The following is a 115,343-nucleotide window of genomic DNA, read 5'->3' on the forward strand; positions in this document are numbered from 1 at the left end:
TATAAGTCTTTACGATGCAAGCATTACTCGGGAGGCCATGATAGAGGCAGCAAAGAGGGTGGGAGCACATGAATTTATTGAGCGCCTACCTGGCGGTTATGACTATCAGGTTAGGGAACGAGGATCCACTCTGTCGGCAGGGCAAGCCCAGTTAATATCCTTTATAAGAGCTTTGGTCCACGATCCCAAGATCCTTGTGCTTGACGAAGCGACTTCCTCCGTAGATACTGAAACAGAGTTGCTGATTCAGGCCGCTATTGACAAGCTGATGAAAAATCGAACCTCCATTGTCATTGCTCATCGTTTGTCTACTATTCAGAAAGCCGACAAAATCATTGTGCTCGACCATGGTGAAATAAAGGAGATAGGCAATCACCAGGAACTCCTTCATCTAAATGGCTATTATAAGCGCTTATATGATTTGCAGTTCCACTCTGCGGGCATTTAATGTGGCTGTTGGTAATTCGTTGCCGGTTATTCGTTGTTCGCCGGGATACCCTGCGGCTGGTTGCAGTGTACATAAATCTAGGGCCCTTGCAATCGAAACAAGTATCTTTAAGGATCGCAGCTTATAGCTTACAGCCTAAAGCTTACAGCCCAAAGCTTATGGCTTAAAACTTATAACCTAAAACGTACAATTGGCTGAAAGCTATTTTAAATCTCTTTCCCTTATTTTAAAATGAATTTAGTAAGTTTGCCATACAAAAATTCGACCAATGAGTGTACTTGTAAATAAAGATTCAAAAGTTATAGTTCAGGGCTTTACCGGCACTGAAGGTTCGTTCCATGCGTCACAAATGATCGAGTATGGTACCAATGTAGTAGGTGGTGTAACTCCTGGAAAAGGAGGGCAGACTCATTTAGACCGCCCTGTGTTTAATACGGTTCAAGACGCGGTAGATACTACGGGTGCTAACGTATCCATTATTTTCGTCCCCCCCCGCGTTTGCTGCGGATGCAATCATGGAAGCTGCGAGTGCAGGAGTGGAAGTTATCGTTTGTATTACAGAAGGTATTCCTACAAAAGATATGATCCAGGTGAAGGAATATCTAAAAGATAAAAAATCTCGTTTAATCGGACCGAATTGTCCAGGTATTATTACTGCTGATGAAGCGAAAATCGGCATCATGCCTGGTTTTATCTTCAAAAAAGGTAATGTCGGAGTTGTTTCCAAATCGGGTACTTTAACATATGAAGCAGTAGACCAAACGGTAAAAGCCGGATTAGGAATTACAACAGCTATTGGTATTGGTGGAGACCCTATTATCGGCACCACTACAAAGGAGGCAGTAGAGTTATTGATGAACGATCCCGAGACAGAGGGTATTATTATGATTGGCGAAATCGGCGGCGGAATGGAAGCTGAAGCAGCCCGTTGGATCAAAGAGCATGGCACTAAACCAGTGGTTGGTTTCATTGCCGGACAGACTGCGCCTCCGGGACGCAGAATGGGACATGCCGGAGCGATCGTCGGTGGAGCTGACGACACCGCAGCAGCGAAAATGAAGATCATGCGTGAATGCGGAATCCGTGTAGTAGAATCTCCTGCCGAAATCGGTGTTGCTATCGCTGAAGAATTAGCGAAAGTACAAGCCTAAGCTTCATTAAAAAGATCATTGATATGGAAGCTGCAGGTTAAATGTTAAATTACGATCAGCTGACAACATAAATATAAAGCCCGAAAAAAAATCGGGCTTTTTTCGTATATTGTATTAATAGCTGAACAATATGAGGAACATTAGTGTTTTATTGCTGTGTTTAGGTTTGTTTTTTCAAGCCTGTGCACAAAACGCGTCGCGCGAAAATAAATCAACTCAAAAAAAGTACAAATGGAATCAAAAGAGCAAATAGATACGACTATTAAGTCGGCCGGTAATTATAATAAATTAAGTGCAGAAGAAGCTTGGGTCATAGAACAAAAAGGTACAGAAAGACCTTTTACAGGTGCTTTACTAGACAATAAGGCTAAAGGCGTGTATGTTTGCCGCAAATGCAATGCACCCCTTTATCGCTCTGAAGATAAATTTGAATCGCATTGCGGGTGGCCGAGTTTTGATGATGAGATAAAAGGTGCCGTTAAACGGATTCCTGATCCGGATGGCATGCGAACGGAGATTGTGTGTGCTAATTGTGGCGGGCATCTTGGGCATGTGTTTTTAGGAGAAGGATTTACAACAAAAAATACCAGACATTGTGTCAACTCCATCTCTATGAAGTTTGTTCCGTTAGAAAAGTAACGGAAAGTATATCGTAAGCTCCAGACGATTGAGCAGTCCAACAAATAATTGTATGGGATAGTTATGATCTCGGAAAACACTACATTTAACTGGTCGAACATATAGTATTGTGCATTGCCTTGTTATTGGCCACTTGTAAGGCCATAAGCCATTAAATCGTTTTAGTACTGCTCTTTTCAAATATATTCTTTATTTTAGCCATCTTAACATCAGGCTAACATAAATACTTTAAAATGAATAAGAATATTTCTCGGTTCGTATGTAGTGCATTATTGAGTTTACCTTTGCTTGTAAGTGCACAAGAGAGAAAATTAGTTGATTATGTCGATCCTTTTATTGGCACAGGAGGACATGGCCACACTTTTCCCGGAGCAACTGTTCCATTTGGCATGGTACAATTGAGTCCGGACAACGGCCAGGCAGGTTGGGATTGGTGTAGCGGCTATCACTATAGCGAGAATCACATTGCGGGTTTTAGTCACACACATTTAAGTGGAACAGGTATTGGCGATTGGTTAGATATATCAGTAATGCCTTTACTATACCCCTTAAAAGATGAAACTGCAGACATCAGGGCGACCTTCAATCATCGTAACGAAAAAGCTTCGCCCGGGTATTACGAAGTTGAACTTGATAATAAGATAAAGGCAGCATTGACAGCTACAGAGAGGGTAGGATATCATCGTTATCAGTTCCCGAATCAGAGTATTCCTGTTTTGCGACTGGATTTGGGATTTCACCTCAATTGGGATTCACCCACTGAAACCTATGTGAAGGTTTTGGATGATTCCACATTGGTTGGTTACCGTTATTCTACCGGCTGGGCTAAGGTACAACGTGTATATTTTGCGCTAAGAACTTCTCAACCATTTAAGGAGGCTATCTTAGCGGGTCACGGCGTGCAGTCGGCACAAATTAAAGCGGCCAAAACCGAAGAAAAAGGAAAAGGAATCAGTGCTCAATTAGTATTTGATGAGCAGCAAAAGAATATTGAAATCAAGGTAGCCCTGTCTATGACGGACGAGAACAAGGCACTCCAGGCTCTCGGCGAGATAGGCGATTGGAACTTTGCGCGCGTAAAAAATGAAGCTGCCGATAAATGGGAACACGAGCTGCAAAAAGTGCAGGTTTCTTCTTCTGATGAAAAGTTAAAGCGTGTATTTTATACTGCACTTTATCATACCTGTATAGCTCCCTCTCTATTTTCGGATGCTGACGGGGCCTATAAAAATGCAAGTGGCAACGTACTAAAAATGACAAATAACAATCAAAGGTATACCGTTTATTCGTTGTGGGACACATTCAGAGCACTTAATCCGCTATTTACTATTACCCAACCTGAGAAGTATACGGCCCTGCTTAATAGTATGCTTGCTTTCTATGATGAAAACGGCTTGTTACCGGTTTGGGATTTAAGTACCTGGGAAACGAATACCATGACGGGATATCATGCTATACCCGTCATTGCGGATGCCATATTAAAAGATTGGCCCGGCATTGATAAAGAAAAAGCATACAAAGCGATGCTAGCCTCTGCCTTTCAAACGGGCCGGGGTGTACCTGAATATATTAAGTATGGATATATGCCACAGGATAAAATGGGGCACAGTGCAAGCGTAACGTTAGAATACGGTTATGATGATTGGTGTATTGCCCAGGTGGCGAAGAAACTTGGAAAGGAAGAAGACTACCGGAAATTCAGCAAGCGGGCCCAGGCTTATCAGCATATTTTTGATAAAAATACAGGCTTTATGCGAGCCAAAAACAGCAATGGTAAATTTGTGGTTCCTTTTGATCCTTACTTGTCAGAGCACGATGAAGTGAAAGCGCAGTATGTAGAAGGAAATGCTTGGCAACACTCGTTCTTTGTTCCGCACGATGTGCGCGGCTTGGCTAATTTATATGGCAGCCATAGTAAATTAAGTCAAAAATTAGATTCGCTGTTTTCGGTTAAATCGGAATTAACGGGAGGAAATACATCACCGGATGTGAGTGGTATGATTGGTCAGTATGCCCATGGTAATGAACCCAGTCATCATATAGCATACATGTATAGTTTCTTGGGAGAGCCTTGGAAGACGCAAGAACGGGTGCGGCAGATTGTCGACTCGATGTATCACGATCAACCGGACGGTTACGCAGGAAATGAAGACTGCGGGCAAATGAGTGCTTGGGCTGTATGGAGCATTGCCGGTATTTATCCAGCCAACCCTGCTAGCAGTGAATATGTAATAGGCAGCCCAGCTGCCGATGAGGTGATTTTTAGGCCCGGAGGAGGCAAAGAATTGTGTTTTAAAGCTATTAACAACAGTAAGAGAAATATATATGTGCAGGAAGTAAGATTTAATGGTAAAAAATACGATAAGACTTATTTTACACATGCTGATATAATAAATGGTGGGGAAATTGAGTTTATAATGGGAGAGAAGCCGAACAAGAAGTGGGGAAAGAAGAAGGATAGTTGGCCACAATCGGCAATAGATAGCGAATAATGAGATATTTTTGTGATATAGTTAAGCAGGCACTGATTTTCAGTGCCTGTTTATTTTTACTGGCGTCATGTACACCACGCTTGCACGAACGAGGAGGCGCTTCTTACTACGCTGATAAATTTAAGGGGAGACGCACGGCCAGTGGTGAGAAATTCAGACAATATAAGTTGACCGCAGCCCATAAGACGCTGCCTTTTGGTACAAAAGTTAAAGTAAAAAACCTAGACAACGGGCGAACTGTAAAAGTACGGATTAACGATAGAGGACCGTTCGTTTCGGGAAGGATTATCGATTTATCGAAAAAAGCAGCTCGTCGATTGGGAATCATTCAGTCGGGAACGGCGAAGGTCGAGATAAGTTATAAGAAAAAACGAAAATGAATTAGCTAATTAGTTAATTGGCTAATTAGCTAATGGGGTTAAAGAGGGGCTAAAGGCCGTCAATTGCCAAAAGGTATCTTAATTCCTAAATTAACACCTAAGCCGCCAATATTGATGTAAGAACGCAGTTCATCGGCCGGTTTATTAGAGTCAAATCCCTCCCATCCGGCAACATTGTCGCCTGCTGTGATTGTTTTATGATAGTTTACTAATTTACTACTTTCACTGGCGGCGTCTTTGCTAAGCGTACCGCTTGTTAACGGTTGCCCGCTCATAACAACATTGTATTCGCCGCTTAATTCATGTAATTCTTTCTTTTTACCTCCTACCGAAATGTTTCGATATTCAAGTTCAGCATATATACTGATGCGGTCGTTCAACATCCAGTCAAAGCCGACGGCGCTCTGAAAGCCTACTGTAGGATTTGCTTTGATCCGGTCAACCCGTTTTACATTATGTAAGGTCATTATTGCATTAGGAGGTAAACCGGATGTCATATGCATGCTTTCTGCCACGCTTCCTGTTTGGTCGTTTGCTGTCGTAGTAATTTCAAGATGTCCACCTATAGGAATAATTACGCCCGCCTTCATGTAAGGTTTTACACTGCTATTAGTGGGAATATGAGCTACTAATGCTGGCGCAACATCAAATGCCTTGACCTTGCCGCTATTATGCAAATTTAGTACTTCATTGCCGCCTAGGCTGCCTCTTTGACGCATCATATCTTGTGAACGACTGTTGTAATAATTCAGCCCCACTTCAACACCTAATATTCGACTAAAGCGATACCCGGGAGTTAAGCCGACCCGCCAGCCTTCGCCGAAAGAGCCTGTAATAGTACTTTCCGATACCGTTTGTTGCGTTGGTGGATTCCCTGGAATGATATTAAACACTCTATCTCTTGCCGGTTGACCACCGATGGCAGGAAATTCAACAGGGGTTACTTTTAAGAAGTAGGCGCCGCCAGCTTTGATATAGAAACCTTTGTTGTAATCATCTTGAGCTTTTGCAGAGTAGAAAAACGAACCGGCAAGTATGCTTGCCATTAAAATCATCTTCTTCATAATGTAAAGTTTAAATAGGTGTTCTTCAATTGGTTTATCGTTTTTATTATGCTTGCATAATAATTACAAACGAAAGTAATAAAGGTTTGTAGTAATTGCAAATTTTTTGATGCGTATCTGTACGTACAAAAAACTGACCTTACCCTTTAATTCGGAAAAACAACAATTGAAATCGGAAGCTTAAGAAAGTGTACCGGATTGATTTTTATACTTTCAAGGGAGCAGCAGAATGCGCTCCCTTGAAAGTTCTAAGTTTATAATGTGTTAGCTGTTACTTTTACAAAGTGTTTCAAATGTAAAATTTTTATTTTTTTTGTGCAACAAAAATGTAATAAAAAAATGGCTTAAATTGATAAGTGTACTGAAGTCAAATTCAAAAGTAAAAACTCAAAAGATACAGCAAGCGTCTGCGTTGCTAATCGTATTAACTTTAACTTATTTAAGTGTATCTGTAAGGAAACTAATAATTTCAGTTGATTGGCTTGGTTCAAACCAATGTGTGTTACTATCTTTTTTGAACCAGGTGATCTGCCGTTTAGCAAATTGGCGTGTATGTTGTTTTATTTTATCGACAGCCGCCTCTAACGTATACTTACCATCTAAATAATCAAAGAGCTCTGCATAACCTACCGTAAGTAGTGGAGGCCGTTTTTTATACGGGATAAGCATTTTTACTTCTTCCAGTAAGCCTTGTTGCATCATCAGGTCTACGCGCTTATTAATACGATTGTATAGGACGCTCCTTTCCGTGTTGAGCCCAATCTTTAATATCTGAAAAGGTCTTGGATTAGATTTGTCTCTTCTAAAAAAAGAAAAAGGTTTACCGGTGCTTTCGTACACCTCTAGTGCACGTATAATACGCTGAGGATTATGTATATCAACCTCTTGATAATAATCCGGATCCTTACGTTTCAATTCTTCCTGTATGAATGTCAGACCCTTCTCTTTATATTGTTCGTTTAAACTTTCGCGAATCCCCGGTAGTGGGCGAGGAAGTTCATCTAGTCCCTCACATACGGCATTTATAAACAATCCACTTCCTCCCACCATCACCACTACATTTTTATAGCTGAATAAGTCATCCAATTTGGCCAAGGCTTCTCGTTCAAAATCCCCTGCACTATAATCATCCAATATACTAAGCGAATCAATAAAAAAATGAGGAGCAGCCTGAAGTTCCATTTTACTCGGTTTTGCTGTCCCAATCGCCATTTCACGATAAAATTGTCTTGAGTCGGCAGAAATAATAGCGGTGTCGTATGCTTTTGCTACTTCAATAGCTAAAGCCGTTTTACCGATTGCCGTAGGACCTACTATGGTGATGAGTGTCTTTATGATCGTTAAGTCGTTAAATTGTAGAGTAGTTGAGTGGTTAAATTGTCGAGTTAAGCTTTTATAAAAGCCTTACTATGGCGGTTACTATTCAACATCTATACTACTTGACTATTTACTAATTAGTAGTCGTCCTCATAATTCTCGTTGTCCGAAAATTCGCCGGAAAAATCATCTTTTTCTTCGGAGCCGTCTTGGGTTTCTTCGTCGTCCATCAGATCTAGATCCATATCCTCGGCTTCATCAATTCCGTATTCGGTTTCGTTGAGGAAGTCGTAATCTTCTTTGTCCTCTTTTTTCAAAGCCGAAGCTTCAGTAGGAATAACAGCGGCACCAAATGGTTTCGGAGCTAGGCCAACAGTTTTTACCGTGAGTGGATACGTTTTTCCGTTCTCTTCCTTTAATATTTTAATCAATTGAACGTGGAAATCAAAGGGCCTGTCAAAGTTGTAAGTATAGTAAAACTTTTGATGCGGATCGTCAATAAATTTATTCAATTTGGAATTTTCCATTAGCGCTATTCCGCGCTCTTCCTTGCGTTTACTTGGCAAGTAGGCAATCTCTTCACCTTTCATCCACTGATCGTTACTAATGTAAAAAGAAGAGGAGACTTCCGGGTTATATCCCGTGGATTGATGAATTGCATGATGCAAATCTAAAAAGGTATGCGTTGAGAGCACATCAATTTCGCGGATAATATCGTCGTAATCTTCAAAAGTAACTCGAAACCTATAAATAGCCATGACAGAAAATCCTGTTTTTGTTTTAAAATGCTAATATCACTAAAAAAGTAAAAATTCAAAAGTAAAAAGTAAAAACCCCGAAGGGCTCATTGATGCCTTAAAAAAACAAACAAAACCTCAATAATTAAAAAACTTGCCTCTCGTAGGGAGAGTGAAAAAGTGAAAACCTTGCTGATGGCTCCAGGAGAAAAGGCCATTTTTTGGAGCACGAAGGAGTCGCAGTCCCATATTATGACGACTGTATGATAAGGCCGAGTTCCTTTCCTTTCTTTTCCATATAGGCAAGCGCCTCTTCCCGGTTATTTTTTATGTCGCCTTCCAAGATTGCTTCGCGAATTGCCTTTTTTATAATACCTACTTCCGGCCCCGGACGAAGGTTGAACGATCTCATAATATCCTCGCCACTCACCGGTGGTTGCCAGTTTCGTATCTGATCACGTTCCTCCACATCTTTAATACGTTGTTTTACCAGCTCAAAATTGTCTCGATACTTTTTGCGTTTGTATTCATTTTTGGTTGTTACATCCGCATGGCAGAGCTTCATTAAACTGTCAATGTCGTCCCCTGCTTCAAAAAGTAAACGTCTTACCGCAGAATCCGTTACGACATCTTTTGCCAGTACAATGGGACGAAGGTGGAGTAGCACTAATTTTTGCACAAACTTCATTCTGTCATTAAGAGGAAGCTTCAGATCAGCAAATATTTTCGGAACCATTCGAGCCCCTCGATCTTCATGGCCATGGAATGTCCATCCCTGTTTTTTGTCGAAACGCTTAGTGGCGGGTTTTGCAATATCATGCAGAATCGCGGCCCATCGCAACCATAAGTCGTCCGTCACTTCGGCGATGTTATCCAAGACCTCCAATGTATGATAAAAATTATCTTTATGTCCTTTGCCGTCAATAATTTCAACGCCATAAAGCTGGGTCATAAGGGGGAAAATGAGTTCCAGCAGACCGGTGTCGAAAAGATAATTAAAGCCAATACTCGGTTTTTTTGAGCAGATGATTTTATTGAGCTCATCGGTAATACGCTCCTTCGATATGATCTTGATACGCTCGCGCTGCGATTTAATCGCATTAAAGGTTGGAGAACTGATTTTAAATTGTAGCTGACTGGCAAAACGTATAGCCCGCATCATCCGTAGCGGATCGTCAGAAAAAGTAGCCTCCGGTTCCAAAGGTGTGCGAATGGTTCTGATCTGAATATCCTTCACGCCGTTAAAAGGATCTAACAATTCGCCAAAATTTTGTTTGTTCAGGCTTAAGGCCATTGCATTAACCGTAAAGTCGCGCCTCTTTTGGTCGTCTTCCAAGGATCCATTTTCCACAATCGGTTTGCGTGAGTCTCTACGATAAGATTCTTTCCTTGCACCCACAAATTCAATATCGATCTGATCATAGCGCAACATGGCTGTTCCAAAATTTTTAAAAACGGACACTTTGGTATTTAGGTGCTTGCCCACCTTTTCGGCAAATTCGATACCACTTCCAATAACCAGGATGTCAATGTCATTTTTGAAGGGTCTTTTCATCAATCGATCGCGCACGTATCCGCCAATTACATAAATTTCTGTATTGTATTGGTTGGCCAAATTGCTCAGCGTTTCAAAAACGGGAAGTTGCAAGTACTCTTTCATCAGTGGGGCAAAAATACGAAAAATTAGCTATTAGCCTTTAGGTTTAGTCATTAGGTATTAGCTTTTAGCCTGTCAGCTTACAGCTAAAAGCTAGTTGCTAACGTCTTATAAAGCTAAATGCACCGCTAGCATCCAACTTCATAATCGTTGACGCTTGCTTCGGGGTTAGGTCATCCTGTTCAAACTCAACAATATAATCGACGCCATTCTTTATTTCATCACTTATTTCTAGGAAATTTTTAGGGGATGGTTCGCCACTGATGTTCGCAGAGGTAGAAACAATGGGCTTCCGGAAACGTTGGATCAGTTGTTCGCAAAAGCGATGTTTCGCAATTCGGATTCCAATACTGCCATCTTCAGCCACCAAGTTTGGGGCAAGATTTTTCGCGCCATCATAGATAATGGTTAAGGGTTTTTCAGTGTATTCAATTAATTGATAAGCCACGTCAGGGATTTCCTGAACATAGCTGGCTAGTTTATGCTCATTATCAAGTAAAATGATCAAGCTTTTATCTTTCGAGCGTCCCTTTAGCTGATAAACCTTATCCACCGCCTCCGGGTTGGTGGCATCGCAGCCAATGCCCCAAATGGTATCGGTAGGGTAGAGGATAACGCCGCCGGATTTTAATACTTGAAGTGCTTGGTTAATATCATTGTTCATCATATACTCTTGTATAAATTGAATAAATCTTCCGCAAGGTTTTTTGGATTAAAACGTTGTACATACTCGTTGCCTTCCTTAATCATCGTCGATCTTAACACGTTATTCGTATTAATATCATTTATGGCAGATCCCATTCCCTCTACATCATCCGGATCAACATATCGGCTATTTGGCCCCCCTGCTTCCTCTAGGCAAGAACCCCTAGCTGCTATAACAGGTATCCCACTATGTAGGGCTTCAATTATAGGTATCCCGAAACCTTCGAAACGCGACGGATAGATAAAAATATGCGCCATTTGATAAATAGCCGGCAAATCGTCAAAGGGTACAGAATGCAATAAAAGAACCCGTTTTTGTAAGTTTCTCTTTGCAATTTCGTGTTGAATAAGCTGTAAATAAGCGGTCTCTTTGCCGATGACGACAAGATGAATATTGGTTGGAATACGGTCTAAAGCTCTGATCGTGAGTAATAGATTCTTTCGCGTTTCGATCGTGCCAACTTGTAATAAATAGGTTGTCGGTAGCTGATATTTCTTTTGCACGGCTCGCTTTTCCTCCTCATCCACTGTTTGGCTAAACTGCGGGTGACAGCTCTGGTACACAACTTCTATTTTTTGCGCTGCAATACCTAGAAATTCCATCAAATCCCGTTTCGTTTGTTCACTAATCGCAACGATCTTGTCCGCCTTTCGGCATGCTTTTTTTATTTTATAGGTATAGATACTCCGATCGATGGGTTTGAAATAATGAGGGTAGCGGATAAAGATCAAATCGTGCACGGTTAAAACCCATTTGGTTTTCCCTTTTTTAGAGCCAAAAGGTAATTCGTGGCTTAATCCATGATAAATGTCCAGATTATATTGATGTGCCAGCGAGTTTAGCGTAAATGTACGCCATAGAGAAGAAAACTTTTTGGCAAGCCCTTTCGAAGGGAGCACTTCCTGAACATGTAAGCCTTCAGCTTTGTATAAAACCGAAGGCTTACTATTAAATAAGAAATAGTGATTTTCAGAATAGAAACGGCACATGCCATCAATTAGAGATCGACTATAGTTGCCTAATCCCGTTTTATTATGAAAAGCCCGCTTCGCGTCATATCCTATTCTCATTTTATCAACAGCAGATTCGTTAGCTATACTGCTACGTTATGATCTCTTAAGGCGTTATTTAAAGAGGTCTTCTTATCCGTTGACTCCTTGCGTTGTCCGATAATAAGCGCACATGGTACTTGATATTCGCCTGCAGGGAATTTCTTTGTATAAGATCCGGGAATTACCACTGAGCGTGCAGGTACCACGCCTTTATACTCTTTCGGAATTTCGCCGGTCACATCAATAATTTTCGTAGATGCGGTCAGCACGACGTTTGCACCCAATACGGCTTCCTCTTCCACACGTACACCTTCTACCACAATGGCTCGTGAGCCCAAGAAACAATTGTCTTCAATAATAACCGGTGCAGCTTGTACCGGCTCTAACACGCCGCCGATACCGACGCCACCACTTAAGTGTACATTTTTCCCAATCTGTGCACAAGATCCTACAGTAGCCCAAGTATCCACCATGGTACCCTCATCTACGTAAGCACCAATGTTAACATAAGAAGGCATCATAATAACTCCTTTTGCTAAAAAGGCGCCATAACGGGCCAAACCGTGCGGTACTACCCGAACACCCGCTTCTTTATAGTTTGTTTTCAACTTCATTTTATCGTGGAAAACAAAAGGGCCCACGTGAATTTCGTTCATTTGACGGATGGGAAAGTATAAAATAACGGCCTTTTTAATCCAATCGTTAATATGCCATCTTCCCGCAACCTTTTCAGCAACACGCAAAGTTCCCTCATCCAAGTGAAGAATAGTGGTCTCAATCGCTTCTCTATATTCTTTAAATTCTATTAGGTGCCTTTCTTCCCAGGCTTCTTCAATTAGTTTTTTTAATTCTGCAGTCATTTCAATAAAAAAGTTTAACAAAGAAAGTAAAATTTATTGATATAGCGATAGGAAGCTTTAGGCGATTGGATGACTACTTACCTCAAGCACAAGCATAACATAAAACTTAAACCTTAAAACGTACAAATCATGCCTGGCTTTTCGCTTTTTAGGTGTTGTTATGTTGGTAAAATAGGTTTAAAGAAGGGCTTTTTGCAGATATCTTTACCTTATGGCACAGGTAAAAACCTTTCTTCACGAATATTTTGAGAATTTCCCTGGCCACAGGGTCAACCGGAATAAAAATCATCTGTTAATTACTAAAAGATCGAAAGCAGGATGAGACAACAATACCTACTTCAACTTTATTTGCCAATTTTAAATGCGTTTATCTGCAATTCTGACCGGATTTTTTAATTTTGAGTGTAGCTAATTAGGGAAGACTACAATACGATCAATATAGATGTAACACCAGGCAATAATGAAAAAAACGAATGCTGTTAGAAGAGCTGTAATGAGAAATCTTACCAAAGATATTGGGAAATCCCATGCTGTAGTAGATAAAAAAAAGGATGTTGTCATAAAAAAGATATTAATTACGAGGCCTAATCACCGGTTAGGAAATCTTTTGATAATTACACCCCTCGTTCAGGAAGTTATCAATGTTTTTCCGGATAGTAAAGTAGACCTTTTTGTGAAAGGCGGAGTGTCACCTTCAATTTTTAAGAACTATAAAAATATTGATAGAATAATTCAGCTTCCTAAAAAACCTTTCAGCGATTTATTCAAATACCTAAAAGGCTGGGCCCTTTTAAGAGCCAGAAAATACGATCTTGTGATCAACTCAACTGCGGGTTCTTCATCAGGTAGACTATCAACACTGTTTGCTCGTTCACGCTATAAGTTTTTTGGTGACTTTAGTGAAGAAATACAAGTTAGATACTCCGATTATAGACACTTGGCTAAAAATTCAATTTATAACCTAAGAGACTATTTATCAAAGTTAGGCTATAACGAAAATTCCGCCACCATTCCGAATCTCGATCTCAAATTAGACCAAACTGAAATTGCTTTGGGGAAAGAAAAATTGGAGAATTTAACGCGCAACCACAGGGATACTATTTGTCTTTTTACCAACGCAACGGGTGAAAAATGTTATCCTGAAGAGTGGTGGGCGAAATTTTATGAGATATTACAGCGAAATTTTCCGAATTATAATATTATTGAGTTGTTACCCGTTGAAAATATATCGAAGCTAAATTTTAAGATTCCTCATTTTTACAGTACGGATATTCGTGAAATAGGAGGCTTCATTGCAAATGTTGCACTCTTCATTGCAGCTGATAGCGGGGTAATGCATTTAGCAAGTGCTTCAGGCATACCTACGATTGGCTTGTTTTCTGTAAGTGATGAAGACGTCTATGCGCCATATAACGGCAAGAGTTTTGCAGTTAATACCAATCATATTGATAATGAAAAAATTATGCAGTTAATCTACAACGCTTTGAACAAAGATTAAACGGTGAAATAAGTGAAATGAAGGTGTTTTTTGCAGAAGATTTTTCTCAGTATAACGAGGAAATTATCCTTACTTTAAAAAAATTTAAAACAAGCGGGACAATCATTGGTAACGGAAATAGAAACGTTGTTAAAATTTTTGAAATTAGCGGGTTACTATTCAACTTTAAATCCTTCAAACAGCATAACATTATCAACCGACATGTTTATAAATTTTACCGAAAGTCTAAGGCAAGAAGGTCTTTTGAATACGCACAGTTACTTTTAGATAAAAATTTTTGCACGCCTAAACCTGTAGCCTATATCGAAAATCATGATTTCATTGGTTTAACTTCAAGTTATTACATAAGTGAACACCTCGAAAATACTTTTACTTTGGCGGACGTTCTTTTTAACAGAGATTTTCCCGGACGAACGGAGATTATTAAGGAATATACTGCATTAATCTATGCTCTACATGAAAACGGTATTCAGTTTATTGATAATACGGCCGGGAATTTTCTGATCAGACAAGAAAATGGCACCTATCGTTTTTATATGGTTGATTTGAATAGAATAAACGTTTATGCTCGTATCAAGATACCTAAAAGACTTAAAAATTTCGGAAAACTCACCCTTGATCTCACCTTTGATAAAGAAATTCTGAGGATTATCAGTGAGGAATATGCATCTTTGTCGGGACTGTCTTCGGAATACTGTTTCAGGGAAATAAGTAGAGCATTAAATAAAATGTTGATTAAACGCAAAGTAAAGAAAGTCCTGAAATTGTACAAATATCTCATCAGGATTTAATGTTTAACGGCTATTCTGAATACCATGGTCACGTCAGGTTAATATAGCAGTCAGTTATTGAAATAAAAAAACCATTTCAGACATTAACCTAAAACTTTATTAAATGAAATCAATGCTTGAAGATTTAAAACAGTTTGACACAGAATTATTCCTAGCAATCAACGGAAAGCACAATGCTTTCTTTGATACGATAATGTATTGGGCAAGTGATAAATTGTTCTGGATTCCGTTTTACGCTGTGATAGTGTTTTTTTTTAGTTAGAATTTATAAGAAATTCACCATTTATATTCTACTCGCAATTACGGTAACTATTACTTTGTGTGATCAGACTGCTTCCGGACTTTTGAAAAATCTGGTGAAACGTTTTCGACCTTCTCACGAACCAACTTTAGCCGGCCTGGTTCATTTAAGCGAAGCGGGTCCAGGTGGTAAATATGGTTTTGTATCATCTCACAGTGCCAATGCATTTGGGCTTGTAACGTTTCTCTTCTTCTTACTGCCTGCAAAATATAATTGGTTGAAGATCATTTTATTGTTCTGGGCTTTGCTGGTTTCTTATAGCAGAATTTACAATGGCGTTCATTATCCGTTTGATATTCTTGGTGGTGCGTTAGTGGGTGTGCTCTCAGGTAGTCTTGTTTGGATTATATTTAGAGCTATTTTTAAAAAAAGCGATTTTAATAAGGATTAGGGGGGATTAGCGTATCAAATTTAAATGCCTTGCTTCTAAACAAGCTTTAACATATAGATGCAGGGTGTTTATATTATAAGAACGTTTATTTTAACTTCTTTCTTTCTTTTCATTAAGTTTTCGTTTTTTAAGGCATTCAAGCTTTCCCTAAGGGGAAGGTCCGCGAAAGAAAAGAAGCGAAGAGACGACCGTAGGGAGTCCATGAACACCTTTGAAAATAATGAAGTAGTGAATAAAATCGCCGCTTCCTGCCTACCGCAGGCAGGCAAAATTTACAGGAATGGTAGTGCCTCCCACTGCATGATGTAAATTTTGGAGGCGGCATTTTAGTAGAACGATGGACTTTTACTTTTAACCAAGCGTACCATATCTTCAGCCCTAAATATAGCCCCGTGAGTTGGTAAAACGGCCTTGGAGGATACCGAGGCAACGAGCCGCAAAGCATTTGCATGTCTGTTCATGTGGCAATATCTAAGCGGATTGAGGAAGTGAAACGGCTCCAATACGCGCCAGCGATGCTTTGCAATCAGTTGCAAGGTAGCCTGCACAGCCTTGGGTTTTGTTCAACTTTTTGCCAAGAAAAAGTTGATTAAGAAAACGTTCTTTTTAAAAGTAACAAGAAAAAGCTCCATTTTGAGCTTTCCCCTTAAAAGGGTACATTTGTAAATTATGGCCAAAGAGTTAGAGAAGCTCCGCATTGATAAATATTTATGGGCGATCCGCATTTTTAAAACACGAAGTTTAGCAACAGAGGCCTGTAAAGCTGGTCGGGTGAAGTTAAACGGTCAAAATATTAAGCCTTCCTATGTCGTAAAAGTGGGTGAAACCTATCACATTCAAAAAGGTATTGAAAAAAAGGTAGTCAAAGTGCTTGATTTGTTAGATAAGCGTGTGGATGCAAAAACGGCGGTTACTTTTTATGAAGATTTAACGCCTGTAGAAGAAACATATGGTTATAAATCGATGTTCCACGCGCCGGTTTTAAAACGCGATCGGGGGACTGGTCGCCCTACTAAGAAAGATAGGAGAGAGATTGACGACTTGAAAGACGAATGGTTTGCTGAGGAAGACTAAACTTTTCGAACAAAATGTGGAGATATAGAATGTATCGTGGCAGGATTTTTGTATAGTAATATGGATTTTCAGAAGGTAAATGTTTTGCTTATTAATAGTTGAGTCACCTGCTCAATTAGCAAAAATAAGCGTGTTGAACGCAGTATTTATCGTTTATAAAAAAGCTTTTGATAGCAGTGTAGCAAATTGGCCGCATTTTCGTTTAGTACTTTAGCAAGAGCATTATACGTTAGATTATGGAGAAAAAAAAACCGACATCATCCCTAATAATATCAACATACAATTGGCCGGAGGCTTTAAGTTTGTCGCTTAAAAGCGTATTGACACAAAAGGTTTTACCGAATGAAGTCATTATCGCGGATGATGGCTCTACAGAAGAAACTAAATGCATTATCGACTCATTCAAAAGTATCTTCCCAGTTCCATTGAAACATGTCTGGCATGAGGATAAGGGGTTTAGATTAGCAGAAATTCGTAATAAAGCTATTTTGGCCGCGAGTGGAGATTATATTATACAGACGGATGGAGACATTGTTATGCACCCAAGTTTCGTAGCTGATCATCTAAGATTTGCAAAACGGAATACCTTGGTTCGAGCAAGTAGAATTTATATAAATAAAGGTAAATCGAATTCGATGTTAAGAAATGGAAGTTCCGCAATTAATGCTTTCAGTAGAGGGATAACTAATTTCTTTAGCGCCGTGAGAATCCCGTTTCTATGGCGTCTTTTCGAATATCGTTATAAAAACAAAGGTGATGAGATTTACGAAATTCACGGTTGCAATATGGCCTTTTGGAAGAGCGATGCGTTAGCCGTTAATGGATATAATGAATCATTTTGTGGTTGGGGTCCCGAAGATAAAGAATTTGTGGCGAGATTGCTTAACAGAGGTGTGAGAAAAAGATTTTTGAAATTAGGTGCCGTTGCTTTCCACATTCACCATAAGGAAAATTCCAAGCAATTTTTAGTTGCTAATGAGAACGCCTTTAAGCAGACAAGAGAAACAAAGCAGATATGGTGCGATACGGGGATTTTTTCTAATAGAATCTTAGACCTAGAGAAATCTTTCGTTTTCGATAATGCTTAAGGACGTTCGCGTTGCACTTGTTATTTCTACTTATAATTGGCCTGAGGCCCTTCACCAGGTGCTTGTGTCTGTCAGAAACCAATATATACTACCTGATGAAGTTCTTATAGCAGATGATGGGTCGGATAGTCGGACGAAAAACCTAATTAGTTCTTTTAAGCAAGAGTTTCCGGTTCCTATCAGACATTTCTGGCATCCAGATGAAGGATTCAGAAAAGCCATAATCATGAATGCAGCTATCGCTTCTTCCTCTTCTGATTATATTGTGCAAATTGATGGTGACATTATAGTACATCCAAATTTTATTAAGGATCATATCGAAGAAGCGGAAAAGGGCTGTTATATTAAAGGAAGCCGTGTGCTACTATCTTCTCTGAAAACAAGTCGAATTTTAGCTAGCAAAGAAAAAAGAGTAACTATAAAGCCATACTCGTGTGGTATAACCAATAGATTAAATGCTTGTCGACTACCCTCGTTATCTAAGCTTTTTATCAAAAAACACAAGCGATCTCACGATCTTAGAGGCTGTAACTGCGCCTATTGGAAAAAAGATTTTGTTGCTATAAACGGCTATAACAACGAGCTACAAGGCTGGGGTCATGAAGACATTGAGTTAGCTGCTAGGTTTATTAACTTGGGGTTATTGCAGAAAACCGTTAAGTTAAAAGCGATTTGTTATCATCTTGATCATCCCTATAACCCTCGATTAAGCGAACAGGCAAATTATCTAAAATACAAGGAAGTGGTAAAGGAAGGAAATATTAGATGCAAAGATGGACTTGAGGGAGCTGTATTAAATTTAGAGGTATAGAATTCTTTTTACTATCATAATGAAATAGCTGCAATAATGATGATAGCTATCAAAAGTAACTTAATAATTTTCCAACGATTTAACCTAAACCATGATGGTGAGGCCTTTTTAAAGCTCATGTCTATCCTTCTAGAAAATCCGTTAAGATGCCCCATACGTAGATTGCCCCACAATTGACCAATTTCGTAAATGTTTTTAATTGCCATTAGGCGCCAAGCTATATCAAAATTAATTGTTTTCGTGTCCTTTATTGTCCTGATGAAATTAGTGATAAACTCACTTAACACTATGGCTAGCATAAAGATTAGGATTATTTTTAAAAAGCCACAGATTGACGCTGGAATTGCCAGCAAAAGTAATAAGAGTAACGTCTCTGAAGAATTGGTGAAATCAATGTAGGTATAAGGTCTTATAGCAGGAAGATTTGCTATTTCTGCAGCGCCTATGCCATATCGAATCATTCGTCCAGTTTGCATTTTTCCGCTATTCCACCAAGGGTGGACAACAATGGCATCTGGAACCGAAATGTACTCATCGTTATTTACCAAGCTATTTCGGACAAGAAATTCGATATCTTCCCCTCCCTTTTTTAGGTTCTTATCAAACATAGGTGAAGTAAGTTTTTCCCTATTGAGCATTATGTTAGCTGTCGGAGCCCATTTCATTCTTGTCTTTTGTCTGGCGATATTGAAGTGGGCTGTGGATCCGTTTATCGTTAATGCCTTAGTCGCACTATTGAAAGGAGGAGGGAAGTCTGTTACACCAATAAACCCAATTGCGTTCGCATTTTTCTCGATTACATTTGTGTACGCATATAATAATTTTTCGTCAGGAACAATATCATCATCTAAGAGTAGTATCCATTTACTGTTTCCAGCTTGAATTCCTTTGTTTCTTGTTGCGGAAAAGCCTAAGTTTACATCGTTTATTATTAAATGGATTCGTCCTTGTTTTGATAACTCATTTATTTTTGATGGTATTGTAGCGTTTGGATTGTCAGCGACGATATAGATATGTATGTCATATTTTTCAGGTTTTTTAAGATCGATGATTGGTATTAAAATGTGTTCGTCCAATCTAAACGAAGGTATAACTACGTCGATCGCATGGGAGTTGTTCATATGGACAAATATACAAGTCTTATAATGGTTTTGTCGGTCTTTAAATCCACATTGTTGTGATATATTAACATTTTTTCTCTCAAAGTGACAAATTAAGAATGGTGAAAAAATTAGATCTAGGGGAAGTGATTATGTCAGGATATTATCGCCTAAGCATCGTAATAGTAACCTATAATGCAGAAAAACACATTACCAAATGTTTGCAAAGTATTGTAGATTATGGTGGAAGCAATTTACAGCTAATCTTAGTTGACGGGGGCAGTACCGACGAAACAATGGCTAGAGTGGGGGCTTTTGAAAATCATATAGATATAATGATCAGCGAACCTGATCAGGGAATTTATGATGCAATGAACAAAGCTCTAACCCTTCTAAAGGGAACCTGGGTGCTGTTTTTAGGAGCGGATGATAGACTCCTTCCTACGTTTCCTTCATTTGTGGAGAGTTTTGCAGATAAACGAAGTATATATTATGGAAATTGCATAAGCGATTTCGAGGTTTTAGGGGGAGTGTTTACAAAATATAAATTAGCTAAACGAAACCCTTGCCATCAAGCCATCGCTTACCCGTGTATTGTTTTTCACAAATACAAATACGATTTGAAATATAAGGTTTTTGCAGATTATTTGTTAAATATGCAATGTTGGGGCGACGGAACGTTTAAAAAAAGATATTTACCAATTGAGGTGTCCTATTATAATATGGATGGTTATTCTTCTTATACTCATGACGAGGATTTTAGAAGGGATAAGCCAAGGCTGGTAAAACAATATTTAGGTGTTTTAGTTTACCTGAGATATTGTTTAAAAAAATTGAGAGAGAGAAATAAAATTGACTCTAAGTTTTTCTGATAATATACCCCTTTTTGTTAATAGATTGAACTATATGGTGTGCGAGATTAAAATATAGGTAGATGAAGATACTTTTTGATCATCAGATTTTTTCACTTCAGAATTATGGCGGGATTTCCCGTTATTTTTCAGCACTTTCACAGGGTCTGAAATCTAACGAAGGGATTTCTAGTCATATAAAGTTACTTTACAGTAGGAATCACTACTTAGAGGCGAAGAATTCTGTGCTTAGTAAAACAATGGGTGAGTTGTTTTTAAAGAAGCAAAAGAAGATATATAAATGGAATGAGAAATATTCAAAATATTTGATAGGTAAAAATGATTTTGATGTTTTTCATCCTACTTACTATAATCCGTATTTCCTTGATAGTTTAAAAAGACCCTATGTTATTACGGTTCACGATATGATTCACGAATTGTTTCCTGAGTTTTTCCGCCCCAAATGATGAAACCGTGCTTGTGAAAAAAAAAAGCTATAAATAAGGCTAACCACATTATCGCCATCTCGGAATCAACTAAGAGAGATCTTCAACTGCTATTGAATATTCCAGAAGACAAGATCACTGTAATTCATCATAGTTTATTTGATAAGTTGGTCATTCATTCTGAACCCCAAGAACAGGGGAAAAGCAAGCATTCGGTTCCATATGTGCTATATGTGGGTTCTCGGGATGGTTATAAAAACTTTTATAAGTTTATTACTGCCACCGCTAATATTTTAAAAGGATATGATATTGCCTTACTTTGTGTTGGTGGCGGGAGTTTCGGTATAGCTGAAGTAGAACTGATTAATCGTCTTAATCTTGCTCAATACGTAAAGCAGGTGGATGCTCATGAAGAGGAGTTGAAGTTATATTATGCCAATGCTGTATGTTTTGTATACCCTTCGTTATATGAGGGATTTGGTTTGCCGATTCTGGAAGCTTTTAATAATAAATGTCCAGTAGTTTGTAGTAACACAAGTTGTTTTCCTGAAACCGCGGGAGATAGTGCTGTTTATTTTAATCCAAAGGATATAGATGATATTGCAGCGGCCGTGAATTTAGTTCTTACAGATGAAAAATTAAGATCAAATTTAATAGAGAACGGATTGAAAAGACTGCAAATGTTCTCTTTAACGAACTGTTTGCAAAAAACAATGGATTGTTATAATAAATTAATACAATAGTTTTAAATTTTTGGAAATGAATCGAATACTTTATTTCTTTCCTCACAATTTGATGAATGATAATATGGGGTGTATTAAAAGGGCGTGGATGTTGCTAGAATATTTTAAGGAGCGGCAATTTCAAGTTGATCTCGTATATAGTGATGATTTTTGGGAAGGCCCGGAAGATGAGGTACAATTGAAGGAATTAAAGGATAGAGGATCATTTAGAAATATTATTAAACTCAATAAGAAGCCTACTGTTACCGATATTAGAACCTATTTGAAATTTAAACTACTGAGAGTTTTTCAACGAACGAATAAAATATCGTTGCCAGATTTTACAACCACGTATAATAGATTCCAGTTCGAAATGCTAATAAAGTCTACTGAATATGACTATATTATTATAAACTACGCCTATTGGGCTAATTTTGTTAAGAAAGCGAAAAGATGGAAAGGACCAAGGCTTATTATTGATACACATGATTTTCTAACTTCACAAATTCAACATAATTCTCAAATAGATATAGGGAATACCTTTAAGGAGGAAATTGAGAGGCTCCAACACTTTCATGAAATTTGGGTCGTTTCTGTCGAAGAGCAATATTTATTTAGCCAATTTTGTGGAAATAAAGTGAGGCTTATACCGATTAGTTTTCCAGATAACTGTCAATATAACAATAGAAGTATAATATATGACCTAATTTATGTGGCTAGTGATAATAACCACAATATAGAATCGGCGAAGTGGTTTTTTGAAAAAGTATTTCCGTTATTGTCCCAAGGAATAAAAATTTGTGTAATTGGAAAAATAGTAGACCATATTCCTATCGATTGTAACATTCATAAAGTGAGGTTTGCAGGTGAGTTAGACAGTTTTTATAAAGAGTCGCGTTTAGCAATTTGTCCAATGCTTAGTGGTACGGGGGTCAAAGTTAAGGTATTGGAAGCCCTTTCCTTCGGACTGCCAGTCGTGGCTACACCGAGAGGTACGGATGGTCTTTTAAATAAAGTAGGTAACGGTTGTATGGTAGCAGAAACGCCTCGGGAATTTGCAGAAAGTATTAAGTCGCTTATTGAAAATCGAGATATGTATGTTGAAACTCGTGAAAAGGCGATTAATTTTTTTCGAGCAAACTACGCTAATCAGGCCTTTTTCGAACTGATGGATCATCAATTAATGAAAGTTTCTTAAGCAGATTTTATGTTTAACATCGATAGAAAAAAACATACGGCGGAGATTATTATTCCTTTATATAAGGAAGTTCCTTCGAATGATGACCTGTTATCTATTCGACAATGCTTCAATGTACTTTCTAATTACCCCATTGTTGTAGTAAAACCCGCAGGACTCCAATTAGATTATTATCCTTTTCATTTCGATCGCGTAGAAAATTTTGAGGCAAAATATTTTCAAGGGATAGCTGGTTACAATTCCCTCATGCTTTCCGAAGATTTTTACGTTAAGTTCTTACAGAGCTCGTATATTTTAATTTACCAAACAGATGCTTTTGTGTTTAGTGATCAACTTGACTATTGGTGCAAGCAAAACTATGACTATATTGGAGCGCCTTGGCTTTATAGAGACTATGTCGATAAAGCCAAGTTTATCAAAGAATCTATAAGAGGCTGGGCGCACAGGAGATTTAACATTAAAGACGCCGTAAGCGGACTGCCTGCAGAACTTCAATTCCACAACGTAGTGGGGAACGGAGGATTCTCTTTAAGAAAGGTCGAATTGTTCCATAGAATCTGCAAAAAATACAAATTTCTGATTGACTACTATCTTCAACATCCGGAGAAACAGTTTAATGAAGACGTGTTCTGGTCGATAGAAATAAACCGAAAAAAAAGACATTTAAGAGTTCCTGACTATAAAAAAGCATTAACTTTTTCTATAGAAAGTTATCCAGTACTAGCGTGGTCGTTGGTCAATCAGAAATTGCCTTTTGGATGTCATGGATGGGATAAGTGCCGGGACTTCTGGAAACCTATTTTAAAAATCAAGGATATGATATATAGTCTGATGATCAATTGGTTTTTTATCTAATTCGAGCTCTGTATGGGCTACCTCTTTAACACTGAACCTATTTACATTTTTCTGTTTTGATATAAGATTTTTATGAATAACATTATTAAGGTTGGCTTTTTAGTTTCATATGACTTCAAATATTTGTATCGTTCTATTCCCTTGGTTTACGAAGCAGCAGATGCGGTATATTTAGCAATTGACGAAAATAATAGAACATGGTCAGGAGATGATTTTGTAGTTCCGAAAGAGTTTTTTGAATGGTTAAAAACTTTTGATATCGATAACAAAATTGTCATTTACAAAGATGATTTTTATGATCCCCATTTGTCGCCCATGGAAAACGATACACGTGAGCGAAATATGCTTGGAGAATTTATGGGAGAAGGTGGATGGCATATACAGATAGATGCTGATGAGTATTTTATTAATTTTGCTGGTTTTAAAGAGTTTTTGCTTAAAGAAATTAAGAATTATTTAATCGATCGGACTTTTACCGTTTGTGTATATGTTCAAGTATTAACGATTTATAAAGAACTTGAGGATGGATTTCTTGTAATAGATTCGGACGAGTATTTACCTGTAGCAACAAGGTATCCGAAATATGAACAAGCCAGAAGAACAGGGGAGGATAAGTTATTTGTAAGTTATAAAATGGTTCATCAAAGTTGGGGACGAGAAGAAACAGATTTACTTAAAAAGCTAAAAAGTTGGTCTCACAAAGACGATTTTAACGTAGATAGTTATTTTCGGTTATGGCAGGCATGCGATAAGTACAATTTTGTATATTACAATAATTTCCACCCCTTGATTCCAACTATATGGTCAAAGTTAAAATATTTACCGTCCCACACTATTGATCATTTAGTTTGTGACACTAGCAATGATCAGGAAGGGATACATGTTAAGTATTCTCCTACAGAGAAGGCTTTGGAAAAAGGGAAATCCCGTAAGGTTAAATGGTTAAATAAACTTGGAATACTAAAAAAACTCACCTGAGAGTGCCTCATTTATCAAAAAAAGGATTAGATAAGCCCGACATCTAGTATGTTTTATTAAAATACGTCCATTTCGTTGCATTATATATCCTTTTATAGAAAAAAGCTCGCTTGACGAGCTTGGTGTTGCTTGTGAATCTTTTCCATTTATTCAAACGATTTTGCCACGTTAAATAATCAGTCATAAGTAATAGATTACGGGCCATATCATGAGCATTTAAGGTTGATAAGGCGATTTCCCTAAGTCGTTCTCCGTCTTTGGGATCGTATTTCTCCATTTCCCGTATTAATTCTGTTTCTTTGTACTGCCTATTCAAATACCGACCAGAACAGTTCTTTGTTATATATTTCCAAAATTTTTCGGGACGTAAATAACCGTCTGCTCTATTTCCATTGTATCCTCTATTATCATATATTAGACAAGGTCTTCCACATGCCATGGCATCATAGATGGATCTTCCAATTCCTACGACTAAATCAAAGCGGTTAATTACTTTTTCCACTTCAATAATTGGATTTTTATGCTTATTATAGGAAGAAAAGTCTAAACCCTTAGACGCACAGATCTCCTTTAATGCGATGTTCGCTTTTTCACTTTGACATAATGAAAGTACTCTTTTTAACTTTTGGTTTGGCGAACTTGTTGGCTTCTTAGTTTGTATATCTATCCCATTTAATATCACCTCATTTTGATAACCTAATTCATTTAGATGTAATGATACCTCCTCGGAAATCGCCACATGAAAATCTGCAAGAGGAGAGGGTTGCTCAAGCTCAGGTAACACGCCATGACAGATTTGTATGATTGGAGCTCTCGAAAACAGTTCTCTTACAGTAGTGTTATGATTAGCAAAAATTAGATCGTATTTCTTTTTTGACATAAAAGGAACTTTTAACTCTCCTTCTATTTTGTCAGATATCAATCCCTTATCAAAAGTGAAATATTCTACCTCTATACCCAGTAACTCACTCAGCGCTTTAATTAAATCGTATGTATAAAGTTCAGACCCGCCTACGCCTTCCAAATGATTTGTTGCTACTAAGACTTTTTTTACTTCTTTTCCCATAAACTTTTGTTGGTATTAATAGGAAGTGTACTGCTGTTGCTATATCATGACTTAAGATAAAAACGAAGGAATATGTTCTATGATACAGTTTTAATGTAACTTTTTTGTTGTTTAGTTTGTTGTGGTTATGTATAATCGGATCAAATTATGCGTACTGTTCTAAATTATTTGTCTCTCTTTCTTCAAAAAAAGAGGGCGTTCGCACGATTTAAGAGATTCTAGTTGTGCCCTTTGCATGCTGACTTATAACAGTAAATGGTTATAATAATGATTTGAACGGATTGGACGATGAAGATATATCGCTAGCTGCCAGATTGGTTAAATACAGCGTATTAAAAAAAGTGTAAAGCTTAAAGCTGTTTGCTATTATTTAGATTACAAAATTAATGTAAGAAATAATGAACGAGGCAGTTACGCGGTTTATCTAATCGTTGTTGAGAATGGAATTGATGCTTGGCAAAATGGAATGGTAGTTTGTATCGTTGCAATAAAACGTGGTTATATTTTTAATAATTGCACATGCATTATAAATTTACCAAAACGCCTAAGAGAAAGCAGTTAACTTATATCCCAGGCGTTTTGTATTGAGAGCTTATCTCAAATTAACAACTACATCCCATGAGCCATAACCATTATTTGCATAGTCTATCCTCCAATATCCGTCTGCATCTTTTATGGCGAGGTCTGCTTTCCCATCTCCGTCATAGTCAGCGGGCGCTGGCACTGCATCGATTGAATTGCCATAGTTCGGAAATTTTAGGTCAAAAGAACCAAAACCTGTTGCGGCATAATCTATCCACCAATAACCATTGGTATCTTTGATTGCAAGGTCTGCTTTACCATCACCGTCGTAATCGGCTGGCGCTGGTATAGCATTTGAATATCCATAATTCGGTAACGAAACGTTAAAAGAACCAAATCCGTTTGCGGCATAATCTATCCACCAATATCCGTTTTTATCTTTAATAGCCAAATCTGCTTTGCCGTCACCATCGTAATCCGCTGGGACAGGAATGGCATCTGTCGAATTTCCGTAACCGGCGAATACAGCATCGATTGAACCGTAACCATTATTGGCATAATCTATCCGCCAATAGCCATTATCATCTTTGATTGCTAAGTCTGCTTTGCCGTCACCATCGTAGTCGGCTGGTACAGGTAAAGCTTTGGGAGAGTTTCCATAATTTGGCAAAGCTATATCAATGGAACCAAATCCATTGGCTGTATAGTCTATCCGCCAATAGCCGTTCGAATCCTTAATGGCTAAATCAGTTTTGCCATCCCCATCATAGTCAGCAGGTACTGGTACGGCCTCAATAGAATTGCCATAGTTGGCTAAAACCACATCCCAAACACCGAATCCGTTTTTTGCGTAGTCTATTCTCCAGTATCCGCTCGCGTCTTTGATAGATATATCCATTTTTCCATCTCCATCATAATCTGCTGGTACGGAAATTGAACCTGCGGGATAAGGTGTTTCTATATCGCCTGCGGAAATCGTTCCATACGTCTTACTTGCATAATAATACGAAGACCATTTTGGCGTTGTTCCGCTATAAGTATCCCAATAACGCCATTTGAGCTTCACAACTCCGGCCTTGTTATTTGGTTGCAGCTTTGCTGTTTTAGCAAACTCCTTACTCCAATAAGTACCGGTAGCTTGTGTAAAATCAGAGGTAGTTACAAAAATACTATCAGAAATTGCGGTTTCGAAGCCGTTGGCATCTAAAACATAGATCGCTTGCGCTTTAACTTGTGTGGAACCATCGTATCGTTGGAATTGCATGACGGTATTGAATGGAGTTTCGCCACTGTTGGACTCATACTTGATTTTCCCATCATGAAGATATATGTTTTGAACTCCCCACATCCCAATTTTTATATCTATCACTTGGCTCTTTGCCACATTGATTAAGGTAACAAAGGCTAATAACGTATATAGCAGCTTTTTCATTTTATTTCTTATCTAGGTTTTTGTCACGGTTATAAACATCAAGAACATCTTCATACTTAAGCTCACGATCGTAGTCCCCAGGTAGCTTAAACGCTTGGGTTTCTTTATTAAACACAATGGAAGAAACGTCCAAATGCATTTTTTCTGCTAGAAACTGCCGTAGGGTCTCAATTTGGGCTTTTTCTTTTGTCTCTTGTTGAACTGCATTATCCTTGTTACAGGCTGCGAAGGATAGGCTGAGCAGTACCATGGGCACTACTAATGATTTTTTGAAATACTTCATAAACATAAATATAAGTTTAGGAGGCAAGGCCTCGTTGAACGGCCGCAAAGCAAGTGATTAAAATCGGCTAAATCAAAAAAATTACACAGAATGCCATTTTATGAGGACGAAATTTGGTTTTGATTATATGAAATTAATTTTATGCTTGGTAGAGATAAACTCAAATTTGTTTTTATAAATTTGTTGCTCTCAAATTGCTGATTAGCTTCATGCGATTACCGGTGTTCTTGCTCAATATCCACCAACTCAAGAATCTATTCTTTCAGCACTCGCCCTTCTTCTTTGATAGTTAAGTTCCTTACCCTTATTTGGAGATCGATAATCGAAACAGATAAATAACCATTAATCCAGAGAACCTACCATAAAGACGATTGTCTTTATCATGGATCATATTGACTTTGTAACAAGGACTTTTGTATTCAACTTGCTCCCGGTCGTCTTTATCGTATTTCCGTATGGCTTTGTGCCAATTCCGATCGGGATGGTATTAAAGACGCGCGGAATTAAAGCAAACCGATATGACTTTGTTTCTAAGTCATACGGGTTTATAATAATGTCGGTCGACATTGTGTTGATGTCCGTTGCATTTATTATAAAATCAGACGGGTTTATAGTAAAGCCGTTTGTCTTTACTATAAAGACAGGTGGAATTGAGTTACTCCTGGTTGGAGTCAAGTTAATTCCGTATATCTTTAATATAAAGTTGTTTGGAATTGTGTTAAAGTTGATCACCTTTATAGTAAAGACAACTTACTTTGTTTTAAATGCAGTTGGATTTACTACCATGCTGTTCATGTTTGTTTCAATGTCAGTTGGAATTGGTTTAAAGTTGCTTGTATTTGCTGTGATGCTGTTGAAATAATACTAAAGTACGATGAAGATATTTATATTTTGCTCAGCGAAATAGCAAACGATTTTGGCAGACACGGTGCCGGATTTATTGCTATTTCTGCCAATTAAAAAGTTCAACCTACCTGGCTAGCAACTTTAACATATTTTAACAGCTGTAGCAGCCGTCTATAAACTGATGCACATCCTTACTATATTCGAGTCCGATAGTAGTCCGATAGGTATTGCTTAAAAAGCCGTGTTTTGGGCTTTTTTACGTACTGTATAGGGATATCACTGGGATATAGGGGGAATAGGACACGGATAGAGCACGGCTCAAGGTCGGATCAAGGACGCCTTTATGTAACGATTTAGCCTAAAGCCTATAGCTTATAGCCTACTGCCTTCTACTTTTGGCACGATATTTACATATAAGACATTGCTTATTGATAAATGAAAACAATTATGTACAAGAAAGTGTTTAGTTTGCCCCTTGCAGTTCTAGCCATAGCGCTACTTGCAAGTGCTTGTGTGGGCAACAAAAAGTATACAGCTTTGCAAAGCGATTATACCGAGTTGCAAACGAAGTATAAGGACTTGGATTTAAAGTTCCTGAATAGTCAGCATGAATTGACGAATGCCAAATCTCGCGTAACGGATCTAGAAGAACAGATCGCGCAGTACAAGTCGAATGTAAATTCGCTACAGGCGGCTTTGGATAAATGTTTAACCAACAGCGGCCAGGGCAATGCCAACATCGCCAAGTTAGTGGATGAAATTAATGCTTCTAACAAATACATCCAGCATTTGGTGAATACCAAGGCTAAAAGCGACTCGCTTAATATGGTGTTGACCAATAATCTGACGCGCTCCTTGAGCCGTGAAGAGATGCAGGATGTGGATGTTCAAGTGTTAAAAGGTGTGGTTTATATCTCGCTTTCGGATAACATGCTCTATAAATCGGGTAGTTATGAAATTTCTCCGGCTGCCGGCGAAACATTAGGTAAAATTGCTAAGATTATCATGGATTACAAGGAGTATGAAGTGTTAATTGAAGGTAATACGGACAATGTACCAATTTCGCAGAAGAACATCCGGAACAACTGGGATTTAAGTGCGCTGCGTGCTTCATCGGTGGTACAGGCCTTGCAAAACGACTACGGGGTAGATCCTAAGCGACTTACTGCTGGTGGACGTGGAGAATATAACCCAATTGCAAGCAATGATACGGAGGCTGGAAGAACGCGCAACAGACGTACCCAGATCATCATTACACCTAAGTTGGATCAATTTATGGAGCTGATTGATAAGGCGCCTGAAAGCTCGCAAGATGGCGATACAACAGTTACCGAGCAAGATACTACTACTTATTAAGCAAAAAAAGCTAAAAGAAAACCCCGGGCTGCATGCAGTGCCGGGGTTTTTTGTATTTGGATTTGTTTTTCCATGCCACGCCGTAAGCAGCCCTCGGGGAGAGGGCCGCAGGCGTGTGCCAAACAAACACAGAACAAAAACTTTTAAGCGAAAAGCCGTAAGCTAATCACCTAAGATCTTTTGAAGGCACAGCGCTTCGTTTAAAGCAGTGCCTATATGTTTAAGAACAATAAATCTTTCCCTCTCTATCTTTCTAGTCTGCGATTATATGTGTAAAGCCTAGAGACTAAAGCGCCATAACGCAAAATAGAAGAAGCCTTTGTGATTTTTCCGATAACTGAGCCCTGCGTTTAGGAACAGGTTTAAGAAATTTAGGCTTCTTATCAGTACGTTGCAAGATAATAATTTTTTTTGTTAAAGAAAAAAATATCGAAATATTTTGTGTAATCCAAATAATAGGAATATCGAAAATTAGACTTTTTTCAAACGATAGAAAAGGTCTGAATAGTTAAATTATTCAGACCTTTTTAATGCTTAATTATTAAAAGGTTTTATCAGCAACGTCCCACCACAAACGGGTCCCGCCATTATCTTGCCCGCCTAGCATCTCAACAGCCTCGGCTACTGCCGCACTATTACTGTTATATTCACGTTGCGGATAGGGCATCCGTCTAACGCCGGGAATAGTAGGTATCGTTCCACCACTATAATTTACTACAACAGGAAATAGAATAGGATAACCGGTGCGCCGATATTCAGCCCAGGCTTCATCACCGTCCGGAAATATAGCAATCCACTTCTGGGTGATGATGCGTTCCAGCTTAGTCGCGCTGGTAGCAGCATCATCCCATTTGATTGTAATTTTACTCAGGTAAGGAGAAGAAGCAGCAACGTCATTTTCCCCGCTCTTAACAGCCTTCGGATCTACGTAAGGCATAGCCATGCTTGTTGCATCATTCTTATAAGCGCTTGCTTGAGCGGTTAAATTATACATCTCAAAAGACCGGTCGATGCCTGTCTCATAATTGGTTTTCGCATCTCCTGCATTGCTCCAACCTCTCAATGCCGCTTCGGCTTTCAAAAACCAGCTTTCGGGAGCTACCATTAATTGCATCTTCATAGCTTGTGGTTGCAATTTGGAGTAATTGTCGTACCGGCTTTTGGCATCAATGTTAATACCGGAACGGATCCCCTTATATTGTCCGGCGACAGCGGGATCCGTTGCGGTAAGGAATAGTTTGGGTAGACGAGGGTCGTTGTAACCGCGTAAAATAGATTCAAATGGAGCACCCAGTCGGGTATCACTCCAACTACTGGTGATGATGTTTAAGGGATGGTCTACACTTAAGGTGATGTAGCAGTTATCGACTACATTTTCCAATAAACCGCCATTTACAGGGTCCAGGGCTTTCTCGCCCTCGGTTTTAGCTAATGTAGGATTGACATAAGCGATGCGTAAAGCCAGTCGCAAACGCAATGTATTGGCAAATTTAAGCCAATGGCTATACCGTTTCGAGGTATAGGCAAGGTCGGCCTTCTGCATGGCCGGAGAATCCTCGTTGTTTTGAATCGTTTTAAGGATGTCAATCGCTTTATTTAAGTCCTCAAAAAATAGGGTATAGGCTTGTTCCTGCGAGTCATAAGAGATTCCGCCATCATCGTTGATCACATTATACTTACTATAAATAATTGGGCCGACCTTATCGCTAGTACGATGCATGGCCGCTACCTTTAGCACAAGGGAAAAAGCATAAATATCCTGTAAATTTTGATCTTCTTTCGTCAATTCGATCACACGATATAACGGATTCATCGCTTTAATATAACGCTGCACCCAAATAGCCTGATACCAACCTTGCACTAGGCTATAGGTTAGATTATTGGCATTACCCACAAAAGGCGCCTGCGCACCAAAGTAACCGCCATAGGCGTCGCTGCACAAATTATTGGCTAGTTGGTATTCGCCCACATCCTCCGGAATAATGTCGCGTTGTGCCTGTGCTAGAAAGGATGCTATTAAAGCATAATCGGCGTTTGCCTGATCATCTGTAACGCCCACAGGGCTGGTGTTGATCTCTTCGAACTTGTCCGTACAACTCTGACCGACGGCTAATCCGATGAACGCAATGAAAAGTATGCTGTATTTTTTAAATTTATTGATCGTGTCCATAATGTTGTCAATTAGAAAGATGCTTTTAATGTTAAACCGAAACTTCTAGTAGTGGGTAAGCCAAAAATATCATAACCCTGGCCTCCGACACCGGTGGTTGTGTTAAGCTCCGGATCATATGGAGCATCGTTTTTAAAGAAAAACAGGTTCCTTCCGGAAAGACTGAGCGAAGCTTGTTGAACCGCGCGCCATTTGATCGGCAATTTATAACTGATAGAAAGCTCGCGTAGGCGAATATTGGTGGCATCGTAAATTTGCCCTTCAATAATTCCATCCCGGTTACCGATTGCACCATAATAAGCCTGTGCTGGTAATAGACCTTGCCACGGCGTGCCATCGGCTTGTACCGCCGGAACATCTACACCGCCCCGATCACGGGCATCGGCGCTTTCTTGGCTCACACCGAAAGAATTTAAATAACCTTGAGTAATGCTGATAACCTGGCCACCAAAACGGCCATCGATGGTAAGGCTCAGCGAGAAGTCTCCATAGCTTACCGTATTGTTCCATCCAATGATAGATTTGGGATTATTATTGCCAAGGTAGCCATCGGGTCCGCCTTGAGGTCTTCCGTTTTCGTCCACGATAAGAGTACCATTCGCATCACGTAAGAATGTGCGTCCCCAAAAGTCACCGAAAGATCCACCCAGGCGCAGAACATTGAAATTGCCACCAATACTATAGCGTTCGCCAAGGCCGGGCGCCAACTCTAATATTTTGTTGCGGTTTGCCGTAAAGTTCACGCCCGTATTCCATGTGAAACGCCCGGTTTTGATCGCGTCAACACCTAAGGCAAGCTCAATCCCTTTGTTTTCGACATTTCCGGCATTGAGAAACACGGTAGTATATACCGCGCCGACGGGGCCGTCATAAGAGAAATATTGATTCTTTGTATTGGTCTTATATAGTGCTAAATCTATGTTAACGCGGTCGTTAAAGAAACGACCTTCATAACCAAGTTCAAAACTTCTGCTAATTTCGGGTTTAAGCGGAAGCCCTTTATACGGGCCAGAAACATTAGCCGTCAGTGTTCCGGTGGCTAGCGTATTTACCGGAAATGTTGAAAAGGCGGCCACATCGTTACCCACCTGTGCGTAAGAGAAGCGTAATTTACTATAATTGATAAAAGCGGGAAGTGTCATCAGTTCGGACAGGATGGTGGTTAACCCGGCCGACCAGTAAAAATACCCTTTGCTTTTGTTGGGCGTGAAAGCCAATGTTGAGGACCAGTCGTTCCGTGCGGTGAGATCGACGTAAACCTTCTCTTTGTAACCGATGTTGGCTGAGCCAAATAACGACTGAACCTGTCTTTTGTTGGCAGTTTCTGTTAGACTGGTGATGGGCGAATTTCGGTAGATATTACTTAATAGGAAAACATTGGCAATAGCTAATCGACGCTGATCCAATATCCAACCGCTTTCGCGTACATCATTAATGGACGTACCTGCCGTAAATGTCAGATTCCAATCGTCGAACTGCTTGTTTCCGTTGACTAATAAATCTCCATATAAGGCGGTACTTTCTCCTTCTTCGCGTTGATATCGACCATTATCATTCAGCACGCCCGCAATGGTTTCTCCGGAAATGACGCCTTGGGTACCGGCATAGGTTCGGCGTTGCCACTTATCCCAACGCTTGTTAAGGGTCCCTCGTGCCGTGACATTCAGCCAATCAGTTATATTGTAACGCAGTTGCGCCTGGCCGATAATGTTGTTGCGGTTCTGATCAGTCGGATTTCGATGCAATACCCAGAACGGGTTCTGCTGATGGTGCGTACCCGTAAGACCAGCATCGGCATTGATATTCCACCAGTCCTGTAAATATAGATTTCTTGACGACGAAAAGTATTCGAAGGTTTTATATTTTTCGAAATCCTGCCCGCGAGGAAACATATATAGGCCACTTAAGGGACTGAAATACAAACCGGAGGCAGGGCGATTATGTATCTTCTGATAGGAGTACATTAAGCTTCCATCGAAGGACAATTTATTGTCGAAGAAGTTGGATGTATTGCGAAGCGATACGGTATGCTGATCGAATGTGTTGGTTGGAAGTACCCCTTTATTCGTGGTGTTGCCATAAGAGAAATAATTCTGCATCTTTTCCGTGCCGCCACTAAAACTAACTGAATTAATAAAGGTGGTCCCTGTATCGAAGAAATCTTTTACAGGGTCTGAAAAGGAGCCTGCTTCACCCCAACTTTCTTCACTATCGGGCGTCGACTGGCCATATTTATATTGTAGCTTGGGTAAGTAAAAAGGTTTATCAATTGTCACGCCGGAGGATATATCCAGTCGCATACGCCCGGCCGCTCCTTTTTTAGTGGTAATCATAATGGCTCCGTTGGCTCCCTGACTGCCATAGAGTGCAGAAGCAGAGGCGCCTTTTAACACGTTGATACTAGCGATATCATCTGCATTCAGGGTACTGAGAATGTCGCCTTTGTCTGTTCCGCCACCAAAAGGGCCCTCAGAGCCACTGCCCGAAGTATTGGTAATCGGCAAACCGTCTACTACATAAAGCGGTTGATTACTGCGGTTCGATTTCATACCTCTTAAGACAATATTAACAGAACCGCCCATCCCGGACGAGCTGCGGTTAATCTGAAGTCCCGAAATTCTGCCGGTTAAGTTATTCATCGGGTTTACATCTTTAACACGCGTCAGTTCATCGCCCTTCACAGTCTGGGTAGAGTAAGTCAAGCTTTTAGCTTTGCGTTCAATCCCCAAAGCGGTAACTACCACCTCGTTCAGTTTATTGTCTGACGCAACCAAACGTATATTAAGAGGGGTGTTGTTATTGGCTGCGACGGTAACAGTTTGCGATTCGTAACCCAAAAATGAAACTTCAAGCGATAAGTTGTTTAAACTGGTTTGTAAATTGAATCGGCCCTCTTCGTCGGTGGAAGTGCCGATATTCGTTCCTTTTACTTTGATGGATACGCCAGGTAACGGTTGGCCATCCGTCTGATCGGATACTTTTCCGATGATACTTCTTGTCTGCGCTCCCAATAAGAGCCATTGACTAAAGAACATTAAGCATAGCAAAACTTTCTTCATGTTAAGTGATTTTGGTTATAAATTGTTGTTTAAGAACGGGTTGTGTTACATTAGGTTGGCCTGCAAATGCTTTCAAAAAGCACAATAATATCCCAGCGCACATTTTTTTGTTTCACAAATGTGATCGCCTGCTTCACAGCATCGAGTCCGTAAATAAATTGATAGGGTAAGTGCTTTACGATCGATTACACGATTAAGTTATTGAGAATAACAGAAAACCTCTAAGGATCTATTGCACAATAATGTTTAATAAACGAGGGATTAAGCTGGTTGATGGCTTACATTCTGTTCTCTGTTGCTATCAATAAAATGTATTGATCGGTTGCTTGTATTGTTCTTGTGTTTGTATTAGTCTGACTTTAATTGAATTTAGTCTCTCATAATTGTAACATTTCTGTGAATATAGATAATATTTTTAACAAAGCAATAGTATTTCAAAAAAAAAGTTTTTGATGGGTTCTTATTTATACCAAGTATAAAATGAAACATACTTTTGTGAAATAAAATAGAAGTTTAGCAGCTCGTGCCCACCTAACTTAAGCTTTCAAGTTTGCTGTGTAGACAGAAAACAAGCCCTATCCGGCTCTTCAAAAAAATAGCTGATTTCAGGGGCAGCCGATAGTGGCAAATTCGCTAGTTTTGTTCACATCCCATTAGAAATATGACAAACGACGAATTAAGAGCAATAGAGTCCGCCGCAAGGGCTAAAGATTCGGAACAACTCAAGGCGATAACCGAACAGGCTACAAGTGCTAAAGATTTTCAAGATTATGCACTTGGATCTGCCGTCACTCAGTTGATTAAATCGAGTCAATACGAAATAATCGACCTTTTTATTCGGAAAGGTTTGATCGAAACGGATCTTTATCTATACGACAAATTTGACAATAGTATTATTAACACATTCTTACGCATCGATAGTCTGCAATTGCAGGACTTAGCTGGTTATTTAGCTTGGTTTGAAACTTTTGCCACCCGGATCGATGAAATTGACGAAGAAGTAGGGGGGATTACTTTACTCAACTATGCGATTGAGGTGAATGCGCCCGTCTCCTTATTGAAAATATTAGTGGGTCAAGGGGCAGACATTCATCGGAAAGATAAATACGACCAAACGCTTCTTTACAAGATATGTAATTACGGGATGAAACCCGAAGCCTATCGAAGAGAGCTTGTAACATGGTTGATAGCAGAAGGCCTAGATATAAATGCTGCCAATGTTGAGGGGAATACACCCCTTCATGTTGCTGTTCGTTTGCGGAATATAGAGGTGATAAAAGCGTTGTTGGAAGCCGGTGCCTACCCCAATGTTGAAAATAAGCAGGGAGAGAGCGCCTTTTTTCATGCCGCTGTTTTTCAATTCGACGCAAAAATAATGGAGTTGTTTTTACATTATCAGACCCCGGATTTTTATGCTTTAACCAAACAAAAAGAGAATCTCTTAAATGGTTTTTTGCGCGCCATGGTATATGAGAATGATGATAATTATAAAATATTGGATATGTTGTTAGATCATGGAGGCGACCTTAAGGAGCCGTCGGACTATTACCATCGGCCAAAAACAGGAATTGACTGGGCTTTAGAGAAGTCATACAACTTACTGGAGCGCTTGGTACACAGAGGTGCTCTCGATCTCGACTATCGCGATAATGAAGGCAACACGTTATTGCATAAGGTATGTATGTTTAACTTGAATTATGATGAACCAAAGGCAAAAGAACTGTACCGAAAGGTGAAATTTCTATTACAACAAGGTGTAGATGCCAAATTAGAAAATATAGCCGATAAAAAAGCGGTAGATTATGCGTTGGGTGACAATCTGAAATCAAAAACAGTAGAATTATTATTAGCACAAGAATAAGTTGTATTATGTCTCAATCATTTATCATTGCCTGTGAAGGAGGTAAAAGGAAGATTGCTGAAATCCTTTTGGAAAAACAACAAGTTGATGTGGGTTATACTGACGAAAAAGGCCGTACAGCATTACATTATGCGGCGCATCGCGGTTATTTGGATCTAGTGAAGCAATTAGTTGAATCAGGTGCGGATCTGAATTATGAAGACCATCAGGGAGAAACGCCCCTGTACTTTGCCTTGTTGCAAAAACAGAAACAAACGGCCTTGTTTTTAATGAACCAGGGAGCTGATATACGAATAAACGACTTTCTGGGTAACAGCTTATTGCATATTGCCGCAAGAACCGGACAACAGGAGGTGGCCGAAAAATTGATCGCTGACGGACTCGATATTAACGCTTTAAACAATGAGGCAGAATCACCTTTATTGATTGCTGTGCAATATAAGTACCCGCCGATGGTGCAATTACTATTAGATAATGGAGCTGAAGCAAATGTAAGTGATAAGCAGGGAAATACGGCGTTAAATTTGGCTGTTGAACAGAACTCGGTACCGATCGTTAATAAGCTTTTAGACAATGGAGCGGCTGTCAATATAGTGAATGATCAGAGCGAAGGCCCTCTCCTTTTAGCAACGAAATTAGGTAACCGTTTAATTACGCAACGTTTAGTAGAACAGGGTGCTGATATTTTTGCCGAATCGGCCGAAGGTATATCGCCGGTATGGTACGTGTGTGGCAGTAATCAAAAGGAGCTATTGGCGCTATTTCTATCCAAAGGATTGTCTCCCGATTATGCAAGGCCGGTCGATTCTTTCGATGGCCGAGACGGGGATTATATTCGGAAATTGATTGCGCGAACCGGTACGCGTACTTTTATATTAGGCTTTGAACCGCATTATGCAGGCGAGACTTTGTTACAGACGGCCGCGAAATCCGGTTATCTTTCTTTAGTAAAACAACTGTTAGAGGCGGGAGCAGCGATTGATAAGCAAGACGCCGCAGGCAATACCGCGTTGCATTATGCAGCGGCTTATGGTAAGAAAGATGTTGTCCGGTTTTTGTTAACGCATGGCGCAACCACAGATTTAGCCAACGCGTTGGAGCAAAAGCCTATCGATTATGCTAATATGCAAGGTTTCAACGAGATAACCGCCCTATTAATCGATTTTGGTGCTCAATCAAATGATATAGTTGACGGGCCGATGCAGGCAGAAATGCCAAAGGTAGCCGTACAGGCGGGTATGGATATGGCACAAAAGAAACAGGCACTTTTTGATTTGAAGGATTTATTAGATGCAGGTATAATCAATCAAGAGGAATTTGATGCCGAGAAAAATAAAATTCTACAATCCTGAACTTGTTGAAATATAAAATAAGATAACTATGTTGATTTATCGAGGTTGGGGAATCTTAGCCATTTTAATACCCATTGTATGTATAATGATTGGCATATCGCTTTTTGGCGAAGCAGGAAATTCGACTTTACGTGGGTTTCTTTACAGTTTGTTAGTTTCCGGTATTATAATCGTTCCCTTGGGGCTTTATCTTAAACGTAAAGGTAGAAAGCACGATTTATATTTTATTCCGTTATTTGTTTGGGGAATCGTTTGGATCACTGTTGCGTTTGGGTTTTTACTCGGAAAAGGTCTTTTGTAAGTGAGTTTACCAAGCAATAGGTTAGCTTGTGTTTTATTGTCAATTTGGCTAAGTTTGTCTAGTAATGGTCAAACAGCTATGGTTTTCTGTTCTCTTTGTTGTTTTCATTAGCCTCGCACACGGTCAAACGCAGGATAGCACAAATTATTACGTCCAGTTCTCGTCCACGAATTCGATTAATAAAACAAATGACAAAAGCGCATTTCTATTGAACAACGCACTCCGTTTTTCCATCGCAAAAGAGCGGATTAAACTAAATTTCAACAATAACTGGCTCTATGGACGCCAGGATGGGAGCCAGTCAAATAACGATTTTTCAAGCTCACTTGATTTTAATATTTATCGGAAAGATCTTCGATTTTTCTATTGGGGTTTAGCGAATTACAATACGAGCTTTTCCTTAAAGATTAGAAACCAACTATTGGCGGGAGCCGGCGTTGCTTATAACCTGATTGACAAAAACGAAGTTTTTCTTAACATAAGCGACGGCTTTCTCTATGACGCAAGCAGTATTCTTGAAAATGAGTTACCTATAGATTATCAAACGGTACGAAACTCTTTTAGACTCCTTTACAAATTTGTCTTTAAAGAGCTTATCATCATTCAGGGCAGTAATTTCTACCAACCTTCGCTCACCGATGCGGCAGACTTTAATATTAAATTAAACAACGATATTGCATTTAAACTAAATAAATGGCTTAGTTTAAAAGGCTCTTTGGTATATAACCGTATTAATCGTACAGATCGAGAAAACCTATTATTTACCTATGGAGTTGCTTTTGAAAAGTATTTTTAAGCTTTCGGTATTTGCCCGAGCTACTTCACAAAAACGACGATAATGAAAACTTTTTTGGTACGTTATTACTTCTGTAAAAGAAGTAATTTGTCTTGCGAATGAAACCTTCCACTAATATGGCAGGGAAGCATAGGTCTAATTCATTAATTATTTTACGCTGATGAAGAAAGCAGTTGTATTTGGTGCCACCGGCCTCATAGGCTCGTATCTTTTAAAGGAATTACTCAATAGTACAGATTATGAAGTCGTAACGGTTGTTGTTCGGAGAAAATTGACTATTCATCATCCTAAGTTGAAACTGTTAATAGGCGACTATCATAGCTTACCTAGTCTGAAAGAAGATATTAAAGCCGATGAAGTTTATATAACCTTGGGAACTACGAAAAATAAAACACCTGATCAAAGGGTATATTACGAGATAGACCACGACTATCCGGTGCTGGCTGCAAAAATAGCCAAAGAACAAGGTGCAACAGCCGTTTTTTTAGTGACGGCCGTCGGTGCGAATCCTAGCTCCGGTGTGTTTTATTTAAGGACGAAGGGGGAAGTGGAAAGGGATCTCATAGCACAAGGGTTCGATCATACACATATTTTCAGACCTTCCATGTTAATGGGAAATCGGGACGAGAATAGGCCATTGGAAAAATTTTTTATGGCCATATGGTGGTTTATTGGACCGCTGTTAATAGGGAAGGGGCTTGAAAAATATCGAGGTATTGCCGGAGAGCGTGTGGCTAATGCCATGATAAAAGCTGCACAAAATCAAAACGAAAAAGTAAAAATTTATCATTGGCGAGAAATGCAGGATCTTTTAAAATGAGCCGAATTCGCTGCTTATGAAAAGAGCTCACATTTTGTTGCTATCAATAATTTTTTTTCCTTTGTGCAAAAGGAACCGGCATGAAAAAGGCGGAAGCAACTCGATTCAGTATTCTACGAAAAGCCTTTGAACTCATATACACGAAGGGATATCAAACAACGAGCATTGATGATATTCTTGCAACAACAAAAGTAACGAAAGGAGCCTTCTATTACCATTTCAAGAATAAAGATGAAATGGGACTGGCCATTATCAATGAAATTCTTAAACCTAATTTTGCCAAAAATTTCATTGATCCTTTAAAAAACGATCAGGACCCTATAGAACTCATATATAATATGATGTACCACCTCTTGATGGAAAACGAATTTCTAAAAGTAGAATATGGTTGCCCTGCCGCTAATCTAACGCAAGAAATGGCCCCTTGGAATGAGCGTTTTGCGAAAGCACTTGACGAACTCGTCAATCAATGGAATAAGTCTTTAATCGCAACGATCGAAAAAGGAAAGAAAGACGGACGTATACGACAGAACGTGGACGCAAAACAGGTTACTTTTTTTGTTATGTCGGGTTATTGGGGTATCCGTAATTTCGGCAAACTTGAAAATAATCGATCGGTATATGTTCCTTATTTAAAGGAACTTAAGAATTACTTGAACTCGCTGAGATAATTTTTTTATCTAAAAACATACTGAGTAGTATGTTTTGTTATATCTTTGCTTCGTTAATTAAAAAACGATGTACGTTACACTTATTTTTCTTCATTCTCTTTTCAGGTGGTTGGTGCTAGTCAGTCTAGTCGTCGCTATTGTTCGTGCCTATCTAGGTGTTAATCAGCTTAAGCCCTTTTCAAAAACGGATAATGCAATTAGGCATTGGACGGCCACCATTGCACACATACAGCTGGTGCTTGGAATTATCCTTTATACCAAAAGCCCTATTATAAAATATTTCTGGAAGGAAACCGAGGAGACCTCGTCGAATTGGGACGTAGCATTTTTTGCCCTGTTCCATGCCTTCTTGATGTTTAGCGCGGTGGTTGTCCTTACTGTTGGCTCTTCTTTAGCTAAGCGTAAATCGGAAGATGGAGAAAAGTTTAGGACCATGCTGATATGGTTTTCAATAGCCTTGTTTATTATTTTTATAGCCATTCCATGGCCATTTTCACCTTTATCTAGCAGACCTTATTTTAGATAATATGATACACTTGAAACAATCAAAAGTTGCTACGCTCCGTCTGATAGGTGTAGCCGAGGGAATATCGTTATTAATCCTCGTTTTTGTCGCGGTACCGATGAAATACTATTTCGATAACCCTTCTTTAACTAAATTAATGGGCCCTATTCATGGTGCGCTGTTTTTGCTATTTGTTTTTAATGCGCTTAGTGTAGGAATAGAGCAAAAATGGAAATTTAGAACCACCACATGGCAGGTTCTACTGGCTTGTATCGTGCCCTTTGGGACGTTCTATATCGATCGAAAGATTCTTCGGAAATTAGATTAAAAAAGTAAATGTGTCATTGTTGTTAAAAAACGGTGACAGCAATACGAAATAGTAGCGCTTTATCTCATCTTTACGTTACAAAGAAGCTTACATTTAATCTGTTCTTTATTCGTCTGAGCATAAAAAATATAGATTAGAAAAAATTAATTTCATATTATCAAAATGTTAAGCCAAATTTGCAAATGTTTTTTTGAGAGGAGATGCAACCTTTAATTCAAATGGAATACCCGGCAACCATTACCTGGAAACAGGCGATGCAAAGTTGGGCTTTTAAAAGCTGGCTGATCGCTGGCCATCTTTTGTTTATTGTACTTTTATTTGTGCTGCCCCAATTCTTTGATCATATCGAGCTGAGAGATGGAGTGCCTTTATATGATCCGTTGCTGAACCTCTTACCTACCATGGATTTATCAACGCCCATATTTGTATGTATATGGGGGATGGCAGCGTTGCTTTTGTATCGGTGTTTTTCTAGCCCTGCCATTATGATTACCGCATTATATGGCTTCTTGCTGGTTGTATTTATGCGGATGCTGACCATTTCGTTGGTCGCATTAGACCCTCCCACCGGATTAATTCCTCTAGTGGATCCGTTAAGCAATATTGCCTATGGAAAGGCCGGTTTTATTACCAAAGATCTTTTTTTTCCGGTCATACCTCCACGATGTTTCTTATCTTTTTATGTTTACCAAATCGAGTGGATAAGCTATTAGCTTTAATAGCCACGCTATTGGTCGGAAGCATGGTGCTGATTCAGCATGTGCATTACAGTATCGATGTGCTGGCGGCTCCTTTATTTACCTGGTGTTGTTTTTGGTTGGGACGCGAAATCGCATTAAGCGGATGGTATAAGGCAGCCCATTTAGCTTTAGCAAAAGAAAAAGTGGGTGTGCGTGTGGTGACTACTGAGCTTCGTAAGCTATAATTTCTCTTCCAATAGCGTTAATTTCATCGTCCGCTTCAAAACGAGGTAGCTCGGTTTCCGAATCCAATTTAATCCAGCTATTCTCCGTGTCTTTCATGATTTTCATATATTCGACACCATCTTTATAAACGGTATAGATGTCCTCTTCTTCCGGGAAGATCGCATAATCAATCTCATTGAGAGTAATGTCAAAAGGCTCTTTCGTTTGCATAGTCATCTTTTGTTACAAAGTTAAGGAAATTCTATTATAGTAAATAAGGTAGATAGTTTGGGTTAGACTTATTGCACTTTACATGGAGTCATGCTCATTTTAAAAGAACGTTTATTTTATACATCCCACTTGCTGCGCCCATTGGGCCAAGGTGCTTTGGCTTGTCTATTCCGTTGCAACCCGTGGTCAGATGCCCATCCGTGAATCGGAGCCACCCTCTTGCGCAATGGCGTGCCCTTCGTTCGTCGATTCACTGATTACCGTCTGCTTCGCATAATAATGGTGAGGGGCATCTTTGACTGCCGGTTGCTGCCTCCATAGACTAGGCCATTATCGTCCTTTGGAACGATTTTGCAACGGGCTATAGCGCAGGGCATAACGGCCTTCCAGGGTGAGCGTAAAGAAAATTCGGTTAGCAGGGCGTGCTAAAGTGTTATGCGAAAAAGCGAAGGGAAGGAATTGTGAATAGGGGCGGCTCCGCAGAACAGAGGGATAGGAACCGAATTTTTAGTGAGCACTGGATAGCCTTGATTGTTTGGTTCTTTATGATCAAGCATAAAGAACATATATTAAAAAAGTTGAATAAAATAAACGTTCTTTTTATTATTACGCTCGATTGGATCATATGTTGAAAAAACTTTTTATAGTTAAACCTGTTGTGCTGAAAATAGTCTTATCGGTTGTAAATAATGATTATATGAGAAAAGTTTTTATACTAATCACGATGTTAACCATCGTCGTTGCTGCCTGTACAGCGAAAAAGGGGATGACGTCCAAAAAAGATGCATTGAACGGAACATGGGAATTGGACTATATCAGCGGTCCTCGCATTGCATTTGAAGGCTTGTATCCCAATAAAAAACCCTTTATAAAAATTGAAGTAGACAGTAACCGCGTGAGTGGCAATACCAGTTGCAATAACTTTTTCGGAAAACTGAATCGCGATGGTCATAATATAAGCTTTAAAGAAGGTTTAGGAATGACGAAAATGTTTTGCGAAGGGCAGGGAGAGCCGACCTTCATCAGTACGCTCGAAAAGGTAAATCGTTATGATATTACCGATGAAGGTAAAACGCTTCATTTTATTATGGGAGATATTGCTATGATGCGGTTCAGGCGGATTGACTAAATGCTGAAATCGGACCTCTGTTAAAGGTTTGTTTCTTACCCTGAAATTTTGTACTTTGGACTATCACTTTTATTAACTAAGTTTTTATTAAAAAAATAAACGATTCAGTATGGGAAAAGGAGATAAAAAAACCAAAAGAGGGAAGATCACGATGGGTTCATTCGGAAAAACGAGACCTCATAAGCAAAAAAAAGTCGCAGCAGCAACGGCGGTTGTAGAAGAAAAGGCCACAGTAAGTGCTAAAAATAAAAAGGGTTGATATTCATCAACCCTTCCTTATAACCTATTTAAACGTTAATTATTTCTTTTCCTTTTTATAAGCAGCATTTAAGCCGTCTACCACTTCTTTGGTGATTTCAAGGCTCTCATCTGCGAACAGTACACCCGGGTTTCCTTTGGCATAAGTTAATACAAATTTATAGCCTTTCTCTTTCGCATGCGATTTAAGGTAATCGGCTACCTTGTTGTATAACTTTTCTTGTTCTTGGGCTTCATCATTGGCAAATGACTGATTCGCATTCTGGTTGAATTTGCCGAGCTCTTCCTGCTTACGTGCCAAACGTTCTTCTGTACTTTGGCGCTGTTCTGCACTCATGGTAGCAGCGTTTTTTTGGTACTCAGCCACTTCACGTTGAAAAGCATTGCCTTTCGCTTGTAGCTCGCTCTGTGTCTTTTTTGCTTTTTCCTGAAGCTTGGCTTGCATATCTTTAAAGTACTCATAATTGGCTAATAGCGAATCAGAGTTTACATATACGATCTGTCCTTCAGTGGCTGCGGCAGCAGTGCTGTCTTTGCCGGACTTAGCCGCCGGTTTATTTGCATTGTTATTACATGATACTGCAGCCACAGCCAGCATCAAGCCTAATGAAATTTTTGCTATAGAAGCGAATGGTTTGTTCATCTTATGTCTTTATTGTTTAATTTCTATGCAATCAAAACGCAAACCTAACATAAAAATCATATACTAAGCAATTTTTTTTTAAATGCGCGCGGGAATCATGCATATTGAGAAACCGATTTTATGAGGTGTATGTCAGCAAAAAATTGACTGGATAGGAAAGGAATTGTAGGCGTTCCCATCCTATTCTCTGTGTTTTTTTATCTAGAAAAAAAGAACATTAAATAGCTATTATATAAGGAGTAAATTACTCAAAGTCGGTAAAATTTCGTATTTTTGTGTTTTTGGAACTAAACTATACATGAGCGAAGAAAACAAAAACAAATCCAACTATTCCGCAGATAATATACAGGTATTAGAGGGCTTAGAAGCCGTAAGAAAAAGACCGTCAATGTATATCGGAGACGTTGGCGTGAAAGGTTTGCACCACTTGGTGTATGAAGTAGTTGATAACTCCATTGATGAAGCGCTAGCCGGTTACTGTACAGACATTCATGTAATCATTCATAAAGATAACTCCATAACAGTGGAGGATAACGGACGGGGTATCCCAACCGGAATCAATAAAAAAGAGAACAAATCAGCCTTGGAAATGGTCATGACTATGCTCCATGCCGGTGGTAAGTTCGATAAGGACACCTATAAGGTTTCCGGTGGTTTACATGGTGTTGGTGTTTCCTGTGTGAATGCACTCTCTACCTTGTTGATAGCTGAAGTACATCGGGAAGGTAAAATATTTAAACAAGAGTATGCGCAGGGAAAACCTCTGTATGATGTAAAAGTAATTGGTGAAACCGATCGTACCGGAACGAATGTTACTTTCCATCCGGATCCAAGTATTTTTACCATGACTACCACGTATAGTTATGATACGCTTGCCGGTAGATTGCGTGAGTTGGCTTATTTAAACAAAGGAATCAGACTTACCCTACTTGACGAACGCGAGGAGCAAGAAGATGGAGCATTACGTCATGAAGAGTTTTATTCTGAAGGTGGCCTGAGCGAGTTTGTTAAATTTTTGGATGGTAACCGTCAGCCTCTAATTCCTGACCCCATTCATGTGGAAGGAATAAAACAGGGTATACCGGTAGAGTTAGCTTTGCAATATAATGATACCTATTCCGAAAACGTGCACTCCTACGTGAACAATATCAATACCATTGAAGGGGGTACTCATGTTGCCGGATTTAGGAGAGGCTTAACCCGTACTTTGAAAGCTTATGCAGATAAATCGGGCCTGTTAAAGAACCTAAAGGTAGAAATTACAGGTGATGATTTTCGAGAAGGCTTAACGGCTGTTATTTCTGTAAAGGTCGCTGAGCCGCAGTTTGAAGGACAAACAAAAACCAAACTCGGGAACAACGAAGTAATGGGCGCCGTAGATGTCGCTGTAGGCGAGATTTTGGGTACTTACCTGGAAGAAAATCCACGCGAAGCAAAGGCAATTGTACAGAAGGTTATCATCGCGGCTCAAGCTCGCGCCGCTGCACGCAAAGCCCGTGATATGGTGCAGCGCAAAACGGTAATGGGAGGTAGCGGTTTGCCGGGTAAGTTGGCCGATTGCGCAAACAATGATCCTGCTAAATGTGAAATATACCTCGTAGAGGGAGACTCGGCGGGAGGAACCGCAAAACAGGGGAGAAACAGGGAATTTCAGGCAATCCTGCCTTTGCGTGGTAAAATCCTCAACGTAGAAAAAGCGATGGAGCATAAAATCTACGAGAACGAGGAAATTAAGAATATGTTTACCGCCCTAGGGGTGAGTATCGGTACTCCTGAAGATGCGAAGGCGCTGAATCTGGAAAAACTTCGTTATCATCGAATCATTATCATGACGGATGCCGATGTGGACGGTTCGCATATTACAACGTTGATTTTGACCTTCTATTTCCGTTATATGAAGGAATTAATAGAGCGAGGTTATGTCTACATTGCTACTCCTCCGTTGTACTTAGTAAAAAAAGGTAAAGAACATGAGTACGCGTGGAATGAAAATCAACGACTGGCAGCTATTCAACGGTTGAAAGGTGCCGGTAAAGAGGATAGCGTACATGTTCAGCGGTATAAAGGTTTGGGAGAGATGAACGCAGAGCAGTTGTGGGATACTACCATGAACCCCGAAACCCGCACCTTACGTCAGGTGAGTATAGAAAATGCGGCGGAGTGCGACCGTGTCTTTTCCATGTTAATGGGCGATGAAGTGGCACCTCGTCGGGAGTTTATTGAGCGTAACGCTAAATATGCGAAGATAGACGTATAAAAGTTCTAAGTTTTAAGTTGTACGTTTTAAGTGCCTTATAACGTACAACTTTTAACCTATCACTTTAAAAAATTAACCAAGCCTATTACTAAATCGCTGTTTAACGGGAGATTTGGATTTGAATAAGTCTTCAAGTTAGCTTCTTTATTTGCAGGTGCTGTTTTTAGTGTATGGTTCATGTTTTTTATAAGTAAGAGCGTGGCTTTGGGATTCGCTGCTTTTAACTTTTCGGCGTGGCTGGTCGGTACTTGCAAATCCGTAGTGCCTCCCACAATCAGGATTGGTATTTTTAACTTCCTGATTTCTTCTTCGGGATTGATTTTGAAAGACGAAATAAGGAAGGGTTGTATAGCCGGGGCAAATAAACTATTGAGCTCGGTCGGAACATTATTTGTCATTTTTCCCTGTTTCAGCAGGTTGATAATTGACGTAGCTTCTTTAACTAAGGAAGGTTGTGTTAATAATTGATTTTCTAACACAGTAGCAAGATTTTCTCCCGGGCCGCATAAAGAAACAACGGCGTCCGGATTCAGCTGCTCCGATGCAATAATGCCGATGTTTGAACCTTCGCTATGACCTATAATAAACAGCTTTTGAAATTTTTTTTGATTTTTGAGAAATGTTCCAAGAATCACCGCGTCATCTACAAAGTCGTTAAACACCAAGTTATTTTGGCTTGTCTGAAAGTTTACACTTTCGCCGATCAAACGCTTATCGTATCGGAAACTGGCGATGCCGTTATCCGCTAACGCTTCCGCTAATAATAAGTAACTGTTGGCTTTCACGCCATAAAGGTTGTTGCCATTGCGATCCGTAGGACCGCTACCCGCAATGATTAAAGCGACGGGAGTACCCGCTTGCGGATTTTTTGGTGTCATAAGAGTTCCGCTGATAATACCTCCATTTACTTTGATTTTTAACGCCTCTTCGGGGAAATTAGCCGGACTCCTATTGGTGTTGGCCCTGATTTTGGGTTGTTGTTGCATTAAAAAAGCCGAAATATCTCCGCTCGTGTTAAAATGGAATGTTAAGGGAACAATATAATCTTTAAAAGTGGCTTGCAGTATCAACGAGTTGTTATTATTAGTAATGCTATCGAGTGGTTCTACCTGCTCAAAAGCACCAAATTGCTGGTTAATACCCTTCCATATCTTCGATAATGTTGCTGGGTTAACCTTCGCTTTAAAATCAGCTGAAGTAAGATCAAGTGCTTCCTTGTAGTTGGAATCAACCATGAGCGAGATGAATTTTGCCGCCTTATTGCCGTTTGTGTTTTGCGCTTTTCCGCTATAAATGCTCAAGAATAATAAGGTAAAGAGAATAAAAAGGTAACGCATAAAATGAATTTTTTCTTTAAGATACAAAAATTATATGGTACTTGCTCGCGAAAATAGCTCATTGCTGAAAGCCGATCTCCATTTCCAAATAAGCGAATTTTATAGTAGGTTTGCACCTCTTTATATGTATACAATAGTATACTAAATGTTATTTATACCATGAGCATAGCGAAGACATACAACCCCAAAGAAACCGAAGATAAATGGTATGCCTATTGGCTGGAAAAGAAGTTTTTCCGTTCTATACCGGATGGTAGAGAACCCTATACGATTGTCATGCCTCCTCCTAACGTCACGGGCGTATTGCACATGGGACATATGCTAAATAATACGATTCAGGATGTATTAATTCGCCGTGCCCGGATGCAGGGTAAAAATGCCTGTTGGGTGCCCGGTACCGATCATGCGTCGATTGCAACCGAGGCAAAGGTAGTCGCTATGCTTAAAGAGCGCGGAATCAATAAAAGCGATATCACACGTGAAGAATTCTTGAAATACGCTTGGGAATGGAAGGAAAAATACGGCGGAATTATTCTCGATCAATTGCGAAAGCTGGGAGCCTCGTGCGATTGGGACCGGACGCGCTTCACTATGGAACCCGACTTGAGCGATGCGGTAATTGATACATTTATTCACCTTTATAAGAAGGGGTATATCTACCGAGGTATCCGCATGATTAACTGGGATCCGCAGGGTAAAACCGCTGTCTCAGATGAAGAAGTAATTCGCAAAGAAGTAAACCAGAAGCTGTATTATATCCAGTATCAAGTTGTAGACACGGGCGAAGAACGAACAACGAATAACCAACAACGATCGTACATCACCATCGCAACAACCCGGCCGGAAACGATTATGGCTGACACGGCCGTTTGTATCAATCCGAATGACGAACGCTATCAGCATTTAAAAGGAAAGAAAGTACTGGTTCCTATAATAAACAGGGAAATACCCATCATTGAGGATGAGTATGTTGAGATGGAATTTGGTACAGGTTGTTTAAAAGTAACGCCGGCACATGATCTGAACGACTATGAGCTGGGCCAGAAGCATAAATTAGAGGTTGTCGACATCTTAAATGACGATGGAACGCTAAATGAAAAAGCGCAGATATTAGTAGGAGAGGATCGCTTTATCGCCCGTAAAAAAATTGCTAAAATGCTGGAAGAAGTAGGGCAATTGGAAAAGGTTGAAGATTATAAGTCGCAGGTTGGCTTTTCAGAGCGGACCGATGCGGCTATTGAACCAAAGCTATCTATGCAATGGTTTTGTAAAATGGAGCACCTTGCAAAGCCGGCACTGGATTACGTGCTTAGTGGCGAGGTTAAACTAATTCCTGACAAATTTATCAATAGCTATCGCCATTGGATGGAGCATGTTAAAGATTGGAATATATCGAGGCAACTCTGGTGGGGCCAACGAATCCCGGCTTGGTACAATGAAAATCAAGATTGGGTTGTAGCTAAAACTGAAGAGGAAGCGATAGTCGAGTTTGAGCGCTTGGGAAAAAGCACAAAGGGCATTTATCAGGAGGAGGACGTGCTAGATACTTGGTTTTCGTCAGGCTTATGGCCTATATCCGTTTTTGACGGATTTAAAGAGCCAAACGGAGCCGATATCAATTATTATTATCCTACAAATGATTTGGTAACAGCGCCTGAAATATTGTTTTTCTGGGTAGCGCGTATGATGATTGCAGGGCACGAATTTCGAGGAAAGGCACCATTAAAAATGTCTACCTTACCGGTATCGTGCGCGACAAACTTGGACGAAAGATGTCTAAATCATTGGGGAATTCGCCGGATCCGATTGAGTTGATGGATCAATATGGTACGGATGGCGTGCGTGTTGGAATGTTGTTGTCGTCTCCTGCAGGTAATGACCTCATGTTTGATGTGGCCTACTGCGAGCAGGGCCGAAATTTTGCCAACAAGATTTGGAATGCCTTCCGATTAGTTAAAGGCTGGGAAACGGTTAACAAACCGGCAACAAAAGCAGAGCTTAAAACCGTGGAATGGTTTGAGAGCCGCTTTAGTGAAGCTGTGATCGAAGTAGAGGAGCATTTCGCCGCCTATAGACTTTCTGATGCGCTCATGACCATTTACAAGCTTATATGGGATGATTTCTGCTCCTGGTATCTTGAACTGGTAAAGCCGGCTTATCAACAGCCTATTGCTAAAGATCTATTGACCTTTACGATCGACTTTTTTGAGCAGGTATTGGCCCTTGCTCATCCTTTTATGCCATTTATCACGGAGGAGCTATGGCACGATGAATTGTTTGGAAGTCGGAGTGCGTTGGATTGCTGTATTGTGGCAGCCTATCCTAAGGCTTCAAAGATCGATCGGGAGCTTCTAAATGACTTTCAGGTGGTTCAGCAAGTTGTTTCTGAAATACGTAACGTGCGAAACACGAAACAAATTTCTCCTAAAGAGACACTTCCACTTGCTATCAAAGTGAATACCGATATTGCTTACGAAAACTATTTAGATAGTATCAGAAAATTGGCGAACATCAGCGACGTAAGCTTCGTTTCGGAGCAACAAGTGGGGACGGCAGCATTTATAGCAGGCAAGGATGAGTTTTTTGTAAGCATAGCTCAAAATATTGATGTGAAGGCCGAGCGTGAGCGAATAACAAATGAAATCACGTATTTACAAGGTTTCCTGAAATCGGTGAACGCAAAACTATCAAACGAGCGATTTGTACAAAACGCGAAGCCGGAGATCGTGCAGAATGAGCGTAATAAGCAAGCAGATGCACTTGCGAAGATTAAAATTTTAGAAGAAAGTTTGGCGTCACTTTAATGTTACTATTCCGTTTTCGATAGCTCAAAGCTTTTATTATCTTCGTGAGGATATTAAATTATAAAAACTTAAAGTTATTAACATGAAAAGAATTCTCAGTCTAGCACTTATCGGCTTTGTTCTAGCATCTTGCGGTGGTGCTTCCAAAAAGGAAGAGAAAGCGGCCGATCAGGACCCGAATTTAATCACTTGCGAGGGCATCGGTAAAGTAAAATTAAGCTATAGCCATGCGGATCTTGAAAAGGAATTTGGCGCCGATAAATTGGCTGATACAACGAAGGAAGTAGAAGGTAAGAAAGTGAGCGTTACTAAAGTATTCAAAGATACACCTGAAGAAGTAACAGTATTTTGGGCAGAAACGACCGCTCCTTTTACCAAGGCGGTGAAATTGAGCGTATCGGATGAAATGGGACCCTATCAATTGGAAGAAGGTATTCGAGTAGGTTCCACATTAAAAGATATGGTAAAAGCAAATAACTTTTTGCCGGTTACGTTTACTAACTTTTATGCTAATGTGGATGGTTTTGCTCATATTGAGAGCTTCAATGACGGTGATTTAGGTCAGAAGTATCCTTGTTTAGGGGGTGTATTGGATATAGATAGAACCGATAACCTGGAAGTTACATTGCTGGATGAATTTAAAAAGGAGAATCCGGTCAAATCTAATCATAAGGCCATGAACTTTATCTATGCTAATGTGGTAGAATTAAGTGTTTCTGCCAAATAGATAGATCGCGATATATAATAGACATATCTTTGTTAAGCCGTTTGTTTACAAAAACAACGGCTTATTTTATTTCGTGGTAGAAAGGAATGTCTTCCAAGAAACGGTAGCTTTCGTTTTCGTGGTCAATAAGACAGTAATAGTGTTCTAAGCCGTTGCTCACAACCAGGTAAGGAACTTTATGAACCATATTGTATCGTGCGATCTGTTCGAATACGGCCTGCGTGATTTTTATTGAAGGAGCCTTTAGTTCTGCTATTAATAGGCGTTTACCCGAGGGATTAAAAACTACGATATCGGTGCGTTTCTGCAGTGAGTTTAATTTTAGTCCGCCTTCACTTTGAATCAATGCTTTAGGGAAACCCTTAGCTTGTATAAGATGTTGAATCCAATGTTGCCGTACCCATTCTTCGGGCGTTAATAAGAGATGTTTTTTTCTTAACTCATCATAAATGAACAGGCGATGTTCATCTTTGCTGAGTTTTAGCGGATAGGAGGGGAGATTAAGTGGAATGGGGCTTAACATAATGACCGTGTTTGCGGATGTCTTAAAGATACAAAGCTAGGGAGATTTTTTTAATTAGTTATAAGTTGTACGTTATATAGTTAGTAGTTAGTAGGGAGTAGTTAGTAGTTAGTAGGGAGTAGTTAGTAGGAAGTAGGAAGTATGACAGGTTCACTACTAACAGGTTCCCTTGTTCACTAATAAGGGAGTTAGTAGTTAGTAGGGAGTAGTTAGTAGGGAGTATGACAGGTTCACTGCTAACAGGTTCCCTTGTTCACTAATAGCAGTCGCAGCGACCGTATCAAAAACCTATGCTTATAGCTTACTGCTTATAGCTTACTGCTGATAGCTTACCGCTGACAGTTGTCAAACCTTAAAAATTATTGTTATTTTGCAGCGTGGTCTAGCCTATACCTAGGCTAATTGATAGTTCCCTGTTAGCCCATTAGATTAATAAAAGAATATGAGTGCATCTAACATTTTAGCCGATATCAATAAGAGAAAGCTGAAACCGATTTATCTTTTGCATGGAGAAGAAGCATACTACATTGACTTGATAGTCCATGCTTTAGAGAATAAGGTGCTGAGTGAAGCTGAAAAGGGTTTTAATCAAACGATTCTATATGGAAAGGATACAGACTGGGTCACGATCTTGAATACAGCTAAACGATATCCGATGATGAGCGACTATCAAGTTGTCATTATAAAAGAGGCTCAGAATTTAAAATGGGATAAGGCAGATGAGTTTTTTCAAGCTTATGTGGAGAAACCTTTAACAACTACCGTATTAGCTTTTGCGTACAAATATAGCAAGTTTGATAAGCGGAAAAAAATATACAAGGCCATTGAAAAGAGCGGGGTTGTGCTTGAATCCGCTAAGATTTATGATAATAAATTAGCACCCTGGATTGATGAGTATGTAAAGGAGCGTGGGATGAAGATCCATCCACAAGCTGCAGCGATGATGGGTGAATATTTAGGTACAGAGCTTTCGAAAGTAGCAAATGAGTTAGACAAGATGATGCTCAATGTGCCAAAGGATAGGGAAATAGGTGTTACAGACGTTCAAAATAATATCGGGATAAGTAAAGATTTTAATATTTTCGAACTGAATACCGCCCTGGGAAAAAAGGATGTCTTAAAGGTAAATCAGATCATCGATTATTTTTCTGCTAATCCGAAATCCAATCCGATTCCCGTCGTGATGGGATCGCTATACGGTTATTTTTCAAAAATCTTGAAATTTCATTATTTGCCTGATAAAAGCCAGCAAAGCGCTGCCAAAGAATTAGGGGTTCATCCCTTTTTTGTGAAAGATTATGAGTTGGCAGCCCGGAATTATCCGATTATGAAACTGTTTCATATTATTGGCTATCTTCGGGAGTACGATTTAAAGTCGAAGGGAGTAGATGCCTTTAATCTCGAAGCCGAAGATTTGCTGAAGGAAATGATGTTTAAGGTTTTACATTAATAAGGCTCCATCAAGAAATAAATAGATGAAAAAAGAAAGAAAACGACCGCAAGGAGAAATTAGGGATAGAGAGCGGACTAAATTAAAGCTCTTAAGTGCAGTGGGTCAAATAATACGGACGGAAGGCTACCAAGGCTTGGGCGTTAATAAGATCGCTCAAATAGCCGGTGTAAACAAAAAATTGATTTATAGGTATTTTGATAGTGTCGACAACTTGGTGGAGAAATATGTTCGGGAAAAAGATTATTGGGTCAGTTTTGTTGATAAAATAAATGTTGCAGATTCGTTCCAGCAAGATTTTGGGCAAGTGGCTTTGCCAAATTTGCTAACACAGCAACTCGATTTTTTTTTCGGAGCAGACGAACTGCAAAATATCGTACTTTGGGAAATCAGTAAACAAAGCTCGTTAATGCGCGAAATCGCTAATGCCAGAGAAGAGTTGGGCAGTGACCTTTTTCGGTTAACGGATCCATTATTCAGTGACACAACGGTAGATTTAAGGGGGATTGTTGCGCTACAGGTTGCAGGTATTTATTATTTGGTACTACATGCGAAAAACAACGGAAGCACCTTTTGCGAAATTGATGTGAATACGTTAGAAGGACGGGAACGTATAAAACAGGCTGTGACTAAAATTAGTAGCTGGGCATTTGACGAAGCTAAGAAATGTAAAAACAGAAAATAAACAGAAGGGTGTCTGAAAGTTTTTCGGACACCCTATTTATTTATTTCAACATGCTTTCGCGTTGCTTCTTTATTTCCTCACTATTGATATACTCATCATAGGACATAAGTTTATCAATAACACCTTTTGGGGTCAGTTCAATAATTCTGTTGGCTACTGTTTGTGTTAACTCATGGTCGCGCGAAGTAAATAGTATCGGTCCTCTGAAATCTTTCATCCCATTATTTAAAGCTGTAATAGACTCCAAGTCGAGGTGATTAGTGGGTTCGTCAAAAAGTAAAAAATTCGCCTTTTGTAGCATCATTCGCGAGAACATGCAACGCATTTTTTCTCCTCCGGATAGTACGGAGCATTTTTTCAGCACTTCTTCTCCACTAAATAACATTTTCCCAAGGAAGCCCCGTACAAATTGGTCATCCTGATCTGTTGAAGAGTATTCCCTCAGCCAATCAATAAGGTTTTCATTTTTCCCTTCAAAATAGGCAGCGTTATCCATAGGAATATCAGCTGTACTGATGGTGACCCCCCATTTAAACGCGCCTTTATAATCTTTATCCCTTCCGGTAAGTACTTCGTAGAAGGCGGTAGTTGCTAAGCTGTTTTCGGATAATATGGCAATCTTATCACCTTTGTTCATCATAAAAGATACCTTATCGAATAAGACTTCACCATTCGATACCTTGCCTAAGTTTTCTACCTGTAGAATTTGATCGCCTGGTTCTCTGTTCATTTCATTGAACATAATGGCTGGGTATTTTCGACTAGAAGGCTTGATTTCATCTAAATTGATCTTATCCAAGGCCTTTTTTCTACTTGTTGCCTGTTTTGATTTAGAAGCATTTGCACTAAATCTGCGAATAAATTCCTGCAGTTCTTTAACTTTATCCTCCAGCTTTTTATTCTGTTCTGCGCGTTGTTTTAAGGCCAGCTGACTTGATTCATACCAGAAAGTATAGTTACCGGTATAGATCGTCATTTTACTAAAATCAATATCGACAATATGCGTACATACTGCATCCAAAAAGTGACGGTCGTGCGATACGACTAAAACTAAACCTTGATAATCTGCCAAAAAGTTTTCTAACCAAGCGATTGTATCGATATCTAAGTCGTTGGTAGGTTCGTCCAATACCAGTATGTCCGGATTTCCAAATAGTGCCTGCGCCAATAGCACCCTTACTTTTTGGTTACCATCTAAATCCTTTACCAGTTTATAATGTAGATCTTCTGAAATACCTAGATTGCTAAGTAGGGTAGCGGCATTATTTTCGGCACTCCAGCCATCCATTTCAGCAAATAAGTTCTCCAGCTCGCCTGCTCTTTCTCCGTCTGCATCGGTAAAATCTTCCTTGGCATAAATGGCGTCCTTTTCCTTCATGATGTTGTAGAGCTCTTTATGCCCCATCATAACCGTCTCTATAACGGAATATTCATCAAAAGCATAGTGGTTCTGACTAAGAACGGCCATACGCTCTCCCGGCGTGATACTGACAGATCCGGTTGTTGGATCTACATCACCGGTAATAATTTTTAAAAAGGTCGATTTGCCGGCACCATTTGCGCCGATTATACCGTAACAGTTGCCCTGTGTAAATTTTAAATTAACTTCGTCAAATAAAACGCGTTTACCAAAGCGTAAAGAAAGATTTGAAACACTAATCATAGGGGGCAAAGATAGCGAATTGAAAGCGTAATGTGAAGAGGATAAGCTTAAAGGTGCACTCTATGATAATATTATCGCTGCACGGAATGACGAAAGAACAATTTCTGTTGGAAATATCCAAAAATGTGTCGAAGGTGAAAGCCACAGTACTGGCACAGCTCGCCATATCAGATCATTATACCATGTCCGACCTCTTGTCGCTTTGTTATCATCCGCAGAAAGCCATTGCTTTTCGAGCGGCCTGGATACTGGAATTTGTCGAAAACAAATCGCCTGACCGATTTATCCCTTTATTAGTCGAGTTTATTGAGCAACTTACGCATCAACATAATGCAAGTTGTCAGCGGCATTTTACGAAGATTTTGATGAATTATACCAATAGAAAAGCTAAAACGATTCGTAAAGAAGCTTTCAGTCACTTGACAACAACACATAAAGAACAAGTGGTAGAGCGTGTATTCGAGTGGCTGATCAAATCTGAAACACCGGTTGCGGTAAGGGTCAACTGCATCGAAATACTTTATAACCTCGTTCCTTTATTTCCGTGGATTAAAGATGAGCTAAACGCGCAAATTACTTTTTATTTAAAAGATGGTAGCGCTGCGATGCAGAGTAGAGGAAAAAAATTACTGATGAAATTGCTGGAAGCATCTTGAAAAAACTAAGATCTTTTTTCGATATCCTTATTTCAGTAGATTGACCTTATATAAATCTGTCCGTCTATCCTTCATGGTTTTTACCGTACCGTATTCATGCAGTTCTTTTAGTGCATAGAGATCCACGTCGGTTAATAAAACCATCTCTGCATTTGGTGTCGCTTCGGCTTTTACGCCATTGGTAGGGAAGGCAAAATCCGACGGAGTGAAGACGGCCGACTGCGCATATTGTATGTCCATATTGTTCACTTTTGGTAAATTGCCAACAGATCCGGCAATGGCCACATAACATTCGTTTTCGATCGCCCGTGCTTGTGCGCAGTTTCTTACCCGTGTATAGCCATTTTGTGTGTCGGTTAAAAACGGAACAAATAGGATTTTCATCCCCTGATCGGCCATGATCCTGCTTAGTTCAGGAAATTCGACATCATAGCATATCTGAATGCCTATTTTACCGCAGTCTGTATCAAATACTTGTACTTTGTCTCCACCGTACATGCCGTAATATTTGAGCTCGTTAGGTGTAATATGGACTTTGTTGTAGGCGTCGACTTTACCGCTTCGATGACATAAGTAGGTTGTATTATACAGACGATCATTGGCCGAAAGAGAAGGCATAGATCCTGCGATAATATTTACGTTATAGGAAACCGCCAAGCGCTGAATTTTCTCTTTGATTTCTTCAGTGTGTTTGGCCAACATGCGCATCGCCTCCCGTTCGGGTAAGTGGTTATAAGGCTCCATTAGGGGAGTGTTGAAAAACTCCGGAAAAAGCGCAAAGTCCGCACCATATCCGCTAACAACATCCACGAAAAATTCAATCTGATCGTAAAAGGCCTCAACATTATTAAAAAGGCGCATTTGCCACTGGATAAGACCTAAGCGAATGGTTTGCTTGGTAGGTGAAATCGAACTGGTTTTCGGTTCGTAATAGATATTATTCCATTCAAGTAAAGTAGCATATTCCAATGATTCACGGTCTTCGGGAAGATAGTTTTTTAGGATCTTTTTTACGTGAAAATCATTAGATAACTGAAAGGTTAGGGTAGGGTCATAGAGTTCTTTTTGTTTAACCTTTTCAATATACTGTTTGGGTGTAAGTGTATCCGCATGCTCATGATATTTGGGAATCCGCCCGCCGGCAATGATGCTTTTCAGGTTGAGCTGTTCACAAAGTTCTTTTCTCGCATCATATAGGCGCCTGCCCAGGCGTAAATCCCTATAGTCCGGGTGAACAAACAATTCGATACCATATAAAACATCGCCTTCAGGATCATGGGTGTTAAACGTGTATTTGCCCGTAATTTCTTCGTACGAATGCGTTCTATCTGTTTTTTTAGAATCGACAATAATCGATAAAGCGCATGCAACCACATGGTCGTCCACTTCGACACACAATTGCCCTTCGGGAAAGATGCTCAACAAATGTTTGATGCTTGATTTGGGCCATATACCGCCTGCTGTGCCGTGATAGGCTTCAACCATAGAGGTTTTTAAATCATTATAATCTGAAAGTCCAAGTGGTCTTATGATGATGTTCATTAGAAAAGTAAAAAGTAAAAATTCAAAAGCCTGCCTCCCGGAGGGATGGTAAAAACCCCGAAGGGCTCATTGATAGCTATCTTATGTCTTGATACTTATATCTTGCATTCCAACTAGCTAAAATAACGTATTTCCTTTGGGATAGTTTGCTTTTCCCAGATGCTTGTAGGCCAGTTCGGTACATTCGCGGCCTCTTGAAGTTCGCATAATATAGCCCTCCTGAATAAGAAAAGGTTCATATACCTCTTCGATCGTCCCTTCATCTTCTCCTACTGCAGTAGCGATGGTTTTCAGTCCTACCGGCCCTCCTTTGAATTTATCGATTATGGTCAATAAAATCCGATTATCCATTTCGTCCAATCCATGCTCATCAACATTGAGCGCGTTGAGCGCGTATTGGGCAATTTCCGTATCGATATTGCCATTTCCCTTGATTTGGGCGAAGTCACGGGTTCTTCGTAGCAAGGCATTGGCAATCCGTGGGGTGCCACGGCTTCTCCTGGCGATTTCATAGGCACCTTCTTCGCTGATTGGTGTCCGTAATATCCCGGCAGACCGAAGTACGATGGTTGTTAAGAGTTTGGCATCATAATATTGCAAACGCGCATTAATGCCAAAGCGGGCGCGAAGTGGCGCTGTTAACAAGCCTGATCGGGTTGTGGCCCCCACAAGGGTAAAAGGACTGAGGGATAATTGCACAGACCGGGCATTTGGTCCGGTTTCGAGCATGATGTCAATTTTGAAATCTTCCATCGCCGAATAAAGATACTCTTCTACTAAGGGGCTCAGGCGATGGATTTCATCAATGAACAGGATATCACCCACTTCTAAATTGGTAAGTAGGCCAGCTAGATCACCGGGTTTATCTAATACCGGTCCGGAAGTAATCTTAATGCCCACGCCCATTTCATTCGCAATAATATGTGAAAGTGTTGTCTTTCCTAATCCGGGAGGGCCGTGAAGGAGTACATGGTCTAACGCCTCGCCACGAAGTTTAGCTGCTTGAACGAAAATCCGTAAATTTTCCAATATTTTGTGTTGCCCGGTAAAATCTTCAAATGCCTGGGGGCGCAACACCTTTTCTACCTCTTTCTCCGTCTTGCTGAGGTGCTCTGCATTGGGATTTAAATGTTCGTTCATGTTGGAAGCTTTTAGCCGTCAGTTTTTAGTTATCAGCTGTCTGCTTTAAGCCGGTGGCCGATAACTGACAGCTGATTGCTGATAACAAAAATACTAAAAAAATTAGAGGTTTTAGGGCCTGTTGTATTTTCTAAACCAACTGTTAACTTTCATCTGTATAACACCGAAGAAGGCCTCCCGAAAGATTTTGGTACTCATTTTTGATGTACCTTCCGTTCTATCCGTAAAAATGATCGGAACTTCCACTACTTTAAACCCATACTTCAAGGTGGTGAATTTCATTTCTATCTGGAAGGCATAGCCCACAAATTTGATCTTGTCGAGCGGTATAGTTTCGAGTACCTTGCGTTTGTAACACACAAAACCGGCGGTGGCATCACGAATGTCGGTCCCGGTAATCAATCGTACGTACCCCGAAGCAAAATAAGATATTAACACCCTTTTCATAGGCCAGTTTACCACGTTTACCCCTTTGATGTAACGTGATCCAATGGCCAGGTCGGCTCCTTCGATACATGCCTCCCGTAGGCGGATAAGGTCATCCGGATTGTGTGAAAAATCAGCGTCCATCTCGAATATATACAGATAATCTCTTTCTAGACACCAATTAAATCCATGGATGTAAGCCGTACCCAGCCCGAGCTTTCCTCTCCGCTCTTCTAAATGTAGGGAACCGTTAAACACTGCTTGTAAACCCCTTACAATATCAGCCGTTCCATCAGGCGATCCATCGTCAATAACTAAAATGTGATAAGGAAAAGAAAGCGAAAACACTTTGCGGATAATCCTTTCTATATTCTCCTTTTCGTTGTAAGTGGGTATAATAACGATGCTGTCTGACACGGCTTCTTTCCAGTTTTGGTTTTCAAATTACGAAAATAAGGAAATATTATGAGCTATCAGTTTTCGGCTATTAGATTTCAGTAATGTCTCGTTTCTGTTGCTGATAGCCTATTTCCGATAGCTCATTCCAATTATTTTACACCGTGCATCATCTTTTTTAGAATTCCTGAAATAAGAAACAGTATAAGTGCAGCTGTGCCGGAAAGCGTTACGAAAACCATGAAAAATTCATATAGATTATGAACGGTGAAGCCTACAAAAGTTGGGTAAACAATATCAATTTTCTCTTGCGCTAATATAGCCACTTGCTCTGCCGTCGGTTTTACGGCTCCGTCCAATATTCCCTGTAGGTCAATCCCTTTAGACGCGGCAAATTCGAATTTATCCCCTGTAGGAGGAATCAACGCTCCCAAAGTACCTGCTAGGGCGTAACCTGCTGCATTGCCTATAAACCACACGCCCATCAGTAGGGATGAGAAACGTTTAGGTGCGAGCTTGGAAACCAGCGATAACCCGATTGGAGAGAGGCACAATTCACCTAGTGTATGGAATAAATACATAATGAATAGCCAATGAACAGCCAGCTTGCCGGTCAATCCAATCTTGGCAACTTGAACGGCAATGATGTAGTAACCAATGGCTAGTAACAAGAGTCCGATAGCCTGTTTAACAGGAGAAATTGGCTCCAGATTACGTTTTTGCAACTTTAGCCAAAGCCAGCTGAAAGGAAGGGCAAATATGATGATGAATATGGAATTGGCGTTTTGAATAAAACTAGGCGGAAGCTGATAGCCCAAGAAGTTTAAATCAGTCTGTTTATCGGCAACGAAGGTTAGCGATGAGCCCGCTTGTTCGAAAGCTGACCAAAAGAAAATGACGAAGAATGCGATGATGTACATCACTACAATACGATCGCGCTCTATTTTGGTAATGGTTTTATCCGTTAATATCAGAAAAGCTAAGCTTAAGGCCGAAGCGTATATAAAAGGGTAGACCCAGCTTTTAATGGGATTTGGATCGAGTGAAAGGAAGTGAAAAATAATATACAGAACTACCAATACCAACAGGGATGCCACAATTGAGCCTGTCGTAAATTTTGCCTTTTCCGATTCTTCTTCCGCTTGCTTATGATCGGGATGAAAAGAAGGTTTGGCACCAACAGGCTTTCCATCGGGTGACGTTACGTATTTGTTCTTCAGGAAAAAAAAACATAACGGTACCCAAAAACATCGCTAAGCCGGCCGCCAGAAATCCCCATTTAAAGGCTTCGACCACACGCACGTCACCCACCTTAACGTCACCCAGGAAAGGGCATACAGACATCCCGAGAAATGCGCCTACATTGATACCCATGTAAAAAATGGTGAAAGCGGAGTCGAGCCTGTTATCTCCTTTATTGTAGAGTTGGCCTACCATCGAGGAAATATTGGGTTTAAAAAAACCATTTCCAACGATAATAATAGCTAAAGCAGTCCACATCACAAATTTTGCAAGATCGAGATTAGATGCATAGACTGATCCGCTAAAGAATAGGCACAACTGGCCAATACCCATAATTGCTCCACCTAGTAGGATACAGTTTCTGTTTCCCAGATAACGATCTGCAATATAGCCTCCAATCATGGGAGTCAAATAACTTAGACCGAGAAAACCGCCATAAACAATTGAGGCATCTTTGTCTGAAAAAGCAAGCGCGTTAACGAGAAATAATGTAAGTAACGCCCGCATCCCGTAAAAATTAAAGCGCTCCCACATTTCCGTGGTGAACAGTACATAAAGTCCTTTGGGATGACTTTGCTGGTTTGATTGTGGTTCTTGTGATAATGTTTTCGTTTGATTCATGTTGTTGATTTGTTTAAAGGTTGATTTTAAACTTATTACAATGTTGGTTTTTTGTTTTTTGTGTGACCTTAGTGTATTTAATAAATGGCGCAAGATAGCTAGACCGCCTCATTATAACAAAATTTATCTGCTAATAATGGAAAAAAACAGAATAGAAATTCTTTCGACCCTGCGCCATCTCGATCTTATATTTATAAGTTTTTCATTATAAAATCAGTCATTTTACTATATAGGTGAATGCTGGTGTTGCCACCGTGAATTCCATGGTTTTTATTAGGATAGTAAGCTTGTTCAAAGGGCTTATTAGCTTGTATTAGCGCTTCGGAGAACATAATGCTGTTTTGAAAATGCACATTGTCATCACCGGTACCGTGGATCAAAAGGAATTTGCCCTTTAAACGATCTGCGTAATTGATAGGAGAGTTGTCGTCATATCCTTGCGGATTTTCTTGTGGGGTACGTAGGTATCGTTCGGTATAAATGCTGTCATAATAGCGCCAGGTAGTGACGGGGGCAACCGCAATAGCGAGCTTGAAAATATCGGCACCTCTGGTAATACAGAGCGATGCCATATAACCACCATAGCTCCAACCCCAAATACCGATTCTTTCAGGATCAACATAAGGCTGTTTGGATAACCATTTCGCCCCTTCAATTTGGTCTTCCGTTTCAAGTCTGCCTAAATTGAGATAGGTTGATTTCTGAAATTCTTCACCTCTGAAACCGGTTCCCCGATTATCTATACAGGCCACAATGTAGCCTTTTTGTGCTAAGTAATAGAACCATAAACTTCTGGATCCGGTCCAGGAATCGGTTACATTTTGGCTCCCCGGGCCGCCATAGACATACATTAGGACCGGATATTTTTTACTTGGATCAAAATCAACCGGCTTAACGAGATAGCCATTTAAGTTGATGCCATTTGCGGTTGAAAATTGAAAGAACTCCGAACCTTTTATGCCGTATTGGTCAGCGATTTGTTTGGCTTTCTTATTATCTTCCAACACACGTACAAGACGGCCATCCTTGTCATTTAATGTGATATAGGCGGGCGAATGGGTATCGGAATGATTTAGAATATAATAACTAAAATCGGTACTAAAGGTGGCACTATTGGTGCCTGGGGAGTTACTAAGTTGTTTTTTGTTTTTACCGGTTACATCAATGGCGTAAATATCACGCTGAAGAGGTGATTTTTCGGTCGATTGATAATAAGCGGTTCCGGTTTTTTCGTTGACACCATATAATTTGGTAACAAGCCATGCGCCTGCCGTTATTTGACGTATCTTGTTTCCGTCCATATCATAAAGATAAAGATGGTTGTACCCGTCGTGTTCGCTTGTTAATAAGAATTGCTTGCCATTTTGTAGGAAAGTGAGGTCGTCATTGACATTAATATAGTATTTGTTTTCCTCCGTGAGTACCACTTTCGAAGTGCCGGTGGTTACATCCGCAAATAGGTAGTCGAGCTTATTTTGGTGCCGATTCATGCGCAACACGCAAAGCAAATTTGGGTTTTGCGTCCATTTTATGCGAGGAATATACTGGTTTTGCTCATTCCCAACTTCAATGCGTGTTGTCTTCCCATCTGCCAATTGATAACAATGTATGCTTACAAGCGAATTTTTCTCTCCTGCTTTTGGATATTTATATTGATACTCGCGTGGATACAATTGCTCGAATATCGTCATCGAGTATACCGGCACCTCGGTTTCATTGAATTTATAATAAGCAATTTTTTTGCTGTCAGAACTCCAGAAAAAGGCCTTTGCAAAAGCAAACTCTTCTTCATACACCCAGTCAGCCCCACCGTTTATTATCTTGTTGGAAGCCCCATCTTGGGTGATTTGCACTTCTTGTAGGTTAAGCAGGTCTTTAATAAAAATATTATTATCACGTACAAAGGCTACTTTACTACCATCCGGTGAAAAAGTGGCAAACTGCTGTTTTCCTTTTGAAGACACTTCCGTAATTTTCTTTGAAGCTAGATCAAAAACATAGTAATTGGCTTTTGATGATCGGCGATAAATCGGTTCACTATCGGCAGCAATAAGCACTTTCGTTTCATCCTGATTAAAATCTGTACTGAGTGGCAGCTTTTTGCCTTTAAATATAATATCCTTTTCGGTATAGATCGCTTCGACAATTTTACCGTCGCGGTAGTTGCTTTTGGCTACATAAGCGATTTTAGTTTCCGGATTGCTTTCTATCGATACATATGTTTTTCCATCTCGAAGTGAACGTAAGCCGCTCACCGTTTTGGTATCAAAGGTGCCCTTCTGAAAAATATCCTCAAGTGTTATGTTTTTAGGAGATTGGGCAAGCGCTGTACTTCCCATAAGCATCAATATGATTAAAGGTAGTTTCATTTTATGGTATTATAAATATGTAATTTGTCTTTGCAAGGTTTAGTATGCTATTCTGAGTTCTTTGCTATAGCGGTGTTATTAATAGATATTGTTTTAATGAGACAGCAAACATGGCGTCTAAATTACAAAATATCATAGGAAATCTAATTATTGTAATAGCATTGTTGAATTTATACCAATGCAAAGCGCTTAAAGAACGCTTAGTTTTCATTCTTCAGTGGTAAGTCCTCTTCCAATATCAGGTAATCGGTTTTGATCTTCCATGCATCGTAGCTCATGTCAGGGCCATAGTGCTCAAATTGCCCCTTCAAGGATGGTGTGGCTGGTGCTAGGTGATCCATTACGATCCGATCTTTGTCCTTTTCGTACTTCATTAACATCGTAGCACGGGCATTATAACTATAAATCAACCGGGAGGCCGTAGCAAATGCAGGGTCTTTGAAAATTTTCTTACCAAATGCAACGGAAGATTCAGTAAGATGAAGTACATCAATTACTTTCTGTGTCACCTTAGGTGTTGTGCCGCGCCAACCCAATAGTAGGTAATGCTGAGGTAAACCCTTCATGGGAATTATATCATAATATTGGGCCCCGTACCAATTGTTATTGTCTAGAGAGGCTTCCTCCGGTTTATCTATAAGAGGAGATTTGTCAACCAGTGCCTTTAAACTGAGCGATCCATCTTTTGTTCGCCATTGGATTGCTCCGTAATATCTATAGGAGCCGTCATTTAATCGGATATGCCATGAAAAAATGCGGAAATTGTTTTTCGGCTCTCTTCGAATGGCTATCATCTTTAAGGTATCCAGGTTGGTATCGTCGATCGAATGCGGACTTTTTAAGTATTGGACTAAGGTTTTAATGAATATGTAATTGGCTTGCAAACGCTCCGGTTCGTTGGTTTCGTTATACATTTTGTAACCCAAGTGGTTCAAGCTATCGAGTAACACATGATTGACTTCGATCGTTTGAGCCCTTAAACCTGATATGTAAATGATTGATATAAAAAATAAAAGTAGCGGTGCCCGTTTAGCATTTAGTTGCATATTTTCAATTTCAAGCTTTACTATTATGACAATCGTTCAATTACGAGTGCACTCGCACCGCCTCCGCCATTACAAATTCCTACAACGCCGAGGTTTCCGTCTTCCTGTCGCAGAACTGATAGCAGTGTTACCAAAATACGGGCACCGGAGGCACCCAGTGGGTGCCCGAGCGACACAGCACCTCCATAAATATTAACCTTTTCGGGATCAAGTTGAAGAAGCTGATTATTTGCGATCGATACCACAGAAAAGGCTTCATTAATCTCATAATAATCAACTTCCTTTGCCGATACCCCGGCTCGTTCTAAAGCTAGTGGAATTGCCTGTGCCGGGGCGGTAGTAAACCATTCCGGATCTTGCTGTGCGTCCGCATAGCCTAAAATACGGGCCAGCGGTTTAACACCAAGCTGTTCGGCCTTTGTTTTGCTCATGAGCACCAGTGCTGCAGCGCCATCGTTTAGTGTAGAGGCATTGGCTGCCGTAACGGTGCCTTCCTTCTGAAAAACGGGTTTTAATGAAGGAATCTTGTCGAAAAAAACATTGTCTATTTCTTCATCGGTGTCAATAGTTGTTGAATTTCCTTTTTTATCGGTTACCTCAAGAGGTATGATCTCCTGTTTGAACTTGCCATTCCGTTCAGCTTTTTGAGCTCGTTTATAAGAACTAATAGCATATTGATCCTGTTCTTCTCGGGAAATTTTACAAGAAGAAGCACATAATTCGGCCGCTGACCCCATATGGTAATCATTATACACATCCCACAGACCATCTCTGATCAAGCCATCAATTGCCTGTTGATGGCCTAATCGATACCCTGTTCGAGCTTTATCTAGATAATAGGGTACATTGCTCATGCTCTCTGTGCCGCCGGCAATGATGATATCTTGATGACCTAAAGCTATGCTCTGAGCAGCGAGCATTACTGCTTTTGTTCCGGATGCACAGACTTTGTTGACCGTTGTTGCAGGAATATTTCCCAGTCCAGCCAATTTAATGACCTGGGTAGCCGGAGCCTGCCCTAGATTGGCTGATAATACATTACCGATATAAGCTTCCTGTATGTCGTCGGCTAATAGGGAGGCTCTTTTTACCGCTTCTTTTACGGCAAGTCCCCCCAATTGTGTAGCTGTAAAGCCGGCAAGACTGCCTCCGAAACTACCAATAGGCGTTCGAGCAGCAGAAACAATGTATACTTCGTTTGTCATGTGGAATGTATTGGTTATGAAGACAAGATAGTCAAAATCTAAATTTTTTGCTAGTCATCCGAACTTTTATTGGTATCATCGGTTTTTCGCCGCATCTTTTTCCGCGTGCGGAGTGCTTCGTGTAATATATACTCGATTTGACCATTGGTGCTTCGAAATTCGTCGGCGGCCCAAGCTTCTAATTCTTTCAGCATATCCGAATTGATTCGTAAAGCAAATGCCTTTTTATCTCCCATAATACATCAGCTGGCGAATGTCTCGCTACTTTTAATTATAAAGTGTTCCGGTATTGACTACCGGAGAAACGCTCTTCTCTCCACATAATACAACCAATAGATTGCTCACCATGGCTGCTTTACGTTCCTCATCAAGTTGCACGATATCTTTAGCAGATAATCTTTCCAATGCCATTTCAACCATTCCTACAGCGCCCTCTACGATTTGCTTTCGAGCAGCTACCACTGCGGTAGCCTGTTGTCTTTGTAGCATGGCACTGGCTATTTCGGGCGCATAAGCCAAGTGTGTTATCCTTGCTTCGATAACGTCTATACCGGCCCTTTCCAGTCGTTCGTTAAGTTCTCTTTCGAGCATTTGGCTAACCTGTTGTGCGCCATCTTTTAGCGTGATAGTTGCTTCTTCGTCTTCAAAGTTATCATATGCAAATAAATTGGCCAAATGTCGTACTGCAGCTTCGCTTTGCACTTGAACGTACTGAATGTAATCGTCAACTGCAAATAACGCTTTTGCGGTATCTTTTACCATCCATACCGTAACGGCTGCTATTTCTATCGGATTTCCCAATTTATCATTTACTTTCATTTTATGCCCGTTTAGGTTGCGCGCTTTTAGTGATACTCTCTTCCTGACCGCAAACGGATTGATCCAAAAGAAGCCTTCCTTTTTCACTGTTCCGATATAATCTCCGAAGAGAATCAGCACGTTTGAGTCGTTCGGATTAATAACCGTAAGACCTTTAAGGATCGCCAACGAAATCGGAATGCCAAGAGCAACCATCCAAGTGTTATTGTACATGGCGCCGGCAAAGATCGCAATTGCAACAATCAAAAGCACAACAATAGCTATATAGCCTGATACCGCAGTAGTAGATTTTTCTTCTTTCATGATTTTCATGTTTTATAATGATATCACAATGATATCAAAATAAAATGAAAAAATCAAAAAAAGAGCTCGCGTTAACAGGATAAAATATTCATAAGAATAGACCAAAAAAAACCTTCGTTAATATAAGTCTCTTGTTAAATGTCTTGTGTTTGGCGCGCAAAATTTTATGGGCATCGCCCTATATAAAACAATTTTCTATAAGTTTGTATTAGGTTTTAAAGAAATCAAATCAAAAAAGTGTCAAAAAATAGAAGGACTCCATCTGTATATTCAAATAATCCGGCCGTTTTTAAATATGGGATATGGTGCTCAGCGTCATCGTTATCTGCATATTTTTACCAAAACAACCGCGGTTTAGGTTTGAGTACGAAAAGGGTAAAATATGGATGCACGAAGATTTAATCGCACCCTATAATTTTGCCATCCTTAAAACGCCGAACGAGATAAGGGCAGATCGAGAACAAGTGCTTGAATCTGTATATCCCGTTTACGATAACCATACAGAAACCAAGGGGGAGGAGACTGAACGCTTTTTAGCTGAATTTGAAGGAAAGTGGAAGGGAAGTGGGCAGGAAGATCGGGAGATGGGGCTCTATAGTCAAACAGTTACGCAAATTTTAGCACATATTTATGATCGTGGAGTTATTGGACTGACTAAAAAGTTCCAAACAAAAGGAGAGCATTATAATTTTAATCTGGTAACGAATAATATAACGGAAAAAAAGAACACAGCGGAAGTATATACCAGAGAAACTGCCTTAGCCTATGCCAACAGTATCATCGATTCTAAAAGCAGTATAACTGAAAAAGATTGGTTAAAAAGCTTAGTAGGCGATTATATACAGCCCAATTACGTTTACAATGAGCGTCTTACGGATAAACTGATTGCCGAGGCTATTAATAATATATCTACTACTCGGGGGATGGTTCAACGCGGAGAGTTGATAGTAGCAAACGGCAGTATGGTGAATAACGAAGTTTTTCAGAAGGTCGAATCTTTGCGAATGGCTTATGAAGAAGAAGCAAAGATAGGTGGGGATAGAAATGTGGTGGTGATCGGGCAATTTCTAGTAGTAGGATTGGTTGTCACCTTGCTAATGGTTTTTCTTTATCTCTTTAGGATTGACGTATTTTCCAATAATCGTCTATTGTCCTTAATTTTATTGGTGGTTACCGGAATGTTGATCGTTTTATCATGGTCCCTTAAATTAAAGCTGTCAAGTTTATACTACATTCCGTTCTGCATCGTGCCGATCATCGTTCGCATTTTATTTGACACGCGTTTGGCGCTCAATATTCATCTTCTCATGGTGTTGGTATCGGGTTTCTTTGTGCCTAACAGTTTTGAATTTGCCTTTTTACAAGTAACTGCCGGGATGGTAAGTATATATAGCATTAAGACATTGATTAAAAGAGAGCAATTTCTGATTTCATCGGTGATTATTTTGCTTACCTATTTTGTGGCGTATCTTGGTATAATCTTAATCCGGGATGGTTCGATCGAAGATGTAGGTTATGCTTCGTTTGTTCCATTTATTGTCAGCGTTGGCTTGACCTTGTTAGCGTATCCGCTTATTTATGCATTTGAGCGACTATTTGGTATCACATCGGACGTAACCCTTATGGAGCTCACCAATACCAATTCTTCCCTATTGCGTGAATTATCCTATAAGGCACCGGGTACTTTTCAACATTCATTACAAGTTGCCAATTTAGCCGAAGCGGCCATTTATAAAATTGGCGGAAACGCCTTATTGGTAAGAGCAGGTGCCCTCTATCACGACATAGGTAAAATGCAAAATCCGCAATATTTCATTGAAAATCAGACAAAGGGATATAATCCACACGATGGGCTAACCTTTGAGCAAAGTGCTCAGATCATTATTTCACACGTAAGTAAGGGCATCGATATGGCGCATAAACACCAACTGCCGGAGTCGATCATTAGCTTCATTCGGACACATCATGGAACTACCCGTACCGATTATTTCTATAATGCTTTTATTAAAGCGCATCCTGATAAAATCGTTGACGAGCAAGTTTTCCGTTATCCCGGGCCCATTCCTTTTTCAAAAGAAACTGCCGTTTTAATGATGGCCGATTCGGTAGAGGCGGCTTCCCGGAGTATTAAGGAGCCTGATGCAGAAAATATAAGTAACTTGGTCGATAAAATTATTGATGGTAAATTAGCGCAAGGTCAGTTGCGAAACAGTAATATAACGCTACAGGAGGTAGAAGCCATTCGAGCCATATTTAAGCGAATGCTGATGAGTATTTACCATGTGCGGGTAGATTACGATGTGAAAAAGACGAGAGAAGTTGAATAAGTCGCTCGCAAGCAAACTTGGTAATAGCCATTAAACACAAAAACCCGACTTCATCGGGTTTACTATTGTTTGGCGGTGAGGGCGGGATTCGAACCCGCGGTACCGTTTCCAGTACGACAGTTTAGCAAACTGTTCCTTTCGGCCTCTCAGGCACCTCACCTCCCTTTTGGGATTGCAAACCTAATACAAAAAATTATTATTTCAAATTTTCTGAATACCAAATCCAAACATTTTTTTTATCAATATGCTATCATTTTGGAGGTCAAGCTGATAAAAAAGGAAAAAGGAATGGCGCCGTGCTTTCAAAGTCAGGGGGAAAGCACTTTACTATCGTCTGTTGATCATATCCGACAACCAACTTGTTTACTTAACCTACATTTCGGTATAAAATTTATAATACAATTCTATTAGTTAACTAATTATATTGATAGAACGTTTCGCAGTAAATTTGTTTGTATTAATAAAGTTATTATGTCAATAAAGAAAATATTTATTACAGGTGCTACAGGCTATATTGGAGGATCAATAGCTAAGTTATTAGTAGATAAGGGATATAAGGTTTCGGGGTTGGTAAGAAAGGAAAGCGACACAGAGAAGCTAAAAGAGCTTGGCATAAATCCCGTATTGGGCACGCTACAAGATGCACCGCTGTTGAGAGAAGAGAGTAAAAAAGCAGATGCAATTATCCATGCTGCCGATGCTGATGATCCTTATGTCATCGATACTTTTTTACAGGCGCTTAAAGGAACGGATAAAACATTTATCCATACTTCTGGATCCAGTATATTGGGAAATAAGGAAAATGGAGAAAAAAGTAACTTCATATACACAGAAGATATTCCGTTGGATGCGCGCTTTGAAAAGGTACATCGCGTAATTATCAACAATCATATTATTAAATCGGCACAACAAAGAATTCGTAGTATTGTGATTGTACCAACTATGATCTATGGAGAGGGGTTGGGGCTAAAGAAAGAAAGTATACAGATCCCCATGTTGCTAAAGTTATCAAAAGAAAGAGGTGCCGGCGTTCACATTGAAAGTGGCGAGAATATTTGGTCTAATGTACATATTGAGGATTTGGCAGAACTTTATCTGAAAGTGCTTGAAAAAGCAAAAGCAGGCTCTTACTTCTATGCAGAAAATGGAGAGTCCTCATTGCGAGATATTGCGCTTTCTATTAGTAAGAGAATAGGTAGGGAGGGGCAGCTGAGTTCTATTAGTATAGATGAAGCTGTATCCCACTTTGGATCAGAAGGCGCTTACTTCGCGTTAGGATCAAATAGTAGATGCAGTTCCGATAAAGCTAGACAGTTATTGGGATGGACGCCAAACTATTCTTCGATACACGATTTTATTTAAAGGTTGAATGGGCTATTTTCTTCATTATTGTACAAAATGATTTGGTATCATCAGTAAATAAATTATTTTTGTGGCACATTCAGGGAAATTAGCTCAGTTGGTTCAGAGCACTGCCTCGACAAGGCAGGGGTCACAGGTTCGAGCCCTGTATTTCCCACTTATTATTATTTATCGTTCTCTTCTTTGTATCCTTCTTTCACTGAAAGTTATTGAACACATTTTTTGACTGCTATGCATGAATATGTTTTTTGCGATAGACTAGAAAAAGTGCTTTAATAAATGTTAAATAGACATCAAAAATAGTCGTTTCTATAAATTTAGCCTACCTTTGTGGCAACTAATCAAGAGAATGCATATGGATATAAGCCTTTCCCCAATTTATAAAAGCCTTTCGTTCGTTTTATTTTTATTAGCTCCCTTTATCGCTTTGGCCCAAGATACAGAAGGGAATCTCTTTCCTGATGGAACAAAAATTCCTAAATGGTTTTCTGATACTTCCAAGGTTCCGTTAGAAAAGTTGGGAAAGCCCTATGTGATCACAGATTTTGGTGTTTCTGCGGATAGCACGATTGTACAAACGAAAGCTATTCAGCAGGTGATAGATCGAGCAGCAGAAAACGGTGGCGGTGTTATTATAGTCCCTAAAGGAACGTTCATGAGCGGTGCTTTGTTCTTTAAGCCTAAAACCCATCTGTATGTTGCTGATCGTGCTGTTTTAAAAGGCTCTGATAATATTGCCGATTACCCTAAGATTCCCTCAAGAATGGAAGGACAAAACCTCGATTATTTCGCAGCGTTGATCAACGCTTATGGAGTAAACGGCTTTACTATATCCGGAAATGGGGTGATTGATGGGAATGGACTTAGGTATTGGGAAGCATTTTGGAAAAGAAGGGAAGAAAATCCAAAATGTACTAATTTAGAAGTTTCACGGCCTAGATTGGTATTTATTTGGAAGTGCAATGATGTGCAGGTACAAGATGTCAAACTGAGAAACGCCGGTTTTTGGAGCAGCCATTATTATCAATGCCATAATGTTAAAATTTTAAATGTACGTATTACTTCTCCGCATGCGCCGGTCAAAGCACCAAGTACGGATGCCATTGATTTAGATGTTTGCACCAATGTGCTAGTCAAAGGGTGTTATTTGTCGGTTAACGATGATGCCATTGCGCTGAAAGGAGGGAAGGGGCCTTGGGCTGATCGCGATCCCGGTAATGGCGGAAACTACAATATCCTTATTGAAGATTGCGAATTCGGTTTTTGCCACGCTGCTTTAACTTGTGGAAGTGAAGCTATTCACAATAAAAATATCCTGATGCGGAATTGCAGCGTGAACGATGCTAAAAGACTGTTATGGTTGAAAATGCGACCGGATACACCGCAAAAATACGAATTTGTGACAGTGGAGAATATAAAGGGAAATGCTTATAGTCTGATTTATGTAAAGCCTTGGACGCAGTTCTTCGATCTGCAAGGGAGAAAGGATGTACCGCTGTCATATTCGGAAAATATTACCTTACGGAATATAAATTTGACTTGTGAGGTCTTTTTTGATATAGACGTAAATGAATACGATAAATTATCAAAATTTACCTTTGAACATCTCAATATCACAGCTAAGAATGCGAGCTATAACAAGGGCTTGGTTCAAGATCTTTCCTTAATCGATGTGAAAGTAAACGAGCTGACGATACGTTAATAGATAGTAGAGAAATTCAACCTTGTGCTAATAATGCCGCGGACTTAGGTGCGTCCAAGTGGAATGTATTTTAATACAAACACCATAACGTGTAGTAAAGCAAAATCCCTGCTAATTAATGCCTATTTATATTGGATATTTCAAAGAATTTTGTAACTTTGTAATTCAAAGTACTTTTATGAAGGAAAAAGACCTGATGGCGGAATTAAGCTCCATCCGCAGTTTAATGGAACGTTCTGCCAAATTTATATCGCTCCATGGTTTATCCGGTGTCCTAGCGGGCATTTACGCGCTTATCGGTGCATATATCGGATACCGATTAGTTTATCGGACCGATAACGGCATGACTTATGACAATTATTCCCTGCACGATCAGGAAACTATTAGCAAGCTTGTGGTAGTCGCCGTCTTGGTACTCATACTGTCAATTACTACCGCGGTCGTATTGAGCGCACGAAAAGCGCAACAACGTCATCAGAAGATCTGGAATACAGCAAGTAAGGCCTTATTGCTCAACGCAGGCATACCTTTATTAACGGGGGGGCTTTTAATTCTGATTTTATTATATCGAGGCTATTTCGGAGTGATCGCGCCAGCTTGTCTTATTTTCTACGGCTTGGCATTGATTTCCGGTAGCCATTATACATTTAACGATGTGAAATGGTTGGGTATACTGCAAGTGATTTTAGGTCTTTTTGCAGCAATGATGCCTGGATATGGGTTATTATTCTGGGCAGGTGGCTTTGGAATCCTTCATATAATTTATGGTTCGGTAATGTATGCTAAATACGATAGGGCAAAATAGTGTTAGAACAATTTAATAAAGCATTTGAAAGTCGTATACGCTTGCAGATCATGAGCGTATTAGCAGCAAATGAAAGTTACGACTTTAGTTCGCTCAAAGACTTATTAGAAGTAACAGATGGTAATCTTGCTTCGCATTTAAAGGCGTTGGAAAAGGAAGAATACATATCCGTTAATAAAAGCTTTATTGGGCGCAAACCCAATACTCGTTATGAGGCAACGCAAAGAGGGTTAGAAGCCTTTAAAAAGCATTTGGAATCACTGGAAAAGCTTATTAAACAACAAAAATAATTTTTTTATCTGTTAACTTTGAAATACAAAGTACTTTTAATCTAAAAAAATGGAAAATCAAAAAGAAAAAAATGGCTTACTAACTTGGTTAAGGAGGTCTGCAACAGCAAAATTAGCAATGGTTGGTTTCCTCAGTTTGCTATTACTTATCCCTTCTTCATGGGTAACTGATCTTATCCGTGAACGGCAAGGGAGGCAGAAGGAAGTCATGGACGAAATAGCAAAAAGCTGGTCAGGTAACCAAAATGTAATCGGTCCTATTTTGGTTATACCATATACGGCATTTCAACGGATCAAAGATGATAAAGGCAATATTACTATTGAAGAAGTTAAACAACATGTATTTCTAATGCCTAATAATCTCCACGTCCACGCAGACGCTCTACCGCAGCTTCTACATCGCGGAATATTTGATGCGGTCGTTTATAATGCGAAAGTATCGATTAAAGGTGACTTTGAAGAATTGGACTTAAAGAAATTAGGTATTGATCCGCAACATTTATTATGGGATAAAGCCCAGCTTCTGGTAAATGTACGAGATGTTAAAGGGCTTAAAGAGATTCCAAAGATTAATTTGGGCGATACAACGGTTGCAATGGAACCCAGCTTTTCTGATGTACGTGTCTTCAAAAATAGTCTCGCCAGCGCTATCGATTTAAGTAAAAAGAGAAGTACCCAACGTTCTTTTAGCTTTGAACTCCAGCTTAGAGGAAGCGAAGGGTTTTCTTTAACACCTATTGGAAAGAATACCCATTTTGAATTAACCGGGAAATGGAAAGACCCTAGCTTTATCGGTAGCTATTTGCCCGAAACACGGAATATTTCTGACTCTTCTTTTGCTTCCCAATGGAACATTCCTCATTTTAATCGTCCTTTCCCTCAGCAATGGGTGGATAATGATGGCGCTCGCTTAAGCGACGCTGAATCCGGAAATAGCTGTGGGGTAAATTTCCTGTTACCGGTAGACCAGTATCAGAAAAACATGCGTTCTGCAAAATATGCCATGTTAATTATTCTGCTTACGTTTGTATCGCTGCTATTTACCGAGTTTATAACAAAAAGCTTTGTGAATATTGTGCAATATGTGTTGATTGGCTTGGCGATGGTGGTTTATTATACATTGCTTTTATCTTTTAGCGAGCAGCTTGGTTTTACATGGGCCTATATCATTGCCTCTTTGGCTACTATTATATTAATTGGTTCTTTTATTTCCACTATTCTTAAAAAGGGGAAATCTGCTATGCTGTTAACCGGTATTCTTGCGGTTTTTTATATTTTCATATATGTTATAATTCAACTGCAGGAAATGGCTTTGTTGGTGGGGAGCATTGGCTTATTTATTGTAATAGCCATGCTCATGTATGCTTCCTCCAAGATTTCTTGGGAAAATAATGATTAGCGGTGTCTAAAGGTACCATCGAACCGTTCATTTCGATCATAGTGCCTGTCTGCTAAAGGTAGGCAGGCACTATGTTTTTCAACCCCATTCCGCAAGCTAGCAACCGCGGGATGATATGAAAGAAGATGACGTTTTAGCCCTTTTAATAGTTAAGCTTATGAATTGCCGTAATGGTTCCGCCCTCTACTTTTAAACCTTTTTTAGCCGTTGCCAGATTTGCGTCAAACACATATACGAAGCTGCCTTCACTCGCTGTAGTAATGCCAATATAACCCCGTATACCGTCTAAAGGGACAAAATTGTTAATGGTAGTTACACTGGTAATGTCTTCCGGTGTCCCTGTAACCCATTTAAAGGATTTATTGCTGACATCTGCAATGGCAAATTTTCTGGCTTGTCCGTCTGTGCTATTGGGTTCGGCATATAGGGTAAGTATGAATTTATTTTCGCCTAAATAGGTCCAAGCGGCAATGTGGTAGCCACCTGAAACTTCCTCCACATTGAAAAAGTAATTTTGGTCGAACTCTTCCGTGGTACGGTTAATTCGTACAATCGCGGAAGGATTCGTTGTTGTAAGCTGCGAATTGTTTGTAGCAGCGGCAGGGGAAAACGCATACACCTCACCTAACTCGGTTTCAACCAAACCATTTAGAAAGTAATCGCCAATGTAGCTGGTGCGATTATCTCGGATAACTTTTTCCACCTTTAACTCCGGGTAAGACAATACGGCTACCCAACTACTGTCGGGAAAAGCTGTTCCGAAAGCATCACCGCAACAACCCTTGATACTCATATACGGCGCGTATATTTTATTACCAACTTGGGTTGCCCAGGTAAAATGTGCCCGTTCGCCATTTCCAGCCAGTTGAACAATGTTTACCTGCTCTTCACCAACTACACGATATTGTCTGGCATCTACGCGATACATTTGCGAAAATTCATTACCGGATCGAGGCACTTTCATGAGGAGAATGTCGTTTTGTGCCGGTGCAAAAACCTGTACGGTTTCCGATTTAAAGTCGGAGACCTTAACTAATTTGCCCAATGAGTCGAGGCGGTACGTTGTTACGGCACCTGGATTCCCTTGTCCGTATAACAAGCTAAAAAATCGGTTTCGATGAGTTACATAATAACGATACGACCCATCCTGCTCTATACCATTTCCCTGCGTGGTTATCATGCCGTTCTCTAAATCATCCGCCAGCAATAGGTAATCAGCGACGCCTTGCGTGCCTACCGGGGTAGCAGTCACGACATATTTAGACTTGCCTGTCAGCACATCGTCCCCGTCATTTACATTAAAATATTCGAGCGGTTCATCACATGCCGCCAATTGCAAGGCAGCAAAAAAGAAAAGTAAAGATTTATAGCGTGTTTTCATCGTTTGATCAGTTTTAATATTTATTAATAAAATAACGCAGTTTAACATAGAAGGCCCGGCCTGGTTTCTGTAGCGAGAAGTTGTCGTATAATCGGTTGTTAACGATGTTTTTGCATTCTAAACCGATATTATATTTTCCATTCGCTAAGGTGTAGGTTACATTTACATCCTGATTCCATTGCCGCGGAATATCACGTTTTGTCTGGGTATCCCCCTGGCTTGGCCAGGATAAATAATAAGCGTGTACATAAAGGATATTATACCCTAAACTAAGCGTATTGCCTTGTTTTCCCACATTATTAAAGAATAAGGAGGCGTCGCCATTGCCAAAAAGATAAGGCATATTGGGAATTCTATCACGGTATAGCGGACTTTCCATGGTGTATCCGTCTTCATATTTTGTATTATTGCGTAAATTCTGATAAGTCATATTTACGCCCGCCGTAAAAATATTCTTAAATGAATAACGTACTTCACCATCAACGCCCAAATTGGTGACATCTGCCAGGTTTCCTAAGAGTTGCTTCGTTTCGTTCGGATTTAAACGTGGTCTGATAAAATCTTTCGCATTGCGATAAAGTAGATTTCCGTCGAAACTAAAACGATGAACTTGGTTGATATGCGTTTGGTAGCTGAAACCGACGTTGAAATTATCACTTTTCTCGGGTTTCAAGTCAATATTACCCTCTAAATTCAGTAAATCACCGAATAACTCTTCTGCTTCAGGTAGTCGATAACTGCGTTCGTAAGACGCCTTCAATTGTAGATTTGGAAGAATAAAATAGGTGCTGGCAATGCCATATCCTATTTTATTGATACTGTTGCTCAATTGATTATAGGCCACATCTCCCCAACCACCACTTGGATTATAACTCTGAGAATAATCAGTACGTTGGTAAAAGTGCTTAGCAAATACAGAAGTATTCCATTTTTCGTTAGCAGCAAACCGATACCCAAAGCCAAGTACATTCTTTCGTGTCTTCCGTGGTTGATCATAATTCTCATCTTCCGGAAATAATTCATCCGAGCCTTTGCGATTAAAGGTGGTTACTACATTGTTTAGGTTGAAAGAATGTTGCTCGTTCAGTCTGTAGGCTAGATTCGCCGTTACGATCCCATTGTTGTTTTTATATTTATACATGGACCGTTGCCTTTCGCTGCCTTCCCCAGGGTATTCTTTAAACTGCCCAAACCAGTTATAACGACGATATGCCGTATCGATGTTCTGTTCTTCTCCGAGATTAATATTTCCGGTAATTCGTAAATCCAAACCTTTAAGAAACAGATCCTTTTTTATGTATTTAACGCTTGGCATTACAATGTTTCCTCGCCGATGCCAAGCACCGAAAACACTTTCCATGCGGGCTCCCGTCTGCACTTCGGAGAAGTTTTTACCTAGCGTCACGCCTAATAATAATTGATCAGCGAATGACTTGTTTACCACACCTGCATTGGCAATGACTGTCTCATTGTGATAATTATCATGAAAACGTCTTACTTTAATGTTTTGGTAAATTTGTTGGGTATACAAATCCGTTTCGGTCACGGTTACTTTGTAGTCGTTATCTGAATAGTTCTGAAATGCATTTAAGCGAAAAGTAAAACCTTTAGGTGACGTATATGCCAAATTAACGGCAGATCGATGCGTATTGAAAGAGCCATACGAATAGGAGGCGTCTAGGTAGTTCTGCTTACTGTTGTCGGTCACGATGTTTACGGCTCCTCCTAAAGCATCAGATCCCAACCAAACAGGCACGACCCCTTTATAAACTTCCACGCGTTCAGCAAGGTTGATCGGGATATTGTTTATCTGAAAGGACGACCCGAAATTATCCATCGGTATGCCATCAATAAAAAACTTTACTTGTCTTCCGGTGAAGCCGTTAAGTGAAAAATTAAAGGTCGATCCTACGCCGCCGTTTTCCCGTACACGCACACCGGATACCCGATCCAATGCATGAGATAAATCTAACGTAGTATTGTGTAATTTGCTAGCATCCAAAGATGTCACATTGTAGGCCTGTCGATTGATCTCTTGATTGGAGGTGCGACCGATTACCGTAACTTCTTCCATTTGATTAATGTCTGGAGTTAAGCTAAAATCGACAACTAGATCGCTATTATTAAGTTGTATTGTTTTTTCTGCCTTTTTGAAACCAACTACCGATACAATTAAACGATGTTTTCCATTTGCTACTCGTTGAAGCAGGTAAATACCCTGTCCGTCGGTATGTGCAGCTGGACCATTAGTGATTTGAATGGAGGCGCCTACAACAGGAGCCCCGTGTTCATCCATGATTTTTCCCGAAATGGAAGGTGCCTTTTTTTGTTGGGAATAGGTTGAGAAAAACAGGAGGCATAAGCTTCCCATTAGCAAAATTTTCTTAATTTGCATTGCTTTTAATATTGACTAAGTGTTAAAAGTTACCTGACAAAATGTTAGGAGGCTATACAGGTGCGAACTGTATGGCCTTTATTTTTGCCAAAGATAGCATCTTATTTAGAATAATTAAAAATAAATAAAATCTTTAATCAGTCGCCATCAACAGCTGGTGTTCTTTTCCCCATTTTTCTAACATTCCAAGTATTGGCTTCAACCGCTGTCCGCTTTCGGTTAATTCATATTCAACACGAGGCGGGACCTCCGCGTAGACGGTACGTTTCACCAACTTATTTTCTTCCAGCTTTCGTAGTTGTAAAGTCAACATACGCTCGGTAATGTTCGGAAGTTTCTTTTTTAGCTCACCGAAGCGTAGTTTTCCATTAATTAGATAGCAGCATATCGCTAATGTCCATTGCCCACCAATAAGGTTTGCTGCATATACTTCCATGCATTCGGAGCTTAGTGCTTGTTTATTTTCGAAATTAGTTGAGCTTTCCTTTATTTTCGTCATACTTACATTTTTGTTGGTACCAAACAATGGGATGCTAATATACCAAATCGATAGTTACCACGCTATTTTTGTGTGAAAGATATACAAGCGATATGAAAACATTAATAATCGTAATTCATTCAGATCTTAAACATTCGGTTATCAACAAACGCTGGTTGGAAGAATTAGCAAAGTATCCCGATCGGTATGTTGTGCATGACTTACACCAGGTCTATCCGGATGAAAAACTGGATATTATAAATGAGCAGCAGTTAGTGGAGGCCTATGATAAAATCGTATTCCAATTTCCGTTTTATTGGTTCAACTGTCCACCCCTTTTTAAGAAATGGTTAGACGAAGTGTTAACTCATGGATGGGCATACGGCAAAGGTAGTAGTTATAAATTACAAGGGAAGAAGCTGGCCATGGGCATTACGGCAGGTATTGAGGCGGAAGACTATCATCCTGCCGGAAGGTATAAATATACACTGGAACAGTTAGTCGCCCCGTTTGAGATAACGTTTGAATATGTACGGGCCGATTACCGATCTTTCTTTGCCTTTTATGGAGCAGAACATCGAGCCATCCCCCAACGAGTGGAACAGAGTGCCCTCGACTATCTTGCTTTTATTGATGCTTTGTAAAGAGAATGCGTTGCTAATTAATAAAGTTTAACCAAGACAGGTTTGTGCGACCTGTCTTGGTTAAGTGAATAAAAAGCAGAACCCTCTTTATTTCCAAGTAAGTCTGGATGTGATATGCCTCTTAATACTGCTAGAAGGCATAACGTAGTCCTAATTGCACTTGAAAAGGATTGCCATTTAAATTAGACACACCGGTAGTGCCATTCATATTATAGACATACTGTAATGCATCCGGGTCGAAACTCTTAATGCTGTAAATGTTCTGTTTACCTAAGTTATGTCCTACACCCCAGTTTTTATTGAACATATTGGCAATGTTGAAAATATCCACAGACACTTCCAGCCCATGTGTTTTATAGAAACGAAACATTTTAGCGAGGCGTAAATCGAAAACCCCATAAAAGTTATTGATACCACCATTACGTTCTGCAACTTTGCCTAGGTTTTTATTAATATAATCTTTTACGCTTTGCTCAGCTTCCGGATTATTTAAGATGGCGTTGATACCGTCACGAATGTATTCCGGTGTATTTGGGCCATTGGGATTATAAATAAAGGCAAGATCGTTCGATGAAACGAAATCGCCGTTCATGTTGCCGGCTACAGCAAGTGAATAACGTGTGCCGCCAATGCCACTAAAACGTAGACCAACCGTGATGCCATGGATACTCGGCGCCGTACCGTAGAAGACGACCTTATGGCGGAATTGGTTGTCAGAATAGGCCATGCCACTTAGGTTTCGAGGATCGTCGCGCACCATCAGCGATAGCGTGGCGGTATTAGCAACATTACCATTATATGAAGTATTGTCTTTTGTATCGTTCCAAGTGTAGGAAACATTGATTTGCCCATCCTTATAGTAGCGATAGGTTCCGTCTACAACAAAGGTATAAGAGTTTACTTTGCCATCGCTATTCATTTCCAAAACACGCCCTAATTTAGATGTTTTCCGGCTATTTACCCAGTTGGCAGCACCGTTGTCTTCCCGGATACTTTCTGCAGGTACATAAACCCCTCTATTATCCTCCGCCGCAATCCTAAAATAAGGTTGATCAACCATATTACGATCAACGTACATATAATTGTTCCGTGCCCATGTTCCATAGGCACTGATGCCTATCCGCAGTGTCGGTGTGAAAAAATGGTTGATGGAGAGGTTTGCTTTATAAACTGTTGGTACTTTAACGTCTGCGCTGTTTGTGTTAATAGTGACAAGCTTTTCTATGCTAGAGTTGTTAATTAAATCACGTCCAGGGGCAGTGTTTGGATCATTACGGTAATTGGGGAAGTTTACCGTAGGCATCAAGCTTGGATCGGTAATGTCTACACCCGCTATACGAGTACCATCAAATAACATATTGTTCAACATGGAGTAAGGATTCAGGTTGGAACCGAAAATACCCGCCCCGAAACGAATAATGTCTTTTCCTTCATCGTTTATATTCCAATTGAATTGGATACGTGGTTGAATTTGAAACGTATTGATACCGTTGTCGGTAGCAATACTCAACTCATCGTAAACGAGCTGATTGAAATTGGCTTTTCGTAAGTAGCGGGTATTATCAAATCGGATACCTGCCACCAGATCCAAGCCCGTTGCTAGTCGGGTTTCCATCTGCCCGTATATCCCCGCGGCCAAATTGTTCACTTTTGTATTTTCATGATCGGTCATATACACATCGCGTGCATAGCGATAAGGCGCTAGGTCGTTGAAATTGTCAAGTCCGGTAAAATAGAAACGACCGTTCATTTCACTCCCGTACCTGAAATTCATGTCTGTGTACATAATGTCAGCACCGAATGTATATTTTATCTTCTCTGTGTTATAATATAGATTGTTCACTAATTGGAATACATTGCCTTTAAACCATTCGGGAGCAAAACGTTGTCCACCCATTTGAATGGAGTTATAATATTTCTTATCACCGTCGATGGATTCTACATTCTCAACAATAACTCGTGGGATACTTTGGTTTTTTCCTATACCATCCACATTATGCATAACCTCCGTACTCTCATAGAAGTGTTGTACTTTCAAATCATTTGTAAGCTTCGAGTTGACGGAGCTACGTAGCGAGGCCATCAAACTATTGTTGATGTTTTTACGATTTACGTAAGATTCGAAAGCGTTGATGCCCGAATTATCACCCTCTTGCTGATTATCCATATCATAGATAAAATTGTTTCGGATGGTCAGCAAGTTTTTTTCATTTAACTGCCAATCCACCCGCGCAAATGCCGCATCGGTGGTTTTACTCTTATCAAAGGCACCAAAAAGAGCATTGGAATTAAACCCATATTTTTCTCGGGCTATACGGGTAAATTCATCCAGCGTTGGCTGTGTCACTTTGTATCGAACGATATCTGCAGGATTTTGGATGTCCGCTATATAAAGTGGACGCGAATCCGCCTGATGATCCCAAGCAACAAAGAAGTGCGCTTTATCCTTAACGATCGGTCCTCCTAAAGAGAAACCATATTGATAAGTCGAAAATTTTTGGGAACGAGGGGTCCCATTTAAGTTGTACTTACTCGATAACCAGTCGGTACGTACAAAAGTAAACGCACTTCCCGAAAGCGTGTTAGTGCCTGATTTTGTAACGGTTGTAATACTTCCACCACCACTTCTTCCATTCGTTACATCATATTCATTCGTAACCACTTTGAACTCCCTGATCGCTTCCATAGAAATAGAATAGGCTCCGCCACTATTGCCGCCCGCAATGGTACTTCGGGATGTCATACCATCTACTGTATAGTTGGTTGAAGACGCAATCTGACCAGCCAATGTATTTCCGTTGCTTACAGGAGAAAGATCGATCAAGGACGAGAAATTACGTCCGTTTACCGGTAGTTTAGTCAGTTCGGTGGCGGTTACTGCCGTGGAAGCTCCTAAAGTTTTAATCGCATTTCTCATATCGTTACCTTGTACAACCACTTCGTCTAATTGGTTGGAGCTAGCGGCTAATTTGAAATCGACTACTAGCTCATCGCCATAATTGAGTGTATAACCCGTTTTTTTCTGCTCTGTATAACCAATGTAGGTTGCTGTAACTGTATAAGGAGACCCCAAGGGTAATTGTTGAAAGGTATAATTGCCTTTTTCATTCGTCATTGTCGTTACTTTAAAACCGGTCGATTCATTTTTTACAGTAATGGATACACCGGAGACGGGACCTTCGGTTTCTGATACGGTACCTAAAATAGTAGCTTCGGTTCCTTGCGACCAAGCGTGCATCATGGGTAATAAAAATAATGCTAACCATGTAAAAAATGGGATAGATTTTGCGTTCATTTGTCTGTCTTCGAGTTTACTTGCTAATAGTGGATAATTGAAAAATTGAGATGCGGATCATCGTTATGCATTTTTACCGATTGTGTTGCCGGCAAAACTAGTATGCAAATGTTTGGACTTCGTTAAGAAATGATTAACCTTTGTTGATCTTAAGGTAATTGAAGACAGGGACTAATAGGTGAGGGGATTAAAAAGCTATTCGAGGAGAGCGGGTCGGACACCCGATTGAAGTGGGTGGATTAATTGGGTTTGGCTCGACAAGCTTATCGCCTATTCTATCACTGTTCGGGAACCAATAGGTTTTTAAGTAAAGATAGAAAATGTTCATTGGCAGTATAAAAATATCGATAATTAATAATGAGATAAAGAATGCCGGCATAACCATATCTGATCCGAATAGGCTTCCAAAAAGCGCCAAAATTCTTTACTGATGCAGGTGTATAATGCTCATCAAAACCGTAATACAGTTCTTCAATATTACTTAATGGAATGCGCTTGTATTCACTCCCATCTAAAATTATATCTGCGTCAGTTAGGATGATATGTCCTTCATGTTTGGCAAGCGGAGGAGTAAATGAAAAATGTCGTATGGTAAATCGTTCGTTGTAGCCCATTTGTTGGATCTCAAAATCATGTATCCATAATGCACGCCCTTCGAAAAGTAGTCGTTGGTTCATATGTCGATAAAATTACAAATTAATATAGACGCCGTTCCATCATGTTTTCAGGATGGGCTAGTGGTTTAAAACCGTACTTTTTATATAAACCGTGAGCATCCTTGGTTCCCAAAGCCCATCGTTTTATTTGCTGAAGATCCGGATGTTCCATAATCGTAGTAATCAGTTTTTTACCTAAACCGAGGCCTCGATAATTGTCGAGAATGAAAACATCCAATAGCCAGGCGAAGACGGCATAATCTGTTATGACACGTGCAAAGCCAACTTGCTTATCTGTCGAGTCCAAAAGCGTGAAGCAGAGCGAGTTTGTCACGGATCGTTCGAAAGTCTCCCGAGACCGGCCTTGTGCCCAATATGAATCGTTATGTAAAAAGTTAAAAACGATCTCCATATTTATGAGTGATTTATCCGTTGATATATAATAAAGCTCGTTTTTCATCAGCATATCTTCTTTAACTTCTTAAATATAATAAATTTACGCTTTTATCATTCGGGAAAAATCAAAAAAAGGTTGGCAAGAATAAACGTAGTTTAATCCTGTCAACCTGAACTTAAAATTGGAGCAATTTATTCTTTGGGTATCTTACAACATCATTCCTCCTGAAACCTCAATGCGTTGACCATTGATCCATTTAGCATCTTCAGTACATAAAAAGGCCACTACACCGCCGATATCGTCAGGTAAACCGACTCGTCCTAAGGCAGTAACACTAGCGACATGGTCATTGATTTCTTTATTATCCCGTACACGACCGCCACCAAAGTCCGTTTCGATGGCGCCCGGTGCCACAATATTGGCGGCAATACGGCGAGGACCCAGCTCTTTCGCCAAGTACCTCGTAAGCACTTCAATTGCTCCTTTCATAGAGCCGTAAGCCGAAGAACCGGGAAAAGAAACCCGGGCCAAACCGGATGAAATATTAATAATACGGCCGCCATCGTTAATAAATGGTAAAGCCTTTTGCGTTAAAAAAAAGACCCCTTTATAGTGGATATTCAACACCTCATCAAATTGCTCTTCTGTTGTTTCTGCAAAGGGAGCATAAAGTGCGGTTCCGGCATTATTAATAAGAAAATCGAAATGTTTGTTCCCGTTCTGTTCTGTCAAATAATTGCTTACACGCAGCAGAAAATCGTCAAAGGATTTGATGTTACTGGTGTCCAATTGAAAAGCGATTGCCTTTTGGCCAAGCGATTGAATTTCTGCTACCACATTGTTTGCCTCGCTTTGATTGCTGTTATAAGTAAGAATCACATCAATTCCTTTTTTAGCAAGATTAATGGCCATATTTTTGCCTAGTCCGCGACTGCCGCCGGTTACCAAGGCAATTTTACTTTTTGTTGTCATTGTTTATCTCTTTTTATTTGATAACACAAAGATCTATCAAAAGGTGAGGAGATGTTTGCAAACATCAATCGGCTCTTTGCAAAAATCAAATAAGATAATTACGATCGGAACGTCAATGGCGCTAAGGAAGTTTGCTTCTTAAAAAAGTTGGAAAAATGCGCCACCTCTTCAAAACCTAAGCTGTACGCAATTTCTGAAATGTTCCAGTCTGTTTGTTTGAGTAGTATTTTTGCCTCTTGTGCTATACGACTGCTTATAATGTCGGTTGTCGTTCTACCTGTATGTTCTTTCAGCACCTTATTTAAGTGATTTACATGAATGGCCAGCCTCTCTGCATATTCTTTCGCAGTGCGCAACATCAAACGCTGATGGGTCGAATCAATAGGAAATTGGCGTTCCAATAATTCAATAAACAAAGAAATAATACGAGTGGCAGCGTTTTGATGAGCTTGGAGGATAGTAGCGGGTTGTAATTTCTGTCCGTAATGAATCAATTCCAATACATAATTGCGGATTAAGTCATACTTATATGCGTAATCAGACGCAATTTCTTTTTGTATTTTTTTAAATATATAAGCTATCTCTTCAGCCTCTTCGTCCGTTATTTCAAAAACGGGATAACCTCCCACTTGAAAAATGGGTAATTCGTCTAGCACAACACCCGATTTGTTTTTTATAAGGAACTCGTCTGTAAATACGCAAAAAGATCCTCCCTGTTTTTCATCCAATGGAATCCAGTGATAAGGTACTTTGGGCGTCGCAAACAGTAAAGCATTTTTCTCGACGTTAATTACTTTATCTGCATATTCGGCCCGATTCTTACCTTTAATAAAGCTGATTTTATAATAAGCCCGACGATTATAGGGCATAACTTGTTTTTGTTTTACCTGTTGAATTGTTTCGGCGATATCAAACACATTAAAATGGCCTATTTCTTTATTGATGCCTCGAGGTAAAAGCGTTTGTATTTCCCTGCCGGTAAACTTGGCAGCCTCCCGATAAAATTCATCGAGCGATGTGCTTTTAATGTTCTTTGCCATAAGAAGGGATTTGCAAAATTCAAAGATAGCAAAGAAGAAGTTGGATTGCAATTTATTCCTTTATAAAGACACCTGCCTGCCGGTAGGCAGGTAGGTATTAAGAGATAGGTGTCAAGACATAGGTATCAAGACACAAGTATCAAGACAAGTAGTGCAGCCTTTGCTTGGAACGTATAACTAGAGACTATAACTGAAGGAATAGTAAATAAATTAATGTAAACTTAATACGCTTTGCGTCAGCCAAAGCCTAGTTATTTTTTAGTTTTGTTGCCCGAGTGCAATATGGCATTAATACCATGGTCAACCCACCGTTTCAGGAGGACAAAAAGCTTCAAATCTCAGAGGAAAATTATACCTCTATTTTCAATGCACATTGGAAAAAGCTTTATATTATTGCTTACAGAAGATTACAAGATGTAGCGCTGGCTAAGGATATGGTGCAGGAAGTATTTGTTTATTGCTGGCAACAACGTGCAACTATCCAAATAAATACCAGTATTGATACCTATTTGCGAACGGCATTGCAATATCAGCTGATTGCTCATTTCAGGAAAATGGATATTCAGGATCGTGCATTCAGCTATCTTTATCAAAGGATGGTAGAAGTACATGGTCAAATGCCGGACCTTTTAACGCAACACGATCTACAAGCAGCCTTGAATCGTGAATTGCATCAAATGCCGGATACCATGCGCGAAATTTTTAAGCTTCGTATTCAGGATTATAGTGTTGACGAGATTGCAAACTCACTCAACCTCGCCGAAAAAACAGTCAGAAACAATATCAGCAAAGGCCTCCATCAATTACGAAAAGCACTTGCCAAGGACTTTCCGGAAGACCTATCCGCTATTTGTTTGGTTCTTTACATTTTATTAACCTAAAGTTAATTATTTATTAATCGATTTTATCGGGACGGATGAGCCCTAAGTGCTACTTACTGGTAGAACACGGGATTTACCCTGCTCTTATTTTCGCATGGATAAAAATGAATTCAAACGGTTAATGGATGGTTATCTTCAGGGTAAGCTGTCTACCGAGAAGCGTGAACTCCTGCAACGCTGGTATGACTCTTTTGGAGAGTCGGAAGTGGGGGTGCCCGGTATGGAAGATCAGGAGAGCATGACTGCGTTAAAAGAGGAACTCTACGGACGTATTCATGGAGCTATTCAACCGAAAAAGACGCCCCTCCGGAAAACAGCTGTTTTTCGCTGGGCGGCCATCGCAGCGCTGTTCGTACTGGCATTGGGAACTATGGTTTGGCTTTATAGCCACCAAAACGATAAATTCGGCGAAACTTCCACTCATGTTGTAAGTGCATACCATCAAATCAGAACAGGAATCAAGCAAATAAAGAAAGTCGATTTACCGGATGGTAGCATGCTCTATGTCAACGCGAATTCTACAATCCGGATTCGTGAACCTTTGTTGGCGAATAAACGAGAAATATTTCTTGACGAAGGTGAAGCTTATTTTGAAGTTGCACGAGACAGTCTCAGGCCTTTTATTGTTCACACACCAAGTTTAAAGATGGAGGTTCTTGGTACAGCCTTTAATGTGAAATCATATAAGACCTTGGACGATGTGACGATAGAAGTGCAGCATGGAAAAGTACGTGTAAGTGATTCGCAGCGAGTTCTTGATGAACTTACTGCTTTTAAGGGACTTAATTACCGAAAGGCGAATGGACAGACAGAACGTATCGGCTTAAATAACGATGAGGTTAATGCATGGACAAGAGGAATTGTTGTCTTACAAAAAGCGGACTTTAATGAACTTGCACAGACCTTATACAATCTTTACGGTGTGCGTTTGGAACACGGGGAGGGAAGAACCGCGAATCATCATTACAATTTAACCATACATGCAGACCGATCTTTAGAGGAAACCATGGCCATCATCTGTGGTATCCATAACACCAAATATAGGAGGAAAGATAATGTAGTAACGATATATCCTTGAAGAAAACAGGCGTCAAAGTGGCGCCTGTTTAATGATCTACGCTATGCACTAGCTTGAGACCCTACGCATAGCTCCTTAGCCCTATTTTTTAACTAAGAAATACAAACTTATGAATAAAAACGCACTGTTCATACGGGAAGTTATGCGCATTACCATTTTAATTTATACCGTTATCATCTCGTTTTCGCAACTTTTGCTTGCGGAACCTTCTAATGGGCAGGTCCTGGAGAGGTCGGTAAATATCACCTTTAAGAATAGCACATTATATGCGGCGATTCAGCACCTTCAAATGCAAAGTCAAGTCGAATTTGCCTTCGATGAGAAATTGTTAAAACTGGAAAAAATCGATGTTAAAGCGAAGCATTTTCAGGCCCGGTCTGTAGCGCATGTATTGGACGTGTTATTAGAAGGTACACCCATTACTTACGAGGAGCGAGACCCTCATACGGTAGTCTTACGCAAAAAACAACAAAATGGCACTGTCAGCGGTCGCGTAATCGACGGTGAGGGATTGCCTTTGGCGGGCGCCAATATTCGAATCTTGGAATTGAATAAAAGTGTGAGCACAAATGAAGAGGGGCATTTCTCCCTCAGTATACCTCCAGGAGCCTATACCATCCAGGCATCCTATATAGCCTATCGGCCGCAGCAAAAAGCACAAACAATTGTGGCGGCAACTAACGTGCTGGTAAATTTTACCTTAGCAGAAGATGTGGCTGCGTTGAATGAGGTGGTCGTGGTTGGATATGGAAAGCAACGAAAAGCAAATCTAACCGGTTCTGTATCGACTATTGACAGCGAGCAGTTGGAGAGACGGCCAATTGTTTCAACTTCTACCGCATTACAGGGCTTGGCACCGGGTGTCACCGTCACTTCACAAACAGGCTCGCCGGGAGGAGATGGCGGACAGATACGCATACGTGGTGTCAACTCATTCGGCGGATCTGATAGCTCCCCCTTGGTTTTAATCGATGGTATAGCCGGTTCCATTGATATGGTAGACGTCAATTTAATTGAATCTATTTCTGTATTGAAAGACGCCGCATCAGCCGCTATTTATGGTTCTCGCGCTGCAAATGGTGTCATCTTAATAACTACCAAGAGGGCTGCTGACGGCAAATTCTCACTTAATTATAAAGGATATGGCGGTTGGCAAAAGGCTACACGCATACCGGAAGTGACGGATGGCTTAACATTTATGAACGTTTTTAATGAAGCTAACATGAATGATAATGGCTACGAATTGTATAGTGAAGAGGCCATTGCGACGTTTGAAGAACAATATGCGGCTGACCCTGATAATTTTAATTGGCAAAAAGCTATTCTTAATGGTTCCGGTTTTACAAATAATCATTTTGTGTCATTATCGGCTAACGCCGGTAAAATTAGGGTTATGCCTTCGATAGCTTATGTAAGCCAAGATGGGATTATTAAGAACACCGGGTTTAAACGTTATGTGGTACGGAATAATATGGACATTGAGCCTAATGATAAATTATCTGTTAAATTCGACATCTCGCTTACCAATAGTAATAGACTCCAAATTGCAGATGAAGGAGATATATGGAACTACCTTGGTCGAATGCCGACCAATATCCCAATCAGGAGAAACGGGTTGTGGTCAGAAGGTTGGGTAAACAAAAATCCCGTTGCTTTTATCGAAGAAGGTGGAAATAGAAAGGGAAACACGTTGGAGCTTATCGGAAATTTCAATATCAGCTACCGACCTGTAAAATGGCTCTCTTTAACGGGGATCGCAGCCCCGCGTTATCGAACAAGAAATTCGCATGTGTTTGTAAAGAGCGTGATGACCTACAATGACGACGGTACGGAAGCGGGTGCTGCCAATACCTTTACTTCCTTGACAGAAACTGCTTATCGCTACTTCTTCGGAAATTATCAATTTCTTGCCTCAGCAAATCATTCTTGGAACAATCATAACTTTAAACTCCTGATGGGAGCATCTCGTGAAACTTATGATGAGAAATATCTGATGGGCTATCGGCGGGATTTTACTTATGATACCTACGAAGTTTTAACGGCCGGTGCTGATAACGAAACAAAAGATAATAATGGTACCCATGACCAGTGGTTGTTGGTTTCTACCTTCGGAAGGTTCAACTATGATTATAAAGATCGTTATCTTTTTGAGGCGGATTTCCGTTACGACGGGACTTCACGCTTTATAAAGCGGAATCGCTGGGCCTTCTTTCCGTCATTTTCAGCGGGATGGAGGGTTTCAGAGGAGTCATTTATGGGAGATACAAAAAGTTTCCTTGATCAACTGAAACTACGGGCCTCCTGGGGGAAACTGGGTAACCAAAACATAGGTAGCTCCTATTACCCTTTTACCGAAACACTAGCTGTGGGCAGTATTTCCATGGCGGATAAGATTTATCAGCTTGTCACTTTAAATACCATGTCGAACCCAGACTTAAGATGGGAAGAAACAACGATGACAGGTGTCGGTTTGGATGCAACCTTGTGGAAACGCTTTTCATTTACTGCCGATTGGTACAAAAAAAATACGGACGGCATTCTGCTCACTTTGTATACTTCTCAGTTAACCGGATTAAATGCTCCTTATCAAAATGCGGCGAAGGTACGCAATACGGGTTGGGAATTCAGTAGCCGCTACGATAATCAATGGGGAGATTTCAGCTTGGGGGTCGGTTTAAATATCTCCGATGTTAAAAATGAGATCATGGATATGAAAGGTCAAACCTCTGGAACTTTGCTACGTCAGCAGGAAGGTTATGCCGTTAACTCCATCTATGGATATGTTGCTGACGGCCTTTACCAGTCGCAGGAAGAGATTGATGCCGGTCCCACACAGTTCGGAACCTTACATCCCGGTGATATCCGGTACAAGGACCTTGCCGGTGCATTCGACGAGCAAGGGAATCCCATTCCTGATGGCAAAATAACCGATGATGATAAGGTCGTTATCGGTAGCACTATTCCTCGCTATACCTATGGATTCAACTTGGATTTCGGTTGGAAAGGCCTCCGATTGAATGCCTTTTTTCAAGGGGTAGCTAAGGTAGATGGGTACCTCAATTCGCACTATGTTATACCTACTGTTAATTCAAGTGCTATTAAACCTTGGCAATTGGATTATTGGACGGAAGATAATCGAGATGCGGCTTTTCCGCGCTTGTCCATTACATCGGCAAATAATACGCAGAATTCATCTTTTTGGATGCGAAGCGCCTCCTATTTGCGGTTGAAAAACATACAACTCGGTTATACGGTGCCTAAAAATTGGCTAAAAAGCATAGGCGTGAGCGACTTGTATATCTATGTAAATGGACAAAACCTGTTTACTTCAACAAATTTTTGGCAAGGATATGATCCGGAGATTGCATATGATGCCGGTGCGGCCGATGGTGTATCCCTAGGAGGGGCAGCCTATTATCCTCAGGTTAAAGTTTATTCATTTGGTATTGATGTCAAATTCTAAAAAAATGATTGCTATTAAAAAAATATTATCGACCGCGACATTAATAAGTGTTGTACTTTTTTCGGGCTGCGAACTGGATAAGTTCCCCTTAAATGGCCCAACAACAGGCACTTTTCCGGCGACGGAAGAAGAAGCAACAATGGGTTTATATGGTGCCTATAAAGGCTTGACCTTGTTGGATGCAGCCAGTACGCCCATCTGGCATGTGATGGATAATATAACCGATATCGGCTATGCGCGTCCGGGGAATAACTATACGTCGCCGATAACCAGTTCATTGACTACTGATAATGCCTTAGCCATCAAACCTTGGGAGGCGCATTATAAAACGATTGCCCGATGCCATTCGGTACTTGACAACTTAGAAAATATAAAAGTGGAAATGCCGGAAGATAGCTACTATCAACTGGATGCAGAGTTAAGGGTGATCCGCGCTTATTGTTATTCACAACTAATTGAATTATACGGGGATGTGCCACTTGTATTACATGCACTTGGCTTAAACGATACCAATCTGCCCCGCACCGCTAAAATGGAAATTCAGCAATGGATTATCGACGAAATGACAGCGGTGGCTGATCGTCTTCCAATAGCGCAAACGCAATATGGAAATGTACGGGTTGGAAGGGTAGCCGCTTATATGTTAAAAGCACGCGTGGCCTTGTATAGCGGCCAGTATACGGTTGCTGCTGAGGCTGCGGCCAAGGCCTTGGAACTGGCAGAAGGTGTTTATGAGCTCACGGCATTTGATGCTTCTTTGGATTATTGTAACAAAACCCATGCGGAAGGTGAACCGGCTTGCTCCAATATTTTTGGATATGCAGGCTATCAATCCAGTAAAGAATGGATTTGGGTGGCCGAGTATAACCAAACCATCAGCGGTAATACCCATAATCAAGGGTATTATATGGCTTCGCGATTAGGGAAAGGCGCAAGTTATTGGGGGCCTACACAAAACCTAATCGACTCTTTTCAGGCAATCGATGGGCTTCCCATTGATGAATCTCCTTTGTATGATCCGGCCAATCCGTTTGTCAATCGAGATCCGCGACTGGATATGTACTGCGCTCGCCCTCATGCGCGCTTAATGGGAATACAGTATGAACCGAATGCAAGCTTCGCGAAAGTGAATAACTATTGGCCGGTTATAGCGGGGCAAAGCAATACACCTGCGGTGGTGAACAATACCGATGCAACGAATGCTTATCGTTCCTTTAGTGGTTATTTGTGGAGAAAGCATACAGATAACGCGGATTATGCGATCAACTCAGCATCCGGCGTGTCTGATTTGAATGTTGGTATTTTTCGCTACGCTGAATTGCTGTTGATTTATGCAGAAGCTAAAATAGAAGCGAATGACATAGACGAATCCGTTTATGAGGCTATCAATAAGATCCGTTCAAGGGCACACATGCCGCCGATTGCGTCAAATTTATCACAGTCTCAATTGCGTACGGCACTTCGTTACGAACGTAAAATTGAATTGTGTAACGACGGTCTTCGCTGGTATGACATCCGACGTTGGAACTTGGCTCCTCAAATCATGAACGGTTATCTTTATCTAAATCGATCCGCCAATACGTGGACGAAAGATGTTCTTGTGGATATTGACGAAAATTACTCACCAATATATAACCATGGTAAGGCCTCCCAGTATTTTAATACCCAGGAACTTGTTTATCGCGAAAATAAAGATGAACTATGGCCCATTCCACAAGCTGAAAGGGATGCGAATAAGAGTTTGACCCAAAATCCCGGTTATTAAACGATTACTAATTTTAAAACAAATAAAATGAAAAGAATTTTTTCTATACTGCTAACCCTAAATCTGTTTTTTTTCATAAAGATTGCTACAGCGCAAGAAGCTTACCGTAAACCTGCCTTGGAACAGAAGGATTCCTGGTCTATGATTATGATCCCCGATCCGCAAAACTATGTGAAATGGAGCAGAAATCAACCTATACTGGATTTAATGATGGCCTGGATCGAAGAAAATATCGATACCCTAAATATTAAAATGGTGATGTGCGTTGGCGATTTAGTCGAACAGAACGATATTATCAATAGAGGCGAAGACGGTAATCAATCTGCGGAACGGCAGTGGGAAGCAATCGCTAGATCATTCGGTAAATTGGATGGCAAAGTTCCATATATTACAGCAACAGGAAATCATGACTACAGCATTGACCGGGAAGGCAAACGTTCATCACAGTTCAATAAGTTTTTTAAAATTGATAAGAATTGGATGAACAGAAAGATCATAGCACAAAATGGTACAAATGAAATAGGCGAACCGACTTTGGAAAATTCAGCTTACGAGATGCGTTCACTGAATGGGAAAGACTATTTATTCCTAACTATCGAGTTTGCGCCACGGGATACCGTGCTGACATGGGCCAAAACGATTGCCAATATGGAACAATATAAGAATCATCGTATTGTATTGATGACGCATGCTTACCTGAACAACAAAGATGAGCGAACAACGGGCAAACCAAAATGGTTTGTCTATGAGCCTTATTCTATCCATAATCGCATACAAAAATCACCAACCATTGAGCTGCCTTCTGCCAATAATGGAAAGCATATATGGGAGAAACTGGTACAGCCGGCATCAAATATTGAGCTTGTTTTATGTGGCCATATTTCGGGCGAAGGTTATCGAGCTGATAAGAACGACGCCGGTAAGAAGGTGCATCAGATGTTGTTTGATGCCCAGTCAATGGGAGGAGGTCATCGTAATGGAAATGGTGGAGATGGCTGGTTACGTATATTGGAATTTTTTCCTGATAATAAAACCGTAAAAGTGAAGACCTTCTCGCCATTTTTTGCCGCTTCACCAACCACACAGCAATTTGCCTGGAAAACTGATAGTCGGAATGAATTTATTATCGAATTTGATTAATAAACTTAAAGGGGGAGATCCCCCCTTTCCTGCTACCATTTTTCACCGTTTTTAAAATTAACAATAGCTTAACCTTGTAAACATACCTTTGCCATGTCAATCTTAAACTATGGTGTATCAAACGCTCGAACTTCGATGGTGGGAGGCTGTTCAAAAACAGGACGACCGATCACTGTTTAATAGATTGTACCTCAAACACTGGGAGGCGCTTTACATTATTGCGTGGAACCGAACCAAAGATGAGGACGTAGCGAAAGATATTGTACAGGACGTCTTTATTAACTTTTGGGAGCGACGTAAACACATTGTCATTCGTACCAGCGTGATTCAATATCTAACGGGTGCTTTAAAAAATCGCCTTATTGACTACTTCCAATCGGAACAGGTTAAACGGCGGGTCTTTGAATATGTGCTGCAACAGATGGGTAAGGTGATATGGCAATCCGACAATGCTGCCGCCTACCAGGAGGTAGAGGACGCTTTTGATGAAACATTAAATGCTATGCCGGAAAACATGCGGAAATCACTTCTTTTGCGTTTGGAAAATCAGAGTATTTCAGATATTGCTAAGCAGCTGAACCTTGCCGAACAAACAGTAAGCAATTTGCATACAGAAGCAGGTAAACGCTTACGAAAAAAAATGCTGCTTCGATTAAAAGGCGCTGCATTGCCCACAACCATTGTTTTTCTTCAGGCGCTTAACGATTTGTTAATAAATAAATAACAATTTATAGAAGTAATTTGAGCCCTTTTTGTAGACGTATCGATAAAAGACGAATACGTGTACGCAAATCGATTTAGAAGACTATTACGGAAATACCATACAAAAAGGGCTACTCCCGAAGAGCGCCGGTTGGTAGACGATTGGTATAATTCTTTTGATGACTCCCCACGCTTAACTTACACACAGCGGAAGATACTCCGTAATGAGTTACACACCAATATACAAAAGCAGCTATTCCTCCATGAAGATCCAATCGTTAGAAAAATGCGATGGCTACCATTCCGCAAGCTAATTGCTGCCTCAATTCTATTATGCACAACCGGAATGATTGCATGGCTCTTCATTGTCCGAAACGGGGAGAAATTGCCTTCCGAAAAACGGGAATGGGTAGAGGTAGCGGCTGCTGCGGGAAGATTAAAAAAGGTGACCTTACCTGATAGCACCGAGGTGTGGTTGAATACCGATACCAAGATCGGGTTCTTTAAGCCCTTTGAGCATGGGGAGACGCGAGAAGTAACACTTTTGGAAGGTGAAGCGTTCTTTTCTGTGAGCCCGGACAAGACCAAACCTTTTATTGTTCACGCTCAGGGCATAGAAACACGTGTATTAGGAACATCGTTTACCGTACATGCCTATAAGGAGCTGGACGAACTACGTGTATCAGTTTCAACAGGGATGGTTCAGGTAAGGCGTGTTGACGGGTATTCATTGGGAACGCTAAGCAGGGGAGAGGAAGTCGTGTATAACAAAGTTGAAGGTACCAATTTTACACGGGAGGCCGACCCCGAGGTCCGCTCCGCTTGGACATCAGGTACTACCTATTTTAGTGAAGCATCCTTTGCCGAATTAGCGCTCGCTTTTCGTCATACCTATGGCTTGCATTTGAAAGCCCATAATGAGGCCATATTTCATCAACGATACAGCATCCAATTGGATAGACATACCAGATATGATGACTTTGTAAAAGCACTTTGTGCTATTCATAAAAACCGATATAGAAAGGAGGAAAATGCAATTATAATTTATTGATAAGTAGCGGTTGACAAGGCAAGTCGTCAACCGCGTGATAAAAGACAGCATACCTTCGAACCGTTGCTGTCCTTATAAATAGCAATGATATCTAAACAAAGCTACTTTACGTGATAAAAATACGAATTACTAATCTTTTGTTATTCTTTTTTATTCGGGAGTCGTAGCACAGATTGTAATTAATGAAAATCAATAACGAGTACTTTAAACAAGTAATGAGAATATCTTACATAATTCTACTTAATGTACTACTGATCGCTCAGAGCCTATGGGCCAATGGAGCACTTGCACAATTATTGGAGAGGGAAGTAAACCTGACATTAACGGGCGACAATGCTTGGTCGGCCATACAAAAACTGGAAAAGCAATCGATCCGATTTGCTTATCACGCAGAACAACTTGGATTGGGTAAAATACGCGTGCCCGATCAGACATTTGAGGGGGAAACGGTAGCACATATTTTACAATATCTCTTTCATGATTCACCGGTTAAATATACAGAGGCAAATGGCTATATCATCTTAAATAAGAGACAGCAAGCAGTCAAAGTTATCGGACAGGTAACCGATAAAGATGGTATGCCCTTAGCTGACGCAACAGTTCGTGCGATGGAAGCTAATCGCGCTGTGCTTACCGATACGGAAGGACGTTTTAGCCTATCCTTAGTACCCGGTAACTATCGCTTGGAAGTTAGTCACCTAGCCTTTGAAACCGAGCGACAAAATATAGTTGTTGAGCCGGAGAAAAATATTCCGATCAGCATCGCGCTTACAGCAAAAGTGGGCGAATTAAATGAAGTGATTGTAACAGCTTTAGGGATCAAGCGCGAAGAAAAGGCTTTAGGCTATTCCACGACAACTGTCAAAGGTCAGCAGCTAACAGAAGCCTTATCGAGTAATTGGATGGACGCCTTATCAGGCAAAGTGGCAGGTTTAAATTTAATGCGCTCTAACGCTGGTCCGGTAGGGTCAACTAAAATTATTCTTCGCGGCGAAAACAACCTTACCGGCGAAAACGAAGCACTGATCGTTGTAGATGGAGTTGTCATCAACAATGGATCCGGCCGCCGTTCGGGAAACAGCTCCGATGCAATATATGGTACAGGAAGCGATAATATGCCGGCAGACTATGGTTCTGGCTTGGACGATATTAATCCGGAAGATATCGAAAGCGTCACGGTACTCAAGGGACCGGGAGCGGCCGCACTATACGGCCAAAGAGCAGCAAATGGCGCGGTAATCATCACCACAAAGTCGGGTAGACGTAAATCGAAGGGATTGGGTGTTACGGTTAATTCTAATTTTTCAATGGAAAGTGTGAATCGCTGGCCGGATCTACAATACGAATATGGGCAAGGTCTTGGAGGGGCGGCTTACTATTCTTACGGAGCATCGGTAGATGGATCAAGTACCAGTGGAACAAGTTCCGCGTATGGACCTAAATTTGACGGGCAATCCTTTTTCCAATATGATCCTATTAAACAGGCGGTGGGAGATCAACGAACGCCTTGGGTTCCTTATAACAATATAACCGATTTCTTCGAAACAGGTAAAACATTTACAAACAGCGTTACTATCGATGGGGGCACTGATAATACCACAGCGCGCTTCTCGGCAACCAATGTAAATAATTCATGGATAACGCCCAATACAGGGTATAAACGGAACACCTTTGCTTTATCGGTAAATTCTAAAGTGAGCGAAAAACTAAGCATCAGCTCAAAAATTAATTACAACAACCGTTGGAGCGATAATTTGCCGGGAGCTGGTTATGGAAACCAATCGCTCATGTATTGGTTTATTTTCTGGCAACCGAGTGCTGATTTAAATTGGCTGAGAAACTATTGGGTAAATGGCCAAGAAGGATTGGCTATTAAGTATCCTTTTAGCACCTATCCGGAAAACCCTTATGCGATATCGTATGAATTTATTAATAGCAATAATCGACATACTTTTACCGGTAATGCACAGGCTTCCTATCAATTCGACAAGCGTTTCAGTGTGCAGCTTCGTACAACGTTGGATTTTTCAAATGAAAACAGGACCCAAAATCGTCCGTATGACGCGGGTTCAAAATTACCTGAAGGAAGTCATCGCACGCAGCATATTTTTTCGAAAGAATCTTCAGCTGATTTCTTATTACGTTACAACACAATTTCAAAAGGGATCGTTGATTTCGGAGCAACACTTGGTGGAAGTACGCTGCAAAACGAATATCGCCGTGAATCGCTTACTTCAGATGGCTTGAGCTATCCCGGGGTTTACAATCATAATAATTCGAAATATGGGGTGGCCACTAATCAGGTAATCGATCGCTTTGAAATTAACAGCTTTTACGGATTACTGACCAGCGGGTATCGTGATTATTTGTTCCTGGATGTTACGGGGCGTATTGACTGGACAAGCACACTCGCCACCCCACAATATCCTAATAAAAGTAAAGGCTTCTTTTACCCATCTGTTAATGGAAGTTTTATCCTGTCGGAGTTTTTCAGTTTACCGCATGTCATCAGCTTTGCTAAGCTTCGTGCTTCTTATGCTGAAGTTGGATCGGGTGTACAACGCCCTTATCAAACGCAATTTGTTTACACCTCACCTAATAGCCTTATCGGTGGTTCATTAGCGAATCCTACAACCTTAACTAACCCTTTTATAGAGCCGTTACGTACGCGTTCCATTGAATTGGGTACAGACGTTCGATTGTTTGACAGCCGATTTAATGTAGATGTGGCGGTCTACAAAGGGAATACGTTTAACCAACATCTTTATCGCGTTATCGATGCCGCCTCGGGGTATCGAAATTACCTGATGAATATTGGCGAAGTAAGCAACCGTGGAATAGAAGTGGCCGTCAATACCGATCAGATCAAGAACAAAGATGGGTTTAGCTGGTCGTCAATGATTACATTTAGTGCGAACCGGAATCGTATCGAAGAATTGGCTGATAGTTCGTTGGTTTTGCAACAACGTTCAGTCGGTTCGGGTCAACTGGTAGCCCATGTAGGTGGCAGTATGGGCGATCTTTATGGGATCGGATATCTACGCGCACCAGATGGTCAAGTAATTTACGATGAAAAAACTGGCTACGCTCGATTAACCAATGATGTTGTTTATCTGGGTAACACCATTCCTAAGGGGAAAATCAGTTTTGGTAATACCTTTTCATATCGAAATCTTCGGTTAAATGTGCTTTTTGATGCGCAATGGGGCGCCGTAGCACACTCCCTCACGCATTATAAGCTGGCAGAACAGGGGAAAACCAAGAATACCTTGCCTGGGCGGTATAGTGGCATCATTGGCAATGGTGTGATACAGAATCCCGATGGTAGCTATCGGCCTAACGATGTGATCGCAACCAATATTGATGAATATTACCGATCGCACTACGGCGCTGATAATGCGGAGGGAAGCACTTATCCGACCGATTTTATCAAATTTCGAGAGGCAAGGCTTGATTACACATTACCTGCCAAATTAATATCCCGTTGGGGGGTAGAGCGTGTTACGCTTGGAGTATACGGACGGAATCTCTTTGTATGGACAAAATGGCCGGCATTTGATCCTGAGTTCGGTACCTTGGATCAGGGCGATATCGTAAAAGGCTTTGAAATTGCTCAGTTCCCCTCTACCAGAACATACGGACTTAATTTGATTGTTAGCTTCTAAAATATTAAAAAATGAAGAGAAATATTATTTATGGTCTTTTGCTCCTTGTCGCTGCATTACTCAGCAGCTGCGATAAAGGCTTTGAGGAATTAAATACAGATCCTACTAAAACAACGGAAGCTTATCCTTATCAGTTTATGGCTAATGCGCTCATCAATTCGGTGAGCTATAACATGGCGCGCAACCGCACCTTCAATAATGAACTGATGCAAGTAACAGTATCACTTGGTGACGGGGATGGAAAAGTGTTTCGTTATGACTTTCGGCGAAACTGGGCCGACTATTTATGGAATAGCCACTATACGGAGCTTACTAACTACAAAGATCTCTATCTCAAAGCACTCGAAGGGATAAACTTTAATCGTTCGTATCAAGGAATTTCGCTGCTTTTTCAAACGTGGACTTACTCTATTCTGACAGACACCTATGGAGATATTCCTTATTCGCAATCGAACTTGGGACGCGACTCCCTGATCTTGGAACCTCGTTTCGATGCGCAAAAGGACATTTATTTAGATATGTATCAGAAGCTAGATTCTGCTAATACATTGCTAAGCAGTAACGATATTATTGAAGCCATACATGACCCTGTGTACGGTGGAGATGTTAGTAAATGGCGTAAATTGTGTAATTCGCTCTACTTAAGGTTGTTGTTGCGTGCGTCGCACAAGGCGGATGTGCAGGATATGGTGATCTCAAAAATACAGGAAATCTTAACCAATAGTTCAAAATATCCTGTATTTACAAATAACGATGATTCTGCCATTTTGCGATGGACAGGCGAAGGTGCCTATCGCTCACCCTATATGAACACCAGGGCACAAGATTTTAGGGGAGTAGGAATCTGTAGTTTTTTTATTGATTTCTTGCGTGATACGAATGATCCACGCATTAATATCCCGGAATACGGAACTTCAGGCATTAATCGTTGGGGAATCGCTCCGGTTTCGGGAAATTTTGTGGGGGTGCCATCGGGCTATGCAGCAGGGACTGAAGAATATACCCGGATGTCCTATTTCTATTCTTATGACCAAAATAGTGGGGTTAACAGTTTGCAGACAGAGCCACTGACCGGTATAATTATGAATTTTGCTGAGCTGCAGCTTATCAAGGCAGAAGTCGTGCTTAGAGGTTGGGTGGCGGGTTCTGCCGAAGAGTACTTCTATAGCGGTGCGGAAAGTAGTATTAAACTTTGGTTACCCAATTGGGACGTGTCAATACGTGCACATTTGGCTGCATCAGATGTACAATGGGACGAATCGGCCGGTTTCGAGGAAAAGATGGCACGTATTCACCAACAAAAATATTATGCTTTGTTTTTGGTAGATCTTCAGCAGTGGTTTGAATACAGGCGAACCGGTTACCCAGTGCTACCTAAAGGTGAGGGATTAGCAAATAATGGCGAAATGCCGGCCCGCTTATTTTATCCGGTGTACGTTCAGTCGTCAAATCCTACTAATTACAAACTGGCTATTGCGCAGCAGGGGCCTGATGAAATCAATACAAAAGTTTGGTGGCAAAAACCATAAATGCAATGAAGAAAACGAGTTTATATTTACTTATACTATTAGTGGTTGGTACGCTGTTGTCTGCGTGTACCAAGACAAATTACCCCGGGGGTGAGGTAAGTCCTTACATCGGTATTTATGACCTCCGGAGTCTCTATAAGGATAGTCCGGTGACGCTGACCGTCGAATCATTGGGCGGTTCAAGCAAAATTGCAGGATGGGTTATTTCCGATCATCGGGAAGGGAACTTGCCTGAAGGATTATTAATCATTCAAGATAAGCGCCGTTTAAACTTCCAAAGGGGTATCAGTATCGCTCTGGGGGCTGAAGCTGCGGATTACCTTCCAGGGGATTCCGTGGTGATCGACGTGGTGGGGGCTGAGATGAATCGCGTGGATGGCATCCTTCAACTAAGTGGTATCAGTACGGAGAAGGTTACCCGTGTAGCCAGTGGTTTGACGTTACCTGCTAATGTCGTGACTATTGACCAGATTTTGCTAAAACCGAATGATTATGAAAGTACACTTGTCGCCATTGTTAAGGGTGGTTTTAACCCGATACCAAAGACGGGAGAAACAGTTGGCGGCTCAAAAACGATCAACGACGGTTTCGGTAACTTAACATTGGAGACGGATAATCAAGCGGCCTTTGCAAATCAAGAAGTTTATAAAATGGCCAATTATTATGGAATCATTTTCAACCACATTACAGATAGCGGTACTTTAGTGCCTTATCATCGTCCTCGACGCGGTGCAGATATTGTCGCTTTAAATTCAGACTATGCGATTCCGAAGGTTATCATCACCGGGTTTGCGAGCGACCCTCGAGGTACGGACGCTAACAATGAATACATCCAGTTAATGGCTACGCAGGATATCGATTTCTCGAAGACACCTTTTTCTTTGGTCACCACCAATAATGCCAATGCTTCTACACCAACAGGTTTTCCCGCCAATGGTTGGGCCACGGGAGGAGTACGGACTTATAAATTTAACTTAAGTTCAGGATTTGCTCCTAAAGGAACCTATTTTTATGTAGGTGGAACCAATAAGCGGATTAACAGCACAAACTCCACCGATATATCGAGTGCAAACTGGATTACAGCCTACGCCTATAATAGCAATCCAGGTTTTGATTTTGGTAATCCCACAACTAATCTGCTGGCCAACTCCGGAAATGCATCTGGAATTGCCGTTTTTGAGGGTACCGAGGTTACAAAGGAATCAGTCCCGGTTGATGTTATCTTTGTTGGTACCGGAGGTAGCTTGTTTAACGGAAGCAATGTAGGCTATCCTATTACAAATACCGATTGGTATGATATTATCAATCCGCTTGATATGGCAGTACAAGCTTTTTATCGAGCCGGCACGAACACAAAAGCACTTACCTACCATACGCCATCGGATGCGGGTTACTTTTATATGTTAGGTGGCAAGTATAATCTCGCCCTTGGTAGGTGGACTAAAGCACGTAGCCAAGGCAGCTTTTTAATGACAAAAGAAACACAGTTAGAAGAAATAGAAGGAGAAGAGGCCACTAAGTTATTGGATAATTAACAGTCGGTCAGGTCGGTTGGGTCTGTTATGAGTCAACCGACCTGTTTTTAGCCTAAGCAGATCGTAATTTATTCTTTTTTGCGTGCTGAATAGAAAGCGAAATTTGGAAGATCATACCAAGGATAATCACGAGCATACCACTAAAACCGTAGAGATTTGGTAGAGAAGCGTTGATTAACCAAATTTCACCGATTAATGTGAAAAATATTTCGAAGACCTGCGTAGCTTCTACAGTCGCTAATGCTATCGGATCGTGCTTCACCATCTGAGTAGCTTTATAAAAACCTACTCCACCCAGAAAACCGGAGAATATGGCTGAGTAAAAAGATGCCTGCAATTGGGGTCCGGGAGCCATACCTACTTGCGAAAAGGCATAGGTGGCAAGTACTAACCACAAGGGAAGAGAACCTACCGTTAAACCCAGCACTCTTTGCATGGCATTTAGCGGCACCTGTCGGCTATCCAGTTCTATTAATAATTTGCGATTGGCAAGTGGCCAGACAATGGCTCCTACGAGCACCAAAACGAAGCTGATCATCAAGGAGCGTCCGTCATGCAATTGCATAAGTTTATCAAGTTGCATGATCAGCACGCCGAATACAACTAATAAGGAAAGTGCCAAAGCTCTAACTGGAATTTTCTTTCGATGATCGTTATAAAGAAAGGGCGCTAAAAGCACGCCTGCTAAGATGTTAATCTGAAAGGTTGCTGCAACTAGCCAACCGGGAATAAGCAAAGAAGCCAATGCCATACAGGTATATAATCCCCCAAATCCGATGCTCCCCCATTTAAAAAATAAAAGAGGATAACGCTTTATGGCCTGCCAGAAAGTTTTGAATTTCTTTGTAACCAATAACGGGAGAAGCATTACAGGAATCATAAATAAGCTTCTTAAGCAAGCTGTCCATGCCCAATGACTACCGGTATGGGCTAATAAACTATTGATGGTAAATGTAGAGGATAAAAATAGCGCGGAGGTAATGCCTATTATTATTGCCAAAATTGTATTCCGTTGTGCCTTCATAGGAAGGCAAAAATACAAGTCATGCGAACAGGGCTATAGTGATTTCCTGTTAATGTCCGGTACTTTTAGGCACTGTGTATCGCTCTATACTTAAGTGGTGTGAATCCGGTGACACGCTTAAAAAAGCGGCCGAAATAAGCGGGGTCATTGAATCCTAGATCAAAAGCAATCTCTTTTATGCTGTTCGAAGTGCTCAACAGTGCCATTTTTGCTTCTGTTAAGAGCTTATCTTCGAAAAGTTCATGAACCGTTTTCCCGGTTGCTTTCCGACAAATCCTATTGAGTGTTTTCGCTGGCACATGAAGCATATTAAGGTAAAAATTAATTCCATGTGCATCGCGGTAGTGCTTTTGGATCAATTTCCGCAAATCCAAGAGGACTTTACGCTCCGGATTCGATAAAATCACCGACTTTTTCTCAGAAGCATGTTTGGTGTTCAATAGTAATAAGAGGCTAGCTGTTAAATGAAAAAGCATATTCTTACCTAGCGGTTTTTGATTCTGCTCTAACAAAAGAAGCTGAATAATATGTCTAAGAAAGCGTATTGTATCTTCATCCATATCAACAAAAGGCTGCGTACTAAATGTATCAAAAAGGCCTTTGCCTTCTTCCTGTGGATGTAAGCTGAAAAAGTATTGCATTAATTCTTCACTGATCAGAAATATCCACCCTGAGCGTTCAAATTCCGGGAATTGGTGCACCTGCCCGAGCTGAAGGAAATATATACGATTCCGTTGAAGCGGATAGGGCTTGAAATTAATAAAGTGTTCACCATCCCCTAGAGCCCAAACCAGTTCGTAATGATCATGGCGATGCGGTGTGGCAGATAGATTTTGATAGTCTTTCTGTAAGCGTTCGATCCTCAGGTAATGTTCTCGAATAAGTGTCTGTACCGGTAATTTTTTGAATTTTTGCATGCAAACTGTTCCTGTATTATTGAAGTTTGATGTCAACGAAAATATGAAAGTCGACGAGTGAAAAAAAAATCGGTTAGTAAAACAAATTTGATAAAAATGCGTTATTGAGATAAGGTTTAGGTTGATTATAATACACAAAGGCTGTCGTTACTCAAAACGCAGCCTTTGTGATTTCTCGATTTCTTCTAAATCGTTATTCTCCAAGCGCGTGTACAATGGCATTCCTTTGTACGGTGTCTTTTTCTTGAAATTGTATACTACGTTTATACGTATCAAAGGTGAAAAAAACCTCACCGGGGCTCGCTGAGTCATCATCAAAAAACAATTTAAAACTGTTCGTTGAAGGTTTGTTGGGATCAAAAGACTTCTTATTCGACGAAAACGCCAAGGGCTGAATAGGGGCTGCTTTCATTTTCCGAATGCCATCTACTTTCCATAAGCTCGCTAGCGCAGTTACAAAAGCGTCGCTCGGCGCTCCGGCACTTTTAAAGGTGATGCTTCCTTTTTTAAAGCCATCTTTCTGATTAACAGAACCATCTTTGTTAATGCCGGCAGTAATGTTTTTACTAATCTCAACTAAAAAACTGACGGTGTCGTTTTGATAAAGCCCTTTGGCGGTATACGCAATGGACGTATCACTATCTTTTTTGTCTGTTAAGCTGAGATAGATTACAGACGGATTATCTGGATTGCTGGCTATTGGAAACAATCTAACGGTTTCAGTTTTAGTCGCGTCTGCGCTTTTAGGCTTATTGTTGCAGGAAGTAAGCAAAGTAATTGCCGAGAGCATCACAAGGGGCCAACCCAATTTGTTATATGTATTCATTATATAAGCGTTTAGAAAGGTTTTATTCTATTTTTAGAAACGTTGCAAGTTACCTTTTGTTTTTGATTCTTACCCCGTTTTTAAAGCACCTGACGTGCAAGCTTTCAACGAGTTATTTCCATGTTATAAACAAAATATAAAATAAGCTATAATAAACATGAAATAGATCTTATATAAAAATTCAATTTTATCGTTTATTAACCGTTTTTTATCGTAAAATCTATCGTATTTTTATAGTAAATTTACGATGATAAAACGATGATATTACGATTATTTTGGATATTTAACCATTTTCATATTCTTTTTCTATGTCTTTATAACCTTAGTTATATTAAAGAACTGGTTACAGTGGGTGAAATAACATGAGACCCTGTTACCTATATCCGGTACGAGGTTAAAGATTCAAGGCGGTATAGATTCGAGAAAGGTATTAACGATTTTCAGGCTTCAGCGTAAATTTCTTTCCGATATCATTTTATAGTTGGCAATACTTTCTTTTAGCGCGCCGATTTTTTCATTTAATTCTTGATCAAAATCTTTATCGCGTCCCAACTGGGCTCGATGGGTTGGGTCTGTTAAAGTTTCCAATTCTGCAACTCGCTTGGATATCTGATCAAGCATTTTAACCGATAGTCCTTTTTCACTTAGCGTAAGTTCTGTTAAACGGGGCAATAAGGCAATCAATAAGGTAAATACAGAAGCTAAAATGAAGTAAGCGTAGGTCTGTCCCTCTGTGTGCTTATCATCGCGAATAAGGGCATAGACGAAAATGAATATAGGAAATATTAATAAAATCCGGTTATCAATTTTTTTCATGATCGATTATCTTTAAACCTCTCTTTTTAGTACCAGCTTTTCCGTACTGATTTCGCAGATGGTGTATTGCTCTTTATTATCGGTATCAAAACGTAAAATGAGTTTATCTTGCTCCAGCTGCCACGATCCCGTGTCATATCGCGGTACATCATCGCGGCCGGGATGTGAATTAACCAACTTTCCGTCTTCTTCCAGGTTGATTTTATCACGTCCTCTAGCCAGGGGCAATGAAAACCCCTCAGGTCGATAAACCATTTCATCGCCGCTGTCCTCTTCAAAAGAGTGAACCCATTTCCCTTTTAAATATTCTTTATTCATTGTCTTCAATGGCTGGTTTTGTCGCGAGTAACGAGGCGCGCGGGCCGAGCAAAGTGGCTTTCATCCTAGCGGCTTGTCCCTTTGTGAACATAAACATACTGTCGTCATCCACATAATCCATGTAGTTCATAAACATGTCGCCATGGGGAGCATTGTTACAGGAAATTTTCGGAAAAGTAGGCTTTTCATAATTAGGTCCCAATTGGTTTGGCGTATCTTCTACATAATCGGTATCTTCACAGGAATTGCTTCTTCCGTCGCCGAAGATATGGGAAAGATTCAGGTAGTGCCCTACCTCATGCGTGGTAGTCCGCCCCAAATTGAAAGGTGCTTCGGCTGTACCCATGGTACCAAAGGCCCTGAAATTAATGACAACGCCATCTGTATCACTTGGACCGCCAGGAAATTGTGCATAACCTAGGAGACCTTCCTGTAGGTTGCAAACCCAAATATTTAAGTATTTGTCGGTCGGCCAGGCGTCAATGCCACCCATCTCGGTGCTTTTCACTGCATTGTCGGTGCCAAAAGAGGCCACTTCGGTCTGTGTTCTCGTAATGCCGTCAGGAGCCAGTTCAAAATCAATAAAACAATCCGCGGCCAATTCTTCCCATACGGAGGGTACTTTTCCCTTATCCGTATTCTGTCGGCGAAAATCGGCGTTTAACACGTCTATTTGACTTCTTACTTGCTCATCCGAAATATTTTCCGTTGGTGTATGATAGACGATATGCACAACGACCTGAATCTTAGCGGGAGCAGCAAACCGTAAGGTCTTGCGTCCCTCTAAAACCTTGTCGATATCACTTTCAATAAGTGCTTGCGCCCGCATATACTCGGGAAAAATATCAGCTTGGCGATGAAAAACTTCCATCGTGGCGCAGTGCCGTCTTTTTTTGTCTTGCTTCATTTTAGGTCTTTTTTTATAAAACTTTTTTTTCTCGTTTTAGTTTCAACAATAGGTTTAAATTTTTGTTAAATGCAATGAGCCAATATCTCATGTATGAAAATGCTTTCTCTGTTCCTAGACCAAATTCAACGCGTTCGTGATCGGCAAAAAGATAAAAAGATCTCATCGGTTGAGAAATCTTCCGAGATAAAAAATAGGCCGTTAACAGCGGTCAATCCATTAGATCTAAGCAACTATTTAAAACAGCATGATCTTTCCGTCGAACAATTTATCAATGATCCGAATTTTCAGGAGCGGATCATCGGACGGAACGATTTATTGAATGTCCATTATTTACGCAAGGGAGCGAAAGCAGCGCAGTCGGTTTGTCGAATTCATATTACATCGGACGTCGGACCTGCAGGTTTTGGAACCGGGTTTTTAATTGCTCCGCAAATTCTGCTAACTAATCATCATGTTTTGCCTACAACCGAATGGGCGCGATATTCCAGTGCCGAGTTTAACTATGAGGAAAACGAAACAGGTGCAGTTTTACGAACAAGTCAGTATCGTTTTGATGCTGATAAGCTGTTCTATACCAATGAAGTCCTCGATTTTACAATTGTATGGGTGGATCACAACGATAGACAGGGAGTAGCCCTTTTACAGCAATTCGGTTTTCTACCTTTACGCAGTGATTTAGGCAAAATTAAGGAGGGTGATTACGTGTCCATTATTCAACACGCTGACGGTTCCCCAAAACAAGTCGTGTTACGTGAAAACAGTGTGACGGATTTATCGCTCACTCAATTTGTTCGCTATGTTGCCGATACAAAAAGTGGTTCTTCCGGAGCCCCGGTTTTTAACGACGATTGGGAAGTGGTAGCCCTTCATCATGCGGGTGTTCCCCGTTATAATACAGCAGGTCAGATTTTAAACCTTGCCGGAACGGTATGGGACAGCGCGGAAGGAGAAATGCAGATAAATTGGCAAGAGAACGAAGGCGTACGCGTCAGTAGTATTATACATGACATCAGAAGCCATGCTATTAAACAATTTTCCTTTTTAGCTGAATTTTTTGCGCCGCTTTCTGATCCGTCTATTATAGAAAAAGAGTCGGGAACCCAACCGGTCGAGTTGACCGACGAGCTTTATTATCCACAGGCTGACGATGAAGAAGACAAAAAGAGATATTATCAAGAAGTTGGCGATGTGGGGGAGGCGGATTATAACCGATTACAAAGACTGTTGGAAAGTAGTCATACGAATCCCTTATCCTATCAACCGTCTAAATATGTGTATCCAAAAGTAGATATATACCCTGATGGGCTGTTAAGAAGTATCTATTCGGGCAAATCCTTCACCATAGAGGAGTTGCAATTGGCTGATCAACGTATTGATATCGAACGTAAGCTTCGGTTTATAGAATGGAGTAAAAAAGCCGGCACAATGAACCGTGAGGATTATCGGAGCGAGCTTAAGACAATCGAGAAGGCCCTGCCCTATAATTGCGAACATGTTGTTTGCCAATCTTGGTTTGATGCACGTGAACCAATGAGGGGCGATTTACATCATCTGTTTGCCTGCGAACCTCGGTGCAATAGTTTTCGAAACAATCATCCCTATTATGATTTTGAGGGATATAAACCAATACCATCGCAAATGGAAAAAGAAATGGCCACTTGCGGCTATATGGAAGATGATCAGTTTGAACCCGAAAATAACAAAGGAATTGTGGCCCGGGCTACTTTATACTTCCTGTTGCGGTATCCGAATGCAATAAGTGTTTATAAAGACGAAGATATCGTGTTATTGAAGCGATGGGCAAAAGAACAAGCCGTTACGCTTTACGAGAAACATCGTAATCGGGAGATATTTTTGTTGCAAGGCAATAGGAATCCTTTTATTGACTTTCCGGAGCTGATAGATTCTATAGACTTTCAAGTGTCTGAAAAAATACTAGCGGCAGTACCTCACACTGCGAGAGAGGTAAAAAATAGGAACTTGGCGGCGGATGTCAAACGAGCGGTTCTAATGCGTTATGGTTACGCCAATCCGGATCCCTCCGTTGTAGAAGACACGAAGGCAATGACCGATTTTGAATTCAGTGATAATCAATATTTGATGCTCACCGCGTCATTTAACGATATAGTCGTCAGGTATAGCACCAAGCCTCGTAAAATTACCGTCAGCGAAGTACAGGCGTGTGGCAGTATAAAAGATTGTATTGATTTAGTGTATGCAGCAATTGCTTAATCAAACTTTGAATACGATGAGGAAAACAATCTTATATTACTTCTTACTATTTGGAAGTAACGTGGCCTTTTCACAACCTTTAGACTGGTCAAACTGGTTTGAAAGGAATATCAAAATTAGGCAGTCGATGGAAACCGCCGAATTTCGGGAAGTACCCGCGCAGTTTCAGATAACTTTGCCAAAAAGTGATAGCAGCTCTTGGTTGGTGAACGTAGGTGTATCGATGAACCTCAGCAGCAAAAGTACCCGTTGGATTTCCTCGCTGATTGCCGAATACCACAAAAATACCCTCACAGCGGTCGAACAACACAATATGCAAGCTGCTTATGGCTTCTCGGGATTAATAAAACGGGGAGCAAAAAAGTCATGGTTTCTCAACGGCAATGCCGGTTACACCTATGATGAGATAAGTCGTAGTCATTCATTGATGGGTAATTTTCTGTTTACGTTTATGGGTGATCGTGGCCCAATTAACACCTATAAATTTGCCTCTGATACCGGCAGTCGTTTTTATATTTCCCCATTTTTAGGATTTCAGATACAGGAAACTATGCAAGCCTTTGATGAGGCTAGTCAAGGGCTACTTTTGCGTCCTTTATTTACCCTTTCCGCTTACTTCGATATTATCCGAAAGAAAACGCTTACACCGGACCCTTTGCTGCGTATTGCCGTTGACTATACCGGGCGTACCGATTTAGTTAATTCGACGAATATTGACGAGGGTTATACACAGTTATTGCAAAGTGGGGTTGAGTGGTTTCTGGTTGATAAACCGATTAGAGTGAGCTTGGGTGGTTCTTTCAATTACGGTTCCGATCCACTAAGGGGCTTAGCGAAGCAACAATATTGGTTATTGTCTTTAAATCTCTATAAGTGACTTGCTGGCTACTCATCGCTTAAGGCTTGCATAAAAGCGACGATATCCCGAATTTCCTGCTCGGATAAATTCAATTTTTGATCCGAAAGTGTTTGGTTGTCTAAATGAATACCAATCCCGGCACCGCCTCCGCGGTTATAAAAGTCCACTACTTCTTCTAACGTTTTATAAACCCCGTTATGCATATACGGAGCCGTTTTCGCAATATTTCTCAGTGTCGGTGTCTTGAAAGCGTAAGCGTACTGTTCGTATGGATTTAACAAATACCGACCCATATCCTTATCTAAGGTTGCATGCAGTGTATCCGGTTTTTCCGGGACACCCAACACTTCTGCCTCTGTCTTATCGAATAGAGGTGCCGGGCTTCCGTTGAAAAGTGGTATAAAATGGCAAGTAGCACATTTGGCTTTTCCCATAAACAAGTTGGCACCTATTTTTTCTGATTCATTTAATTGTTTAAGGTCGCCTTCCATATATCGATCAAACTTTGAGGTAAAAGGCGCCAAAGAACGAATATACGCCGCAAGTGCATGTTGAATCTTCCATGGATTGATCTTTCCGGAACTAGTACCGTAAGCTCGGTCAAAAAATGCTACAAACGTGCTGTCTTTCTGCAGTTCCTCAGCGGTCATGGTCAATTCACCTTTCATTTCCATTTCATTGTGTACTACATCTAACGCTTGGTCCTCCAGTGTGCCTGCTTTATGATCGTAAAAAAATGCTCGTTGAAAACCGGCATAGGTAAGGGTGGGTGTATTGCGAAGTAAGCTCTTTTTAGTGTCAATTCCCCTTGCTTTTACCAGCCCATCTGTAAAGGCCTTATCAGCATGATGGCAACTGGCGCAACTTTTCCGGTTTCCGTTTGATAGACGGACATCGTTAAAGAGAGCTTTACCAAGTGTCGCCTTTTCGTTTGAAAAATAGTCGTTTTTATTGCTGACAAACTTGTTCACGTTTAAAGCTGAGCTTCCGAAAAGACTGTTGGCATCGTCATTCAGCGCAGAAAGACTCGGTACGGTAGGCAAGCCTAATTGTTTGCGTAATTTTTGTAGAGACGCATTGAGTGGATTCAAGTAGTCCGTAATAAAAGTCAGACGATCAAAGCCATTAAAACTATTATGGTCTTCTAAATAGGAGATTGACCGGTCGATAGCTGTTAACACGTCATCATGTTTTGTATAAAGGGAGAGGGTGTTTCGTAAACCTTCCAGAGAGGCAGCGGCTTCGGGGACAGACTCTAAAGATAAGGGAGCGTCAAATCCGGTAATGCCTAATGCGGTGATCCGGAAAATCTCCAAGCGCATCGCATCAAATACTTGCGCACTAGTAATGGTATAATCTAACTGATATTGCTGTATCCGTTTGAGCGCTACACTTAATTTTTTGATTTCATTAATCATTTCGGCACGAGCGGCGGTATCTAATTCATTATAGAGATAATCTTCAATGACCTGAAATCCTCCTGGAGGCTCTATTAAATTTTCACCAAGTTCAATCTCCGCTATGGGAGGGCCATTCAAGGCTTTCACCGTCGTGGGAAAAAAATACTCCAAGTAATATTCAATTTTCTTGAATTGCCTTCTACATGCCAAAAAAGATCTTTTAACAGCTGTTATGTCCTTGCCTTGTTGAGCTAAGGGCATCAATGAATCATTTACAAGAACGGTAAGCTTTTGTATCTCTATTGATGCATAATCCTTACTATTTGCAGCTGTATCTGTTGCATTGGGTGAACAAAGCGTTGCCAAAAAAATGAGTGCAACAAGCAAAGTCGATAGAATAAAATGCCGATGCGCCATAAGCGATATAAAAACTAAAATACCCTTGTAGCCTTGCTACAAGGGGAAAATAGGTAGATGTGATGAATTGGTTATTTAGCAATTCCTTGTACAATGACCACTTGTCCGCCTTCTTTGTTATCTGTCAATCGGGCATCGCCCCCATCTGCATTTAAGTATTTGTCATCTTTCCACGTGTGCGGGTGAATATTGACGACAAAGGTATTGGGTTTACCGATTAGATCAGATATATCATACATAGCCCCATACTCCCAAGTGCTCAACGTTTGAACGTTATCCGGATTGTATTTTGCGTTAAAAGCTGCTTCATTTCTTCGGTGGTTCATTTGAAGCATCGGTTTCAACTCTTTTGTTGCTATGGCGTATTGCCAAATCGTTCCATCATGTTTGTTTTCTTTATAGAAAGAGTCGCCGTCCTCCTGAATGTATACGAAATTCTCCGTTACGCACAGGTTATCTGGATTTACAATGCTCTCACCTGGGTTATCGATGCCGTCAACAGCTATTTCCAATTTTCCTTTCAGCGGGTTGTCTGCGTCTAAAACCAGTTTATAAACGCGGCCCCACATGGTTTTCCCTGTTACAGGTGTCAATTTATCAGACTGACTTACGCCGGTAGCGGTAAAGTAAACCTCCCTGCCATTGGCTCCTCCACCTTTTTTATAGTCGATATCCTCTACGCGGGCAAACATAATGGCGTTTTTTTCCACGGTTTGTTGTTGTAACTGCGCACCGGTGCTGGATTTTACGTTATCGAGTTCAACAAACTCTACATCATAGCTGTTCCCTTTCTCGATATCCGTTTCAACAGTGTTATTGTCACTTCTCTTTAGTACATATAGCTTGCCATCTTCCAGGTTGCCCTGATTATTCGATACGTACATGGCCACCTGTCCATCCCCTTCATCTTCGCCAATGAGGACCACGGTTTTTCCTGAATAGGCATCTTTAGGTAATGGTACAGCATTCTCAGCGCTCCAACGACCAAAGGCAAGATTTGTACGTTGCGTGTTTTTTTTATCAATCGGCCCTAATGGGTCAATCACATGGATTAAAGATTCAGCGCCGCTTTCCCCCGCAGTGAGGAATAACGGTTTTGAAAAGCCGTGCTCTTCCGGTGTTGCCAAGGTTGCCGAACATAAACGGGTCATGCCCCCATCCGAATCTACAATGTATTCGCCTTTGATCGGTTTTAATTCGTTGTTTAAGTATACTCTTGAAACCGATTGCAGTATCTCATGATTATTGATAAGAATGTAGCCGCTTCCATCCGGATTTTTAAGCATGCCTGCACCATCAGGTTGCGCACCAAAGATAAAG

95 protein-coding genes, 2 tRNA genes and 3 pseudogenes (2 of these 100 only partly in view) are annotated in these 115,343 nt (G+C 40.4%); 55 read left to right on the forward strand and 45 right to left on the reverse strand.

What is annotated here, in order from left to right; translation table 11 throughout:
• The 5 genes and pseudogenes from QT327_RS17935 to QT327_RS17955 all read left to right on the forward strand — a co-directional run.
• Window positions 1-448: pseudogene (locus tag QT327_RS17935) on the forward strand (ABC transporter ATP-binding protein); it begins 1,372 nt to the left of the window's first position.
• A 268-nt stretch (window positions 449-716) separates the two neighbouring features.
• Window positions 717-1,599, forward strand: a pseudogene (gene sucD, locus QT327_RS17940) (succinate--CoA ligase subunit alpha).
• A gap of 231 nt (window positions 1,600-1,830) precedes the next feature.
• The gene (locus tag QT327_RS17945) at window positions 1,831-2,238 is read left to right on the forward strand and encodes a methionine-R-sulfoxide reductase (RefSeq protein WP_198140337.1); all 408 of its coding nucleotides are present in this window, start codon (window positions 1,831-1,833) and stop codon (window positions 2,236-2,238) included.
• Window positions 2,239-2,471: 233 nt separating this feature from the next.
• Window positions 2,472-4,730 carry a GH92 family glycosyl hydrolase gene (locus QT327_RS17950; RefSeq protein ID WP_130856902.1) on the forward strand — a complete coding sequence of 753 codons (2,259 nt, stop codon included), beginning with the start codon at window positions 2,472-2,474 and terminating at the stop codon, window positions 4,728-4,730.
• A complete protein-coding gene (locus QT327_RS17955; protein ID WP_130856903.1) occupies window positions 4,730-5,110 on the forward strand; it encodes a septal ring lytic transglycosylase RlpA family protein in 381 nt (126 codons plus the stop codon). The genes QT327_RS17950 and QT327_RS17955 overlap by 1 nt, the downstream gene beginning before the upstream one ends.
• Window positions 5,111-5,169: 59 nt before the next feature.
• Here QT327_RS17955 and QT327_RS17960 read toward each other — a convergent pair whose 3' ends face one another.
• The 7 genes from QT327_RS17960 to QT327_RS17990 all read right to left on the reverse strand — a co-directional run bounded on the left by QT327_RS17960 (window position 5,170) and on the right by QT327_RS17990 (window position 12,503).
• Window positions 5,170-6,174: an outer membrane beta-barrel protein gene (locus QT327_RS17960; RefSeq protein ID WP_013665697.1), complete on the reverse strand. Its 1,005-nt coding sequence runs from the start codon at window positions 6,172-6,174 to the stop codon at window positions 5,170-5,172.
• Between the two features lie 435 nt (window positions 6,175-6,609).
• Entirely contained in the window at window positions 6,610-7,512 is a 903-nt protein-coding gene (gene miaA / locus QT327_RS17965) for a tRNA (adenosine(37)-N6)-dimethylallyltransferase MiaA (protein WP_130856905.1), read from the reverse strand.
• 116 nt (window positions 7,513-7,628) lie between these two features.
• The gene (locus QT327_RS17970) at window positions 7,629-8,249 is read right to left on the reverse strand and encodes an IS1096 element passenger TnpR family protein (protein WP_013665699.1); all 621 of its coding nucleotides are present in this window, start codon (window positions 8,247-8,249) and stop codon (window positions 7,629-7,631) included.
• Between the two features lie 229 nt (window positions 8,250-8,478).
• The gene (locus QT327_RS17975; protein WP_130856909.1) at window positions 8,479-9,888 is read right to left on the reverse strand and encodes a CCA tRNA nucleotidyltransferase; all 1,410 of its coding nucleotides are present in this window, start codon (window positions 9,886-9,888) and stop codon (window positions 8,479-8,481) included.
• Between the two features lie 97 nt (window positions 9,889-9,985).
• Entirely contained in the window at window positions 9,986-10,552 is a 567-nt protein-coding gene (locus QT327_RS17980) for an L-threonylcarbamoyladenylate synthase (RefSeq protein ID WP_013665701.1), read from the reverse strand.
• Window positions 10,549-11,661, reverse strand: coding sequence for a glycosyltransferase family 4 protein (locus tag QT327_RS17985; RefSeq protein ID WP_013665702.1), 1,113 nt, complete (start codon window positions 11,659-11,661; stop codon window positions 10,549-10,551). The genes QT327_RS17980 and QT327_RS17985 overlap by 4 nt, the downstream gene beginning before the upstream one ends.
• Window positions 11,662-11,684: 23 nt before the next feature.
• Window positions 11,685-12,503, reverse strand: coding sequence for a 2,3,4,5-tetrahydropyridine-2,6-dicarboxylate N-succinyltransferase (locus tag QT327_RS17990; protein ID WP_013665703.1), 819 nt, complete (start codon window positions 12,501-12,503; stop codon window positions 11,685-11,687).
• Between the two features lie 460 nt (window positions 12,504-12,963).
• Between QT327_RS17990 and QT327_RS17995 the strand changes: the two genes are divergently transcribed.
• The 6 genes from QT327_RS17995 to QT327_RS18020 all read left to right on the forward strand — a co-directional run bounded on the left by QT327_RS17995 (window position 12,964) and on the right by QT327_RS18020 (window position 18,457).
• Complete coding sequence (locus QT327_RS17995; RefSeq protein WP_289553612.1) at window positions 12,964-14,001, forward strand: glycosyltransferase family 9 protein; 1,038 nt, start codon at window positions 12,964-12,966, stop codon at window positions 13,999-14,001.
• A 17-nt stretch (window positions 14,002-14,018) separates the two neighbouring features.
• Window positions 14,019-14,792 (forward strand): lipopolysaccharide kinase InaA family protein, encoded by a 774-nt coding sequence (locus QT327_RS18000; protein WP_130856913.1) that lies wholly within the window; start codon window positions 14,019-14,021, stop codon window positions 14,790-14,792.
• Window positions 14,793-15,136: 344 nt separating this feature from the next.
• Window positions 15,137-15,484: a phosphatase PAP2 family protein gene (locus tag QT327_RS18005; RefSeq protein ID WP_289553613.1), complete on the forward strand. Its 348-nt coding sequence runs from the start codon at window positions 15,137-15,139 to the stop codon at window positions 15,482-15,484.
• A gap of 669 nt (window positions 15,485-16,153) precedes the next feature.
• Complete coding sequence (locus QT327_RS18010; protein ID WP_013665707.1) at window positions 16,154-16,558, forward strand: RNA-binding S4 domain-containing protein; 405 nt, start codon at window positions 16,154-16,156, stop codon at window positions 16,556-16,558.
• 236 nt (window positions 16,559-16,794) lie between these two features.
• Window positions 16,795-17,646 (forward strand): glycosyltransferase family 2 protein, encoded by an 852-nt coding sequence (locus tag QT327_RS18015; RefSeq protein WP_130856915.1) that lies wholly within the window; start codon window positions 16,795-16,797, stop codon window positions 17,644-17,646.
• A complete protein-coding gene (locus QT327_RS18020) occupies window positions 17,639-18,457 on the forward strand; it encodes a glycosyltransferase family 2 protein (RefSeq protein ID WP_130856917.1) in 819 nt (272 codons plus the stop codon). The genes QT327_RS18015 and QT327_RS18020 overlap by 8 nt, the downstream gene beginning before the upstream one ends.
• 14 nt (window positions 18,458-18,471) lie before the next feature.
• Here the strand turns inward: QT327_RS18020 and QT327_RS18025 are convergent, their stop codons facing one another.
• The gene (locus QT327_RS18025) at window positions 18,472-19,578 is read right to left on the reverse strand and encodes a glycosyltransferase family 2 protein (RefSeq protein ID WP_130856919.1); all 1,107 of its coding nucleotides are present in this window, start codon (window positions 19,576-19,578) and stop codon (window positions 18,472-18,474) included.
• Between the two features lie 98 nt (window positions 19,579-19,676).
• Here QT327_RS18025 and QT327_RS18030 point away from each other — a divergent pair, with 98 nt between their 5' ends.
• The 6 genes from QT327_RS18030 to QT327_RS18055 all read left to right on the forward strand — a co-directional run bounded on the left by QT327_RS18030 (window position 19,677) and on the right by QT327_RS18055 (window position 24,607).
• Window positions 19,677-20,429: a glycosyltransferase family 2 protein gene (locus QT327_RS18030; protein ID WP_130856920.1), complete on the forward strand. Its 753-nt coding sequence runs from the start codon at window positions 19,677-19,679 to the stop codon at window positions 20,427-20,429.
• Between the two features lie 62 nt (window positions 20,430-20,491).
• Window positions 20,492-20,875 (forward strand): glycosyltransferase family protein, encoded by a 384-nt coding sequence (locus QT327_RS18035; protein WP_289553614.1) that lies wholly within the window; start codon window positions 20,492-20,494, stop codon window positions 20,873-20,875.
• A 47-nt stretch (window positions 20,876-20,922) separates the two neighbouring features.
• Window positions 20,923-21,597, forward strand: coding sequence for a glycosyltransferase family 4 protein (locus QT327_RS18040; RefSeq protein WP_502910551.1), 675 nt, complete (start codon window positions 20,923-20,925; stop codon window positions 21,595-21,597).
• Between the two features lie 16 nt (window positions 21,598-21,613).
• Entirely contained in the window at window positions 21,614-22,774 is a 1,161-nt protein-coding gene (locus tag QT327_RS18045; RefSeq protein ID WP_130856924.1) for a glycosyltransferase, read from the forward strand.
• A gap of 9 nt (window positions 22,775-22,783) precedes the next feature.
• Window positions 22,784-23,629 carry a DUF5672 family protein gene (locus QT327_RS18050; RefSeq protein WP_289553617.1) on the forward strand — a complete coding sequence of 282 codons (846 nt, stop codon included), beginning with the start codon at window positions 22,784-22,786 and terminating at the stop codon, window positions 23,627-23,629.
• 72 nt (window positions 23,630-23,701) lie between these two features.
• Entirely contained in the window at window positions 23,702-24,607 is a 906-nt protein-coding gene (locus QT327_RS18055) for a hypothetical protein (protein WP_130856928.1), read from the forward strand.
• A 43-nt stretch (window positions 24,608-24,650) separates the two neighbouring features.
• Here QT327_RS18055 and QT327_RS18060 read toward each other — a convergent pair whose 3' ends face one another.
• The 3 genes from QT327_RS18060 to QT327_RS18070 form a co-directional block, all read right to left on the reverse strand.
• A complete protein-coding gene (locus tag QT327_RS18060) occupies window positions 24,651-25,673 on the reverse strand; it encodes a glycosyltransferase family protein (RefSeq protein WP_130856930.1) in 1,023 nt (340 codons plus the stop codon).
• A gap of 592 nt (window positions 25,674-26,265) precedes the next feature.
• On the reverse strand, window positions 26,266-27,627 hold the full coding sequence (locus QT327_RS18065) for an FG-GAP repeat domain-containing protein (protein WP_289553618.1): 1,362 nt from the start codon (window positions 27,625-27,627) through the stop codon (window positions 26,266-26,268).
• Between the two features lies 1 nt (window position 27,628).
• Complete coding sequence (locus QT327_RS18070) at window positions 27,629-27,910, reverse strand: hypothetical protein (RefSeq protein ID WP_130856934.1); 282 nt, start codon at window positions 27,908-27,910, stop codon at window positions 27,629-27,631.
• Window positions 27,911-29,203: 1,293 nt separating this feature from the next.
• On the opposite strand from QT327_RS18070, the gene QT327_RS18075 reads away from it, so the two are divergent.
• The gene (locus tag QT327_RS18075; protein ID WP_013665719.1) at window positions 29,204-30,112 is read left to right on the forward strand and encodes an OmpA/MotB family protein; all 909 of its coding nucleotides are present in this window, start codon (window positions 29,204-29,206) and stop codon (window positions 30,110-30,112) included.
• Window positions 30,113-30,653: 541 nt separating this feature from the next.
• On the opposite strand, the gene QT327_RS18080 is transcribed toward QT327_RS18075, so the two are convergent.
• Entirely contained in the window at window positions 30,654-32,282 is a 1,629-nt protein-coding gene (locus QT327_RS18080) for a SusD/RagB family nutrient-binding outer membrane lipoprotein (protein ID WP_149105359.1), read from the reverse strand.
• 11 nt (window positions 32,283-32,293) lie between these two features.
• On the reverse strand, window positions 32,294-35,341 hold the full coding sequence (locus tag QT327_RS18085) for a SusC/RagA family TonB-linked outer membrane protein (protein WP_289553620.1): 3,048 nt from the start codon (window positions 35,339-35,341) through the stop codon (window positions 32,294-32,296).
• 661 nt (window positions 35,342-36,002) lie between these two features.
• Here QT327_RS18085 and QT327_RS18090 point away from each other — a divergent pair.
• From QT327_RS18090 to QT327_RS18130, 9 genes are all read left to right on the forward strand, one after another.
• A complete protein-coding gene (locus QT327_RS18090; RefSeq protein WP_130856939.1) occupies window positions 36,003-37,202 on the forward strand; it encodes an ankyrin repeat domain-containing protein in 1,200 nt (399 codons plus the stop codon).
• 8 nt (window positions 37,203-37,210) lie between these two features.
• Window positions 37,211-38,554: an ankyrin repeat domain-containing protein gene (locus tag QT327_RS18095; RefSeq protein ID WP_130856941.1), complete on the forward strand. Its 1,344-nt coding sequence runs from the start codon at window positions 37,211-37,213 to the stop codon at window positions 38,552-38,554.
• Between the two features lie 28 nt (window positions 38,555-38,582).
• On the forward strand, window positions 38,583-38,855 hold the full coding sequence (locus QT327_RS18100) for a hypothetical protein (protein WP_013665724.1): 273 nt from the start codon (window positions 38,583-38,585) through the stop codon (window positions 38,853-38,855).
• A gap of 64 nt (window positions 38,856-38,919) precedes the next feature.
• Entirely contained in the window at window positions 38,920-39,651 is a 732-nt protein-coding gene (locus QT327_RS18105; protein WP_013665725.1) for a DUF481 domain-containing protein, read from the forward strand.
• A gap of 160 nt (window positions 39,652-39,811) precedes the next feature.
• A complete protein-coding gene (locus QT327_RS18110) occupies window positions 39,812-40,471 on the forward strand; it encodes an NAD(P)H-binding protein (protein ID WP_149105361.1) in 660 nt (219 codons plus the stop codon).
• Window positions 40,472-40,551: 80 nt separating this feature from the next.
• Complete coding sequence (locus tag QT327_RS18115) at window positions 40,552-41,142, forward strand: TetR/AcrR family transcriptional regulator (protein WP_149105362.1); 591 nt, start codon at window positions 40,552-40,554, stop codon at window positions 41,140-41,142.
• A gap of 67 nt (window positions 41,143-41,209) precedes the next feature.
• Window positions 41,210-41,668, forward strand: coding sequence for a hypothetical protein (locus tag QT327_RS18120; protein ID WP_013665728.1), 459 nt, complete (start codon window positions 41,210-41,212; stop codon window positions 41,666-41,668).
• A gap of 1 nt (window position 41,669) precedes the next feature.
• On the forward strand, window positions 41,670-41,975 hold the full coding sequence (locus QT327_RS18125) for a DUF3817 domain-containing protein (RefSeq protein WP_130856946.1): 306 nt from the start codon (window positions 41,670-41,672) through the stop codon (window positions 41,973-41,975).
• A gap of 553 nt (window positions 41,976-42,528) precedes the next feature.
• Window positions 42,529-42,900, forward strand: a complete 372-nt coding sequence (locus QT327_RS18130) for a phosphatase PAP2-related protein (protein WP_289554445.1) — start codon at window positions 42,529-42,531, stop codon at window positions 42,898-42,900.
• Here QT327_RS18130 and QT327_RS18135 read toward each other — a convergent pair.
• Complete coding sequence (locus tag QT327_RS18135) at window positions 42,878-43,111, reverse strand: hypothetical protein (RefSeq protein ID WP_013665731.1); 234 nt, start codon at window positions 43,109-43,111, stop codon at window positions 42,878-42,880. The two genes, QT327_RS18130 and QT327_RS18135, sit on opposite strands and share 23 nt — an antisense overlap.
• A gap of 697 nt (window positions 43,112-43,808) precedes the next feature.
• On the opposite strand from QT327_RS18135, the gene QT327_RS18140 reads away from it, so the two are divergent.
• Both QT327_RS18140 and QT327_RS18145 read left to right on the forward strand, forming a co-directional pair.
• The gene (locus tag QT327_RS18140) at window positions 43,809-44,240 is read left to right on the forward strand and encodes an META domain-containing protein (RefSeq protein WP_041388196.1); all 432 of its coding nucleotides are present in this window, start codon (window positions 43,809-43,811) and stop codon (window positions 44,238-44,240) included.
• 109 nt (window positions 44,241-44,349) lie between these two features.
• Window positions 44,350-44,499, forward strand: a complete 150-nt coding sequence (locus tag QT327_RS18145; RefSeq protein WP_013665733.1) for a 30S ribosomal protein THX — start codon at window positions 44,350-44,352, stop codon at window positions 44,497-44,499.
• Window positions 44,500-44,538: 39 nt separating this feature from the next.
• Here the strand turns inward: QT327_RS18145 and QT327_RS18150 are convergent, their stop codons facing one another.
• Window positions 44,539-45,141, reverse strand: a complete 603-nt coding sequence (locus QT327_RS18150) for an OmpH/Skp family outer membrane protein (protein WP_130856952.1) — start codon at window positions 45,139-45,141, stop codon at window positions 44,539-44,541.
• A gap of 298 nt (window positions 45,142-45,439) precedes the next feature.
• Between QT327_RS18150 and gyrB the strand changes: the two genes are divergently transcribed.
• On the forward strand, window positions 45,440-47,398 hold the full coding sequence (gyrB, locus tag QT327_RS18155; RefSeq protein ID WP_013665735.1) for a DNA topoisomerase (ATP-hydrolyzing) subunit B: 1,959 nt from the start codon (window positions 45,440-45,442) through the stop codon (window positions 47,396-47,398).
• 59 nt (window positions 47,399-47,457) lie between these two features.
• Here gyrB and QT327_RS18160 read toward each other — a convergent pair whose 3' ends face one another.
• The gene (locus QT327_RS18160) at window positions 47,458-48,735 is read right to left on the reverse strand and encodes a DUF3887 domain-containing protein (RefSeq protein WP_149105364.1); all 1,278 of its coding nucleotides are present in this window, start codon (window positions 48,733-48,735) and stop codon (window positions 47,458-47,460) included.
• A 159-nt stretch (window positions 48,736-48,894) separates the two neighbouring features.
• Between QT327_RS18160 and QT327_RS18165 the strand changes: the two are divergent.
• Window positions 48,895-51,539: pseudogene (locus QT327_RS18165) on the forward strand (valine--tRNA ligase).
• Between the two features lie 82 nt (window positions 51,540-51,621).
• A complete protein-coding gene (locus QT327_RS18170; protein ID WP_149105366.1) occupies window positions 51,622-52,266 on the forward strand; it encodes a hypothetical protein in 645 nt (214 codons plus the stop codon).
• Window positions 52,267-52,327: 61 nt separating this feature from the next.
• Here QT327_RS18170 and QT327_RS18175 read toward each other — a convergent pair whose 3' ends face one another.
• Window positions 52,328-52,789: a type I restriction enzyme HsdR N-terminal domain-containing protein gene (locus QT327_RS18175; protein ID WP_013665739.1), complete on the reverse strand. Its 462-nt coding sequence runs from the start codon at window positions 52,787-52,789 to the stop codon at window positions 52,328-52,330.
• A gap of 442 nt (window positions 52,790-53,231) precedes the next feature.
• On the opposite strand from QT327_RS18175, the gene holA reads away from it, so the two are divergent.
• Together holA and QT327_RS18185 are read left to right on the forward strand one after the other, a co-directional pair.
• A complete protein-coding gene (holA, locus tag QT327_RS18180; RefSeq protein WP_013665740.1) occupies window positions 53,232-54,239 on the forward strand; it encodes a DNA polymerase III subunit delta in 1,008 nt (335 codons plus the stop codon).
• Between the two features lie 25 nt (window positions 54,240-54,264).
• Window positions 54,265-54,924 (forward strand): TetR/AcrR family transcriptional regulator, encoded by a 660-nt coding sequence (locus QT327_RS18185; RefSeq protein ID WP_013665741.1) that lies wholly within the window; start codon window positions 54,265-54,267, stop codon window positions 54,922-54,924.
• 40 nt (window positions 54,925-54,964) lie between these two features.
• Here QT327_RS18185 and QT327_RS18190 read toward each other — a convergent pair whose 3' ends face one another.
• Complete coding sequence (locus QT327_RS18190; RefSeq protein WP_289553623.1) at window positions 54,965-56,587, reverse strand: ABC-F family ATP-binding cassette domain-containing protein; 1,623 nt, start codon at window positions 56,585-56,587, stop codon at window positions 54,965-54,967.
• 62 nt (window positions 56,588-56,649) lie between these two features.
• Between QT327_RS18190 and QT327_RS18195 the strand changes: the two genes are divergently transcribed.
• Complete coding sequence (locus QT327_RS18195; RefSeq protein ID WP_289553625.1) at window positions 56,650-57,243, forward strand: HEAT-like fold family protein; 594 nt, start codon at window positions 56,650-56,652, stop codon at window positions 57,241-57,243.
• A gap of 27 nt (window positions 57,244-57,270) precedes the next feature.
• Here the strand turns inward: QT327_RS18195 and QT327_RS18200 are convergent, their stop codons facing one another.
• The 10 genes from QT327_RS18200 to QT327_RS18245 all read right to left on the reverse strand — a co-directional run bounded on the left by QT327_RS18200 (window position 57,271) and on the right by QT327_RS18245 (window position 68,352).
• Complete coding sequence (locus tag QT327_RS18200; RefSeq protein ID WP_013665744.1) at window positions 57,271-58,785, reverse strand: carbon-nitrogen hydrolase family protein; 1,515 nt, start codon at window positions 58,783-58,785, stop codon at window positions 57,271-57,273.
• A gap of 117 nt (window positions 58,786-58,902) precedes the next feature.
• Window positions 58,903-59,925, reverse strand: coding sequence for a Holliday junction branch migration DNA helicase RuvB (gene ruvB, locus QT327_RS18205; protein ID WP_130856965.1), 1,023 nt, complete (start codon window positions 59,923-59,925; stop codon window positions 58,903-58,905).
• A 111-nt stretch (window positions 59,926-60,036) separates the two neighbouring features.
• The gene (locus QT327_RS18210; RefSeq protein WP_289553627.1) at window positions 60,037-60,768 is read right to left on the reverse strand and encodes a polyprenol monophosphomannose synthase; all 732 of its coding nucleotides are present in this window, start codon (window positions 60,766-60,768) and stop codon (window positions 60,037-60,039) included.
• A gap of 131 nt (window positions 60,769-60,899) precedes the next feature.
• The gene (locus QT327_RS18215) at window positions 60,900-61,844 is read right to left on the reverse strand and encodes a POT-type proton-dependent oligopeptide transporter (RefSeq protein ID WP_289553629.1); all 945 of its coding nucleotides are present in this window, start codon (window positions 61,842-61,844) and stop codon (window positions 60,900-60,902) included.
• A 49-nt stretch (window positions 61,845-61,893) separates the two neighbouring features.
• Window positions 61,894-62,610 carry a peptide MFS transporter gene (locus tag QT327_RS18220; protein WP_289553630.1) on the reverse strand — a complete coding sequence of 239 codons (717 nt, stop codon included), beginning with the start codon at window positions 62,608-62,610 and terminating at the stop codon, window positions 61,894-61,896.
• Between the two features lie 191 nt (window positions 62,611-62,801).
• Entirely contained in the window at window positions 62,802-64,979 is a 2,178-nt protein-coding gene (locus QT327_RS18225) for a S9 family peptidase (RefSeq protein WP_289553631.1), read from the reverse strand.
• 200 nt (window positions 64,980-65,179) lie between these two features.
• A complete protein-coding gene (locus tag QT327_RS18230; protein ID WP_289553633.1) occupies window positions 65,180-66,025 on the reverse strand; it encodes a hypothetical protein in 846 nt (281 codons plus the stop codon).
• Window positions 66,026-66,048: 23 nt separating this feature from the next.
• Window positions 66,049-67,230 carry an acetyl-CoA C-acyltransferase gene (locus QT327_RS18235; protein ID WP_289553635.1) on the reverse strand — a complete coding sequence of 394 codons (1,182 nt, stop codon included), beginning with the start codon at window positions 67,228-67,230 and terminating at the stop codon, window positions 66,049-66,051.
• 50 nt (window positions 67,231-67,280) lie between these two features.
• Window positions 67,281-67,466, reverse strand: coding sequence for a type II toxin-antitoxin system antitoxin (locus QT327_RS18240; RefSeq protein WP_149105371.1), 186 nt, complete (start codon window positions 67,464-67,466; stop codon window positions 67,281-67,283).
• A 31-nt stretch (window positions 67,467-67,497) separates the two neighbouring features.
• Window positions 67,498-68,352 carry an SPFH domain-containing protein gene (locus QT327_RS18245; RefSeq protein ID WP_289553636.1) on the reverse strand — a complete coding sequence of 285 codons (855 nt, stop codon included), beginning with the start codon at window positions 68,350-68,352 and terminating at the stop codon, window positions 67,498-67,500.
• A 386-nt stretch (window positions 68,353-68,738) separates the two neighbouring features.
• Between QT327_RS18245 and QT327_RS18250 the strand changes: the two genes are divergently transcribed.
• Entirely contained in the window at window positions 68,739-70,679 is a 1,941-nt protein-coding gene (locus QT327_RS18250) for an HD family phosphohydrolase (RefSeq protein WP_289553637.1), read from the forward strand.
• Window positions 70,680-70,749: 70 nt separating this feature from the next.
• On the opposite strand, the gene QT327_RS18255 is transcribed toward QT327_RS18250, so the two are convergent.
• A tRNA-Ser gene (locus tag QT327_RS18255) sits at window positions 70,750-70,839 on the reverse strand.
• Between the two features lie 311 nt (window positions 70,840-71,150).
• On the opposite strand from QT327_RS18255, the gene QT327_RS18260 reads away from it, so the two are divergent.
• The 6 genes from QT327_RS18260 (at window position 71,151) to creD (ending at window position 76,237) form a co-directional block, all read left to right on the forward strand.
• Window positions 71,151-72,041: an NAD-dependent epimerase/dehydratase family protein gene (locus tag QT327_RS18260; RefSeq protein ID WP_130856977.1), complete on the forward strand. Its 891-nt coding sequence runs from the start codon at window positions 71,151-71,153 to the stop codon at window positions 72,039-72,041.
• An 82-nt stretch (window positions 72,042-72,123) separates the two neighbouring features.
• Window positions 72,124-72,198: transfer RNA gene (locus tag QT327_RS18265), tRNA-Val, on the forward strand.
• Window positions 72,199-72,396: 198 nt separating this feature from the next.
• Window positions 72,397-73,743 carry a rhamnogalacturonidase gene (locus QT327_RS18270; RefSeq protein ID WP_289553638.1) on the forward strand — a complete coding sequence of 449 codons (1,347 nt, stop codon included), beginning with the start codon at window positions 72,397-72,399 and terminating at the stop codon, window positions 73,741-73,743.
• Between the two features lie 178 nt (window positions 73,744-73,921).
• Window positions 73,922-74,548: a hypothetical protein gene (locus tag QT327_RS18275; protein ID WP_289553639.1), complete on the forward strand. Its 627-nt coding sequence runs from the start codon at window positions 73,922-73,924 to the stop codon at window positions 74,546-74,548.
• Window positions 74,548-74,838: a winged helix-turn-helix domain-containing protein gene (locus QT327_RS18280; RefSeq protein ID WP_289553640.1), complete on the forward strand. Its 291-nt coding sequence runs from the start codon at window positions 74,548-74,550 to the stop codon at window positions 74,836-74,838. The genes QT327_RS18275 and QT327_RS18280 overlap by 1 nt, the downstream gene beginning before the upstream one ends.
• Window positions 74,839-74,887: 49 nt before the next feature.
• Window positions 74,888-76,237, forward strand: coding sequence for a cell envelope integrity protein CreD (creD, locus tag QT327_RS18285; protein WP_013665758.1), 1,350 nt, complete (start codon window positions 74,888-74,890; stop codon window positions 76,235-76,237).
• A 142-nt stretch (window positions 76,238-76,379) separates the two neighbouring features.
• On the opposite strand, the gene QT327_RS18290 is transcribed toward creD, so the two are convergent.
• The 3 genes from QT327_RS18290 to QT327_RS18300 all read right to left on the reverse strand — a co-directional run bounded on the left by QT327_RS18290 (window position 76,380) and on the right by QT327_RS18300 (window position 80,512).
• Window positions 76,380-77,618 (reverse strand): DUF4374 domain-containing protein, encoded by a 1,239-nt coding sequence (locus QT327_RS18290; RefSeq protein WP_130856984.1) that lies wholly within the window; start codon window positions 77,616-77,618, stop codon window positions 76,380-76,382.
• A 13-nt stretch (window positions 77,619-77,631) separates the two neighbouring features.
• Entirely contained in the window at window positions 77,632-80,013 is a 2,382-nt protein-coding gene (locus QT327_RS18295) for a TonB-dependent receptor (RefSeq protein WP_149105373.1), read from the reverse strand.
• A 133-nt stretch (window positions 80,014-80,146) separates the two neighbouring features.
• Window positions 80,147-80,512, reverse strand: coding sequence for a winged helix-turn-helix transcriptional regulator (locus QT327_RS18300; protein WP_013665761.1), 366 nt, complete (start codon window positions 80,510-80,512; stop codon window positions 80,147-80,149).
• Between the two features lie 92 nt (window positions 80,513-80,604).
• On the opposite strand from QT327_RS18300, the gene QT327_RS18305 reads away from it, so the two are divergent.
• Entirely contained in the window at window positions 80,605-81,135 is a 531-nt protein-coding gene (locus QT327_RS18305; protein WP_149105374.1) for an NAD(P)H-dependent oxidoreductase, read from the forward strand.
• Between the two features lie 130 nt (window positions 81,136-81,265).
• Here the strand turns inward: QT327_RS18305 and QT327_RS18310 are convergent, their stop codons facing one another.
• From QT327_RS18310 to QT327_RS18330, 5 genes are all read right to left on the reverse strand, one after another.
• Complete coding sequence (locus QT327_RS18310) at window positions 81,266-84,430, reverse strand: TonB-dependent receptor (RefSeq protein ID WP_289553642.1); 3,165 nt, start codon at window positions 84,428-84,430, stop codon at window positions 81,266-81,268.
• Between the two features lie 278 nt (window positions 84,431-84,708).
• Window positions 84,709-85,107, reverse strand: coding sequence for a hypothetical protein (locus tag QT327_RS18315; RefSeq protein WP_130856989.1), 399 nt, complete (start codon window positions 85,105-85,107; stop codon window positions 84,709-84,711).
• Between the two features lie 19 nt (window positions 85,108-85,126).
• Window positions 85,127-85,546: a GNAT family N-acetyltransferase gene (locus QT327_RS18320; RefSeq protein WP_149105377.1), complete on the reverse strand. Its 420-nt coding sequence runs from the start codon at window positions 85,544-85,546 to the stop codon at window positions 85,127-85,129.
• A 144-nt stretch (window positions 85,547-85,690) separates the two neighbouring features.
• A complete protein-coding gene (locus QT327_RS18325; RefSeq protein ID WP_013665765.1) occupies window positions 85,691-86,455 on the reverse strand; it encodes an SDR family NAD(P)-dependent oxidoreductase in 765 nt (254 codons plus the stop codon).
• A 98-nt stretch (window positions 86,456-86,553) separates the two neighbouring features.
• Window positions 86,554-87,495: a helix-turn-helix domain-containing protein gene (locus QT327_RS18330; protein ID WP_289553644.1), complete on the reverse strand. Its 942-nt coding sequence runs from the start codon at window positions 87,493-87,495 to the stop codon at window positions 86,554-86,556.
• 296 nt (window positions 87,496-87,791) lie between these two features.
• Here QT327_RS18330 and QT327_RS18335 point away from each other — a divergent pair, with 296 nt between their 5' ends.
• From QT327_RS18335 to QT327_RS18380, 10 genes are all read left to right on the forward strand, one after another.
• Window positions 87,792-88,376 carry an RNA polymerase sigma factor gene (locus QT327_RS18335; RefSeq protein WP_013665767.1) on the forward strand — a complete coding sequence of 195 codons (585 nt, stop codon included), beginning with the start codon at window positions 87,792-87,794 and terminating at the stop codon, window positions 88,374-88,376.
• Window positions 88,377-88,470: 94 nt separating this feature from the next.
• A complete protein-coding gene (locus QT327_RS18340) occupies window positions 88,471-89,454 on the forward strand; it encodes a FecR family protein (RefSeq protein WP_289553646.1) in 984 nt (327 codons plus the stop codon).
• Window positions 89,455-89,563: 109 nt separating this feature from the next.
• Window positions 89,564-92,917, forward strand: coding sequence for a SusC/RagA family TonB-linked outer membrane protein (locus tag QT327_RS18345; protein ID WP_149105379.1), 3,354 nt, complete (start codon window positions 89,564-89,566; stop codon window positions 92,915-92,917).
• A 4-nt stretch (window positions 92,918-92,921) separates the two neighbouring features.
• Window positions 92,922-94,682 carry a RagB/SusD family nutrient uptake outer membrane protein gene (locus tag QT327_RS18350; RefSeq protein ID WP_289553647.1) on the forward strand — a complete coding sequence of 587 codons (1,761 nt, stop codon included), beginning with the start codon at window positions 92,922-92,924 and terminating at the stop codon, window positions 94,680-94,682.
• Between the two features lie 27 nt (window positions 94,683-94,709).
• Window positions 94,710-95,822, forward strand: coding sequence for a metallophosphoesterase (locus QT327_RS18355; protein ID WP_149105380.1), 1,113 nt, complete (start codon window positions 94,710-94,712; stop codon window positions 95,820-95,822).
• A gap of 109 nt (window positions 95,823-95,931) precedes the next feature.
• The gene (locus QT327_RS18360) at window positions 95,932-96,546 is read left to right on the forward strand and encodes an RNA polymerase sigma factor (protein WP_149105381.1); all 615 of its coding nucleotides are present in this window, start codon (window positions 95,932-95,934) and stop codon (window positions 96,544-96,546) included.
• 57 nt (window positions 96,547-96,603) lie between these two features.
• Window positions 96,604-97,575, forward strand: a complete 972-nt coding sequence (locus tag QT327_RS18365; RefSeq protein ID WP_289553649.1) for a FecR family protein — start codon at window positions 96,604-96,606, stop codon at window positions 97,573-97,575.
• A 215-nt stretch (window positions 97,576-97,790) separates the two neighbouring features.
• Entirely contained in the window at window positions 97,791-101,240 is a 3,450-nt protein-coding gene (locus QT327_RS18370) for a SusC/RagA family TonB-linked outer membrane protein (RefSeq protein ID WP_289553650.1), read from the forward strand.
• A gap of 11 nt (window positions 101,241-101,251) precedes the next feature.
• Window positions 101,252-102,769 carry a SusD/RagB family nutrient-binding outer membrane lipoprotein gene (locus QT327_RS18375; RefSeq protein ID WP_149105384.1) on the forward strand — a complete coding sequence of 506 codons (1,518 nt, stop codon included), beginning with the start codon at window positions 101,252-101,254 and terminating at the stop codon, window positions 102,767-102,769.
• A 5-nt stretch (window positions 102,770-102,774) separates the two neighbouring features.
• Window positions 102,775-104,304, forward strand: coding sequence for a DUF5689 domain-containing protein (locus QT327_RS18380; RefSeq protein WP_149105385.1), 1,530 nt, complete (start codon window positions 102,775-102,777; stop codon window positions 104,302-104,304).
• 52 nt (window positions 104,305-104,356) lie between these two features.
• Here QT327_RS18380 and QT327_RS18385 read toward each other — a convergent pair whose 3' ends face one another.
• The 6 genes from QT327_RS18385 to QT327_RS18410 all read right to left on the reverse strand — a co-directional run bounded on the left by QT327_RS18385 (window position 104,357) and on the right by QT327_RS18410 (window position 109,112).
• Complete coding sequence (locus tag QT327_RS18385) at window positions 104,357-105,328, reverse strand: DMT family transporter (RefSeq protein ID WP_246860263.1); 972 nt, start codon at window positions 105,326-105,328, stop codon at window positions 104,357-104,359.
• Window positions 105,329-105,393: 65 nt separating this feature from the next.
• Window positions 105,394-106,245 carry a helix-turn-helix domain-containing protein gene (locus tag QT327_RS18390; RefSeq protein WP_149105387.1) on the reverse strand — a complete coding sequence of 284 codons (852 nt, stop codon included), beginning with the start codon at window positions 106,243-106,245 and terminating at the stop codon, window positions 105,394-105,396.
• Between the two features lie 193 nt (window positions 106,246-106,438).
• Window positions 106,439-107,071 (reverse strand): hypothetical protein, encoded by a 633-nt coding sequence (locus QT327_RS18395; protein ID WP_149105388.1) that lies wholly within the window; start codon window positions 107,069-107,071, stop codon window positions 106,439-106,441.
• A 447-nt stretch (window positions 107,072-107,518) separates the two neighbouring features.
• Window positions 107,519-107,887, reverse strand: a complete 369-nt coding sequence (locus QT327_RS18400) for a hypothetical protein (protein WP_149105389.1) — start codon at window positions 107,885-107,887, stop codon at window positions 107,519-107,521.
• 12 nt (window positions 107,888-107,899) lie between these two features.
• On the reverse strand, window positions 107,900-108,205 hold the full coding sequence (locus tag QT327_RS18405; RefSeq protein WP_041387333.1) for a lipocalin-like domain-containing protein: 306 nt from the start codon (window positions 108,203-108,205) through the stop codon (window positions 107,900-107,902).
• Window positions 108,198-109,112 (reverse strand): zinc metalloprotease, encoded by a 915-nt coding sequence (locus tag QT327_RS18410; protein ID WP_049794994.1) that lies wholly within the window; start codon window positions 109,110-109,112, stop codon window positions 108,198-108,200. The genes QT327_RS18405 and QT327_RS18410 overlap by 8 nt, the downstream gene beginning before the upstream one ends.
• Window positions 109,113-109,205: 93 nt before the next feature.
• Here QT327_RS18410 and QT327_RS18415 point away from each other — a divergent pair, with 93 nt between their 5' ends.
• Window positions 109,206-111,347, forward strand: a complete 2,142-nt coding sequence (locus QT327_RS18415; RefSeq protein WP_289553651.1) for an endonuclease — start codon at window positions 109,206-109,208, stop codon at window positions 111,345-111,347.
• Window positions 111,348-111,363: 16 nt separating this feature from the next.
• Window positions 111,364-112,224 carry a hypothetical protein gene (locus tag QT327_RS18420; protein WP_289553652.1) on the forward strand — a complete coding sequence of 287 codons (861 nt, stop codon included), beginning with the start codon at window positions 111,364-111,366 and terminating at the stop codon, window positions 112,222-112,224.
• Window positions 112,225-112,232: 8 nt separating this feature from the next.
• Here QT327_RS18420 and QT327_RS18425 read toward each other — a convergent pair whose 3' ends face one another.
• Window positions 112,233-114,023 (reverse strand): cytochrome-c peroxidase, encoded by a 1,791-nt coding sequence (locus QT327_RS18425; RefSeq protein WP_289553653.1) that lies wholly within the window; start codon window positions 114,021-114,023, stop codon window positions 112,233-112,235.
• A gap of 71 nt (window positions 114,024-114,094) precedes the next feature.
• On the reverse strand, window positions 114,095-115,343 hold the 3' portion of the coding sequence (locus tag QT327_RS18430) for an alkaline phosphatase PhoX (RefSeq protein ID WP_207303776.1). Its footprint extends 239 nt past the window's final position; the window shows 1,249 of its 1,488 coding nt (coding positions 240-1,488); its start codon lies beyond the right edge, outside the window; the stop codon is at window positions 114,095-114,097.

Origin of the sequence: Olivibacter sp. 47, assembly GCF_030372825.1 — a bacterium.
Lineage (GTDB): Bacteria > Bacteroidota > Bacteroidia > Sphingobacteriales > Sphingobacteriaceae > Olivibacter > Olivibacter oleidegradans.

Bases quoted from the DNA above. Each gene is read 5' to 3' on its own strand.
- QT327_RS18020 (WP_130856917.1), top strand. From the start codon at position 17,639: ATGCTTAAGGACGTTCGCGTTGCACTTGTTATTTCTACTTATAATTGG.
- QT327_RS18160 (WP_149105364.1), bottom strand. From the start codon at position 48,735: ATGCGTTACCTTTTTATTCTCTTTACCTTATTATTCTTGAGCATTTAT.
- holA (WP_013665740.1), top strand. From the start codon at position 53,232: ATGAGTGCATCTAACATTTTAGCCGATATCAATAAGAGAAAGCTGAAA.
- QT327_RS18095 (WP_130856941.1), top strand. From the start codon at position 37,211: ATGTCTCAATCATTTATCATTGCCTGTGAAGGAGGTAAAAGGAAGATT.
- QT327_RS18300 (WP_013665761.1), bottom strand. From the start codon at position 80,512: ATGACGAAAATAAAGGAAAGCTCAACTAATTTCGAAAATAAACAAGCA.
- QT327_RS17960 (WP_013665697.1), bottom strand. From the start codon at position 6,174: ATGAAGAAGATGATTTTAATGGCAAGCATACTTGCCGGTTCGTTTTTC.
- QT327_RS18100 (WP_013665724.1), top strand. From the start codon at position 38,583: ATGTTGATTTATCGAGGTTGGGGAATCTTAGCCATTTTAATACCCATT.
- QT327_RS18000 (WP_130856913.1), top strand. From the start codon at position 14,019: ATGAAGGTGTTTTTTGCAGAAGATTTTTCTCAGTATAACGAGGAAATT.
- QT327_RS18325 (WP_013665765.1), bottom strand. From the start codon at position 86,455: ATGACAACAAAAAGTAAAATTGCCTTGGTAACCGGCGGCAGTCGCGGA.
- QT327_RS17950 (WP_130856902.1), top strand. From the start codon at position 2,472: ATGAATAAGAATATTTCTCGGTTCGTATGTAGTGCATTATTGAGTTTA.
- QT327_RS18380 (WP_149105385.1), top strand. From the start codon at position 102,775: ATGAAGAAAACGAGTTTATATTTACTTATACTATTAGTGGTTGGTACG.
- QT327_RS18035 (WP_289553614.1), top strand. From the start codon at position 20,492: ATGAAGATACTTTTTGATCATCAGATTTTTTCACTTCAGAATTATGGC.
- QT327_RS18385 (WP_246860263.1), bottom strand. From the start codon at position 105,328: ATGAAGGCACAACGGAATACAATTTTGGCAATAATAATAGGCATTACC.
- QT327_RS18270 (WP_289553638.1), top strand. From the start codon at position 72,397: ATGGATATAAGCCTTTCCCCAATTTATAAAAGCCTTTCGTTCGTTTTA.
- QT327_RS18055 (WP_130856928.1), top strand. From the start codon at position 23,702: ATGAATAACATTATTAAGGTTGGCTTTTTAGTTTCATATGACTTCAAA.
- QT327_RS18305 (WP_149105374.1), top strand. From the start codon at position 80,605: ATGAAAACATTAATAATCGTAATTCATTCAGATCTTAAACATTCGGTT.
- QT327_RS18175 (WP_013665739.1), bottom strand. From the start codon at position 52,789: ATGTTAAGCCCCATTCCACTTAATCTCCCCTCCTATCCGCTAAAACTC.
- QT327_RS17970 (WP_013665699.1), bottom strand. From the start codon at position 8,249: ATGGCTATTTATAGGTTTCGAGTTACTTTTGAAGATTACGACGATATT.
- QT327_RS18400 (WP_149105389.1), bottom strand. From the start codon at position 107,887: ATGAAAAAAATTGATAACCGGATTTTATTAATATTTCCTATATTCATT.
- QT327_RS17975 (WP_130856909.1), bottom strand. From the start codon at position 9,888: ATGAAAGAGTACTTGCAACTTCCCGTTTTTGAAACGCTGAGCAATTTG.
- QT327_RS18395 (WP_149105388.1), bottom strand. From the start codon at position 107,071: ATGAATACATATAACAAATTGGGTTGGCCCCTTGTGATGCTCTCGGCA.
- QT327_RS18235 (WP_289553635.1), bottom strand. From the start codon at position 67,230: ATGACAAACGAAGTATACATTGTTTCTGCTGCTCGAACGCCTATTGGT.
- QT327_RS18310 (WP_289553642.1), bottom strand. From the start codon at position 84,430: ATGAACGCAAAATCTATCCCATTTTTTACATGGTTAGCATTATTTTTA.
- QT327_RS18065 (WP_289553618.1), bottom strand. From the start codon at position 27,627: ATGAAAAAGCTGCTATATACGTTATTAGCCTTTGTTACCTTAATCAAT.
- QT327_RS18060 (WP_130856930.1), bottom strand. From the start codon at position 25,673: ATGGGAAAAGAAGTAAAAAAAGTCTTAGTAGCAACAAATCATTTGGAA.
- QT327_RS18140 (WP_041388196.1), top strand. From the start codon at position 43,809: ATGAGAAAAGTTTTTATACTAATCACGATGTTAACCATCGTCGTTGCT.
- QT327_RS18200 (WP_013665744.1), bottom strand. From the start codon at position 58,785: ATGAACATCATCATAAGACCACTTGGACTTTCAGATTATAATGATTTA.
- QT327_RS18170 (WP_149105366.1), top strand. From the start codon at position 51,622: ATGAAAAGAATTCTCAGTCTAGCACTTATCGGCTTTGTTCTAGCATCT.
- gyrB (WP_013665735.1), top strand. From the start codon at position 45,440: ATGAGCGAAGAAAACAAAAACAAATCCAACTATTCCGCAGATAATATA.
- QT327_RS17995 (WP_289553612.1), top strand. From the start codon at position 12,964: ATGAAAAAAACGAATGCTGTTAGAAGAGCTGTAATGAGAAATCTTACC.
- QT327_RS18015 (WP_130856915.1), top strand. From the start codon at position 16,795: ATGGAGAAAAAAAAACCGACATCATCCCTAATAATATCAACATACAAT.
- QT327_RS18230 (WP_289553633.1), bottom strand. From the start codon at position 66,025: ATGCAACTAAATGCTAAACGGGCACCGCTACTTTTATTTTTTATATCA.
- QT327_RS18195 (WP_289553625.1), top strand. From the start codon at position 56,650: ATGATAATATTATCGCTGCACGGAATGACGAAAGAACAATTTCTGTTG.
- QT327_RS18050 (WP_289553617.1), top strand. From the start codon at position 22,784: ATGTTTAACATCGATAGAAAAAAACATACGGCGGAGATTATTATTCCT.
- QT327_RS18110 (WP_149105361.1), top strand. From the start codon at position 39,812: ATGAAGAAAGCAGTTGTATTTGGTGCCACCGGCCTCATAGGCTCGTAT.
- QT327_RS18355 (WP_149105380.1), top strand. From the start codon at position 94,710: ATGAAAAGAATTTTTTCTATACTGCTAACCCTAAATCTGTTTTTTTTC.
- QT327_RS18415 (WP_289553651.1), top strand. From the start codon at position 109,206: ATGAAAATGCTTTCTCTGTTCCTAGACCAAATTCAACGCGTTCGTGAT.
- QT327_RS18190 (WP_289553623.1), bottom strand. From the start codon at position 56,587: ATGATTAGTGTTTCAAATCTTTCTTTACGCTTTGGTAAACGCGTTTTA.
- QT327_RS18390 (WP_149105387.1), bottom strand. From the start codon at position 106,245: ATGCAAAAATTCAAAAAATTACCGGTACAGACACTTATTCGAGAACAT.
- QT327_RS17945 (WP_198140337.1), top strand. From the start codon at position 1,831: ATGGAATCAAAAGAGCAAATAGATACGACTATTAAGTCGGCCGGTAAT.
- QT327_RS18115 (WP_149105362.1), top strand. From the start codon at position 40,552: ATGAAAAAGGCGGAAGCAACTCGATTCAGTATTCTACGAAAAGCCTTT.
- QT327_RS18405 (WP_041387333.1), bottom strand. From the start codon at position 108,205: ATGAATAAAGAATATTTAAAAGGGAAATGGGTTCACTCTTTTGAAGAG.
- QT327_RS18275 (WP_289553639.1), top strand. From the start codon at position 73,922: ATGAAGGAAAAAGACCTGATGGCGGAATTAAGCTCCATCCGCAGTTTA.
- QT327_RS18220 (WP_289553630.1), bottom strand. From the start codon at position 62,610: ATGAATCAAACGAAAACATTATCACAAGAACCACAATCAAACCAGCAA.
- QT327_RS18370 (WP_289553650.1), top strand. From the start codon at position 97,791: ATGAGAATATCTTACATAATTCTACTTAATGTACTACTGATCGCTCAG.
- QT327_RS18295 (WP_149105373.1), bottom strand. From the start codon at position 80,013: ATGCAAATTAAGAAAATTTTGCTAATGGGAAGCTTATGCCTCCTGTTT.
- QT327_RS18090 (WP_130856939.1), top strand. From the start codon at position 36,003: ATGACAAACGACGAATTAAGAGCAATAGAGTCCGCCGCAAGGGCTAAA.
- QT327_RS18240 (WP_149105371.1), bottom strand. From the start codon at position 67,466: ATGGGAGATAAAAAGGCATTTGCTTTACGAATCAATTCGGATATGCTG.
- QT327_RS18150 (WP_130856952.1), bottom strand. From the start codon at position 45,141: ATGAACAAACCATTCGCTTCTATAGCAAAAATTTCATTAGGCTTGATG.
- QT327_RS18260 (WP_130856977.1), top strand. From the start codon at position 71,151: ATGTCAATAAAGAAAATATTTATTACAGGTGCTACAGGCTATATTGGA.
- QT327_RS18375 (WP_149105384.1), top strand. From the start codon at position 101,252: ATGAAGAGAAATATTATTTATGGTCTTTTGCTCCTTGTCGCTGCATTA.
- QT327_RS18030 (WP_130856920.1), top strand. From the start codon at position 19,677: ATGGTGAAAAAATTAGATCTAGGGGAAGTGATTATGTCAGGATATTAT.
- creD (WP_013665758.1), top strand. From the start codon at position 74,888: ATGGAAAATCAAAAAGAAAAAAATGGCTTACTAACTTGGTTAAGGAGG.
- QT327_RS18075 (WP_013665719.1), top strand. From the start codon at position 29,204: ATGTACAAGAAAGTGTTTAGTTTGCCCCTTGCAGTTCTAGCCATAGCG.
- QT327_RS18410 (WP_049794994.1), bottom strand. From the start codon at position 109,112: ATGAAGCAAGACAAAAAAAGACGGCACTGCGCCACGATGGAAGTTTTT.
- QT327_RS17990 (WP_013665703.1), bottom strand. From the start codon at position 12,503: ATGACTGCAGAATTAAAAAAACTAATTGAAGAAGCCTGGGAAGAAAGG.
- QT327_RS18360 (WP_149105381.1), top strand. From the start codon at position 95,932: ATGGTGTATCAAACGCTCGAACTTCGATGGTGGGAGGCTGTTCAAAAA.
- QT327_RS18335 (WP_013665767.1), top strand. From the start codon at position 87,792: ATGGTCAACCCACCGTTTCAGGAGGACAAAAAGCTTCAAATCTCAGAG.
- QT327_RS17980 (WP_013665701.1), bottom strand. From the start codon at position 10,552: ATGATGAACAATGATATTAACCAAGCACTTCAAGTATTAAAATCCGGC.
- QT327_RS18345 (WP_149105379.1), top strand. From the start codon at position 89,564: ATGAATAAAAACGCACTGTTCATACGGGAAGTTATGCGCATTACCATT.
- QT327_RS18085 (WP_289553620.1), bottom strand. From the start codon at position 35,341: ATGAAGAAAGTTTTGCTATGCTTAATGTTCTTTAGTCAATGGCTCTTA.
- QT327_RS18105 (WP_013665725.1), top strand. From the start codon at position 38,920: ATGGTCAAACAGCTATGGTTTTCTGTTCTCTTTGTTGTTTTCATTAGC.
- QT327_RS18290 (WP_130856984.1), bottom strand. From the start codon at position 77,618: ATGAAAACACGCTATAAATCTTTACTTTTCTTTTTTGCTGCCTTGCAA.
- ruvB (WP_130856965.1), bottom strand. From the start codon at position 59,925: ATGAACGAACATTTAAATCCCAATGCAGAGCACCTCAGCAAGACGGAG.
- QT327_RS18420 (WP_289553652.1), top strand. From the start codon at position 111,364: ATGAGGAAAACAATCTTATATTACTTCTTACTATTTGGAAGTAACGTG.
- QT327_RS17985 (WP_013665702.1), bottom strand. From the start codon at position 11,661: ATGAGAATAGGATATGACGCGAAGCGGGCTTTTCATAATAAAACGGGA.
- QT327_RS18225 (WP_289553631.1), bottom strand. From the start codon at position 64,979: ATGAAACTACCTTTAATCATATTGATGCTTATGGGAAGTACAGCGCTT.
- QT327_RS18320 (WP_149105377.1), bottom strand. From the start codon at position 85,546: ATGAAAAACGAGCTTTATTATATATCAACGGATAAATCACTCATAAAT.
- QT327_RS18185 (WP_013665741.1), top strand. From the start codon at position 54,265: ATGAAAAAAGAAAGAAAACGACCGCAAGGAGAAATTAGGGATAGAGAG.
- QT327_RS18145 (WP_013665733.1), top strand. From the start codon at position 44,350: ATGGGAAAAGGAGATAAAAAAACCAAAAGAGGGAAGATCACGATGGGT.
- QT327_RS17955 (WP_130856903.1), top strand. From the start codon at position 4,730: ATGAGATATTTTTGTGATATAGTTAAGCAGGCACTGATTTTCAGTGCC.
- QT327_RS18120 (WP_013665728.1), top strand. From the start codon at position 41,210: ATGTACGTTACACTTATTTTTCTTCATTCTCTTTTCAGGTGGTTGGTG.
- QT327_RS18135 (WP_013665731.1), bottom strand. From the start codon at position 43,111: ATGCAAACGAAAGAGCCTTTTGACATTACTCTCAATGAGATTGATTAT.
- QT327_RS18125 (WP_130856946.1), top strand. From the start codon at position 41,670: ATGATACACTTGAAACAATCAAAAGTTGCTACGCTCCGTCTGATAGGT.
- QT327_RS18315 (WP_130856989.1), bottom strand. From the start codon at position 85,107: ATGAACCAACGACTACTTTTCGAAGGGCGTGCATTATGGATACATGAT.
- QT327_RS18350 (WP_289553647.1), top strand. From the start codon at position 92,922: ATGATTGCTATTAAAAAAATATTATCGACCGCGACATTAATAAGTGTT.
- QT327_RS18025 (WP_130856919.1), bottom strand. From the start codon at position 19,578: ATGAACAACTCCCATGCGATCGACGTAGTTATACCTTCGTTTAGATTG.
- QT327_RS18245 (WP_289553636.1), bottom strand. From the start codon at position 68,352: ATGAAAGAAGAAAAATCTACTACTGCGGTATCAGGCTATATAGCTATT.
- QT327_RS18070 (WP_130856934.1), bottom strand. From the start codon at position 27,910: ATGAAGTATTTCAAAAAATCATTAGTAGTGCCCATGGTACTGCTCAGC.
- QT327_RS18340 (WP_289553646.1), top strand. From the start codon at position 88,471: ATGGATAAAAATGAATTCAAACGGTTAATGGATGGTTATCTTCAGGGT.
- QT327_RS18425 (WP_289553653.1), bottom strand. From the start codon at position 114,023: ATGGCGCATCGGCATTTTATTCTATCGACTTTGCTTGTTGCACTCATT.
- QT327_RS18330 (WP_289553644.1), bottom strand. From the start codon at position 87,495: ATGGCAAAGAACATTAAAAGCACATCGCTCGATGAATTTTATCGGGAG.
- QT327_RS18080 (WP_149105359.1), bottom strand. From the start codon at position 32,282: ATGGACACGATCAATAAATTTAAAAAATACAGCATACTTTTCATTGCG.
- QT327_RS18010 (WP_013665707.1), top strand. From the start codon at position 16,154: ATGGCCAAAGAGTTAGAGAAGCTCCGCATTGATAAATATTTATGGGCG.
- QT327_RS18250 (WP_289553637.1), top strand. From the start codon at position 68,739: ATGCACGAAGATTTAATCGCACCCTATAATTTTGCCATCCTTAAAACG.
- QT327_RS18045 (WP_130856924.1), top strand. From the start codon at position 21,614: ATGAATCGAATACTTTATTTCTTTCCTCACAATTTGATGAATGATAAT.